Annotated in this window: 87 protein-coding genes, 1 tRNA gene, 2 rRNA genes and 2 other RNA genes; 26 read left to right on the top strand and 66 right to left on the bottom strand. The window is 45.3% G+C overall.

All coding sequences use genetic code 11. From position 1 onward, the window contains the following. Window positions 1-162 precede the first annotated feature (162 nt). From lpxC to rsmI, 16 genes are all read right to left on the bottom strand, one after another. Window positions 163-1080 (bottom strand): UDP-3-O-acyl-N-acetylglucosamine deacetylase, encoded by a 918-nt coding sequence (gene lpxC, locus AACQ75_RS03925; protein WP_010317993.1) that lies wholly within the window; start codon window positions 1078-1080, stop codon window positions 163-165. Between the two features lie 97 nt (window positions 1081-1177). Beyond that, window positions 1178-2395, bottom strand: coding sequence for a cell division protein FtsZ (ftsZ, locus tag AACQ75_RS03920; RefSeq protein WP_017042647.1), 1218 nt, complete (start codon window positions 2393-2395; stop codon window positions 1178-1180). A gap of 30 nt (window positions 2396-2425) precedes the next feature. Beyond that, the gene (gene ftsA, locus AACQ75_RS03915; protein WP_010317995.1) at window positions 2426-3688 is read right to left on the bottom strand and encodes a cell division protein FtsA; all 1263 of its coding nucleotides are present in this window, start codon (window positions 3686-3688) and stop codon (window positions 2426-2428) included. After that, a complete protein-coding gene (locus AACQ75_RS03910) occupies window positions 3681-4454 on the bottom strand; it encodes a cell division protein FtsQ/DivIB (RefSeq protein WP_088718004.1) in 774 nt (257 codons plus the stop codon). The genes ftsA and AACQ75_RS03910 overlap by 8 nt, the downstream gene beginning before the upstream one ends. A gap of 188 nt (window positions 4455-4642) precedes the next feature. After that, the gene (murC, locus tag AACQ75_RS03905) at window positions 4643-6103 is read right to left on the bottom strand and encodes a UDP-N-acetylmuramate--L-alanine ligase (RefSeq protein ID WP_170889545.1); all 1461 of its coding nucleotides are present in this window, start codon (window positions 6101-6103) and stop codon (window positions 4643-4645) included. A gap of 13 nt (window positions 6104-6116) precedes the next feature. After that, window positions 6117-7178 (bottom strand): undecaprenyldiphospho-muramoylpentapeptide beta-N-acetylglucosaminyltransferase, encoded by a 1062-nt coding sequence (gene murG / locus AACQ75_RS03900; protein ID WP_017050453.1) that lies wholly within the window; start codon window positions 7176-7178, stop codon window positions 6117-6119. After that, on the bottom strand, window positions 7165-8340 hold the full coding sequence (gene ftsW, locus AACQ75_RS03895; protein ID WP_038148764.1) for a cell division protein FtsW: 1176 nt from the start codon (window positions 8338-8340) through the stop codon (window positions 7165-7167). The genes murG and ftsW overlap by 14 nt, the downstream gene beginning before the upstream one ends. Window positions 8341-8382: 42 nt before the next feature. Continuing rightward, a complete protein-coding gene (gene murD, locus AACQ75_RS03890; protein ID WP_094165107.1) occupies window positions 8383-9720 on the bottom strand; it encodes a UDP-N-acetylmuramoyl-L-alanine--D-glutamate ligase in 1338 nt (445 codons plus the stop codon). 15 nt (window positions 9721-9735) lie between these two features. Beyond that, the gene (gene mraY / locus AACQ75_RS03885) at window positions 9736-10818 is read right to left on the bottom strand and encodes a phospho-N-acetylmuramoyl-pentapeptide-transferase (protein ID WP_013856079.1); all 1083 of its coding nucleotides are present in this window, start codon (window positions 10816-10818) and stop codon (window positions 9736-9738) included. Further along, a complete protein-coding gene (locus tag AACQ75_RS03880; RefSeq protein WP_170889540.1) occupies window positions 10815-12173 on the bottom strand; it encodes a UDP-N-acetylmuramoyl-tripeptide--D-alanyl-D-alanine ligase in 1359 nt (452 codons plus the stop codon). Before AACQ75_RS03880 ends, mraY begins: the two co-directional genes overlap by 4 nt. Further along, window positions 12170-13657, bottom strand: coding sequence for a UDP-N-acetylmuramoyl-L-alanyl-D-glutamate--2,6-diaminopimelate ligase (gene murE / locus AACQ75_RS03875; protein ID WP_170889538.1), 1488 nt, complete (start codon window positions 13655-13657; stop codon window positions 12170-12172). The genes AACQ75_RS03880 and murE overlap by 4 nt, the downstream gene beginning before the upstream one ends. Window positions 13658-13673: 16 nt before the next feature. After that, a complete protein-coding gene (locus AACQ75_RS03870) occupies window positions 13674-15404 on the bottom strand; it encodes a penicillin-binding transpeptidase domain-containing protein (RefSeq protein ID WP_170889536.1) in 1731 nt (576 codons plus the stop codon). Then, entirely contained in the window at window positions 15401-15718 is a 318-nt protein-coding gene (ftsL, locus tag AACQ75_RS03865) for a cell division protein FtsL (RefSeq protein ID WP_010318013.1), read from the bottom strand. The genes AACQ75_RS03870 and ftsL overlap by 4 nt, the downstream gene beginning before the upstream one ends. A gap of 3 nt (window positions 15719-15721) precedes the next feature. Continuing rightward, entirely contained in the window at window positions 15722-16672 is a 951-nt protein-coding gene (rsmH, locus tag AACQ75_RS03860) for a 16S rRNA (cytosine(1402)-N(4))-methyltransferase RsmH (protein WP_170889534.1), read from the bottom strand. A gap of 200 nt (window positions 16673-16872) precedes the next feature. Then, an RNA gene (rnpB, locus tag AACQ75_RS03855) (RNase P RNA component class A) lies at window positions 16873-17276 on the bottom strand. A gap of 119 nt (window positions 17277-17395) precedes the next feature. After that, window positions 17396-18262, bottom strand: a complete 867-nt coding sequence (gene rsmI, locus AACQ75_RS03850; protein ID WP_013856074.1) for a 16S rRNA (cytidine(1402)-2'-O)-methyltransferase — start codon at window positions 18260-18262, stop codon at window positions 17396-17398. A 69-nt stretch (window positions 18263-18331) separates the two neighbouring features. Here rsmI and AACQ75_RS03845 point away from each other — a divergent pair, with 69 nt between their 5' ends. From AACQ75_RS03845 to AACQ75_RS03830, 4 genes are read left to right on the top strand one after another with little or no spacing between them, the layout of a single operon-like run. Then, on the top strand, window positions 18332-20137 hold the full coding sequence (locus tag AACQ75_RS03845; protein ID WP_094145433.1) for a penicillin-binding protein activator: 1806 nt from the start codon (window positions 18332-18334) through the stop codon (window positions 20135-20137). After that, window positions 20124-20492, top strand: coding sequence for a YraN family protein (locus tag AACQ75_RS03840; RefSeq protein WP_017047456.1), 369 nt, complete (start codon window positions 20124-20126; stop codon window positions 20490-20492). The genes AACQ75_RS03845 and AACQ75_RS03840 overlap by 14 nt, the downstream gene beginning before the upstream one ends. Window positions 20493-20495: 3 nt before the next feature. Further along, complete coding sequence (locus tag AACQ75_RS03835; protein ID WP_010318025.1) at window positions 20496-21086, top strand: phosphoheptose isomerase; 591 nt, start codon at window positions 20496-20498, stop codon at window positions 21084-21086. A gap of 3 nt (window positions 21087-21089) precedes the next feature. After that, window positions 21090-21659: a BON domain-containing protein gene (locus AACQ75_RS03830; protein ID WP_017042658.1), complete on the top strand. Its 570-nt coding sequence runs from the start codon at window positions 21090-21092 to the stop codon at window positions 21657-21659. An 86-nt stretch (window positions 21660-21745) separates the two neighbouring features. Here the strand turns inward: AACQ75_RS03830 and sspB are convergent, their stop codons facing one another. The 8 genes from sspB to zapE form a co-directional block, all read right to left on the bottom strand. Continuing rightward, the gene (sspB, locus tag AACQ75_RS03825) at window positions 21746-22225 is read right to left on the bottom strand and encodes a ClpXP protease specificity-enhancing factor (protein WP_026027949.1); all 480 of its coding nucleotides are present in this window, start codon (window positions 22223-22225) and stop codon (window positions 21746-21748) included. A 9-nt stretch (window positions 22226-22234) separates the two neighbouring features. Beyond that, the gene (gene sspA / locus AACQ75_RS03820) at window positions 22235-22870 is read right to left on the bottom strand and encodes a stringent starvation protein SspA (protein WP_026027272.1); all 636 of its coding nucleotides are present in this window, start codon (window positions 22868-22870) and stop codon (window positions 22235-22237) included. Window positions 22871-22967: 97 nt separating this feature from the next. Continuing rightward, a complete protein-coding gene (locus tag AACQ75_RS03815) occupies window positions 22968-23705 on the bottom strand; it encodes a cytochrome c1 (RefSeq protein WP_017046506.1) in 738 nt (245 codons plus the stop codon). Then, window positions 23702-24967, bottom strand: coding sequence for a cytochrome b (locus tag AACQ75_RS03810; RefSeq protein WP_017046505.1), 1266 nt, complete (start codon window positions 24965-24967; stop codon window positions 23702-23704). The genes AACQ75_RS03815 and AACQ75_RS03810 overlap by 4 nt, the downstream gene beginning before the upstream one ends. Next, the gene (gene petA / locus AACQ75_RS03805) at window positions 24967-25563 is read right to left on the bottom strand and encodes a ubiquinol-cytochrome c reductase iron-sulfur subunit (protein WP_010318038.1); all 597 of its coding nucleotides are present in this window, start codon (window positions 25561-25563) and stop codon (window positions 24967-24969) included. The genes AACQ75_RS03810 and petA overlap by 1 nt, the downstream gene beginning before the upstream one ends. Before the next feature lie 326 nt (window positions 25564-25889). Beyond that, window positions 25890-26282 carry a 30S ribosomal protein S9 gene (rpsI, locus tag AACQ75_RS03800; RefSeq protein WP_010318040.1) on the bottom strand — a complete coding sequence of 131 codons (393 nt, stop codon included), beginning with the start codon at window positions 26280-26282 and terminating at the stop codon, window positions 25890-25892. Between the two features lie 15 nt (window positions 26283-26297). Then, on the bottom strand, window positions 26298-26726 hold the full coding sequence (gene rplM / locus AACQ75_RS03795) for a 50S ribosomal protein L13 (RefSeq protein WP_013856066.1): 429 nt from the start codon (window positions 26724-26726) through the stop codon (window positions 26298-26300). A 237-nt stretch (window positions 26727-26963) separates the two neighbouring features. Then, window positions 26964-28070, bottom strand: coding sequence for a cell division protein ZapE (gene zapE / locus AACQ75_RS03790; protein WP_013856065.1), 1107 nt, complete (start codon window positions 28068-28070; stop codon window positions 26964-26966). Between the two features lie 144 nt (window positions 28071-28214). Between zapE and zapG the strand changes: the two genes are divergently transcribed. The 3 genes from zapG (at window position 28215) to degS (ending at window position 31346) form a co-directional block, all read left to right on the top strand. Further along, window positions 28215-28658, top strand: coding sequence for a Z-ring associated protein ZapG (gene zapG / locus AACQ75_RS03785; RefSeq protein WP_013856064.1), 444 nt, complete (start codon window positions 28215-28217; stop codon window positions 28656-28658). A gap of 116 nt (window positions 28659-28774) precedes the next feature. Continuing rightward, window positions 28775-30139 carry a Do family serine endopeptidase gene (locus tag AACQ75_RS03780; protein ID WP_026027948.1) on the top strand — a complete coding sequence of 455 codons (1365 nt, stop codon included), beginning with the start codon at window positions 28775-28777 and terminating at the stop codon, window positions 30137-30139. 142 nt (window positions 30140-30281) lie between these two features. Beyond that, the gene (gene degS, locus AACQ75_RS03775; protein WP_026027947.1) at window positions 30282-31346 is read left to right on the top strand and encodes an outer membrane-stress sensor serine endopeptidase DegS; all 1065 of its coding nucleotides are present in this window, start codon (window positions 30282-30284) and stop codon (window positions 31344-31346) included. 77 nt (window positions 31347-31423) lie between these two features. On the opposite strand, the gene parC is transcribed toward degS, so the two are convergent. The 6 genes from parC to nudF all read right to left on the bottom strand — a co-directional run bounded on the left by parC (window position 31424) and on the right by nudF (window position 38302). Next, entirely contained in the window at window positions 31424-33700 is a 2277-nt protein-coding gene (parC, locus tag AACQ75_RS03770; protein ID WP_017046502.1) for a DNA topoisomerase IV subunit A, read from the bottom strand. Continuing rightward, complete coding sequence (gene parE / locus AACQ75_RS03765) at window positions 33701-35584, bottom strand: DNA topoisomerase IV subunit B (RefSeq protein WP_017042666.1); 1884 nt, start codon at window positions 35582-35584, stop codon at window positions 33701-33703. 211 nt (window positions 35585-35795) lie between these two features. Beyond that, window positions 35796-36392, bottom strand: a complete 597-nt coding sequence (gene yqiA / locus AACQ75_RS03760) for an esterase YqiA (protein ID WP_013856059.1) — start codon at window positions 36390-36392, stop codon at window positions 35796-35798. Beyond that, window positions 36382-37203: a 3',5'-cyclic-AMP phosphodiesterase gene (gene cpdA / locus AACQ75_RS03755; protein ID WP_047691538.1), complete on the bottom strand. Its 822-nt coding sequence runs from the start codon at window positions 37201-37203 to the stop codon at window positions 36382-36384. The genes yqiA and cpdA overlap by 11 nt, the downstream gene beginning before the upstream one ends. A 47-nt stretch (window positions 37204-37250) precedes the next feature. Further along, the gene (locus tag AACQ75_RS03750) at window positions 37251-37685 is read right to left on the bottom strand and encodes a DUF1249 family protein (protein ID WP_017042669.1); all 435 of its coding nucleotides are present in this window, start codon (window positions 37683-37685) and stop codon (window positions 37251-37253) included. Beyond that, entirely contained in the window at window positions 37673-38302 is a 630-nt protein-coding gene (gene nudF, locus AACQ75_RS03745) for an ADP-ribose diphosphatase (RefSeq protein WP_064625881.1), read from the bottom strand. The genes AACQ75_RS03750 and nudF overlap by 13 nt, the downstream gene beginning before the upstream one ends. A gap of 234 nt (window positions 38303-38536) precedes the next feature. On the opposite strand from nudF, the gene tolC reads away from it, so the two are divergent. Continuing rightward, complete coding sequence (gene tolC / locus AACQ75_RS03740) at window positions 38537-39844, top strand: outer membrane channel protein TolC (protein WP_017046499.1); 1308 nt, start codon at window positions 38537-38539, stop codon at window positions 39842-39844. Between the two features lie 85 nt (window positions 39845-39929). On the opposite strand, the gene hldE is transcribed toward tolC, so the two are convergent. The 4 genes from hldE to AACQ75_RS03720 all read right to left on the bottom strand — a co-directional run bounded on the left by hldE (window position 39930) and on the right by AACQ75_RS03720 (window position 47558). Then, window positions 39930-41360, bottom strand: coding sequence for a bifunctional D-glycero-beta-D-manno-heptose-7-phosphate kinase/D-glycero-beta-D-manno-heptose 1-phosphate adenylyltransferase HldE (gene hldE / locus AACQ75_RS03735; RefSeq protein ID WP_013856054.1), 1431 nt, complete (start codon window positions 41358-41360; stop codon window positions 39930-39932). 63 nt (window positions 41361-41423) lie between these two features. Then, complete coding sequence (glnE, locus tag AACQ75_RS03730; protein WP_170889532.1) at window positions 41424-44270, bottom strand: bifunctional [glutamate--ammonia ligase]-adenylyl-L-tyrosine phosphorylase/[glutamate--ammonia-ligase] adenylyltransferase; 2847 nt, start codon at window positions 44268-44270, stop codon at window positions 41424-41426. Between the two features lie 126 nt (window positions 44271-44396). Beyond that, window positions 44397-45653, bottom strand: a complete 1257-nt coding sequence (locus AACQ75_RS03725) for a methyl-accepting chemotaxis protein (RefSeq protein WP_013856051.1) — start codon at window positions 45651-45653, stop codon at window positions 44397-44399. Between the two features lie 381 nt (window positions 45654-46034). Further along, the gene (locus tag AACQ75_RS03720; RefSeq protein ID WP_170889530.1) at window positions 46035-47558 is read right to left on the bottom strand and encodes a CYTH and CHAD domain-containing protein; all 1524 of its coding nucleotides are present in this window, start codon (window positions 47556-47558) and stop codon (window positions 46035-46037) included. A gap of 204 nt (window positions 47559-47762) precedes the next feature. Here AACQ75_RS03720 and AACQ75_RS03715 point away from each other — a divergent pair, with 204 nt between their 5' ends. The 3 genes from AACQ75_RS03715 to AACQ75_RS03705 all read left to right on the top strand — a co-directional run bounded on the left by AACQ75_RS03715 (window position 47763) and on the right by AACQ75_RS03705 (window position 50614). Continuing rightward, entirely contained in the window at window positions 47763-48443 is a 681-nt protein-coding gene (locus AACQ75_RS03715) for a TIGR00153 family protein (protein WP_013856047.1), read from the top strand. Window positions 48444-48587: 144 nt separating this feature from the next. Further along, window positions 48588-49847 carry an inorganic phosphate transporter gene (locus AACQ75_RS03710; RefSeq protein WP_026027278.1) on the top strand — a complete coding sequence of 420 codons (1260 nt, stop codon included), beginning with the start codon at window positions 48588-48590 and terminating at the stop codon, window positions 49845-49847. Between the two features lie 158 nt (window positions 49848-50005). Further along, a complete protein-coding gene (locus tag AACQ75_RS03705) occupies window positions 50006-50614 on the top strand; it encodes a TIGR04211 family SH3 domain-containing protein (RefSeq protein WP_170889528.1) in 609 nt (202 codons plus the stop codon). 62 nt (window positions 50615-50676) lie between these two features. Here AACQ75_RS03705 and AACQ75_RS03700 read toward each other — a convergent pair whose 3' ends face one another. Further along, window positions 50677-51444, bottom strand: a complete 768-nt coding sequence (locus tag AACQ75_RS03700) for a general secretion pathway protein GspB (RefSeq protein ID WP_170889526.1) — start codon at window positions 51442-51444, stop codon at window positions 50677-50679. After that, the gene (locus AACQ75_RS03695; RefSeq protein WP_170889524.1) at window positions 51444-53042 is read right to left on the bottom strand and encodes an ExeA family protein; all 1599 of its coding nucleotides are present in this window, start codon (window positions 53040-53042) and stop codon (window positions 51444-51446) included. The genes AACQ75_RS03700 and AACQ75_RS03695 overlap by 1 nt, the downstream gene beginning before the upstream one ends. An 88-nt stretch (window positions 53043-53130) precedes the next feature. Between AACQ75_RS03695 and AACQ75_RS03690 the strand changes: the two genes are divergently transcribed. Further along, a complete protein-coding gene (locus AACQ75_RS03690; RefSeq protein WP_170889522.1) occupies window positions 53131-54342 on the top strand; it encodes a multifunctional CCA addition/repair protein in 1212 nt (403 codons plus the stop codon). A 116-nt stretch (window positions 54343-54458) separates the two neighbouring features. Here the strand turns inward: AACQ75_RS03690 and eno are convergent, their stop codons facing one another. From eno to rlmD, 5 genes are all read right to left on the bottom strand, one after another. After that, on the bottom strand, window positions 54459-55760 hold the full coding sequence (gene eno, locus AACQ75_RS03685) for a phosphopyruvate hydratase (RefSeq protein ID WP_013856041.1): 1302 nt from the start codon (window positions 55758-55760) through the stop codon (window positions 54459-54461). 79 nt (window positions 55761-55839) lie between these two features. Further along, window positions 55840-57480 (bottom strand): CTP synthase, encoded by a 1641-nt coding sequence (locus AACQ75_RS03680; protein WP_013856040.1) that lies wholly within the window; start codon window positions 57478-57480, stop codon window positions 55840-55842. Between the two features lie 223 nt (window positions 57481-57703). Next, a complete protein-coding gene (gene mazG, locus AACQ75_RS03675) occupies window positions 57704-58501 on the bottom strand; it encodes a nucleoside triphosphate pyrophosphohydrolase (protein WP_088732852.1) in 798 nt (265 codons plus the stop codon). A gap of 134 nt (window positions 58502-58635) precedes the next feature. Next, on the bottom strand, window positions 58636-60858 hold the full coding sequence (gene relA / locus AACQ75_RS03670; RefSeq protein WP_013856038.1) for a GTP diphosphokinase: 2223 nt from the start codon (window positions 60856-60858) through the stop codon (window positions 58636-58638). A gap of 63 nt (window positions 60859-60921) precedes the next feature. Then, entirely contained in the window at window positions 60922-62244 is a 1323-nt protein-coding gene (gene rlmD, locus AACQ75_RS03665) for a 23S rRNA (uracil(1939)-C(5))-methyltransferase RlmD (protein WP_094129888.1), read from the bottom strand. Window positions 62245-62427: 183 nt separating this feature from the next. Here rlmD and barA point away from each other — a divergent pair, with 183 nt between their 5' ends. Then, window positions 62428-65208, top strand: coding sequence for a two-component sensor histidine kinase BarA (gene barA / locus AACQ75_RS03660; protein WP_094163889.1), 2781 nt, complete (start codon window positions 62428-62430; stop codon window positions 65206-65208). A gap of 93 nt (window positions 65209-65301) precedes the next feature. Here the strand turns inward: barA and acpS are convergent, their stop codons facing one another. The 11 genes from acpS to rpoE form a co-directional block, all read right to left on the bottom strand. Next, window positions 65302-65682, bottom strand: coding sequence for a holo-ACP synthase (gene acpS, locus AACQ75_RS03655; RefSeq protein WP_064625892.1), 381 nt, complete (start codon window positions 65680-65682; stop codon window positions 65302-65304). 9 nt (window positions 65683-65691) lie between these two features. Next, on the bottom strand, window positions 65692-66423 hold the full coding sequence (gene pdxJ, locus AACQ75_RS03650; protein WP_013856034.1) for a pyridoxine 5'-phosphate synthase: 732 nt from the start codon (window positions 66421-66423) through the stop codon (window positions 65692-65694). Then, a complete protein-coding gene (gene recO / locus AACQ75_RS03645; protein WP_026027280.1) occupies window positions 66420-67148 on the bottom strand; it encodes a DNA repair protein RecO in 729 nt (242 codons plus the stop codon). The genes pdxJ and recO overlap by 4 nt, the downstream gene beginning before the upstream one ends. A 47-nt stretch (window positions 67149-67195) precedes the next feature. Continuing rightward, window positions 67196-68170, bottom strand: a complete 975-nt coding sequence (gene era / locus AACQ75_RS03640) for a GTPase Era (protein ID WP_010319802.1) — start codon at window positions 68168-68170, stop codon at window positions 67196-67198. Continuing rightward, window positions 68163-68840, bottom strand: a complete 678-nt coding sequence (gene rnc, locus AACQ75_RS03635; RefSeq protein ID WP_010319803.1) for a ribonuclease III — start codon at window positions 68838-68840, stop codon at window positions 68163-68165. Before rnc ends, era begins: the two co-directional genes overlap by 8 nt. Window positions 68841-68876: 36 nt before the next feature. Then, on the bottom strand, window positions 68877-69773 hold the full coding sequence (gene lepB, locus AACQ75_RS03630) for a signal peptidase I (protein ID WP_013856032.1): 897 nt from the start codon (window positions 69771-69773) through the stop codon (window positions 68877-68879). A gap of 91 nt (window positions 69774-69864) precedes the next feature. After that, window positions 69865-71658, bottom strand: coding sequence for a translation elongation factor 4 (gene lepA / locus AACQ75_RS03625; protein WP_026027281.1), 1794 nt, complete (start codon window positions 71656-71658; stop codon window positions 69865-69867). Between the two features lie 112 nt (window positions 71659-71770). Then, window positions 71771-72241 (bottom strand): SoxR reducing system RseC family protein, encoded by a 471-nt coding sequence (locus tag AACQ75_RS03620; protein ID WP_170889520.1) that lies wholly within the window; start codon window positions 72239-72241, stop codon window positions 71771-71773. Next, a complete protein-coding gene (rseB, locus tag AACQ75_RS03615) occupies window positions 72238-73218 on the bottom strand; it encodes a sigma-E factor regulatory protein RseB (RefSeq protein WP_017042688.1) in 981 nt (326 codons plus the stop codon). The genes AACQ75_RS03620 and rseB overlap by 4 nt, the downstream gene beginning before the upstream one ends. Next, entirely contained in the window at window positions 73215-73838 is a 624-nt protein-coding gene (locus AACQ75_RS03610) for a sigma-E factor negative regulatory protein (protein ID WP_017042689.1), read from the bottom strand. The genes rseB and AACQ75_RS03610 overlap by 4 nt, the downstream gene beginning before the upstream one ends. Window positions 73839-73872: 34 nt before the next feature. Then, a complete protein-coding gene (rpoE, locus tag AACQ75_RS03605; RefSeq protein WP_026027282.1) occupies window positions 73873-74445 on the bottom strand; it encodes an RNA polymerase sigma factor RpoE in 573 nt (190 codons plus the stop codon). Between the two features lie 405 nt (window positions 74446-74850). Here rpoE and nadB point away from each other — a divergent pair, with 405 nt between their 5' ends. After that, window positions 74851-76458, top strand: a complete 1608-nt coding sequence (gene nadB, locus AACQ75_RS03600) for an L-aspartate oxidase (RefSeq protein WP_017046483.1) — start codon at window positions 74851-74853, stop codon at window positions 76456-76458. A gap of 54 nt (window positions 76459-76512) precedes the next feature. Here nadB and AACQ75_RS03595 read toward each other — a convergent pair whose 3' ends face one another. Further along, entirely contained in the window at window positions 76513-76962 is a 450-nt protein-coding gene (locus AACQ75_RS03595; protein ID WP_339605549.1) for a protein YgfX, read from the bottom strand. Further along, the gene (locus AACQ75_RS03590; protein WP_010319812.1) at window positions 76910-77170 is read right to left on the bottom strand and encodes an FAD assembly factor SdhE; all 261 of its coding nucleotides are present in this window, start codon (window positions 77168-77170) and stop codon (window positions 76910-76912) included. The genes AACQ75_RS03595 and AACQ75_RS03590 overlap by 53 nt, the downstream gene beginning before the upstream one ends. A 147-nt stretch (window positions 77171-77317) precedes the next feature. On the opposite strand from AACQ75_RS03590, the gene ygfZ reads away from it, so the two are divergent. Continuing rightward, on the top strand, window positions 77318-78289 hold the full coding sequence (gene ygfZ, locus AACQ75_RS03585; protein WP_170889516.1) for a tRNA-modifying protein YgfZ: 972 nt from the start codon (window positions 77318-77320) through the stop codon (window positions 78287-78289). Between the two features lie 639 nt (window positions 78290-78928). Then, window positions 78929-79135 carry a DUF1107 domain-containing protein gene (locus AACQ75_RS03580; protein WP_010319814.1) on the top strand — a complete coding sequence of 69 codons (207 nt, stop codon included), beginning with the start codon at window positions 78929-78931 and terminating at the stop codon, window positions 79133-79135. A 74-nt stretch (window positions 79136-79209) separates the two neighbouring features. On the opposite strand, the gene AACQ75_RS03575 is transcribed toward AACQ75_RS03580, so the two are convergent. From AACQ75_RS03575 to AACQ75_RS03565, 3 genes are read right to left on the bottom strand one after another with little or no spacing between them, the layout of a single operon-like run. After that, on the bottom strand, window positions 79210-80439 hold the full coding sequence (locus AACQ75_RS03575) for an FAD-dependent 2-octaprenylphenol hydroxylase (RefSeq protein ID WP_088732856.1): 1230 nt from the start codon (window positions 80437-80439) through the stop codon (window positions 79210-79212). A gap of 12 nt (window positions 80440-80451) precedes the next feature. Next, the gene (gene ubiH / locus AACQ75_RS03570) at window positions 80452-81633 is read right to left on the bottom strand and encodes a 2-octaprenyl-6-methoxyphenyl hydroxylase (RefSeq protein ID WP_170889515.1); all 1182 of its coding nucleotides are present in this window, start codon (window positions 81631-81633) and stop codon (window positions 80452-80454) included. A 12-nt stretch (window positions 81634-81645) separates the two neighbouring features. Further along, the gene (locus tag AACQ75_RS03565) at window positions 81646-82221 is read right to left on the bottom strand and encodes a YecA/YgfB family protein (protein ID WP_170889513.1); all 576 of its coding nucleotides are present in this window, start codon (window positions 82219-82221) and stop codon (window positions 81646-81648) included. Window positions 82222-82464: 243 nt separating this feature from the next. Here AACQ75_RS03565 and AACQ75_RS03560 point away from each other — a divergent pair, with 243 nt between their 5' ends. From AACQ75_RS03560 to serA, 5 genes are all read left to right on the top strand, one after another. Then, window positions 82465-82773 carry a cell division protein ZapA gene (locus AACQ75_RS03560; protein WP_010319818.1) on the top strand — a complete coding sequence of 103 codons (309 nt, stop codon included), beginning with the start codon at window positions 82465-82467 and terminating at the stop codon, window positions 82771-82773. Between the two features lie 20 nt (window positions 82774-82793). Further along, a non-coding RNA gene (gene ssrS, locus AACQ75_RS03555) (6S RNA) lies at window positions 82794-82978 on the top strand. A gap of 2 nt (window positions 82979-82980) precedes the next feature. Continuing rightward, window positions 82981-83571 carry a 5-formyltetrahydrofolate cyclo-ligase gene (locus AACQ75_RS03550; RefSeq protein WP_026027284.1) on the top strand — a complete coding sequence of 197 codons (591 nt, stop codon included), beginning with the start codon at window positions 82981-82983 and terminating at the stop codon, window positions 83569-83571. A gap of 64 nt (window positions 83572-83635) precedes the next feature. Continuing rightward, entirely contained in the window at window positions 83636-84292 is a 657-nt protein-coding gene (gene rpiA / locus AACQ75_RS03545; protein ID WP_010319820.1) for a ribose-5-phosphate isomerase RpiA, read from the top strand. 263 nt (window positions 84293-84555) lie between these two features. Then, complete coding sequence (gene serA, locus AACQ75_RS03540; protein ID WP_026028313.1) at window positions 84556-85785, top strand: phosphoglycerate dehydrogenase; 1230 nt, start codon at window positions 84556-84558, stop codon at window positions 85783-85785. A gap of 82 nt (window positions 85786-85867) precedes the next feature. On the opposite strand, the gene ilvN is transcribed toward serA, so the two are convergent. From ilvN to AACQ75_RS03510, 6 genes are all read right to left on the bottom strand, one after another. Continuing rightward, window positions 85868-86362: an acetolactate synthase small subunit gene (ilvN, locus tag AACQ75_RS03535; RefSeq protein WP_010319822.1), complete on the bottom strand. Its 495-nt coding sequence runs from the start codon at window positions 86360-86362 to the stop codon at window positions 85868-85870. Window position 86363: 1 nt separating this feature from the next. Next, window positions 86364-88103: an acetolactate synthase 3 large subunit gene (locus AACQ75_RS03530; protein WP_013856017.1), complete on the bottom strand. Its 1740-nt coding sequence runs from the start codon at window positions 88101-88103 to the stop codon at window positions 86364-86366. A gap of 431 nt (window positions 88104-88534) precedes the next feature. Next, window positions 88535-90343: an AMP-dependent synthetase/ligase gene (locus AACQ75_RS03525; RefSeq protein WP_026028312.1), complete on the bottom strand. Its 1809-nt coding sequence runs from the start codon at window positions 90341-90343 to the stop codon at window positions 88535-88537. Window positions 90344-90540: 197 nt separating this feature from the next. Further along, the gene (gene leuO / locus AACQ75_RS03520) at window positions 90541-91500 is read right to left on the bottom strand and encodes a transcriptional regulator LeuO (RefSeq protein WP_170889512.1); all 960 of its coding nucleotides are present in this window, start codon (window positions 91498-91500) and stop codon (window positions 90541-90543) included. A 343-nt stretch (window positions 91501-91843) separates the two neighbouring features. Beyond that, window positions 91844-92890, bottom strand: a complete 1047-nt coding sequence (locus tag AACQ75_RS03515; protein ID WP_170889510.1) for an MJ1255/VC2487 family glycosyltransferase — start codon at window positions 92888-92890, stop codon at window positions 91844-91846. Further along, the gene (locus AACQ75_RS03510; protein ID WP_017048684.1) at window positions 92887-93420 is read right to left on the bottom strand and encodes a phosphatase PAP2 family protein; all 534 of its coding nucleotides are present in this window, start codon (window positions 93418-93420) and stop codon (window positions 92887-92889) included. The genes AACQ75_RS03515 and AACQ75_RS03510 overlap by 4 nt, the downstream gene beginning before the upstream one ends. Before the next feature lie 459 nt (window positions 93421-93879). Between AACQ75_RS03510 and leuA the strand changes: the two genes are divergently transcribed. From leuA to AACQ75_RS03485, 5 genes are all read left to right on the top strand, one after another. Continuing rightward, entirely contained in the window at window positions 93880-95427 is a 1548-nt protein-coding gene (leuA, locus tag AACQ75_RS03505) for a 2-isopropylmalate synthase (protein ID WP_013856011.1), read from the top strand. Between the two features lie 73 nt (window positions 95428-95500). Beyond that, window positions 95501-96592 carry a 3-isopropylmalate dehydrogenase gene (gene leuB / locus AACQ75_RS03500; RefSeq protein ID WP_170889508.1) on the top strand — a complete coding sequence of 364 codons (1092 nt, stop codon included), beginning with the start codon at window positions 95501-95503 and terminating at the stop codon, window positions 96590-96592. Between the two features lie 59 nt (window positions 96593-96651). Continuing rightward, a complete protein-coding gene (gene leuC / locus AACQ75_RS03495) occupies window positions 96652-98073 on the top strand; it encodes a 3-isopropylmalate dehydratase large subunit (RefSeq protein ID WP_170889507.1) in 1422 nt (473 codons plus the stop codon). A gap of 14 nt (window positions 98074-98087) precedes the next feature. Further along, on the top strand, window positions 98088-98690 hold the full coding sequence (gene leuD / locus AACQ75_RS03490; protein WP_170889505.1) for a 3-isopropylmalate dehydratase small subunit: 603 nt from the start codon (window positions 98088-98090) through the stop codon (window positions 98688-98690). A gap of 112 nt (window positions 98691-98802) precedes the next feature. Next, on the top strand, window positions 98803-99585 hold the full coding sequence (locus tag AACQ75_RS03485) for a DUF547 domain-containing protein (protein ID WP_129532755.1): 783 nt from the start codon (window positions 98803-98805) through the stop codon (window positions 99583-99585). Between the two features lie 53 nt (window positions 99586-99638). Here the strand turns inward: AACQ75_RS03485 and rrf (AACQ75_RS03480) are convergent. The 3 genes from rrf (AACQ75_RS03480) to rrf (AACQ75_RS03470) form a co-directional block, all read right to left on the bottom strand. After that, a 5S ribosomal RNA gene (gene rrf, locus AACQ75_RS03480) occupies window positions 99639-99754 on the bottom strand. Window positions 99755-99785: 31 nt separating this feature from the next. Next, window positions 99786-99861: transfer RNA gene (locus AACQ75_RS03475), tRNA-Thr, on the bottom strand. Between the two features lie 67 nt (window positions 99862-99928). Continuing rightward, a 5S ribosomal RNA gene (gene rrf / locus AACQ75_RS03470) occupies window positions 99929-100044 on the bottom strand. Window positions 100045-100048: the final 4 nt, after the last annotated feature.

Below are 100048 nucleotides of genomic sequence, written 5' to 3'. Positions count from 1 at the left end.
TCATTAATTATGTTTAGAGCTTGAGAAACATCCATAAAAAAATCCAAGTGCATTAAATACACTTGGATTTTGACAGCTCTGAAGGATCGTTCAACCGATCACTTTGGCCTTAACTGATCGGCATTAAGACAGTTGTCTGGCCTTTTTATTTAAAAATTGCTATTAAGCGAGAACCATATTTGGTTCAGCAAACGCCACTGGAGAGCCAACTTCTTCTTCAAAAGTAGCCCATTCCCACGCCTCTTGGTCGGCTAAGACCGCACGCAGTAGCTGGTTATTTAAACCATGGCCTGATTTATAAGCACGGAACTCACCCACAATGGAATGACCACACATGTACAAGTCACCAATGGCATCCAATACTTTATGAGTGACAAACTCATTGGCAAAACGCAAACCTTCTTCATTAAGAATACGGTATTCATCTAATACGATGGCGCAATCAAAGCTACCACCTAAACAGAGGTTTTGCGATTGTAGGTACTCAATGTCACGCATGAAACCAAAAGTACGAGCTCTTGAAATTTCTTTGACGAAACCTTGCGAGGAAAAATCAAACACCATGCGTTGTTCATCAGAATCGATAGCGGGATGTTGAAAGTCAATCTCAAAATCCATACGAAAACCGTTATGGGGTACAAGTTCCGCCCACTTATCACCATCTTCAAATCGAACTGGTTTCTTAATTCGAATAAAACGTTTTGGTGTATTCAGCGTTTGAATGCCTGCTTGTTGTAGCAAGTAAACAAATGGGCTAGCACTACCATCCATAATAGGAATTTCAGGTGCGTCAACTTCGATGATAACGTTGTCGATTCCCATGCCCGCTAATGCTGCATTTAAGTGCTCAACAGTAGAGATACGAATACCTTCATCGTTGACCAAAGCAGTACATAGCATGGTATCGCGAACAGATTCAGGGTCCGCAGGGAAGTCTACTGGAGGATTGACATCAGTACGGCGGTAAATGATCCCAGTGTTTGCAGCAGCAGGGCGAAGCGTTAATGTGACTTTACGACCAGAGTGTAAGCCCACCCCAGTTGTTTTCACTATTTCTTTCAGAGTTCGTTGTCTGATCATCTACTTGCCTCTATGTCAGTGCGACAAAACACGGTCGGTAAAGCACCGACCGCGAATGCTACCATAATTTTGAACAGTGTCAAATTATGTCTAATTGTTAATCAGCCTGACGACGTAAAAATGCTGGGATATCAAGATATCCATTTTCCTTATCTGCTTTCGGTGCCGTATTTTGGCTTGCACCGGAAGAAGATGAAACAGTTGACGACGATGCTGATTGCGGTTTCACTTCTGCTCTTTCTTGCAAAGGCTGTGCCGTTTTTTCTTCGATTTTCGCTGCTTGTTGAACCATTTGTGGTTGAACTGCTGGTGCGACTTTGGCTTTACCGCCTGCAACTAAAGTAATGTCTGGCTTTTTTTCATTGCCAATACCCGTTGCAACGACAGTCACGCGAATTTCGTCTGCCATATCAGGATCTAACGAAGTACCGATGACAACTGTCGCATTGTCAGACGCAAACGCCTTAACAGTATTGCCGACGGTTTCAAATTCGTCTAGTCTCATATCCAAACCAGCAGTAATATTGACCAACACGCCACGAGCGCCTGCAAGATCAATATCTTCCAAAAGAGGGCTAGAAATTGCCATCTCTGCCGCTTCTTCAGCACGATCTTCGCCGCGAGCCACTCCACTACCCATCATCGCGTGGCCCATTTCTGACATCACAGTACGTACGTCAGCAAAGTCCACGTTAATCATGCCTGGGCGTGTAATTAGCTCTGCAATACCTTGCACTGCATTTTTAAGTACATCATTCGCACTCGCAAATGCTTCAAGTAAGGTAATACCACGGCCTAACACTTTCAGTAGTTTTTCATTAGGAATGGTAATCAAAGAGTCAACGTGTTTTGACAACTCTTCAATACCTTGCTCAGCAAATGCCAAACGTTTTTTTCCTTCAAAACTGAAAGGTTTCGTGACAACCGCTACGGTTAAGATACCCAGTTCTTTGGCAACTTCTGCAATAACAGGAGCAGCACCTGTACCTGTACCACCGCCCATACCAGCTGCGATAAACACCATATCGGCACCCATCAGAACTTCTTTAATTCTTTCTCTGTCTTCTAGAGCTGCATCACGTCCAACTTGCGGGTTTGCACCAGCACCCAAACCTTTAGTGATATCACCACCAATTTGAATGACGCTACTTACGCTTGTTTTACGAAGTGCTTGCGCATCGGTATTGACACTGATGAATTCCACGCCTTCGATGGACTCACGCACCATGTGTTCAACAGCGTTACCGCCACCACCACCAACTCCAACGACTTTAATTACAGCATCGTCAGACATTTCCATCATCGGTTCAAACATGTGTTATCTCCGTTTTCCCTGCAACTCAGGTTAAAACTCTTTTTGTATCCAGTTACGCAAACGACCAATTAAGCTCGACATGGATTGGCGTTTCGGTTCGCTGTATTCCGTGTCGTCATTAATTTGGCTCTCTTTCGCATAATGAAGTAAACCAACCGCCGTAGAATGATACGGCTCTTTTACGTAATCTGTAAGGCCACTCACCTCTAAAGGCTTGCCTACGCGAACTTGATTGCGGAAAACGCGTTCCGCACACTCAACCAAACCTTCAATTTGCGCAGCGCCGCCAGTTAAAACAACACCAGCCGCTAAATGGTGTTTAATACCATTTTTGCGCAATTTGTCTTGGACAGTATCTATAGTTTGGTTAACTAATCCCATTAATTCAGTGTAGCGAGGTTCAATCACTTCCGACAAGGTTTGTCTTTGCAAACTTCGCGAAGGTCTTCCTCCTACACTTGGGACGTTAACGGTATCATCCTTGCTTACCAATTCACTCAGCGCACAGCCATATTTTACTTTAATCTCTTCAGCATCACTGACTGGAGTGCCAAATGCAAAAGCAATATCACTGGTTACTGCGTTTCCTGCATAAGAAAACACTTCAGTATGTCGTAACGCACCACCGGTCCAGATAGCAACATCCATAGTGCCTGCGCCTATATCAATTACGCACACACCTAACTCTCGCTCATCTTCCGTAATAACTGCATTACTTGCCGCTAAACCAGAGTAAACCAGTTGTTCAACTTTTAAACCACAGCGTTCTACCGCTTTGATAATATTTCTCGCCATATCATTATGACAAGAAATAAGATGCACGCTCACTTCCATGCGCACACCTGATAAACCAAGCGGGTTTTTAATTCCCTCTTGGTAATCAATCGTAAATTCTTGAGGAATGACGTGCAATATTCTTTGCTCTTCCCCAATTTTTATTGATTTGGCGGTATGAATCGCTCGATCCATATCTTCTTGAGAAACTTCTTCATCCGAAATAGTTCCCATGCCTTTTTCAATACGGCTCGCAATATGTCGCCCAGATAGAGAGAGAAACACATTACTAATTTGGCATTCCGCCATTAATTCTGCTTGGTCAACCGCTCTTTGGACAGACTTAACGACCGATTCAAGATCATTAACTCCCCCTTTATCCATCCCACGGGATGGGCTCGTACCAGCGCCAATAATATTAATTTGACCGTCAGGCAGTATTTCACCGACTAAAGCTGACACGGTGGCTGTGCCTATATCAAGACCAACAATAATGTTGTCATCAGCGGTCTTAGTCATTTTTACTCTCTTGTGCTTCTTGTTCAGGGAACCAACCTACTGCGGCTCCTGTATCATATCTAAGATCGATATAGCTAACTTGTTCAGCTTTATTACCTAAATTCTTATACAGCGAAATAAAACGTGCAACTCGCTCATCTAGTGATTCTTTACCTAACTCTAAGCGGATGCCATTATCTAAAATTATTTGCCACGCTCGACGATCGTTGAGTAACAGTGACGATATATTTAAGTTTAATGATTGAAACTTAGGGTTCGTTTTATTCCAAACATCCAGTACTTCGTGACTGGTTCCTTGCGGGCCATAAAGTTTCACTCTATCGCCGTTCAATTGACCAATATCACCATTAAATACCGTGCCATATCCGTCTAACAAAGCGTTGCCATTCCAAATCGCTACCGCTCTATACTCTGTCAGAAACACTTTTATTGTGTCAGGCCATTGTTTACGAATCGATGCATGGGCCACCCACGGGATGACCTGTACACTCGATTGAAGTACGTTAATATCTTGCGACATGAAAGTACCGATATGATCCAACTGAGCAAAAGCGCGCTGCACATCTAGCGAAGATACGTATTGCAAGTCACCTTGTAGAACAATTTTTGAAAGCGGTAGCCTCTGTTCGTCCCACATCCAACTGAGTGTTGAATAAATGAGTGAACTTATCAGCAACAACACCACAAATAAAAAAATAGCGCCAGCGGCGTGATCTTTTATGAGTGGCGAACGGGACACAGCTCGGCTTTCATCGAACACATTCATTAACAAAGCCTGATGTTCCTGTTTCTAAATCGCAATCGCATGCCCTATTTGGTTCACAATAGAGGTAAAAGCACTGACTTTAACCTCCGGATTATACTGAGGTCGCTGAAAGTATCAAACATTGAAAGTAATAAATCTGGACTGGATACCATGTTATTCAATATTGATACACAAATAAGCCATTTAAATTAAACCTGTTGCATTTTACTGATATTCAGTTCGAGTCCCGCTAAATGTTTCGCTACCTTGCCGATATCCCCAGCACCTTGCGTCAGCACGAGGTCACCATCTTGTAATACATTAGCCAGAATCGAAGGCAGTATGGTGCTGTCGGGAACAAAAATAGGATCAATTTTACCGCGACTGCGTATCGTTCGGCACAACGATCGACCATCGGCTCCCGCAATCGGCTTTTCTCCTGCGGCATAGACATCGAGCATGATCAGCACATCGACTTGCTCCAGTACATTGGCAAAATCATCATACAGATCGCGAGTTCGACTGTAGCGATGAGGTTGGAAAATCATCACTAGTCGTTTTTCTTGCCAACCACTACGCGCCGCCTTAATAGTCACGCCCACCTCGGTCGGATGATGACCATAATCATCAACGAGCATCGCAACCCCATTGCCCGTATCAAACTCGCCCAGATGATCAAAACGACGTCCCGTACCTTGGGTGCTAGCCATCGCTTTTAAAATAGCTTCATCGCTGATGTCGTCTTCCGTTGCCACTGCAATAGCCGCGGAGGCATTAAGCGCATTATGACGACCTGGAATATTAAGCGTGATATCCAGATTGGCTCGTCCCTGTCTGACGACCGTAAACTGGCCTTGTTGCCCCTGCTGATGGTAATTCTCAATCCTGACATCTGCATCATCGGCAAAACCGTAGGTGATCACTTGACGGCTGATACGTGGGATGATTTCACGCACAACAGGATCATCAATACATAATATCGCCTGACCATAAAATGGCAGGTTGTGTAAGAAATCGATGAAGGTCTGTTTGAGCGTTTCAAAATCACCGCCATACGTATCCATGTGATCAGCTTCGATGTTGGTCACGATACTAACCATAGGCTGAAGATGAAGGAATGAAGCATCACTTTCGTCAGCTTCAGCAATCAAAATCCGACTTGAACCCAAACGCGCATTGGTGCCAGCGCTTTTGAGTAACCCGCCATTAACAAACGTGGGATCTAAACCAGCCTCAGAATAAATTTGCGTAACCAATGCCGTAGTCGTTGTTTTACCATGCGTACCAGCCACCGCAATGCCATGACGAAAACGCATTAATTCCGCCAACATTTCTGCACGACGAACAATAGGAATGCGTCGCTCACGCGCCGCTTTCAGTTCAGGATTTAGCTCATCGATTGCAGTAGAGACTACCACCACGCTGGCGTGTTCAATATTAGTGGCTTGATGACCGATATAAATGATAGCCCCTTTATTTGCCAATCTTTCAGTCACAGGGTTGGAAGCGAGATCTGAGCCGGTAATTTGGTAGCCTTCATTGAGCAATACTTCTGCAATTCCGCTCATTCCCGCCCCACCAATACCGACAAAGTGAATACACTTGACGCGGCGCATCTCTGGCACCATGGCACGGATTTGAGCTAAATCTTGAGTATGTTTAATGGTCATGAAAAATTTCTCGTTATTGGGTAAGTGCGATGATAGCGTCGGCAACGACTTTATCAGCATCCAGTTGTGCGGCTGCACGCGCTTGTTGCGCCATCAACAGCAGATCATGACGCTCAAGAGAAGCAATCTCTTGCGCTAGTTTTTCTACTGTGAGCTGCGGCTGTTCAATCATTTTGGCCGCACCACAAGCGACTAAGTGATCCGCGTTAAGCGCTTGCTGTCGGTCTTTATGCATAAAAGGGATAAATATAGCGCCAACACCGGCCGCTGCCACTTCAGAAACCGTTAATGCTCCCGAGCGGCACACCAGTAAATCAGCCCACGCATAAGCGCCAGCCACATCCTCAATGAACTCGGTAACGTGTGCATTTTTGATCTGAAGCGCGCGATAAGCTTGCTCAACCGACTGTTGATTATTCTTGCCTGCTTGATGGCAAACTTGGTAATTATCGCCAAGCACAGCTAGCACATCAGGCAAAGTTCGGTTGAGAATCTGCGCACCTTGGCTGCCGCCCATCACGAGAATGCGGATCGGTTCATTTCGCTCAGCAAAGCGTACTTGCGGTGCGGGTAATGTAGCGACATCTTGACGTACAGGGTTACCTACGACTTGTGCCTCAGTAAAGGCACCGGGGAAGGCTTGAAATACGCGTTTGGCAATTTTCGAAAGCCAACGGTTGGTTAACCCTGCTACGGCATTTTGCTCGTGAAGCACAACGGGAATTCCCATAGACCACGCTGCCACGCCACCGGGGCCACTGACGTATCCGCCCATGCCGAGCACCGCATCAGGTTGCCACTGCTTCAAATAACGACGCGCTTGAAAAATCGCGTTCACAATTTGAAAAGGCGCTTTCAGCAAACGCCCTATGCCTTGGCCACGTAAACCTTTGACCTGAATAAAATCGATCTCAATACCATGTTTAGGCACTAATTCTGCTTCCATCCGATCCGCAGTCCCTAGCCAGCGGATCTGCCAACCTTGCTGTTGGAGCTGTTTAGCCACAGCGAGACCGGGAAAAACATGTCCCCCCGTGCCACCAGCCATAACCATTAAACGTTTATTGTTTATCATTGGATTCTTTTTCTATAGACACTCGATTGCGATCTTTGAGTCGACATTCATGGTCAATTCTCAATAAGATCGACACCGCAACCGACATAATAATTAAGCTTGAACCGCCGTAACTGATCAAGGGCAGCGTTAGGCCCTTAGTCGGCACCATACCCGCTGCAGCACCCACATTGACGAGTGTTTGGAATGCAAACCAAATTCCAATACCAAAGGCCAAATAGCCACCAAATTGCTGATCATGCTCAAAGGCTTTTTTACCGATAAACACTGCTTTAAGCACCAGACTAAAAATCAGCAATAGAACCAGTACAACGCCAACAAAACCGAGCTCTTCAGCCAGCACTGCAAATACGAAATCAGTGTGCGCTTCAGGTAAGTACTCTAGCTTTTGAATCGAGTTACCAAGCCCTTGACCAAACCACTCTCCACGACCAAAGGCCATCAAAGATTGAGTCAATTGATAACCGCTGCCAAACGGGTCTTCCCACGGGTCAAGAAATGAAGTTACACGGCGAATACGGTAAGGCTCTGCCGCAATCAGTGCGATTACCGCAACAATTCCAGCCACCATGAGCGCAATAAATTGTGACAGTTTGGCCCCAGCAATAAACAGCATACCAAACAGAGTCACCAGCATCACAACCACGGTTCCCAAATCTGGCTGACCAAGTAGCAAGATAGCCAAGGTTCCAAACACCATAATCGGTTTCATGAAACCACCAAAAAAGGTTTGCCTCACTTCATCTTGTTTACGAACTAAGTAACCAGCCATGAAAATAAACAGTGACAGTTTCGCGACCTCCGCAGGTTGCAGGTTAAATAACCCCAAAGGGATCCAACGCGAGGCACCATTGACCGATTTGCCCGCGAGCAAAACCACAATCAGCAGCATAAAAGAGACGCCAAGTAGCACCGAGCTGTATTGCATCCAACGTTTCATTGGCACTTGCAACACCACACTCGATGTCACGATGGCCAGCATCAAGAAAATGGCGTGACGAAACATAAAGTGAAACGGTTGATCCGTTAAACGCGAACTGATAGGAAACGAAGCCGATGTCACCATCACAAGCCCAGTAAGCATCAAACCTAAAGCAATCCATACCAATTGACGATCAAACAAGGCTTCAGGCGCTTGGCTCTGAAACCATTGACGAGTCATTTTGATGAGGCTTGAAAAGGACAAAATGCAATTTCCTGTTGATTAAGCGTAACGCTGCGCAAGCTCGGCAAAGGCGTCACCTCTGGCCATAAAGTTTTTAAACTGATCAAAACTGGCACAAGCAGGCGAAAGCATCACCATATCACCACGACGCAGCTGCGGTTTGATCGATACGATAATCTCTTCCATCGATGAATAAAACTGAGCCGATGGATGCAGTGGCATGAATTGCCCACCGTCAACGCCAAAACAGCACAGTTTTACGTTCAATGTTTTTAGTATCGGTGCTAATGGCGAGAAATCAGCGCCCTTGCCAACGCCCCCCACAAGCAGATACAAAGTCCCTTGGCAATTTAACCCCGACAACGCCGCTTGAGTGCTTGCGACATTGGTCGCTTTCGAGTCATTGACCCATTTTACGCCGTGATTATCAGCAACAACCTGACAACGATGTGTCAGCCCGCGGTAAGATTTCAATGCATCAAGCGCAGATGAGTAATCAACACCCGCCAAATCGAGCAGTGCGAGCACAGTGAGCACGTTGGCACTATTGTGTCGTCCCACTAAGCTGAGTTCCTCGCTTGCCAACAATGGCGTGCCTTTCGCCACTAAGAACGATTTGCCATCAATCATTTGCGTGCAATAGTCCGCGTCATGTTCAACGGAAAAACGTGCGATGTGACCTGAAAATGAGGGAGGTTCCGTCTGGCTATCATCGGCGTTCACGACCGCCGCTTGCGCATACTTAAAAATGCGCAATTTAGCTTGGCGATACGATTCCATACCATCGTAGCGATCCATATGATCTTCAGTCAGATTGAGAAAGGCAGCAGAGACGAGTTTTAAACTTGAGGTCGTTTCCAGCTGGAAGCTTGAGAGCTCCAGCACATAAAGATCGGCCTCTTGCTGAAGTAGATCTAAAGCAGGCACACCAATATTGCCGCCAACGGCAACCTTAACCCCAGCAGCTTTAGCAAGTACTCCGGTTAAATCCGTCACAGTGCTCTTGCCGTTGGCTCCTGTGATAGCGATAACAGGCTTATCCACCTGCCAAGAAAAGAGCTCAATATCGCCCACCACGGGAATATGTCGTGCTAACGCCTGTTGAATCTCTGGCGTAGCTAAAGCAATACCCGGATTAGTAACAATCAGGTCAGCGTCAAATAGCCAAGCTTGGTTCCAGCCACCACAATGTAGCTCAACTTGCGAGCTTAAATGCTCTCGACCTGGCGGGTTTTCCCGTGTGTCGATCACCTTAATCGTGAGCGAGCGATCTAAGCTCAAAAGGTAGTTAACCACCGAGAGACCCGTCATACCCAGCCCCACGACCACCACATTATTAACAGTTTGCCAACGATCCATCTTCATTCCATTCAACACCGTTTTGCTCTATCACTAGCGCACTTTTAGTGTAGCCAAACCCACTAACACCAACACAATTGAGATAATCCAAAAACGGACGATCACGCGTGGTTCTGGCCAACCTTTCAATTCATAGTGGTGATGGATAGGGGCCATCCGGAAAATACGTTGACCACGCAATTTGTAGGAACCGACTTGTAAAATCACCGACAAGGTTTCCATCACAAACACGCCGCCCATGATCACTAACACAAACTCTTGACGAACCAACACTGCAATTGTACCGAGTGCACCGCCTAAAGCGAGTGAACCCACATCGCCCATAAAGACTTGCGCAGGATAAGTGTTGAACCACAGAAAACCTAAACCGGCCCCCACAATTGCAGTACATACCACCACCAACTCTGAGGCATAAGGAACATAAGGAATATGCAGATAACTGGCGAAATTGACGTTCCCAGTTGCCCATGCAATCACAGCAAAACCGGCAGCAACCAAAACAGTCGGCATGATGGCTAAACCGTCCAGACCATCGGTTAAGTTCACCGCGTTACTGGTTCCGACGATGACAAAATAGGTCAGCACAATGTAGAGCAAGCCCAGTTGCGGCATCACATCTTTAAAGAAAGGCACCACAAGCTGAGTAGCTGCGGTATCGTTGCCATGTGCATAGAGAGCAAACGCCACTATCAACGCAATGGCCGACTGCCAAAAGTATTTCCAGCGCGCGATCAATCCATCACTGTTTTTACGCACCACTTTGCGATAATCATCCACAAAACCGACGACGCCATAACCAAGCAGCACCGCGAGTACAGCCCACACGTAAGGGTTTGAGAGATCTGTCCACAGCAGTACGGTAGTAATGATAGAGGCGAGGATCATAACACCGCCCATGGTTGGCGTACCGCGCTTACTAAAATGTGATTCTGGACCGTCGTTCCGCACTACTTGACCAATTTGCAGTAGTTGCAAACGTTTAATCAAGCGCGGCCCCATCCATAACGACAGAGCAAGTGCGGTTAAAATACTGACGATGGCCCGAAATGAGAGATATTCGAACAGACGAAAAAAAGAGAAGTATGGCTGGAGTAGATCCGCGAGCCAAATAATCATGAGTATTTCTCCTTAAGAGCAGCCACAATTTTACTCATACCCGCACTGTTTGCACCTTTGACAAGTAAGGTATGAGACTCTTGATCGAATTGTGATAATTGCTGCTCGATATAAGCAATCATGTCCGCATGGCTTTCAAAATGGAGGCCATGGCATAGGTCACTGATCACTTTTGCATCGCGACCGTAAGTAAGGACATAGTCAAACTGGAATGGTGCAGCATGTTCACCGACTTGACGATGAAGTGCAAGGCTTTCATCGCCCAACTCAGCCATATTACCTAAAATTAACCAACGCCTTGCAGAGAAAGTGTTAAGTAGATCAACCGCCGCTTTCATCGCTGGAACACTGGCATTGTAACTGTCATCAATCAGTTTCACAGTCGTGCTCAATTGGGTGACATCAACACGCCCTTTCACCTGAGCTAGATTCGCAAGTCCGTACTGCACTTCTTCAAGATTCGCACCCAACTCAATGGCTAATGCCGCCGCCGCCAAGGCATTGGAAACGTTATGTTCACCCACAATATTGAGCCCAATGTCAATATGACCGACGGGTGTGATCATTTCAAACCGGGCTTCACCTTGTTCATTAAGCCTAATACCACGGGCGTAAAAATCTGCCATTTGACGGCTGGAAAAGGTTTTAACGGTTTTGTCCGCTAAAATAGCACTCCACCGCTCACCACCGTGGCTTTCTAAATTAATAATGGCTGTCGCACCTGAAGCAAGGCCTTGATAAATTTCACCTTTCGCCTGTTTTACACCCTCAATTGAGCCAAAACCTTCCAGATGCGCCGCGGCAACATTGTTCACTAATGCGACATCCGGCTTCACTAAAGAGGTGGTATAAGCAATTTCACCAATATGGTTCGCCCCTAACTCAATCACCGCATACGCATCATTAAGATCAGAGCGAAGCAGAGTGAGCGGCACGCCGATATCATTATTAAAATTGCCAGCAGTAAAGAGCACGCGCCCTTTGGCTGATAAAATATTTGCCACCATCTCTTTGACTGTGGTTTTACCGCAACTGCCTGTAATCGCAGCAGTCGGTGTTTGACACTGTTGGTGAACCCAAGCGCCAAGCTGGCCTAACGCCAGTTTGGTGTCGGTAACCACCAGTTGAGGAACCGAAACCGTCAAAGGGCGCTGAACCAATAACGCCTTTGCACCAGACGCAACCGCTTGTACAGCAAACTCATGAGCATCAAATTTATCACCGACCAAGGCAACAAAGAGCGCACCGGGTTTGATTTGACGTGTGTCGGTCGAGACCTCAGACACGGTGACATCACAACCAACCAATTGTGCATGCAAAACGTGCGTCAATTGCTGTAAAGAGACTTCTATCATGCACTTATCTCCAGTAAAGTTTGCACCGTTTCGCGATCCGAATAGTGGATAGTTTGATGAGCCATCACTTGATAATCTTCATGCCCTTTGCCTGCCAATAAAATGATGTCTTGCTGATCAGCATGTTGCAGGGCGTATTGCACGGCAGCGTAACGATTGTGTTCAACGTGTGCGCGACTTGCAAACTCAAGCCCTGCCACCATATCTTGCACAATGTCTGCCGGTTTTTCGCTACGAGGGTTATCGTCGGTCAAAATGACCTTATCGGCGCAGCGCTCTGCAATTTCGGCCATCATCGGGCGTTTGCCTTTATCACGGTCGCCACCACAACCAAAAATCGCCCATAGCTGACCTTGGCAATGAACGCGAAGTGCTAGTAGTGCTTTTTCCAAAGCATCAGGCGTGTGTGCATAATCGACGACGATCTTCGCACGATTTGGCGCTTGAAAGAGCTCCATTCGCCCTAAGACCGGCTGCAGTTGAGAAGCCGTTGTCATCAAGGCTTGCTTATCAAAACCTAAAGTCAGCATAGCGGCAAAAGCGAGTAGAAGATTGCTGGCGTTAAATTCGCCAATTAACGGCACGCTCAATTCACCTTGACCATAGTAGCCGTCGAAGGTTAATGAAATACCATTATCACTGTAAGAGACCGAGCTCGCCCACAGCGCTTTAGCGCATTGCGGTTGCTGCTTTAAAGAGACGGCAATCGGTGCTTTCAGCTGTGCTAACCAACTCGCACCCACCGCATCGTCGGCATTAATGACAGCGTGTTGGCAGTGATGAGCGGTAAATAAGGAGAGCTTTGCTTTGGCGTACTCTTCCATGGTGCCATGATAATCGAGATGATCGCGACTTAAGTTAGAAAACACGCCCACAGCAAACTTCAATGCTTGAACTCGCCCTTGAACTAATCCGTGCGAAGAGACTTCCAGAGCGGTATAGCGAGCGCCCTGCTGCGCTAATTGATAGAGTGTTTCTTGGACCTCAATGGCATTACCTGTGGTATTGGCGGCAGGCTGTAAATGGTTGAGAAAACCATTCCCCGTCGTACCCAGCACCGCCGCTTTCTCGCCCAACAAGTCAATCCACTGCGCGATTAATTGAGTAATGGTGGTTTTACCGTTGGTTCCCGTAACCCCAATCAACGTATTGGTCTTCGAACGATAAAGCCGCGATGCTAGTTGAGATAGATGTTGGTTTAGATCAGCAAGGTAAATCACTAACACGCCATTGACGGTTGTCATACTGCCATGCGGATGCTGCCCACACGCTTGAGCCAATACCAGATTCGCCCCAGCTTGAGTGGCGCTCTCAATAAACTGCCTTCCGTCGATGGCATGGCCGACCACTGCAATAAAGGTATCATTGGGTGATATTTTACGGCTATCGAGCACTAAACGAGTCACCGACAACGTTGAAATAGAATGGCCATCGAGGTCAAGCCAAGGGGCGATGAGATCTTGTAAACACATACTCGGCGTCATTGTGCTTCTCTCTTAATTATTTTTGGAATCGATTTTCATCAGGAGCGACATTGAGGATCTGCAACGCTCCTTTCATTATTTCGGCAAAGACAGGGCCGGCAACGGAGCCGCCATAATATAAGTCACCTTGAGGTTCATTCACCATCACCACTAACGAGACTCGAGGGTCGCTCACTGGAGCCACTCCTGCCGTGTAAGCAAAATATTCATCACCATAACCGCCGGCAATCGCTTTGCGCGAAGTGCCTGACTTGGCCGCAATACGATAGCCCGGAACCGCGGCTTGAGTTGCTGTGCCACCGGGTTGGGTAACGGTTTCTAACATTTCCAACACTTTCTTAGCATTAGTTTTATCAACCACTTGGCGTGATAAATCTTGCTGGTTGCTGTCAATAATATGGATTGGTTGGTACTGACCTAAATTGCCTAAAGTGGCATAAGCATGAGCCAACTGAATGGGAGTAATTGACAAACCATAGCCAAATGCCAAGGTGGCAATTTCAAACGGTGACCAACGGCGGCGATTCGGGAAAATACCCAAAGTCTCACCGACGAGGTTTAAACCGGACATTTCACCAAGCCCTACAGAGGTATACATACCTAATAGAGCTTCGAGAGGCATTTCAAGCGCCAGCTTAGCCACCCCGATGTTACTCGATTTTTTCAGAATTAAGGTTAAATCGGCTTTGCCGACTTTTGAGGTATCACGCACTCGACTGCCGCCGATTTGCATGATGCCATTCCCTGTATCAATCACCGTTTTGTCATTCGCAACGCCATTTTCAAGCGCGGCCAATACCACAAAAGGTTTGACAGTTGAGCCCGGTTCAAAGGCGTCCGTGATCACGCGGTTACGCATTTTAAAACTTTGCCAATCGGAACGATTATTGGGGTTGTATGAGGGGGCGTTAACCATCGCTAATACTGCACCCGTTTTCACGTCGAGCAAAATAGCCGATGCCGAAGTGGCACGATAGTCCGCCACAGCTTGCTTGACCGCACGAAAGGCGATCGCTTGCAAACGTTGGTCAATGGTCAACGCCAGTGGCTTGCCCTCTTCACGCTCTTCAAGCGAGATATTTTCCACCACTCGGCCATACCGATCTTTGCGGATCACCTGTTTGCCAGCTTCCCCCGTCAGCCATTTATCATAGCTGCGCTCAACCCCTTCTAAACCGTGGCCATCGATGCCCGTCACACCAATTAAGTGCGCACTCGCCTCACCGGCTGGATAGTAACGGCGAGATTCGGCCTTGAGCCCCACACCCACTAATTTAAGTTCGCGAATATAATTGGCCATTGCAGGGCTAACTTGACGCTGCAAATAGATAAAACGGCGGGTTTGGTTCTCTTCAATTTTTTTCAGCAGCTCACTGCGCTTAATGCCTAACACATCAGCCAGTGCGTACCAGCGTTCACGTTCAACTAAGCCGCCGGCTTTAAAAATAGCTACAGGATCAGCCCATACTGCATCGACAGGAACACTGACTGCGAGAGGTTCACCATTACGATCTGAAATGATTCCGCGTGCCGATGGCAAGGTTTTGGCTCGGACAGAGCGCATATCCCCTTCGCGGATCAAATTATCCGGTTCGATAATTTGGATGAAAGCAACGCGCCCAACCAATAAAGCGAAAGCAACGAATACAAAAAAGAGGATGAGATAGAATCGCCAACGGATCAAAATAGGAGATGTCGCTTTTTCTTGACGAGGTGCCGCTTGGGCTTTGTCTTTGTTTTTTTTCATTTGAGCGTAATCACCACTTCTTTATCAGAATCAGGTCGCTTCATTTCCAGCTCTTGTTTGGCAAGATTCTGCACGCGGCTATGTTCTGCGAGGGCCGTTTCCTCAAGAATGAGGTTACGCCATTCATTATCGAGCCGCTCGCGCTCAACTAAGGTTTGATCTTTTTCTGAAATCGCCTGCCTAGAATGGTGGGTAATAAACACCACTCCCATCGCACTGGCAAAAATTAACATTAACAAAATAAGCGGCACTCGACCCACCGTAAACAGGTCAAGTGCAATCAGTTTGGTTAAGTTAGGCGGCGACTTAGACATGGACTACAGTTTTTCAGCAACTCGTAATACTGAGCTGCGTGAGCGGGGATTGAGTTCCACTTCTTCTTTAGTTGGCATAATCGCTTTCCCAACTGGTTTTAAGTTGGCTGAGCCCAATGCCTGAATTTGTATTTCTGTTAACGGCAAACCATGTGGAACCTCTGGGCCTTTACTCTCTTTACGAATAAAGCGTTTGACCATGCGATCTTCAAGCGAATGGAAACTGATCACCGATAAGCGCCCTTGTGGGGCTAAGATCTTAGCTGCGCCTTTTAATGCAGTGTCGATCTCTTCTAATTCACTATTGATATAGATACGAAATGCTTGAAATGAGCGCGTAGCCGGGTGTTTTTTCTCTTTAAAGCTTTTCGGCGCGGCTTCTGAAATCAGTTTAGCCAATTGACTGGTACGCATCAGAGGCTCTTTTTCATCGTCTTCACGGTAAGCGACAATCGCTTTGGCAATACGGCGCGCGTGCTTGTCTTCACCAAATTCACGAATCACCCAAGTAATGTCGTCCAAATCGGCTTGCGCAAGCCACTGCGAGACAGGGATCCCTGACGTCGGGTCCATACGCATATCAAGCGGGCCATCTTTCATGAAACTAAAACCGCGCTCGGCATCGTCCAACTGCGGCGAGGAAACGCCTAAATCAAGTAGTACTCCATCCACTTTCCCGACCAGATCGTAGCGCTCAGCGTATTGTGCCATGCCAGAAAATGGGCCATGAATGATAGTAAAACGCGGGTCGTTAATTTTTCCAGCTTCAGCAATCGCTTGTGGATCGCGATCTATGCTGTACAGACGACCATTGTCACCCAACTTAGAGAGAATTGTACGACTATGACCACCACGGCCAAACGTGCCGTCGATATAAATACCGTCTGGTTTGATAGCAAGGCCATCAATGGATTCATTCAGTAGTACAGAAATGTGTTGAAAAGGTTCAGTCATCGTTTTCTCATCGGGCTAAAGCTGAAATATAGCAATCGGCTACGGCGCAAGTATTTAGTTTACTGATTTAACGCCGCATCGCTACCACTTGACGTTGGCATCACGTGATATTGCGCTAAGTTTAGTGCTTACGAAATAATTTTCGTCAATAAAAAGCAAAAAACCCATCATAACCGCAAGAGTTATGATGGGTCTGCAATAGGTGGAGTTGACGTATAAGCCGGGTTCTGTTCCGCTTGCGCGGCAGTAGCCATTCGTCTAGGCCAGCAATCACTCACTGGCTCAAGCAACCTACCCGCTTCCTTACGCGAGCAACGCAATGTGGAAGCCTATTTGGTCTTGCTCCGGGTGGAGTTTACCTTGCTACGAACTGTTGCCAGACGCACGGTGCGCTCTTACCGCACCCTTTCACCCTTACCTGTGCCCATTCCGAAGAAATTGGGCCATCGGCGGTCTTCTCTCTGCTGCACTTGTCGTAGGCTTTCGCCCCCCAGGCGTTACCTGGCACCCTGCTCTATGGAGCCCGGACTTTCCTCCCCTCCATCAGTCTCCCCAGCACAAGGCTAAAGGACATCAATGAAGCAGCGACTACCCAGTCAACTCCGAGGGCGGATTGTATAGAGAAAGATAGGTACTGTCTAGGCTCAAACAACTTCTGTGTTTAATTCACGCTTAAGCGTTTAATTATCCATCGATTTAAAACATCAAGATGCCGCTGGCTAATTAAGCAGATAGGTTTTCAAGCCCCCACTTATAAAGGGCATTTTTCTTAAGGTTATAAATTTCAGCCGCCAATGCGGCCGCTTTTTTCAGAGGCAGCTCTTTTGTCAAAATCGCTAAACTGCGCAACGCTTCGTCCGGCAAGCTATCGTCCACGCTTTCTCTGTAACCATGGATCAGTAACACCATTTCACCACGCTTGCGGTTCTCATCTTCATTAATCCAATTAATCAGTTCGCCTAACGGCAAACCTTGAATCGTCTCGAAGGTTTTGGTGAGCTCGCGGGCTAGCACCACGTTACGATCTGGCCCTAAGATAGCTAACATATCTTGCAGTGATTCGCTAATTCGGTGTGGTGACTCATAAAAAATACAGGTGCGTTCAGCCTTAGCGATCTCTAGGAATTTATCTTTACGCCCTTTGCTTTTCGGCGGCAAAAAACCTTCAAAACTGAAACGATCAGAAGGCAAGCCTGATGCACTGAGCGCAGTAATCACAGCACAAGCGCCCGGAAGTGGCACAACTCTCACACCAGCTTGACGACATTGATTGACAAGATGGTACCCTGGATCACTGATCAGTGGCGTTCCTGCATCAGAAACCAACGCAATAGATTGCCCTGATAATAATTTATCGACTAACACTTGTGCTTTTTGCTGTTCGTTGTGATCATGCAAGGCAAAGGTTTTAGTCTGGATATTGAAGTGAGCGAGAAGTCTGCCAGTATGGCGTGTATCTTCCGCAGCGATAACATCAACACTTGAGAGTACTTCAATGGCTCGCTGGGTAATATCACCCAAATTGCCAATTGGCGTAGGAACAATGTAGAGAGTTGGGATCTCTGCTGGCAAGGTTTTGCTATCTGTCATTTGTTTACCATCACTTCAACGATTAATATAGAGACAATTTTACACGGAATAACGAAAGAACTCATGGCTATGAAGAACCATCCGAGACTCAGTGTACCACGCTTATTCACGCCCGTTGCATTAGCAATGGCTTTGGCGGCGTGTTCGTCTTCACCGTCGACGCCCACCTCAGTCGATATTACGCAAGATCCCACCAAGTCAGCGCAAACTTACTTGATGCAAGCAGATAGTAGCCAAGGTTCACTGCAAAATGATTGGTTGATCATGGCTCTTAAAGCCGCCATTAACGAAAACAACAGCGAACAAGCGCAACTGTTGATTATGCGCTTAGCCAAACAGTCGCTCTCTGAAGCGCAACAAGCTGAATGGCAAATGGCTAAGGCGCAGTTGTTGAGTAATGCGGAACAGTTTTCACAAGCGCTCTCTCAGCTTAATTTTCAGGCTTGGTGGAAGCTAAGCCCTGAAACATGGGCTCAATACCATCAAATGCGCGCCGATATTTTTACCGCGCTCAGCCGCCCTTTTGATTCAAGTAGGGAGCTTATTGCATTAAGCACTTACGTTGATGATGCCGAGCAAGAAGCGATTGCCGATCAAATTTGGCTCAATTTCAATCACTATAGCGAACGTGAAATTACCCAATTAAATCCAGAGCCTAACGAAAACGTGCTCGATGGCTGGCTACAACTGGCTGTATATATGAAAACGCTCAATAGCAATATTCCGCAGCTGAAGAATACGCTCGAAAAATGGCTTGCGGAAAACAGCAACCACCCAGCGGCTCGTTATACGCCTAAAGCGATACAAGATATTTTAGCGCTGGAAATCATCAAACCCACTAACACCGCGTTGTTACTTCCTCTTTCCGGAAAGTTTGCCACGCAAGCTCAACTGATCCGTGATGGCTTTATCATGGCGATGATGAATGACCGTAACCGTGACCTCAATGCTACCTTGACTGTGATTGATACCAATGCCGAAGACGCCGCGCTCATAGACAAGCAATTGATTGAAAAAAACATTGATTTCATTGTTGGGCCACTCATCAAAGAGAACATCGAGAATCTACATAAGCTTCAACAAGCACGCTTAGCTTCTATCCCTACGCTGGCGTTGAATATTCCAGACAAAATTGAAGATCATCCTAACACTTGCTATCTTGCACTTTCGCCAGAGCAAGAGGTTGAACAAGCCGCTAAGTATCTGTTTAGCCAAGGCTATCAATACCCTTTAATACTCGCTCCTCAAGGTAATTACGGCCAGCGTGTAGTAGAAGCGTTTAACGCAGAATGGCAAAAATACAGCAAGAATAAAGTATCGGTGAACCTATTTGGTGATAAGCGTCAATTGCAACGCAACATTAACTCAGTATTTGGTCTACAAGATAGCCAACAAAATATCGCGCAAATGGATGCGTTGATGGGTATTGATTTGCAAAGCCTGCCCCGCAGTCGTCGTGATATCGATTCGGTTTATATCGTGGCTAACAGCGCAGAATTGACTTTAATTAAACCCTTTATCGAGGTCGCAATTAACCCTGACACTAAGCCACCTAAACTGTTCTCAAACTCTCGTAGTAACAGTGGTAACACACAGTATGAAGACCTCTCTGGTGTAACTTATAGCGATATTCCATTACTCATTCATCCCAATTCAATGCTGGATAATGAAATGAACCAATTGTGGCCAAAGAACTCCAATAGCGAGCGACGCTTACAAGCATTAGGTATGGATGCTTATCAGTTAATGATTGAGTTGCCACAAATGAAAGTCGTCGAGGGGTATAGTATCGATGGCAAAACAGGCACATTAAGTATTGATGAGCAATGCGTGGTACAGAGAGAGATCAGTTGGGCGGTGCATGGCGCTCTTTAGTCGCCGCGCAGTTGGTCAACAGTATGAAACTGCAGCCAAACACTATTTATTAGATTGTGGTTTGGCTTTTATTGAACAAAATTTCAATACCAAAGTCGGTGAAATCGACCTCATTATGCGAGATAAAAACACCTTAGTGTTCGTAGAGGTTAAATACAGGAAAAACCAATGTCATGGGCATGCCGCAGAAATGGTTACTACTGCAAAAATGGCAAAGTTGATGAAAACCGCAACTTTATGGCTACTGAAACATGGCCTATCGCCCTATGACACCGATTTTCGTTTCGATGTGATCGCCATCCACCAAGATGTGCACCACATTGAGTGGATTAAAAACGCAATAACTCAAGGATAAACGATGCTCGACAGCATTAAAGACAGTTTTACCGAAAGCATCCAAATTCAAATTGCGGCTGCTGAAGCACTACCCCATGCGATCACGCATGCTGCACAAGCCATGGTGGCAACGCTACTTAACGGTCATAAAATTCTCTGTTGCGGTAATGGTGGCTCTTCGGCCAATGCCCAGCTTTTTTCTTCTTGCTTACTGAACCGTTTTGAAACTGAACGTCCGAGTTTACCCGCCATTGCATTAACCGCAGACAATACCACGTTAACCGCAGTTGCTAACGACTATCACTACCAAGAAATATTCTCTAAACAGGTACGTGCATTTGGTCAACCTGGTGATGTTTTGTTGGCTATTTCAACCAGTGGTAACAGCAAAAACATCATTAAAGCGATGGAAGCGGCTGTGACTCGTGATATGACGATTATCGCTCTCACAGGCAAAGACGGTGGAGAAATGGCTGGTCTTCTAGGTGAAAATGATGTGGAGATCCGCATCCCCTCGCAGCGGACGGCTCGAATCCATGAAGTTCATATGGTCACCCTACACTGCTTATGTGACTTGATTGATCAAGTCCTTTTCCCTTCTCATGAAGAATAGACAATGAATAGATTAAAACTTTCACTCATTCTACTGTTGAGCTTTGCTGTATCAGGTTGTGCAGGAGTTATCCTTGCTGGCGCGGCAACAACAGCGAGCCTAGTAACAGACCCTCGAACCACTCAAGAAATTTGGAATGATAATAACATCGAATTTGAAGTAGCAGGTATCGCCAATAAAGCCCCCTTTAACGGAAAAACTCGCATTACGGCCAGTTCTTATCAAGGGATTGTCGTGTTGATGGGACAAGCTGAAAACTCCGGATTACTCAATGAGTTTGAAAATAAAGCACGTGAGACAAAAGGGGTCAAAACCATTCATAATCAAGTCAGAATAAAAGCGCCTTTATCAATTGGCGAAATCAGTAACGACAGTTGGATTACGACTAAAGTAAAATCAGCGCTGTTGGCCAATTCTGAACTGAACACAATCAAAATCAAAGTAATCACAGAAAATAGAGAAGTATTTTTACTTGGCTATGTCTCGGCAGAACAGGCTAATCTAGCCAGTGATATTGCTCGAAACATATCAGGCGTAAAACAGGTGATTAAGGCATTTCAATACAGCGAATAACCTCGGTTATCCTTTGTTTTTTTTAGAAAAAAAGCAGCGAATATCGCTGCTTTTTCGATCATGACTGCTTAATGTGTGAAAATGAGTTACTTAATGACTCTTAGGCTTGGTTTTCCCTTCGGCCGAGAGGTTTCTTGTGCTCGAGTCTCTAATAATTCCTCATCTTCTTGAGAAGCAACGCTTAACATCGGCTCTTGTTCAGATTCCTCTGTTATGCCCGCTTCTAGATAAGGGATATAGGCCTCTTCAGGTTCGAACATAGTACCTGCACCGTTTTCACGTGCATAGATAGCTTGCACTGCGTACAAGGGCACTATGACCGAATGAGGACGTCCGCCAAAGCGAGCATTGAACGTAATCGCTTCATTGCCAAGCTCAAGGTTACCTATCGCTCTTGGGGCAAGATTAAGGATAATTTGTCCATCTTGCACAAACTCCATCGGCACTCGTACACCTGTAAGAGTAGCATCCACAACAACATGAGGAGTCAATTCATTTTCTAATAGCCAATCATAAAATGCTCTAAGCATATAAGGTCGGCGAGGAGTCATTTGAGAGATATCCATCAAACTGCCTTAACGAACTAAACGCATCTCACGTTCAGCTTCTGTTAAAGAAGCCAAGAATGAATCACGCTCAAAAACACGATTCATATATACTTTAAGCTCTTTAGAGCCAGGACCAATCAGATCAATACCCAAAATAGGTAAGCGCCATAGTAATGGAGCTAAATAACAGTCAATGAGGCTAAACTCTTCACTCATGAAATATTCATATTCCGCGAACACAGGACCAAGAGTAAGCAGATCATTGCGTAATTTATTACGAGCTGCTTCTGACTCTTCCGCATTGCCCTTCACGACTTTCTCAGCCAGTGAGTACCAGTTTTTCTCAATACGGTAAATCATCAAACGGCTATTACCACGAGCCACAGGATAAACAGGCATCAGCGGTGGATGAGGGAAACGCTCATCTAGGTATTCCATGATGATCTTTGAGTCATAAAGAGCAAGCTCACGATCAACTAACGTTGGTACTGTCTTATATGGGTTTAGCTCAATAAGGTCAGCTGGCAGATTGGTTTCATCAACTAATTCTACTTCAACACTGACACCTTTTTCCGCTAGAACAATACGTACCTGATGACTATACATATCAGATGCACTCGAAAATAGCGTCATCACAGAACGTTTATTGGCAGCTACAGCCATGGAGCCCTCCAGCACACTTACAGATATAAAAACAATGGAGGCCAAGCCTCCATTGAAGATTCTAAAAATTAGAAATTAACGCCGCATGGTAGCACAATTAATGCACATCACGCCAATATTCTTTCTTCAATAGAACGACCACGATAGTAAATAGCACAAGGAATGCCATTACCCACCAACCTAAAGTTTGACGTTCAAGCTTGACTGGTTCTGCTGAATATTCAAGGAAGTTAACAATGTCACGGACCGCTTGATCATACTCACTTTGGCTCAGCTCACCCGTTCCATCAGACTCGGCACCAATAACAGCCTTGACTTCCTCGCCATTGACAAGATGAGTACCATAAACTGGTTGTGGGATCCCTTGTAGCTCTTCAAGCACATGGGGCATACCGACACTTGGGAATACGATGTTGTTTACGCCAAAGGGCCGGCTAGGATCGGCATAAAATGAGCGAAGGTAAGTATACAACCAATCTGTTCCTCGAACACGAGCCACAAGCGTTAAATCTGGTGGCGGTGCACCAAACCATTTCGCTGCCGACTTATCTGGAATCGCATTCTCCATCAGTTGACCAATTTTGGCATTCGGATCAAAGATCAAATTCTCTTTCATCAAATCCGAGGGAATATTCAAATCATTCGCTACACGCTCATAACGCTGGTACTGAGTTGAGTGGCAACCAAAACAGTAGTTCATGAATAGCTTTGCACCATGCTGCAGTGATGCTTGATCTGTTAAATCATTATTTGCTTTATCTAAATGTACATTTGCGCCAGCTGCCAAAGCAAGAGATGGAAGCATTGCAAACAAAATTACAATCCACTTTTTCATTTAAATGTCACCCTCTCTGGTAATGGTTTCGTTGCTTCATTTTTGCTGTAGAAGAACAACAAAACAAAGAACATGAAGTAACCAACGCTAAATATACGTGCAAGCATTGTGTAAGTGGCTGTCGCAGGTAACGCACCTAAAACACCTAACGCAATAAAGCAGATAGTGAACTGAATAATATTGATTAAGTGGAACTTACTACGATAACGGTAAGAACGAACCTTACAACGATCCAGCCATGGCAATAAGAACAACACCACAATCGATGCACCCATCGCAGCCACACCAATTAACTTATCAGGAACAGCACGTAAAATTGCATAGAAAGGCGTGAAATACCAAACAGGTGCGATGTGTGCTGGCGTTTTTAGTGGGTTTGCCGCTTCAAAGTTAGGCGGCTCAAGGAAGTAGCCCCCCATCTCTGGGTTAAAGAACAACACATAACAGAACAGGATTAAGAAACCGGCTACACCAATAAGATCTTTCACTGTCCCGTAAGGATGGAATGGAATCGAATCAATGATGTCGTATTTCTTGGTGTAGTAGTCGTGAAATTTAAACTGCGTTTTATAATCATCGCCCATCGACCCTTTTGGTACTTTGGTTTCGATACCGTCAGGGTTATTAGAGCCGACTTCATGCAGTGCTAATATATGGAGAACAATTAGCAACAATAAAACAATAGGTAAAGCAATCACATGCAGTGCAAAGAAACGGTTCAGAGTGGCACCTGAAATAACGTAGTCACCACGTATCCATAGAGTTAAATCATCGCCGATAACGGGGATTGCACCGAACAAAGAGATAATAACTTGCGCTCCCCAATAGGACATTTGTCCCCATGGTAGCAAGTATCCCATAAAGGCTTCGGCCATCAACACTAAGAAGATCAGCATGCCAAATAGCCATAGCAGCTCACGAGGCTTCTGATAGGAGCCGTAAATTAAGCCACGGAACATATGTAGATAAATCACCACAAAGAAAGCTGAAGCGCCAGTGGAGTGCATATAGCGCAGTAACCAACCATACTCAACATCACGCATTATGTATTCAACAGATGCAAAAGCCCCTTCACCTGATGGCACATAGTTCATGGTTAGCCACACGCCAGTGAGCAGTTGGTTAACAAGAACCAACATGGCTAACGATCCAAACAAATACCAAAAGTTAAAGTTTTTCGGCATTGGATATTCAGATAGGTGTTTTTTGTAAGCGTTCATTGCAGGTAAACGCTTTTCTACCCAATCAAGTAAAACTTGCATTATGCAGCCTCCCCGGTCTCATCTAATCCTATGACAATACGAGTATCGCTAAGATACATATATTGAGGGATAACCAAGTTTAGTGGTGCCGGAACACCTTGAAAAACTCGACCCGCCATATCAAATTTCGAACCATGGCAAGGACAGAAAAAACCAGATTTAACCCCTTGAACTTGTTCACTAAAAGAATCAGGCAAATAAGTAGGTGAACAGCCAAGGTGAGTACAAATACCCACAGCAACGAAATATTCAGGTTTAATCGATCGGTAAGCATTTTGCGCATAATTAGGCTGCTGCTGCTCATCCGATTGAGGATCTCGAAGTTGGTTTTCGATATCTTTTAGCCCATCGACCACTGATTGAGAACGACGAACAACCCAAACAGGTTTTCCTCGCCACTCAACACGAACCATTTGCCCCTCTTCAAGTTTACCGATTTCAACTTCAACGGGGGCTCCAGCCGCTTTGGCTTTGGCACTTGGGTTCCAAGATTTAATAAAAGGAACGGCGACAGCAGCGGCTCCTAACCCTCCGACAACGGCTGTTGTCGCGGTTAAGAAACGTCTGCGACCGTTATTTAAAGGCGCATTGCTCATCCAAACATTCTCCCATTTGCTCCCTGTGGATTATTATTATTCCGCTTATCAAGAGCATGGCTAACAAAATACGAATCTAGTTGTATTTATTTGATGGCAAATCATAAATAAAACCCTACTTTTTGACAAGATAAAGCTACCTTTTCGTAACATTCGTGAAGTAAATCGCACGTGAGGTCACAAAAGGAAGATTAAAGAGCAACAACCAAATGATGTGATTAAAAAAATGAGTGTTTGCTAACACCAAAAAACAAAAAGCCCGGTATAAATACCGGGCTTTTGAACCACAATCCAGTAACACTGGAAGCGAATCTTTTGAAAAAAGATTAACGCTTAGAGAATTGTGGTTTACGACGTGCTTTACGCAGACCAACTTTCTTACGTTCAACGCAACGAGCGTCGCGAGTAACGTAGCCAGCTGCACGTAGAACAGGACGTAGTGATTCGTCGTATTCCATTAGAGCGCGAGTGATACCGTGACGGATAGCACCAGCTTGACCAGAAATACCACCACCTTTAACAGTGATGTATAGATCTAGTTTCTCAGTTAGTTCAACTAGCTCAAGAGGTTGTTTAACAACCATGCGAGAAGTTGGACGACCAAAGTAAACATCAAGGCTACGCTTGTTGATTACAATGTTGCCGCTGCCTGGTTTAATAAAAACGCGTGCAGCTGAGCTTTTGCGACGGCCAGTGCCGTAGTATTGATTCTCTGCCATTTTCGAAATCCCCAATTAGATGTCTAGTACTTTTGGTTGTTGAGCAGCATGGTTGTGCTCAGCGCCAGCGTAAACTTTCAGCTTACGGTACATAGCACGGCCTAGAGGACCACGTGGTAGCATACCTTTAACCGCTAGCTCAATAACCATCTCTGGCTTACGAATAATCAGCTTGTCGAAAGTGATTGATTTTAAGCCGCCTGGAAATTCAGTGTGACGGTAGTAAGTTTTAGCTGCTGCTTTGTTACCAGTTACAGTAACTTTCTCAGCGTTTACAACGATGATGTAATCACCAGTGTCTACGTGAGGAGTGTATTCAGCTTTATGTTTGCCACGTAGGCGAGATGCAATTTCACTTGCTAGACGACCTAGAGTTTTACCCTCAGCGTCTACGATATACCAGTCGCGTTTTACAGTTTCTGGTTTAGCAACGAAAGTTTTCATGCTAATAATAACCCGTTAAATAAAATTTACACTAAAAGGAGCATTAAAATGCCCCCACTGTCTAAGAGTCCAAAGTTGCCCCTTCGAGCGTTTGGTTTCTCTCGGCCTCTCGTTTCACAGAAACAGGCCTGCAGTAACGGTGGGTCGCAGGATTATAGGGAAGTCAGTAGAAAAAATCACCTCTTTTTGAACAAAATCACGAATTTTTTATTTTGCTTTAAAAGTGTTCGGATTGAGCTAGGCCAGATGTTCCCTTGATAAATACTCATGACTTTGCATTTCAATTAACCGCGACTGACAACGTTTGAATTCAAACTCAAGTTGCCCATGCAGATACAGATCGTCCAGCGCCACTTCGGCGGAGATAATTACTTTTACATGTCGTTCGTAAAATTCATCAATCAACGCAATAAAACGCCGCGCTGCATCATCGATGGCGCGATCCATTTGCTTCACATCAGCCAGCAGTACTGTATGGTAAATTTTGGACAACTCAATGTAATCGTTTTGGCTTCTCGCCGTTTGGCATAACTGTTCAAATGTCGCATGTAAAATACCATCACTAGCCTTTACAACAGAGAGGGTGCGATGATTGATTTCAATCTCACTGCGTGCTTCTTTTTTCTCGTCACCAACCAATTGCCGATAGTAATGTTGTAAATTGTGGCTTGCTGCTTCATCCAATGGATAGTGGTAAATTTCCGCTTGCTCTAATGTTCTTAAGCGATAATCAATGCCACTATCGACGTTCAACACATGACAGTGTGATTCAATCAAAGCAATTGCAGGGAGAAAGCGTGCTCGCTGCAAGCCGTTGCGGTATAAGTCGTGCGGTGGAATATTCGATGTCGCCACTAAGATAATGCCGCGCTTAAACAGTGCTTGAAACAAGGTGCCCAAAATCATCGCATCGGTAATATCTGATACAAAAAATTCATCAAAACAGATAATTTCCGTTTCAGACTTTAAAATATCGGCAACCTTTTCTAAGGGCTCTTCAACTCCAGCCAGCGCCTTCAACTCATCATGAACTCGGTACATAAAACGGTGGAAATGCACTCGCATTTTGCGAGTGGTTGGCAGAGCTTCAAAAAACGTATCCATTAGATAGGTTTTTCCTCGCCCGACACCGCCCCAAAAATAGAGCCCTTTAGGTAAGTTAGGCTGTTCAGGTTGACGACCAAGCCATTTGGTCCAAACCGCGGAGGGCTTAACTGGTTGGTTAAGATAATCCTGAAACTGATGGTAGAGTAAATCCAGCGCATCGACGGCGCTTTCTTGAGCAGAGTCTCGTTGAAAACCGAGTTTTTTTACATCGTGTTCATATCGCTGTTTTGGTGTCATGACCGCCTACTGCACTAAAGAAAATGGAAACTGCTATTTCGTGTATTTCGCTTTATTGGCTAGAGCAGTCATAGTAACATGTCCAAGCGACGTGTGTAACCAACAGGTAAAAAACATGTTAAATAACAACAATAAGGAGCTGTTATGCCTTGGATATATGCCATTGTAGGCTTGCTAGTAGGGGCTGTGTTGGGAATGGTCATTTCACGATTGACTACGCCTCAATATAAAAACCAAAAGTCTCTACAAAAAGAATTAGATAACGCGAAATTTAGTTTGGAACAACAACGCCAAGAATTGTCGGATCATTTTGCTCAAGCGGCAGAAATACTCGATACACTAGGTAAAGATTATACAAAACTGTATCAACACATGGCCAAAACATCGTCTGAAATTCTGCCGAATATGCCAGAGCAAGATAACCCATTTATCAAAAAAATCGCTCTGCATAATGATACAGATAAAAGCAACGATGACATTTTGGAACAGCCACCGAAAGATTATGCCAATGGCGCAACAGGGCTTTTTAATACCCCTAAAAAAGAGATCATTCATTCTGCAGACGTGGTTAAGGTGAAAGCCGTTTAATCTGAATTCATGAACTTTATAAAGGTTTTTGAGTCATAAACCTCACGAGAGTGTTGAAGTTTTGTCTTTCGTACAAATATTAAACTTCGAACACAGTTATTCCAAAGGAGCTTATGATGAAAAAACCTTTACTTCTTTTAACCGCTCTATCGTTAAGTTTAAGTTCAATCATCACCCCACTACCCGCAATGGCAGCGCTACCCTTTTCTGTCAGTGGTGAGCCATTGCCGAGCTTAGCACCGATGCTAGAGCAAGTGACCCCGGCGGTTGTGAGTATCTCAGTTGAGGGAACTCAAGTCTCCCATCAACGTTTACCCGAGCAGTTTCGATTTTTCTTTGGTCCTGACTTCCCAATCGACCAATCGCAAGAGCGGCCATTTAGAGCATTAGGCTCTGGTGTCATTACTGACGCAGACAAAGGTTATGTTGTGACTAATTATCACGTCATCGATGGCGCTGATAAGATTCGCGTCAAACTATACGACGGCCGAGAATACGATGCGGAGCTCGTCGGTGGCGATAAAATGTCCGATGTCGCGCTGATCAAACTAAAAAAAGCAAAAAATTTAACCCAAATTCGTATCGCGGATTCAGACAAACTGCGTGTAGGTGATTTCACGGTCGCGATCGGGAACCCGTTTGGTCTTGGTCAAACGGTGACTTCCGGCATTGTTTCTGCGCTAGGACGAAGTGGACTTAATCTTGAAAACTTTGAGAACTTTATTCAGACCGATGCCGCGATTAACAGTGGCAACTCTGGTGGTGCCTTAGTCAATCTCAATGGTGAATTGATTGGGATTAATACCGCGATTCTTGGGCCGAATGGTGGCAACGTTGGGATAGGTTTTGCAATACCATCAAATATGATGAAAAACTTGACCGAACAGATCTTAGAATTTGGTGAGGTAAAACGTGGCGTGCTCGGTGTTCAAGGGGGTGAAATAACCTCTGAACTGGCTGAAGCGCTAGGCTATGAGTCAAGTAAAGGGGCGTTTGTTAGCCAAGTTATTAAAGATAGCGCCGCCGATAAAGCAGGGATCAAAGCGGGTGATGTCATCACAGCTATTAATGGAAAAAACGTTTCTACCTTCAATGAATTAAGAGCCAAAGTGGCAACATTAGGTGCAGGTAAAAAAATCACAATCGATGTTATCCGCGATGGTAAAAGCAAAACCTTCGACGTAACCTTGAGTGAAAACAACACCACAACTAAAGCAGAGCAACTGCACTCGGGGTTGACTGGTGCGGCACTGACCAATACGACGGATCAAGACCCAATCGCTGGCGTTAAAGTGACTGCTATAGAGAAAGGGTCAGCGGCAGAAGCGTATCAACTACAAAAAGAGGACATCATCATTGGTGTTAACCGCCAACGAGTGAAAAACCTCGCACAATTACGCGAAATTTTGGAGAAAAAGCCGAGCATACTTGCGCTGAATATCCAACGAGGTGATAGAACTATTTACTTGGTTATTCGCTAATTAGTGAGAATCGCTTGTCGAGTGATCAGGGCAGCATTTAAATGCTGCCCTTTTCTTATTCAATCATGTAGTGCTATTCTTCCTCTCTCAAGCTCAGGTGTAAAATAAGCTGAGTATATAGCGGGTTTTGTTTGGGGAAGATATGCTTAACTTTTTACTTCGTTCAGTGGGGCTTGGGCTTCTCGCTGCTATTGTTATTTTACTAGCGGTTCCCTCGCTACGTTCAAATGTTCTCCCGCAAATCGCGGCCGAAGAGTCTCCCAATGCGCTCTCTTTGCAAATTTCGTTTAACCAAGCCGTTCGCCGCGCCGCACCTGCTGTAGTCAATATTTACAACCAAAAATACACCGAAAGCGATCGCAGTAAACTGTCGATTCAAGGGTTAGGCTCTGGTGTAATTGTGAGCGAGAAAGGGTACATCATTACTAACTATCACGTAGTAGCCCAAGCCGACCAAATCGTAGCGGCCTTACAAGATGGCCGTCTCGCAGCAGCGCAATTAGTAGGCAAAGATCGACGCACGGATATCGCAATTTTGCGAATCGAAGGAACGAACCTTCCCGTTATTCCACAAAATCCCAATTACTCGGTGAAAGTTGGCGATGTGGTACTGGCCATTGGCAATCCATACAACCTTGGACAAACCACTACTTTTGGTATCATTTCTGCCACTGAACGTTCATCAGTCAGTACCGATGGACGTCAAGCTTTCATCCAAACTGATGCGGCCATTAATGAAGGCAATTCAGGTGGAGCTTTGGTCAACACTCAAGGAGAGCTCGTCGGTATTAACACGGCTTCGTTTCAACAAGCAACTGAAATGAAAACCGATGGTATATCATTCGCGATTCCTTACAAATTAGCCAATACCATTATGGAAAAAATCATTGCTGATGGACGCGTGATTCGCGGCTATATCGGTATTGATGGGCAAGATATTACTCCAGTAACATCTCGCCTACTTGGCAGTGAACATATTGGCGGCATAGTTGTGTTGGGCATTGACCCCAATGGCCCTGCGGAAACGGCTGGTTTTAAAGAGCGGGACATTATTCTAAAAATTGGCGGTAAAAAAATTAATGGTCGCAAGAGTGTGATGGAAATTGTCACTGACTTGCGCCCAGGTACCGTTGTCGATGTGCTCATCTTACGTAAGGGTGAAGAGATGACACTTCCCGTGACAATTGTTGAAGACCTACGCGAATAAAACTAAGCCACCAAAAACAAAACAAAGAGACATAAAAAAGCCCCCAACTCACGAAGGGGGCTTTTATTTATAGACTTTTACTCTTGCTCAAGATCTGAATCACTAAGTTCTGATTCAATCTCAATCGCAGTAACACGTTGTAACCCTCTCGGCAGTAAGCTACCTCGACGTCCACGCTCACCACGGAAGTTTTCTAGATCGCTGGCTTTTAAACCAAGTTTGCGTTTGCCGGCATAGAGCGTAATAGCCGCTCCTTGAGGCAAGGAGATTAAGTGTGACACAAACTCTTCACGCTCTTTGGACTTAGCCGCAGGAATATTGATTATTTTGTTGCCTTTGCCTTTGGTTAGCTGTGGTAAATCTTTGATTGGGAATAGCAACATTCGGCCCTGATTCGTGATCGCTAAAATGTCATCAGACTCCAAATTACCGATGGCCTGCGGCGTCATTACCTCTGAGTTCTCAGGCAAATTAACTAAGGCTTTACCACTACGGTTTTTCGACAGCAGTTCACCACCTTTACACACAAAACCATAACCGGCATCAGAGCCCACTAACCAGAGTTGCTCCTCTTCCCCCATCACTACTTGGCGAATAGACGAGCCCTCTGTGATGTTGAGACGACCCGTAATCGGTTCACCTTGGCTGCGCGCCGAAGGTAGCGAGTGAGCTTCAAGCGAATAACTTCGACCATCGCTACCCAAGAATACGACCTGTTGATTGCTCTTACCACAAGCATGAGCCAAATACTGGTCGCCGGATTTGTAGCTCAAACTTTGGCAATCCACATCATGCCCTTTGGCATGACGTACCCAGCCTTTTTCCGAAAGCACAACGGTGATCGCTTCACTTGGCACAAGGTCACGCTCAGTCAACGCTTTAGATTCAGCTCGCTCAATCAGTGGTGAACGGCGATCATCACCGTACTTCTCAGCATCCGCTTTGATCTCTTTCTTCAACAATGTGTTCAAGCGACGCTCAGAACCAAGCAACTGCTCTAATTTTTCGCGCTCTTTGGCAAGCTCATCTTGCTCACCACGAATCTTCATCTCTTCAAGTTTGGCTAAGTGGCGAAGTTTGGTATCTAAAATCGCATCGGCTTGAATAGCACTAATACCAAAACGGGCCATCAGTACCGCTTTAGGTTCATCTTCAGTACGAATGATTTCAATCACTTCATCAATATTCAGATAAGCAATGAGCAAACCTTCCAAGATGTGCAAACGCGCCATGACTTTATCAAGACGGTACTGTAAGCGGCGGCGAACCGTGGTGCGACGAAACTCAATCCACTCAGAAAGAATGGTCACTAAACCTTTCACTTCAGGACGATTGTTTAAGCCAATCATGTTCAAGTTAACACGGAAGCTTTTCTCTAGATCGGTTGATGCGAACAAGTGGCTCATCAACAAGTCACAATCTACGCGGTTAGAACGCGGCACAATAACAATACGCGTAGGGTTCTCATGATCCGATTCATCGCGTAAATCTTCAACCATTGGCAATTTCTTCGCGCGCATTTGGTTAGCGATTTGTTCGAGCAATTTAGCGCCTGAGACTTGATGAGGTAATGCTGTGATCACAACATCACTACCCTCTTTATGCCAAACCGCGCGCATTTTGATACTGCCGCGACCTGAGCGATATATTTTCTCAATTTCAATTCTGGGTGAAATAATTTCCGCTTCGGTCGGATAATCTGGCCCTTGCACGTACTGCATCACATCATGCAGTTGCGCTTCCGGGTTATCGATCAGGTGAATCGTCGCATCGGCAATTTCACGCACATTGTGTGGCGGGATATCGGTCGCCATGCCCACCGCAATTCCCGTGACGCCATTGAGCAAAATATGAGGTAAACGCGCCGGCAGCATTTGTGGTTCTTGCATTGTGCCATCAAAGTTAGGCTGCCAATCAACGTTGCCTTGTCCAAGCTCACCCAGTAAAACTTCAGCGAATTTAGACAGTTTCGCTTCGGTATAACGCATCGCCGCGAAGGATTTTGGATCGTCCGGAGCACCCCAGTTACCTTGACCATCCACCAGTGGATAGCGGTAAGAAAAGGGTTGTGCCATTAATACCATCGCTTCATAACAGGCCGAATCACCGTGCGGGTGGTATTTACCGAGCACGTCACCAACGGTACGCGCTGATTTTTTGTACTTGGCTGACGCCGAGAGTCCAAGCTCCGACATCGCATAAATAATACGTCGCTGTACCGGTTTTAAACCATCGCCAATATAAGGCAGTGCGCGGTCCATGATGACGTACATCGAATAATTGAGATAGGCGTCTTCAGTGAACTTACGCAGCGGCAGTTTCTCAACACCATCAAAGGTTATTTCAGTTGACATTTATTGCACCTCTGCCATATCGCCATAACGTTGCAACCATGCGCGGCGGTCATCTGCACGCTTTTTACCTAGCAACATGTCCATCATCTCATCCGTTGCTTCAGCATCATCAATGGTCAGTTGCACCAAGCGGCGCGTGTTTGGATCCATCGTTGTTTCACGCAATTGAAGCGGATTCATTTCACCCAAACCTTTAAATCGCTGGACGTTGATTTTGGCTTTTTTCTGGCTAAGTCGCTCTAAAATGCCCTCTTTTTCAGCATCATCGAGTGCATAAAAGACCTCTTTGCCGCAGTCGATCCGATACAAAGGAGGCATCGCAACAAAAATATGACCCGCTTTGACTAATGCTCGGAAATGTTTGGTAAATAAGGCACAGAGCAAGGTGGCAATATGTAAACCATCAGAGTCCGCATCTGCGAGAATACAGATTTTACCGTAACGCAATCCATCGAGATCGTCGTTATCAGGATCAATCCCAAGCGCAACAGAAATATCATGCACTTCTTGTGAAGCCAGCACTTGGTCTGCCGAGACTTCCCACGTATTTAAAATTTTCCCACGCAGTGGCATAACCGCTTGAAATTCACGATCGCGCGCTTGCTTAGCACTGCCGCCTGCTGAATCCCCTTCGACAAAGAAGATTTCCGTGCGGCTCAGGTCTTGCACTGAACAGTCGGTCAATTTACCGGGGAGCGCGGGGCCTGATGCGATTTTTTTCCGTACCACTTTTTTGCTGGCTCGCATGCGGCGATGCGCATTGGCTATGCACACTTCGGCAAGTAATTCAGCGAGTTGTGGTTTTTCATTCAGCCATAAACTAAAGGAGTCTTTTATTACACCTGAAACAAAAGCCGCGGTTTGACGTGAAGAAAGGCGCTCTTTGGTTTGCCCTGCAAACTGTGGGTCTTGCATCTTAACCGACAACACATAAGAACAGCGGTCAAAGACATCTTCACCAGTTAACTTAACGCCACGCGGCAACAGGTTGCGGAATTCACAGAATTCACGCATCGCATCGAGCAACCCTTGGCGTAAGCCGTTAACGTGCGTACCACCTTGTGCGGTAGGGATTAAGTTAACATAGCTTTCAGTGATCATCTCACCACCTTCAGGTAGCCAAATCACTGCCCAGTTGGCCGCTTCAGTTTCAGCGACAAACTCACCCGTAAATGGCTCTTCGGGCAATAAGGTGTAACCCTTTACGCCTTCTGCGAGATAATCTTTTAGGCCGTCTTCGTAGTACCAACGGTGCTCAAGATTGTTAACCTTATCACTAAAGGTGATCTCGAGCCCCGGGCAAAGTACCGCTTTAGCGCGCAAATTATTGATTAGGCGAGTCACTGAAAAGTTAGGCGAATCAAAGTAGCTGGTATCGGGCCAAAAGTGGACACTCGTCCCTTTATTACGACGACCACAGGTACCAGTTACCGTCAATTCCTCGACTTTATTACCGTGCTCAAACGCCATTTCATAGATTTGCCCATCACGGCGAACGGTCACTTCCACACGCTTGGATAGGGCATTCACTACGGAAATACCTACCCCATGTAAACCACCGGAGAACTGGTAGCTTTTGTTTGAAAACTTACCACCCGCATGCAATTTACAGAAGATAAGCTCAACGCCTGATATTTTCTCTTCAGGGTGAATATCAACAGGCATACCACGCCCATCATCGATCACTTCAAGTGATTGATCTGCGTGGAGAATAACTTGTACCTTGGAGGCATATCCGGCTAGCGCTTCATCGACACTGTTATCGATAACTTCTTGGCCTAAATGGTTAGGTCGCGCGGTGTCCGTATACATCCCAGGTCGGCGACGTACTGGTTCTAAGCCATTAAGAACTTCAATGGCCCCAGCATTATATTGTTCAGTCATAATACGGAATGCTTTTATAGATAAATGATTCGTTACTTTTTCGGCAGTTTATCAATGATGTACTTGTGATTAATTAACGACAACAACGCTGATTTTTCAGCATTACAAACTGCAAAAGTATAGATAGAACATAGTCTGGAAGAGCCTTGCTTATGTCAAGCGAGATAAGTAAGTTACAGGTAAAATTATGACTCCCCCCTCAATGAATCGGTCAGAGATCTAGGAATTCGATGATTTGTCGCGGATATCGCTCAAAGTTCACAAAACTATGATCGCCGCCAAATTCAACCGTCTGTTTTGCTCCCGCCAATTTAGCGACGGCTTGACGGTAATCTAAGACTTCATCACCCATTTGTTGCAACAACCAAAATGACGTGACGTCATTAATTTTAACCTCTAATGCTTTGAGCTCTTCAATATGTTTCGCCTCTAGCCGATAGTGCTCTTGCGTGTAGGGGTTGACTTGTTCGCCTAAAAAATTGACCAATAATTCATACGGTTTGATTGCTGGGTTTATAACCACGGCACGAAAACCAAACAAATGGTTTAACCAAATAGACAAATACCCGCCTAATGAACTCCCCACCAGCGCAATACGATATTGATCTTGATGTTGATGAATAAGATCAAGTAGATATTCCGCAGCTTGCGCGGGAAAACTGGGTAACTTAGGCACCATCACTTTGATATCAGGACGCTGCATTTGGCAATACTTCACCATCACTTGTGCTTTGTGCGACAGCGGCGAGCTATTAAAGCCGTGAATATAAAGCAGCATAGGTTGACGAGTAGGCATCTCAGTATCCATTAGCGTTAAAATCCGGTTGGAATGCGCCGTTAGCTAAACGTTTGACTTGAGTTTCTATTTGACCATCAGCAGATAGCGTCAATTCACGCCATCCTGGGGAAGTGCGATCCAAAGCAAAATCATCTGAATTGGGCTTAAATTGTACACAGGTCGAGGGAGTGGCCATCACTCGGACACCGTGGTGGAGTTTATCCATATTTTGATGAACATGACCACACAGGACGGCTTTCACATTGCGATGTTGCGTGACGATATTCCAAAAAGCATCGCTGTCTTTAAGGCTATGTTGATCGAGCCAGGCGCTCCCCACCAATAGAGGATGATGATGCAGCACAATCAAGGTGTGTCGCTGATGGTGCGTCGATAATTTTTCGTCAAGTAAAGCCAATTGTTGATCGCTCAGCCGTCCGTGCGGTACGCCCACCACTTGAGAATCGAGCATCACCATCTGCCAGTGTTCACCGAGTAATACATGCTCCGACTGTTGAATCTGCTCTGACGGGAATACGGCGCCCATATTGGGTTTAAAGTCGTGATTACCGGGAAGCCAAAAACAAGTTTTTTCTAATGAAGAAATACCACGAGAGAAACGAAGATAAGACTCAGCACTATGATCTTGCGAGATGTCGCCCGTGGCTAGAATTGCATCAAATTCAACACTTTGCGCGCAGATCTCTGCCACAACAGCATGAAAGCTATCTACCGTATTAACACTCAACAGGCTGCCATCATCCGGCGCAAACAGATGCGTATCGGTAATTTGTAGCAGCTTGATGCTGTCTGAATTGTCTAGAGTTGGCGACACGTTCAAAATTTATTAATCCAAATTGAATGACTAATTTTCATCTATGACGAAGACTAAATTGGAGCTCGGCTAATCCCGTGCTTTAAACAGAAAGTAAGCCAATCGCCTAAAAAGCGATTGATTTGCGCTTTCTCATCTTTTTGCATCATTTGTTCATTCGGGTAATCATAGCGAGCTTTGATCTGATTTATCCGCGCACTTGCACACACTTCGGAAACACGTGCATCGTGGTAAAGCCTGACAGACATCGACGGTAATGGAAATACTGAAACGTCATCACTCTGACAAATCTCCACTAAAGTTGTGTACTTTGTGACCTCTAGCACTTGTAATTGATAGGTCATTTGAGCAGCCTGATAACAGCGTAAGTCACCCACGCTCGGCTGACTTGGTAACAAAGCGTTCAATTTCGCGTAGTTAGTTTCGTACACACGCATTAATTCCGATAAATCAACGTGATACGGTTTTTTCAATGCTAATTCTGCCATTGCAATTGTAACTGTTGATAGTTTAGCTCTAACCATTGTAAAGCGATAATTGAGGCACCATTCTCAATTTGGCCATTTTTCACTAAGCGGTAAGCCTCTTCACGGCTCATGACATGAACGTTGATGTCTTCACCTTCATAGTCCAGCCCATGTACGCCTTTAGCTTGCGTTGCATCGATTTCACCAACAAAGACGTCAAGTAATTCAGAGCATCCCCCAGATGATGGATAATAAGAGCTAATTTTTTCGATTCGGTTCACTTCAATTCCCGCCTCTTCCATCGCCTCTCGACGAATAACCTGCTCGGACGTTTCATTAGGGTCGATGACTCCAGCAACAATCTCCAGTTGCCAAGGATGGGCGTGCTCTAGTGCTCCAACTCGAATTTGCTCTATAATCACGACTTCATCACGCGCAGGATCATAAGGAAGCATAGCCGCAGCATGACCTCTTTCAAACATTTCTCTTTCAATCTCCTCACTCCATCCACCTTCAAACAACTTGTGTTTAAAGCGGTATTTCACCATGCGGAAAAAACCTTGGAACAGTGTTTCTTTTGAAATGACGTCCACATCTTGGGGCGTAAAAATGTTGTACCGTTTGTCAGACTGCTGCATTTGAAACCTCGCTCAGTGAATCTCATAGTTTAATCATGGAATTCATCCATCACCAAGGATATTGCTCAACTTTTTATATAAATTTTATATTTATTTTTAAACGAGCATCGATTTTTATTGCACAGATGGACAGTTATGTGTAAAAAAGTGCAAAGTTTCGAGTGAATTACCACCAATTTAAGTTAAACTCCTTAAAAGTAACCTTCTTACATATTAAGGCAGGGAATAGGACCAATGAAAAAACTGCTTCCACTATTCATCAGCGCAGCATTAGGCAGCCTGAGTTCTTCAGTATGGGCGGATACTCTTACTGAAATCTATAATCAAGCCAAAGAAAATGATCCTCAGTTACTGAGCTCTGCTGCTCAACGTGATGCTGCATTTGAAGCGGTCACATCTAGCCGTGGCGATCTGTTACCACAAATCAACCTGACCGCTGGTTACAATATCAACCGCAGTGATATTGATGCACGCGAAAGTGATAAGCTCACAGCAGGCATCAGTTTCTCTCAGCAGCTTTATCAACGTTCAAGTTGGGTTTCTTTAGACACGGCAGAAAAGAATGCACGCAAAGCGGATTCTGCCTATGCGGCCACCCAGCAAGGTCTGATTTTACGCGTTGCACAAGCCTATTTTGAAGTGCTTCGCGCCAAAGATAACTTGGCATTTGTCCGTGCAGAAAAAGCGGCAGTGGCTCGTCAATTAGAGCAAACGAAACAACGTTTTGAAGTCGGTCTTTCTGCAATTACTGACGTGCATGACGCACAAGCGCAATACGATGGCGTGCTTGCTGATGAAGTTTTGGCAAAAAATAGCCTCACTAATAGTTATGAAACCTTGCGTGAAATTACCGGCCAAGAACATTCTGATTTAAGTGTGTTGGATACGAATCGTTTTTCAGCCAGCAAAACAACACAGCCGATTGATGCTCTGCTTGAAGAGGCCCAACAGAAAAATCTCTCTTTGCTGACCGCTCGTATTGCTCAAGATGTCGCGAAAGATAATATTTCATTAGCAAGTTCAGGGCACTTACCCTCACTGACTCTTGATGGCGGCTACAAGTACGGCGATGAAAGTAATAATAACAGCGGCTCTAAAGGCGATTATAACGATTTTAATGTCGGTATTAACCTTGCGGTGCCATTGTACACTGGCGGAAAAACCACTTCGCAAACCAAACAAGCTGAATTTGCGTACGTTGCTGCAAGCCAAGATTTAGAAAAAACGTATCGCAGCGTTGTGAAAGATGTACGCGCATTTAACAACAACATCAATGCCTCTATTGGCGCTTTACGTGCTTATGAGCAGTCAGTTATTTCAGCGAAATCAGCACTGGAAGCGACCGAAGCAGGGTTTGATGTCGGTACGCGAACTATTGTTGATGTGCTTGATTCAACGCGCCGTCTCTACGATGCGAATAAAAATCTCTCTAACGCACGTTATGACTATGTACTGAGCGTACTGCAATTGCGTCAAGCGGTAGGCACATTGAGCGAGCAAGATATTTTAGATATCAACGCTGGCTTAAAAGCAGACAGCTAAAAAAGTAAAAGCCGCTGACAATTCAGCGGCTTTTTTGTAGCGATTGGCTCATTTTATACAAAATGCCAAAGGATACGGCGCGATGTTAGCCTCTGCCGCCTTTAATTGCTTCAATAATTTCTGTGGTTGAGCAACCATCTTCAAAGTTCAACACTTTAACTTCTCCACCCGCCGCAATCACTTCTTCACCACCGGCGATATCTTCAGGTTTATAGTCACCCCCTTTCACCAGTAAGTTAGGTAGTACAGCCGCAATCAAACGCTGTGGCGTATCTTCAGAAAAAGGAACCACCCAATCAACAGCGCCTAAAGCAGCCAGTACCGCCATGCGGCGATCCGTTGTATTGACTGGGCGACCTGGGCCTTTCAAACGCTTAACCGACTCATCCGTGTTGACCGCGACAATCAGGCGATCGCCCAATTTGGCTGCGTGGTTAAGATAAGAAACATGTCCTGCATGCAAAATATCAAAGCAACCATTGGTCATTACCACCTTTTCGCCCTGAGCTTGAGCCACTTTTACCGCATCAATTAAAGCTTGTTCACTGATGACACCATAATCAGTATCTTTGCTACCATGAACCGCTTCCGCTAGTTCAATGGTTGAAACGGTTGAAGTGCCCAATTTCCCAACCACAACACCCGCCGCTGCATTGGCCAATGCGCACGCTTCATCAAGTGGTTTACCTGCCGCAACTGATGCCGCCAGCACTGAAATCACCGTATCTCCCGCGCCCGTTACGTCATACACTTCTTTGGCTAACGTCGGTAAATGGAATGGCTTCTGGTTGCGCTGTAATAGTGTCATGCCGTGTTCGCTGCGAGTCACCAACAGTGCGCCAAGATCAAACTGTTCAATCAAGGCAAAGCCTTTTTCTACTAGCTCTTGCTCTGTTTTTACTTTGCCTACGACCTGTTCAAATTCAGACATGTTCGGTGTGAGCAATGTTGCGCCACGATAACGTTCGAAATCGGCTCCTTTAGGATCGATAAAAACGGGAACGTTGGCTGCACGTGCTTTTTGGATCAATTGCTGCACATGCTCTAGTGCGCCTTTGGCGTAATCGGACAAGATCACCGCTTTCACTTTCGGTAACGCCAGCTCCATGCGAGATAAAATCAGTTCTGGATCGGTGTTCTCAAACTTATCTTCGAAATCCAAACGGATCAGTTGCTGGCCTCGGCTTAGCACGCGTAATTTTGTAATGGTTGGATAATTTGGCAGAGCAACAAAATCACAACTCACTTTCAACGCTGTTAACGTTTCAGTCAGAACCTTCGCTGGCTCATCCACGCCAGTTAAACCAACAATGTGCGCATGGCCGCCCAGCGAAGCAATGTTCATTGCAACGTTTGCCGCGCCACCTGGACGTTCTTCGCTATTCTCTACTTTTACTACAGGAACGGGGGCTTCTGGTGAGATGCGACCGGTTGGACCATACCAGTAGCGATCAAGCATCACATCGCCAATAATCAATACACCTGCATCATTGTAGTCAGGTAGGATTGGTTTCATTGTGGATCTCCAATTTTTGTTATTGCGCTGAGTGTAACACAGCTCATTGAGTCTCTAAAACACTCAACCTAGCCACTGCTGCCAAGCGTTTGTGACTCGTTTTCGCAGGTCAACAAACTTACTTTCGTCAACATCCGCATCCAAGTTAAGCAAGTTTCGATGATGGATCTGATTGCGCATCGAAGTATAGGCATCGGTGAGAGCCTGCGCTTGTTCTTTGTCCATCACACCTTGGTTCAGTAGTGACTCAAAAATGCGTACGTTGTCTGACCAAAACGTCAATTTTGGCTTTTCATGGCTAAAACGCAGCACTAGATATTGAGCTAAAAACTCAATATCAGTGATGCCACCAGCATCTTGTTTAAGCATAAAGCGGCCACTTTTCTTCCCCCCCAAATGATCGCGCATTTTTATCCGCATCGCGACTACATCATGCTTGAGCTTGGTTTCATCTCTTGCCAATGACAAAATCTCATGGCGGGTGCGATGGAAAGCCTGTTGCAGTGGCTCATCACCATAAATCATTCGAGCTCGAACTAAGGCTTGGTGTTCCCACGTCCACGCTTCATTGCGCTGGTATTCATCAAACGCTTCAGCGGGGCTAACTAACAAACCGGACGCTCCAGACGGGCGCAAACGAGTATCAACTTCATACAAAATACCAGAAGCGGTACGAGTAGCAAAAATGTGGATCACGCGCTGGGCTAAGCGCAAATAAAACTGACGGCCATCAATCTCTTTTGCGCCATCAGTGTAACAATCCACTGGGCAGTCATGGAGAAACACGATATCAAGATCGGAATTGTAGCCCAACTCCCAGCCCCCCACTTTGCCATAACCAACAACTGCAAACCCTTTACCATCCCTCTCTTTTAAATGAGTGGGTTGGCCGTATTTTGCACTGACTTGCTGCCAAGCTTGGTTGATCACCGCTTCAACGATGGCTTCAGCAAGGTAAGTTAAGTGATCGCTCACTTTCATCACAGGCAACGCACCGGCAATATCAGCAGCAGCAATACGCAAAATGCAGATCTGCTTAAATTGGCGTAATCCTTCCATTTGCTGCTCCATATCCTCTTCGGGAATACGAGCAAGAAAATCACGCAGTTCAGTTTTATAAGCGGACAACTCCATTGGATTATAGAGATGCTGCGGGTCGATAAGTTCATCGAGTAAAATAGGGTAACGACTAAGCTGTTCCGAAATCATCGGGCTTGCGGTGCATAAACGCACCAGTTGCGTCAATGCCGCAGGGTGTTCATCTAGCAGCTCAAGGTAAGTGGTTCGAGTCACAATTTTGTACATCAAATGCAGCACACGAGGTAAGCCAAACTGCGCATCTGGGTGAATGAAAATCGCTTGGAACAGTTTTGGCATCAACCGGTTTAATACATCTCGTCCGCGTGGGCCCAGCGTTTTTTTCGCCAAATCCTCTTTAAATTGGATCAATACATGCACCATGCCGGCAGGATCATCACAGGTAAGCTCTTGTTGAAAAATCGTTTCAAGCACATCTGGCTTGTGCGCCATATCCCACAGCTCGTGAAAATGTTTAGCAACGCACTGGTCATCTTCTTCTTCATCATCGCCAATCAGAGTTGCAAATACTTGATGTACTTTGGTCATGTGTTGATGCGTTTCGTGAAGCAGCGTTACCCAGTCAGTGCATTGCATTGCAACGGCTAAGCGAAGTTGATCCAGTTCATTGTCTGGCAAGGTTTGCGTCTGCTTGTCGGCCATCGCTTGCAATAGGTTTTCAAGGCGACGTAAAAACAGATAAGCTTGTCGTAAATCGGCCACTTCTTGCGGTTTGAGCAGGGCAAGTTCTTCTATTGCAACCAGTGTTTCTAATAGTCCACGCTGACGTAAACTGGGTTCTCGTCCACCACGAATTAACTGAAATACTTGTGCGATGAATTCAATTTCGCGGATCCCGCCTGCGCCTAATTTGATGTTGTTATGCAGCCCTCGACGTCTCACTTCGCTGCTGATCATCGATTTCATACGGCGCAGAGATTGAATGGCGCTAAAATCGATGTAGCGGCGGAACACAAATGGTCGCAGCATTTGACGCAACTCTTGGTACTGCGAATACATTTCCCGCCCCATTACTCGAGCTTTGATCATCGCATAACGCTCCCAATCACGCCCTTGCTCTTGGTAATAATCTTCGAGCGCCGCATAGCTCATCACCAGTGGGCCACTTTCACCAAAAGGACGCAAACGCATATCAACTCGGTAGCAAAAACCGTCAAAGGTATGTTGATCCAACGCTTTAATGATTCGCTGGCCTAAACGGGTAAAAAATTGCGCATTCGCGATGCTGCGGCGAGCGCCTTGTGTTTCACCGTTTTCAGGATAAGTAAAGATGAGGTCGATATCCGACGAGAAGTTCAACTCACCGCCACCTAACTTGCCCATACCGATGATCAGCATAGGTTGTGCTTCACCTTGGTCGTTAGTTGGCGTTCCCCACTCGAAGCAGCAAACAGCGTACTGCCACTGGTAAGTCTCAAAAATGAGTGCTTCCGCCAGTGCTGAAAGATGTGCAAGGCTCTCTTCTAACGTCCAACTGGCGGTGAAATCTCGCCAAGCGATGTACACCATTTCACGGTTACGAAACTGACGCAAAATACGATGCCCTGACATTTCATCTTTGCACTCTTCTAGCTGTATAGCGAGATCGTCTCGGTAATGCTCTAGCCTTGACTCTCCCGCCAACATTTCTGGTAATTGCATACACAACCATTCATCTCGCAATAATGCTTCATTGATAAACTGGCTCATCCCGACCACATACAACAGCTGTTTTTTCAATGGCTCGGACCACTGTGCAATGCTCGGTTGTTGCTCTAGCAAATGTTGATAGGTTGTGTGCGCAAAAGCGTGAAGTGATGAAGGCAGTAACATGAGACATCCTTGTGAATTGAGACCAATGCAGTCGCTAGAAGGCTATTTATAGCAAACTTATATCAATAAAAAACGCCCAACAACAAGAATTGTGGGCGTTGATTAAAGGATCGAATTTCTACAGAGTTAGACTTTGAACATCGTGATTTTCCGATCTAACTCTTCGGCGTTGCTTTGCATGATCTCTGATGTTTCAAGCAACTCACCAACCACCGTTACTGAAGCTTCAACGAGCTCCCTCACATTGGTTAGATTTTGGTCCATTTCCTGAGCCACGCTAGTTTGCTGGCCAGCGGCCGTTGCGATTTGGATATTCATGTCATTGATCCGTTGCACTTGATTCACAATACCATCTAATTCAGTGCCCGCATTCGTAACCAGCTCAACTCCTTCAGCCGCTTCAACTACACTTTTTTCCATTAAATCAACAGCTGAATTGGCACTATTTTGTAATTGAGAAATCATCTCCTGGATCTCAATCGTCGCTTTTTGGGTGCGCTGCGCTAAGTTACGCACTTCATCGGCTACCACCGCAAAACCACGCCCAGCTTCACCAGCCCGAGCCGCTTCAATAGCTGCATTGAGCGCGAGTAGGTTGGTTTGTTCGGAAATACTTTGGATGGTTCCAACAACACTGCCAATCGCAACCACTCGTTCTTCAACTTGGTTGACGGCTTGCGCTGATGCCGCGATATCCTTCGATAGCTCACTCATCTTAGTGATGGTGCCTTTAACAAAACGCTGACCAGTTTCTGCTTGACCTGACGCTTGCTCGGTTAGTGCTGATGCATTTTGTGCATGCTCTGCGACCGTTTGCACCGTGGATGTCATTTCACTCATGGCGGTGGCCAATTGGTCAATTTCGTTAAACTCTTCTTGAGCCGAATCTTTGGTTTCTGACATGCTGATGGTCATGACTTCGGTAAGTGACGAAAGCTCTTGTGAGGCATCCACTTGCATCTTAATGACGTCTTGCAACTGGCGGCGGGTTTTCTCAAGCTCTCGCGCAACGTCGCCGTACTCATCTTTACATTCCATATTAATCGGTGTGGAAAGATCACGACTTGCCATCAACTTAATTGAATCACTTAAATATTGTGTTTGGCGTAGCATGACTTTCGCTGCGGCGAGTAAAAGCACAACAAAAACGATGATCATGAATGCCGTTTGCCATACTACTTGAGTCAAATAAGCATCATAGTGTTGCTGAGCGATTTCGGTATTCTGAGTTGCTGCAAGCAGTGATTCGTAAAAAGTACGAGCATCCCAAAGCTGCTTTGCGATGATCAATACTGTACTAAACACCATCAGCATAACCATTTTAGGAACGAGACGAATATCGGTAATCAAACGTTCCCATGGCTTAAATGCCATTGTTGCCATTGTCAGTTCTCCACTATGTCTTATATGTTGAAATTTCGGTAAGTAAGCAAACTCAAAAACTAAAAAGCTATTTATTTTGAGCTTCGTATGAAAAAAGATGATATCAAAGATGAGACAAATCCAATGTGTTTATTGTTGCTGATCCACTCACTCATGGCATTATTTGTGATCTCAGGCTTGTTGTTCATCCCTGTCAATCATGATACCTGTTAGGTTTCTATCGACCCTGATTTTTTGAACTGTAGTCGTTTCGTTGTGCAACCTGTTGGAGATTTGATCTCATCCACAAATCAATTGCAATTAATGAAACTAAATGAGCAGAGACATAAAAAAAGAGACACCGCAGTATCTCTTTTTCATTTTGGCTGTGAGCCATGTTGATTAGCGACTTTTACGCCAATAAGGCTCGGCTTCAATGCCAATTTGTCGCGTCTGCTCCATCGCATGAACAATGGAGTTTTGTTGACGAATCAGCCATCGCTTGAGTTGTTCTTGTTCGTCTTCTTGCAACTTGTCGATCAAATTCTCTAGCGGCTTGAGCATTAATAAATCATCTATTCCTTGCAGTAAATCAGCCCAAGGGAGACGGAAGTTTTTGCGTTCTTCAATATCATAAAGGCTCGCAAAACCGATGCCAGTGTAGAGATTACGCATTAAACGATACTGCTGATTAATATACTCTTGAGGGCTTAGCTCAACTTTAGGAGGAAAAGCTTCCATTAACTCGGCCCATGTGCGATCCAACTGCTTCACCGAAAACGAACCGACGTTACGCGCCATTTTTTCTCTGGCTTTATCGTCCAAGAAGGGTTGCCATCCACGGCTCAAAATCCAACGACTGAGATCAAGCAGTAACCCAGTATAACGCGCCGAACTGAGCAGCTTTAAGTTTTCTTCCCGAGTGGGTAGTGCCTCTTGCTGCTCTTTTAACTCGGCGATGATAAATTTACGAGCGTCCAGTTTACGCAGTGCGTGGCCTTTATCTTCAAGCAGGTTTGTTAGGTAGTCATGAGTTTTTAACCACGATAACTCTTGCTCCAACCATTTCAATTCCTGACGTAAAATAGCGCTGGCGCGACGTGGCACAATGCCGCCATAAATGCTCAAGATCTGGCGTAAAAAACTGGTGGCGTGGCTTATCTCATGTAACGCCGGAATTGAATCGCGCTCGGTGTAGATCTGTTCATGGTGATGCCAATGGGATAATGCATGCTCTAGCGAGTGAATAAAACACTCTTCCACGCTGTCAGTACTGACTGTATTGACCAAGGTTAAGGCGTGAACTTCATCACCTTGATAACCAGACGCAAGACGATAGCCTCGCGCCGCTTTACTCAAGTTACCCAGACGCATACCACCGTGCTCACAAAACTGGCGAGCTAACGTAAACAAGGCATCCGTTTGCCCCGATTTCAACTCCAGCTCCACTTCGCAGATAGGTTCTTGTTTTTCACCTGCAACAACAAAACCTTGATCGAAAGCCACTTCAACTTGGCTGCCATCGGCCATGCCAATCAGCCACTGCTCGCGTGTGAAGTTGGTCGAAAATAGAGGCATCAGTTCAGATTGTAAGGTCGTAATATCTTTACCTTGTGGCCATATATCTTCCGGATGAAGCGTCAAGTTCGGTTCATTGCTGTTGTGCTCAGCATTGTATTCTGGTCTTTGGTGCAACCCTGCAACGACTCGACCCGCCGTTTTAACAGTTTGAACATACACATCATCAAAGCGACGAATACGAAGCCCTGTGTCGTGTTGACGCAACCAGTTGTCAGGTGTATCGAAGTAAGTGTTCCCTAACGCTCGACAACTGTGCTGAAGTACTTTGATTTCAGAGATCTTGTAACGCAAAATTTCCGAAAATTCTGGTGAAACAAAAAACTTCAGTTCTATCTCGGTTTCCATAACTAACCCTTTCAAAGCAGATAGCGAAAGAATATGGCCTAATGCACAGTGGGGCAAGTAACAAATATCACCGGAATGATGATCTAAAACAGTTTTAATGAGAGATTTAATGGGTTAACATGCGCGCCTTTATAGCCATCGCTCAACATTTCGCCATGAATGGTGTATGTTATTTTAAGGTTATATTTTTTAGGTTGAACGACCATGCCAGTAAATACAATTATGGGGTTATTTGCAAAGTCCCCTATAAAGCCTTTGCAGCGCCACGTTGTGTGTGTGAATGAATGTTGCTCTCACTTAGTCAATTTCTTTGAAGTTTGTTCAAAGGGTGACTGGGAGAAAGCAGGTGAAATTCGAGCCCAAATTTCTCATTTAGAGAAAGAAGCGGACGTACTCAAGCGTGAAATTCGTCTTAAACTACCACGCGGTTTATTTATGCCTGTCGATCGTACTGACATGCTAGAGCTGTTAACTCAGCAAGATAAACTGGCCAACCTTGCAAAAGATATTGCAGGCCGTGTCTACGGTCGTCAATTGATCATCCCAGAGCCTCTTCAAGAAAACTTCATTGCCTACGTAAAACGCTGCCTTGATGCAGCAAATCAAGCGCAAAAAGTGATCAATGAGCTCGATGAGTTATTGGAAACAGGATTTAAAGGTCGTGAAGTCACACTGGTGGCGGAAATGATCAATCAACTGGATGTGATTGAAGATGACACCGATGCGATGCAGGTTCGACTCCGCCAACAATTAATGGCTATTGAGTCGAAAATGAATCCGATCGATGTAATGTTCTTGTACAAAATTCTAGAATGGGTGGGCGGCATTGCCGATCAAGCTCAGCGCGTTGGCGCTCGTCTTGAACTAATGCTTTCTCGCTCTTAAATCAGTAAGTTAACCAAATAACGAAGAGCAAAACTTGATCCATCAGCTTAGGCGTTGATTATTTTCTCCGCTGATGGTTTTGACTCGCTTCGAGAAAATGAGTCCAGTTATGCTCCGCTTGTTATCAAAAGACTAGGTATTACGATGGATATCCTTGCGAACTACGGCACTGTCCTGATTCTTGTTGCAGCCGCTTTTGGCTTCATGATGGCGATTGGTATTGGTGCAAATGATGTTGCTAATGCAATGGGAACTTCAGTAGGCTCAAAAGCGCTAACCGTAAAACAAGCTATTATCATTGCGATGATTTTTGAATTCGCTGGTGCATATTTAGCGGGTGGTGAAGTAACCGAAACCATTCGTAACAGCGTCATCGAACCCGCACTTTTCGCTCACCAACCCGACGTTCTTGTTTATGGCATGATGTCTGCACTTCTCGCTGCCGGAACATGGTTATTGTTGGCTTCATACATGGGTTGGCCTGTATCAACGACTCACTCTATCATCGGCGCCATTATCGGATTTGCCTGCATATCTGTCGGCCCAGAAGCGGTTGATTGGGCCTCAGTAAAAGGCATCGTAGGCAGTTGGATTGTCACTCCAGTCATTTCTGGTTTGTTCGCCTACTTAATCTTCGTCAGTGCTCAACGATTGATTTTCGATACTGAAAATCCACTGATGAATGCCAAACGCTTTGTTCCTATTTATATGTTCATCACCACTATGGTGATCGCACTGGTTACCATCAAAAAAGGCCTTAAACATATAGGCTTACACTTGAGTACCGGTGAAGCATGGTTATGTTCTGCGGCGTTATCAGGCCTTGTTATGGTCGGTGGTTACTACTACATCAAGAGAAAATTTGCCAACCGCGAAGAAGACCATGGGTTTTCCGGTGTTGAGAGCATCTTTAGCGTATTGATGGTGATCACTGCGTGTGCAATGGCTTTTGCGCATGGTTCAAATGATGTAGCTAACGCGATTGGTCCTCTGTCTGCGGTGGTTTCAACTGTTGAAAGCTTGGGTGCTGTTAGTGCTAAAAGCTCAATTGCTTGGTGGATTTTGCCACTGGGTGGTTTTGGTATTGTGGTTGGCCTAGCTACCCTTGGTCACAAAGTGATGGCGACGGTCGGTACGGGTATCACTGAACTGACGCCAAGCCGTGGCTTTGCCGCTCAGTTGGCAACAGCGTCAACGGTCGTATTGGCATCAGGTACTGGCCTTCCAATCTCAACCACACAAACACTTGTTGGTGCGGTATTAGGGGTTGGTTTTGCTCGTGGAATTGCGGCATTGAATCTAGGTGTGGTGCGTAATATCGTTGCTTCATGGATTGTCACCTTGCCAGCAGGCGCTTTACTTGCGGTCATTTTCTTCTATGCCCTGCAAGCAATATTTGGCTAATACAATAAGTCAATAGATTGTAAGTGCAATGTCATTAATTGACTCAAACGCACAGAAAGGGAGGCTTAGCCTCCCTTCTTTGTTGCACCAATCAACGAAACTTCTTAATATTTGTCGAAAGCATTTTAATACCTCATTTGATAGCTAAAGGACTTATCGTGAAAAAACTGATCTGCATGGTTTTACTGACCATGTTGGCTGCGCCAACGTTTGCGCAAGACCGCTATATTGCGGACAAACTCTTTACTTATATGCATTCAGGTCCAAGTAACCAATTTCGCATTCTCGGTAGCATCGATGCAGGAGACAAAGTAAAGCTGCTTGATGTTAATAACGATACTGGTTATAGCCAAATTATCGATGAGAAAGGCCGCACGGGTTGGGTTGAAAGCCGTTTTGTCATTCGCCAAGAAAGCATGGCGATGCGTTTGCCGAAATTGGAGAGTGAGCTGGCCGAAGTGAAAAATAAATTGGCCAATGCAAAGCAAAATGCAGACAGTGAAAAAGCCGGATTGGCCAATTCATTAGAGGCTCGCAATCAACAAATTTCAGAGTTAGAACAAAACTATAGTGATATCAGTAAGCAGCTCACTGATTCACAAACTGAAATTCGCGAACTGCGCGCTAAGCTGGATACTCAGAAAGAGGATCTACTGCTTAAATACTTTACTTATGGGGGCGGCGTAGCGGGTATTGGTCTGTTACTTGGACTAATTTTGCCACACATTATCCCACGCCGTAAGAAACACCCTTCTGGTTGGGCATAATCTCCCTAACAGACTGGATCTATCACTTGAAAAACGGTCACCAGAGAAAGGTGACCGTTTTTTTATCCTTTCCAATCATAAAGAGCTGGGATTTCAATCAATTCACCATCGAAACGTATCAAGGTTGATTGCGGATTGATCTCGACTAATTGCACGCCATTCACCACATCATCGCCTACCTTTCGCTCTACGCCATTAATTTTTACCCATCGTTTATCTGTGCGACTTGAATAAACGTGAGTCTGGAAATTCAGCGCTGGGATACGTTCTGAAAAGGTATCAAGATGTTCTGTGAGCAGAAGATGATCTTTTGATGTGTCTCCTACAAGTACGACTTGATCTTTGCCTTGAATCGCCAACTCGACTCGTTGTACCAATTCCGGGGATAATTGACTTAAGTCGAGATCATTAAGGCCAAACTCCTGATCTGCGTTTTTATCTCGCGGCTCACGAGTCGTCAACTGAGTATCATGTAAAGGAGTAAGTGGCGGCGTAGAGCTTGTCTCGGTAAGTGTTTTCACTCGTGGTGTATTGGTTTGTAACTCACCAAAGTCAGGGTATTCCAGAACTTGGTAAGCCCCCTCTTGTTGCACAACTTGTGGCGCATTGCGCTTCAATTGTTCTAGCTCATCGATTCGAGCTTGGTATGAATGATAAACAAGATAACCGCAACAGAGTAACGATGGAGCAAACAACACGGTAAGCGATGATTTCGAGCACCATGAAGATGGCAAGGATTGATTAAACACTGCCACATGAGAAGAGTGAGGTAAGCTTTTGCTCTGGTGGCTAAGCTCTGATTGCTCTAATGCTTTAAGCACTTGCGACATTATCCTTGCTCCTTAGTAATGAGAAGACGAGGTGCGTTGTGTTGAGTCAATAGCTCAAGCCGACTGATCGTGCGAGCCCCAGCAATACCATCGCTGTCCATTTTCTGCCAGCGCTGGAAAAACGCTACTTTGCGCTTTACCTCACCATCAAATTGTTGATGCCCTGTGGCTTGCTCTCCAAGTAACTGAGACAATTTTTGGTCAAGCAGTTCAACATCATCTCCTTGCATGCCCTGTTTCAACGTTCGGAGTAAATCGTGCTGCCAAATGTAGTGATATTCTCCTGTCCATACGTCATTGAGCTGACTTTGGTTAATTTGCACATGCTTTCCTGCCATTAACAATTGCACCTGCTCAGCATTGATCTGGTACAGCACCGCATAAGCTTGTGTTTGCTCCGCAGCTAAAGTAAGCACCACTGGCAAATTTAACTGCTTTAATTGGTTGAAATCACCCTGCATACGCTGACATTGAAAGCGTCCTTGTGCTTGAACATCACAAAAACTATCGGCCAAAGATGCACTGTAACCCCAAACTTTATAAAGATCGCTAATGGCCGCTTCCAATGCCTTCGAGCGTTCTAGATCTTGTTCCAATTGAGCACTGATCACCACTTGAGTGATCGGTTTAGGTAATTCAGGGGAAGGCAACGCAAAGCGCATCATGCGATCAATCCATGGCGGGCTAAGCCACGCCATGAACACCGCTAACACTAAACCCGCAATGAGAGGAGAGCGATACGATATTGAAGACGGTACGAGGCGAGCATGAGGCGACTGATAGACCGAGGACTGAAAATTCATGACCTCTTGACCCGCGGTACGCACTAATTCAAATGAGAGCGCTTTCACGCCCTGCTGATAGGCTAACTTGAAACTCGCATCGCACACTAAGTTAATTAAACGCGGAATACCGTGGGTCTGTTCTGCTATCCATTTGATACTTTTCTGATCAAACCAATCCTTGTGACCGCCAGCTAACGCTAAACGAAAGTGGATGTACTGCTCTGTCTCTTGAACATTGAGAGGCAGCAAGTGATAACGACCGGTAATACGTTGCGCAAGTTGGCGTAATTGAGGTAATTGCAATTTTTGTTGTAACTCGGGCTGACCAATCAGTAAAACCTTAAGTAACTTACGGCTCTCCGTTTCAAGGTTAGTCAGTAGTCGCAACTGTTCCAGTACATCGGCGGCCAGATGCTGCGCTTCATCTATCACTAATAGCGTCTGTTTCCCTTGCGCGTGGTTATGCAGTAAATGATGATAAATTACTTGGCTAAGCGCTTTTAAACTCCCTGACGGTGGGTAAGACAGCGCAAACTCATCACAAATCGCTTCAAGCAACTCGATGTTCGAAAAAGTTGGATTTAAAATAAACCCCGCCTGAGTACTATCATCGAGTGCCGCAAGCATCGCTCTTGCGATGGTTGTTTTGCCAGTCCCCACTTCACCAGTTAATAGCGCAAAACCACCACCATCACCCAGCCCTGCTTGTAAATGTTGCATCGCTTCACGATGACGATGGCTCAAAAATAGGTAACGAGAGCTCGGTACAATTGAAAATGGCGGCTCGGTAAATCCAAAAAATTCCTTATACATTCTCTCGTCTCTATCATTTCACTGTGATGAAAAGTACCATTACTAACATCAATCGCCAATGGCGTTTCAGCATATTTAAGGTAATCCGGTGCAAGTATACTTAGTTGGGGGCGCGGTACGCGATCAGTTGCTCCATATTGATATCTATGACAAAGATTGGGTTGTAGTAGGCAGCAGCCCAGAGCAAATGCTGGCCACTGGTTTTACTCCTGTAGGAAAAGATTTTCCCGTATTTCTTCACCCGAAAACGAAACAAGAGTATGCCCTTGCTCGCACTGAGCGCAAAACTGGCGCTGGCTACACAGGCTTTGCCTGCTACTACGCACCCGATGTGACTTTGGAAGAGGATCTCGCCCGCCGCGATCTGACCATTAACGCCATTGCACAAGATAACGCTGGTAAGCTTATTGACCCCTATGGCGGCCAGCGCGATCTGCACAATCGCCTACTGCGCCATGTTTCTGATGCCTTTATCGAAGATCCACTACGCGTCCTTCGCGTGGCTCGTTTTGCGGCCAAATTCGCACATTTAGATTTTACCATTGCCGATGAAACCATGGCACTGATGAAACAAATAACGCAATCAGGTGAGTTGCAACACTTAACCGCCGAGCGCGTATGGCAAGAGTGGCAGAAATCACTGGCCACTCGGCATCCAGAAATATTTCTTTCTGTTTTATATGAATGCGGTGCACTTAAAGTGGTATTACCCGAACTGGATCGCCTGTTTGGTGTTCCTCAACCGGAAAAATGGCATCCAGAAATTGATACCGGAGTACACACCTTAATGGTTGCAGCGCAAGCGGCGAAGCTCTCTTCATCGATAGCGGTTCGTTTTGCAGCGCAAGTGCATGACTTAGGCAAAGGAGTCACACCTAAAAGCGAATGGCCCAGCCATAAAATGCACTGTCACACAGGAGTTAATATCATTAAATCCTTGTGCAAGCGGGTGCGTATTCCAAATGAGTGTAAAGAGTTGGCACTGCTCGTCTGCGAGCAGCACTCCAATATTCATCGAGCGGCAGAATTAAAACCCAGCACCAAACTCAAAATACTCGATAAACTCGATGCATGGCGCAAGCCTGAGCGCTTGCTGGACGTTTTACTTTGTTGTCAGGCCGATCATGCGGGTCGATTAGGTTGTGAAGAGACCCCTTATCCGCAACGCGATATTTTTCTCAAAGCTTATCAAGCGGCACTGAGTATCGATGTACAACAGGTGATCCGTGATGGCTTTCAAGGGAAAGCGATCAAAGAAGAACTGGATAAACGACGGATCGCAGCGATTAGCGCGGTGTAAATCTTTCTCTTCTCAACTCGCAATTCAAAATGCGAGTTGCGATAGCAGAAAAAACAAAACGCCCTGCATTGCAGGGCGTTCTTTAAAGTAATGATGCTAAGCTGTACCCCGTGGGATTAAGCTTGGCCTTTCACTTCTTTAAGACCGTTGAAAGGAGCACGACCAGCTAGCGCTTCTTCAATACGGATTAGTTGGTTGTACTTAGCAACACGGTCAGAACGGCTCATAGAACCCGTTTTGATTTGACCTGCAGCTGTACCTACTGCTAGATCAGCGATAGTTGCATCTTCAGTTTCGCCAGAACGGTGAGAGATTACCGCTGTGTAACCTGCGTCTTTAGCCATCTTAATTGCAGCTAGAGTCTCAGTTAGAGAACCGATTTGGTTGAACTTGATAAGGATTGAGTTAACGATACCTTTCTCAATACCTTCTTTAAGGATCTTAGTGTTAGTAACGAATAGATCATCACCCACTAACTGAATTTTGTCGCCTAGAAGTTCAGTTTGGTGTTTGAAACCAGTCCAATCAGACTCGTCCAAACCGTCTTCGATAGAAACGATTGGGAATTGCTCAACAAGGCCCGCTAGGTAGTGGTTGAACTCTTCTGAAGTGAACGTTTTGCCTTCACCTTTCATGTTGTAGATGCCAGCGTCTTTATCGAAGAACTCAGATGCTGCACAGTCCATCGCTAGAGTGATGTCTTTGCCTAGCACGTAGCCAGCCGCTGCAACCGCTTCTGCAATAACTTCTAGCGCTTCAGCGTTAGATTTTAGGTTAGGAGCGAAACCACCTTCGTCACCAACAGCAGTGTTGTAGCCTTTAGACTTCAGAACTTTAGCTAGGTTATGGAATACTTCTGCACCCATGCGTACTGCTTCTTTAAGAGTTTTTGCGCCAACAGGTTGGATCATAAACTCTTGGATGTCTACGTTGTTATCTGCGTGCTCACCACCGTTGATGATGTTCATCATTGGTAGAGGCATAGAGAATTGGCCAGCAGTACCATTTAGCTCAGCAATGTGCTCGTATAGAGGCATGCCTTTCGCAGCCGCAGCCGCTTTTGCGTTCGCTAGAGAAACTGCTAGGATTGCGTTCGCACCGAAGTTAGATTTGTTTTCAGTACCATCAAGGTCGATCATCACTTGGTCGATAGCTGCTTGATCTTTAGCATCTTTACCAACTAGAGCATCAGCAATTGGGCCGTTTACAGCTGCAATCGCTTTAAGAACACCTTTACCTAGGAAACGTGATTTGTCACCGTCACGTAGCTCAAGAGCTTCGCGAGAACCAGTAGATGCACCAGATGGCGCAGCTGCCATACCTACGAAACCGCCTTCTAGGTGAACTTCAGCTTCTACTGTTGGGTTACCACGTGAGTCGATGATTTCGCGACCTAGAACTTTAACGATCTTAGACATTAATGTTTCCTCTCGTTGAATTTAAATGTCAAAACTATAAAGGGCAGCAGCACAACAATTGCAACTGCCCGTATCCTTGTTACTTCTCTGATTCACCGCGTTGGAACTCACCTGCCGCTTTAATAAAGCCTGCAAATAGTGGGTGACCATCACGAGGGGTTGACGTGAATTCTGGGTGGAACTGAGCTGCTACAAACCATGGGTGAGCAGGGTTCTCAATCACTTCAACTAGCTTCTTATCAGCAGACAGACCTGATACTTTCAAGCCAGCTTTTTCGATCTGCGGACGAAGTTTATTATTAACTTCATAACGGTGACGATGACGTTCATGAATGGTTGCACTACCGTAAAGCTCATACGCTTTGGTGCCTTTCTCTAAGTGGCATAGCTGCGAACCAAGGCGCATAGTACCACCAAGATCAGACTTTTCAGTACGCTCTTCTACGTTACCTTCGTCATCTACCCATTCGGTGATCAAGCCTACCACAGGGTATTGAGTCTCTTTGTTAAATTCTGTTGAATGCGCACCTTTCATACCCGCAACATTACGCGCGTATTCTATCAGCGCCACTTGCATACCTAAACAAATCCCTAGGTAAGGTACTTTATTTTCGCGGGCATATTGCGCAGCAAGAATTTTACCTTCGATACCGCGGTCACCAAAACCGCCAGGTACGAGGATTGCGTCCAAACCAGTCAGCACTTCCGCACCTTTGGTTTCAACGTCTTGAGAATCGATGTATTTGATTTTCACGCTCAAACGGTTTTTCAAACCTGCGTGTTTCAGTGCTTCGTTAACCGATTTGTAAGCATCAGGCAATTCAATGTATTTACCGACCATCCCGATCACCACTTCAGCGGTTGGGTTAGCCTCTTCGTAAATCACTTGTTCCCATTCAGAAAGATCCGCTTCCGGTGCTTTAATACCAAAACGGTTACAAACGATATCATCCAAACCTTGAGCTTTGATCAGTTGAGGGATCTTGTAGATAGAATCAACATCTTTCATCGAGATAACGGCTTTTTCAGGCACGTTACAGAACAAAGCAATTTTCTTACGTTCGTTCGCTGGGATAACGCGATCGCTACGACAAACCAAAATATCAGGCTGAATGCCGATAGAAAGCAGCTCTTTAACTGAATGTTGAGTCGGTTTGGTTTTCACTTCACCAGCAGCGGCAAGGTAAGGAACTAAAGTCAGGTGCATAAACATTGCGTGTTCACGGCCCACTTCAATCGCAAGCTGACGAATCGCTTCCATAAATGGCAATGACTCGATATCACCAACGGTTCCGCCCACTTCAACGATAGCGACATCGTGACCTTCAGAGCCTGCGATAACGCGATCTTTAATCGCATTAGTGATGTGTGGAATAACCTGAATCGTTGCACCTAGGTAGTCACCGCGGCGCTCTTTACGCAATACATCGGCATAAACACGACCAGCAGTAAAGTTATTGCGCTTGGTCATTTTGGTACGAATAAAACGTTCGTAGTGACCAAGGTCAAGGTCAGTTTCAGCGCCATCTTCCGTGACAAACACTTCACCATGTTGAGTTGGGCTCATTGTGCCTGGGTCAACGTTGATGTAAGGGTCAAGCTTCATCATAGTCACTTTAAGACCACGAGCTTCTAAAATCGCCGCAAGAGATGCTGCCGCAATACCTTTACCTAGAGAGGATACAACCCCGCCAGTAACAAAAATGTAATTTGTCGTCATGTTTAACCTGAAATTGGTTGAATGAGGGAAATGGATTTCTTCTGGACGGGATAAAAATATACCAGAAGCCCTTATTCGCTACAACGTGAAATCTATCACACTGTCATTTTTTATTTTTTGCTTCAAATCAAAGAGCACCGCTTGATATGGCTTATCACACCACTCAAATGAGTCAAATTTGTCTCAATGGGTGGGTTTTATTGTGGATTGCCAACACAGGGTATTACTTCGACTCCAAGCGCTTCACTTCATTCCACATCGCATCCAATTCTTCGAGAGAAAAATCGGTCAAGGTTTTGTGCTGACGTGCCACTAGCATTTCAATGCCTTTAAATCGACGTGAAAACTTTCGATTTGCTTTATTTAACGCCACTTCTGGATCAATTTTTAAGTGCCGAGCAAAGTTAACGGTGGCAAATAATAGATCGCCCATTTCATCCTCTACTCGAACCGGATCAGGGTTGATTTGCAACGCCTCTTCCATGACTTCTTCGATCTCTTCTTGGACTTTATCAACCACTGGGCCGATAGAATCCCAATCAAAGCCATATTGGGCACACTTTTTTTGAATCTTTGTAGCACGTAAAAGAGACGGAAAAGCGTGTGGTATTGAGTCTAGAATACTTTGATCTTTTTTTCCTGCTTGTACCTTTTCTTTGGCTTTTTCAGCTTCCCAATTGGCGTTGATTTGCGCTTCATCCTCAAACTTGGCACCCGAAAAAACATGAGGATGGCGGCGCGTAAGTTTTTCATTCACCGTTTCAACAACTTGCGAGAAATCAAACAACCCTTGCTCTTTCGCCATTTGACTATAAAAAATAACTTGAAATAGCAAGTCACCTAATTCTTCTTTGAGATTAGGCCAATCTTGGTTGTGGATCGCTTCCACCACTTCATAGGTCTCTTCGATTGTGTAAGGAACAACCGTGTCAAAAGTTTGCTTGATATCCCAAGGACAACCTGTTTTTGGGTCACGCAACTGTGCCATGATCTGTTCCAGTTGTTCGATTGGGTGGCTCATTTATCCGCTCCTTACATCAATATTTAAAATAAAAAAGCGAGCAGTCATTGCCACTCGCCTTTGAAAACCCAAGGCGCTTGCGTCGCGATTTAATTGCGATTCACGCCAATAAGAGTGTTACTGTGATATGAAATTTAGCCTAGGCGTTTCACCAACATTACATCTTTGATCTGCTCTACTCGCATTGATACTCGTGACAGCGCTTCGATGTTGCTCACTTCAAGATCAAAATCCATGATGATCAACTGTCTTTTGTAGTCACTACGACTTTTCATGCTGATGACTTTCACTTTCTCATTCGCAAGCAGGGTGGTGATGTCTTTGAGTAACCCACCTCGCTCCATCGCTTCAACGCGCAAAGTCAAAATATAGGTTCCAACAAACCCGCGCCCCCAAACGGTATCAATGATGCGTTCAGGTGCGTGATGGCTCAGCTCTTCTAGCTGTTCACAGTCACTGCGATGGACTGAAATACCACGCCCTTGAGTAATGTAACCTTTGATCTCATCACCCGGGATAGGTTGGCAACAGCGCGCTAGGTGTGTCATGAGGTTATCTACCCCTTCCACTACAACGGCATCTTTGTGCGCTCGATGTGGCTGAGCTGGACGAGTTTGCGCATCTTGCAATTTTTGCAGTGCTTGTTGATCTTCTTGCTCAGCGGTCGGCTTATTCACCAAGGCATTGATGTGATTGACGATTTGGTTGATCCGCAGATCACCACTGCCAATGCCGACGTACAGCTCGTCAGGCGTATTGACGTTAAAACGTTTGAGCGCGTATTTATCGGCATCTTTTAACGTAGCACCGATTTTGGCTAATTCTGACTCGAGGATCTCTCGTCCGGCTTCAAGGTTTTTCTCGCGGCCTTGTTTACGGAACCAAGCGTTAATCTTGGCGCGCGCACGGCCTGAATGAACAAACCCCGTTGCTGGATTTAGCCAATCACGCGACGGATTCGGCTCTTTCTGAGTGATGATTTCGACTTGATCACCCATAGATAATTTATGAGTAAATGGAACAATACGACCCGCGACTTTGGCACCGATGCAGCGATGCCCCACTTCAGAGTGAATATGGTAGGCAAAATCGAGCGGCGTGGCTCCCATGGGTAAATCAACCACATCACCACGAGGTGTAAAGGCGTAAACGCGATCATCAAACACCTGGCTACGCAGCTCGTCGATCATCTCACCCGAATCAGACATCTCTTCTTGCCAATCAAGAAGCTTACGCAACCAAGTAATTTTCTCATCGTAACCGCTGCGGGCAACCGTTGCGCCCTCTTTATATTTCCAGTGCGCAGCAACCCCAAGTTCAGACTCTTCATGCATCTGCTTAGTACGAATTTGAATTTCGATGGTTTTGCCTTCTGGTCCTAAAATCACCGTATGAATGGATTGATAGCCATTCGGTTTCGGATTAGCAACGTAATCATCAAATTCGCTAGGCAGGTGTTTGTATTTGGTATGAACGACGCCCAAGGCGGCGTAACAGTCTTGCAGTTGATCAGCAATAATGCGAACTGCACGCACATCAAACAGTTCATCGAAAGCCAACCCTTTCTTCTGCATTTTGCGCCAGATGCTATAGATGTGTTTCGGACGGCCACTCACTTCGGCATTGATATGAGAAAGCTTCATCTCGGCGCGCAGATCTTCGACAAAATCGTGAATATATTGTTCGCGCACGATGCGGCGCTCGGAAAGCTGCTTAGCAATTTGTTTGTAGGTATCGGACTGCTGGTAGCGAAATGCGTAATCTTCAATTTCCCATTTGAGCTGACCAATGCCCAAGCGGTTTGCTAAAGGGGCATAGATATTGGCGCACTCTTTAGCCGCTACACGGCGAATTTCGTCAGGTTCATCTTTTACTTCACGTAAATTACAAATGCGCTCCGCTAATTTGATCACCACGCAACGAAAATCATCTACCATCGCAAGCAGCATGCGGCGAACGTTATCCACCTGCTCTGAAGCTTCACTGCCTTGCAAGGTGATGTTTAACTGACCAAGTGCCGCCATCTCTTCGACACCATCAATCAGCTTCACTATGCCTTTACCATAGGTCTCTTCTAATACTTCACGGTCAAAAAGCCCACTACTGACGATAGGAAAGAGCTGAGCCGCGACTAAAGTGGCGCGATCCATCGATAAGGTAATCAGGATTTCGATCATTTCACGGCCGCGCCACAGCAGTAGCGGTCCTTTGGCATGACCTTCTAATAACGTTTCACACTGACGATATACGTCCGTCAGTTTAGAAGCTGTGCTTTTATCTTGATGTAAACTCGCAATCCATTTATCTAGCTCAAACTGTTCGTCTGGATTCAAGTGTGCGCTTCGTACCGCAACCATCTGATTCGTCCTAGTTTTATAGTTTGTGGTATTCGACTAACTTCGACTGAGTTAGTTCTCTGTCTACCGACTTTTTACAAATAGCGCCATCGATTCTAAATGACTGGTGTGTGGAAACATATCCAACATGCCAAGTTTTACCAACTTATAACCTTGGCTGAGTAAACTTTGACTGTCTCTTGCCAGTGTTGCCGGGTTACAAGAAACGTACACCACGCGCTGAGCGCCGAGCTTAGCCAATTGGTCGACAATGCCTGCCGCCCCGGCTCGCGCTGGGTCGAGTAGTACTTTAGCAAATTTTTGCTTTGCCCACGCTTGCGTTGACATATCTTGTTCCAAATTTGCTTGGTAGAACGTGATATTGTCGATTTGATTGCGCTGCGCGTTTTGTGTCGCTTGCTCAACCATCTCATCCACACCTTCAATGCCCACTACCGATTGAGCGTATTGAGCCATCGGCAAACTAAAGTTCCCTACGCCACAAAATAGGTCCAACACTCGGTCATCCTCAGTCAAGGCTAACCATTCCAATGCTTGAGCCACCATTTTTTGGTTTACTTGACGATTGACTTGAATAAAGTTGGAGGGCAAAAATTCGATAACTGATCCGGTTTCACGGTAGCTTGCCATCTCTCCGTGAAGACGTTCGAGCTGATCGCTTTCTGGCATCACATACAAAGTGAGATGATGCTGCTGAGCAAACGCCAGCAGCGCCGCGTGATCTTCACTTGGCAGCGGCTGAAGATGGCGCAACACCATCACCGCGCCTTGATCACCCAGCACCAATTCAACATGGCCAATCGCTTGCTGAGATTTAAATTGCGTTAACAGCGCTTGGATAGGTGTAAGTAGCGTGTTGAGTTGTGGTTCTAGCACTGGGCAGTCCGTCACGTTAACGATTTGCTTGCTCTGCTTTTTGCGAAAGCCAAATTGCAGCTGTTGCTGCTTTTTGTCCCACAACACGCTGATGCGGGCGCGGCGGCGATAGCCTTTATCGGCGCAACTTATTGCGGGGCTCAATGCCAACGTTTGTCCGGCGAATTTACTCATCAATTGCGAGAGTGTTTGCTCTTTGTGCGCCACCTGCGCACTGTGCTCTAAATGCTGCAGATCGCAACCACCACATTGACCGTAATGGCGACAAAATGGCGTCACGCGTTGTTCACTGGCCGTTAAGACTTTAATCAACTGACCGCGAGAGTATTTACTTTTGCTTTCAGTTAGCTGCATCAGCACTTGCTCACCGGGCAGCGCGCCATCAACAAAAAGCAGTTTATTGTGTTGATAAGCGATACCAGAACCTTGATGATCAAGACGTTCAATCAATACCGTTTGATGTTTTGTTTCTAATTGCGCTTTCTTTTTCGGTTGGAAAAAACGTGCCATGCTCTGTGCCTAAGTAAAATTAAATCGATGTTTTTTGCCCTAGCGTCACTATTTAGTGCGGGGATGATTGTCGAACTTACTCGACTTGATTAAGCTAGCCGTCAATTAAACGATTTTCGTACAGGCTTGCTCATCAAATTGCGGGCTATTTTCCCATATCCACACCACGATGTTTAGACAATAATGACCAGATATGGCTTACGCGCGCGCGTTATTACTTTAACCTTAGCTCCAACCTTAATTATCGGCTTGTTGCTCAGTGCTTTTTTCTCATTCAATCGCTACCATGATCTGGAAAAACAGGTGATCAATGCGGGGGCGAGCATCATCGAGCCCTTGGCCATTGCTAGTGAAGACGCCTTAAAAAACCAAAGCCGTGAGTCGGTGCGCCGAATTATCAGCTACGCGCATCGGAAAAACTCTAAATTTGTCCGCAGTATTGCGGTGTTTGACGCCAACCACGAACTGTTTGTCACCTCGAACTTCCACCCTAACTTTGAAAGCTTAACTTATCCAAAAGAGAAACCCATTCCGATTTTAAGCAGCTCAAATCTCACCGAGAACACTTTAATACTGCGCACGCCAATTTTGGCTGAAAACCGTCTAACCGAAGGCATAAATGCCAATACATCAACGCCTGCGCTCGGCTATATCGCGATAGAGTTGGACCTCTCTTCATTGCGTTTACAACAGTATCAAGAGGTCTTTTCCGCCTTTTTAGTGCTTGCGCTTGGGCTCGGTTTATCAGGGATGTTCGCATTCCGACTCCTGCACGATGTGACTCGCCCTATCTCACACATGAAAAACATGGTGGATAGAATTCGTCGCGGCCACCTTGATGTGCGGATCGAAGGCAAAATGCACGGTGAGTTAGATTCGCTCAAAAAAGGGATCAACGCGATGGCGGTATCGCTATCGGAATATCACGTCGAAATGCAGCACAGTATCGACCAAGCCACCTCGGATTTGCGAGAAACCTTAGAGCAGTTGGAAATCCAAAACGTTGAATTGGACATTGCCAAAAAACGCGCCCAAGAAGCCGCGCGCATAAAATCAGAATTTCTGGCCAACATGTCCCATGAGTTGCGTACGCCGCTTAACGGTGTCATTGGCTTCACCCGCCAAATGCTCAAAACCCAGTTGACGAATAGCCAAGCAGATTACTTACAAACCATTGAAAAATCGGCCAATAACTTATTGAACATCATCAATGACATTTTGGATTTCTCCAAGCTAGAAGCCGGTAAGTTAGCGCTGGAAAATATTCCGTTCGAGTTTCAAGAAAGTTTGGAAGAAGTGGTTAACCTCCAAGCGACCAGTGCTCATGAAAAAGGATTGGAAATTACTCTTAAAGTGGATCAAAAAATCCCAGCAGGCTTGGTAGGTGACCCACTTCGTATCCAACAAGTGTTGACCAACCTTGTCGGTAACTCGATTAAGTTCACCGAACGTGGCAACATCGACATCAGTGTTGAATTGCGCTCACAACGCGACAATGTGGTTGAGCTGCAATTTATGGTGCGCGACACCGGCATTGGTATTTCAGAGCGCCAACAAGCACAGCTGTTCCAAGCCTTTAGCCAAGCCGATGCCAGTATTTCTCGTCGCTACGGCGGCACTGGACTTGGTTTGGTTATTACTCAGAAATTGGTCAGCCACATGGGCGGTGAAATTAGCCTCACCAGCCGTCTTCACCAAGGTTCCACCTTCTGGTTTACGCTGCGTCTCAATACCACTGAAATGCCGATGAGCGACTGGCTTGACCCACATATTTTGAGCAATAAACAGCTGTTGCTCGTTGAACCCAATATGCAAGCCGCCTCCATCATTCAGCAAATGTTGGTGCAGGCAGGGTTGAGCGTCACATATCGAGCGGTGATGCCAGAAGAAACGGATCGCTTCGATTATGTATTACTCAATTTAGCCCCAAGTAGAGAGACTGATTTGAATTTGGTTGAGCAGTGGGTCACAAAGGCTATTCAGCTTGCCGACAACGTGATTATCGGTACACCAAGTACCGAGCTCGCACTATCCGATTATTTAATGCAGCATCATCCAGTGCAGTGCATTACCAAGCCACTGTCGCGTAAAAAATTGCTGCAACTGTTAATCGCGCACCAACCGGTACAGCCTGCCATTCAAGATCTACCGATCACACTCGATACACTGCCCCTGAAAGTAATGGCGGTGGATGATAACCCTGCCAACCTCAAACTGATCATGGCCCTGCTGCAAGAACGTGTTGAAACCGTCATCGCTTGTACGAATGGCCAAGAAGCGGTCGAACAAGCAAGCCGCCAGAAATTTGATATGATTTTGATGGACATCCAAATGCCACAGATGGATGGGGTCACTGCTTGCCAGGAAATTAAGAAAACAGTACTCAATCACCAAACGCCCGTGATTGCGGTAACGGCTCATGCAATGATCGGAGAGCGCGATCGTCTGCTGAAAGAAGGAATGGATGATTACCTTACTAAGCCAATTGAAGAGCACATCTTGCAGCAAGTGTTAGCACATTGGAACCCCTACGCCAACCGTAAACAGTTGGAGAAATTACAACTCACAGAACAAGTTATACCGTCGCCGTCACAGGAAGCTGAGCAGCCTAATCACACCATTATCATTGACTGGCAAAATGCACTCAAACAATCAGCCAACAAGGAAGATTTGGCCAAAGAGCTGCTACAGATGCTAGTTGATTCGATTCCACAGGTGAGCCAAGTCGTCAGCATGGCGTTGGAAGATGATGAATACCCTACCCAAGATCTACTGCACCATATTCATAAACTGCACGGCAGTTGCTCATACAGTGGCGTACCCCGCTTGAAAAAAGTGTGCGCAGCGCTCGAACAGGCATTGCGATCGGGCAAATCCATCAGCGATGTAGAACCGGAGTTATTTGAATTACAAGATGAGATGGACAAAGTGGTCGCTACCGCTAAACCGTATTTAAGCGAATGAGCAATTTAACCCAAGAGACAATTTAACCGAATGAAAAAAGGGGCTTGCCGCTCAGCAGTATTTGCTTGTCAGCAAGCAGAGAAGATTGACAGATTAAGACTCTAAAATCACCGTCGCCACCGCATAATGGCGCTCATCAGAAATGGTTAGGTGAATGTGATTCACACTGGCTGTGGCAGCCAACTGCTTAGCCTTACCTGATAATGTCAGCACGGGTTTTCCGTTGGCGTCGTTGGTGACGGTAAAATCCTGAAAGCTAACACCATGCGCAATACCCGTACCAAGCGCTTTAGATGCCGCTTCTTTAGCGGCAAAACGTTTCGCTAAATAGCGCCCTTTTTTCTTGAGCGAATGGAACACCGCCAATTCATCTTGGGTTAGCACCCGCTCGGCAAAAGCATCGCCACTGCGTGACAATGCTTTTTCTATGCGTTCAATTTCCGCAATATCAGTCCCTAAGCCGATAATCGCCATCGGTAGACCTTATTTGCGAGCCGCTTGCATGATGGCTTTCATATCGGCGACCGATTTTTCCAAACCATCAAATACAGCACGCCCGATAATCGAGTGACCAATGTTGAGTTCGTAAATCTCAGGCAGTGCAGCAATGGCAGCTACGTTGTGATAAGTCAAACCGTGACCAGCGTTCACCGTAATGCCCAAATCACTCGCATAGCTCGCAGCCGCCGCAATTTTCTTTAACTCATCTTGCTGATCCGCTTCGGTTGTTGCATCGGCGTAATGACCAGTATGCAATTCAATAAACGGTGCACCGCAAGTTTTAGCCGCGTTAATCTGCTCACGATCAGCATCAATAAACAGAGAGACTTTGATGCCTGCTGCGGTCAGTTTTTCGGTTGCCGCTTTCACTTTGTCAAGCTGTCCTAATACGTCCAGCCCACCTTCCGTCGTTAGTTCTTCACGCTTTTCAGGCACTAAACACACAAATTCAGGTTGGGTTTGCAGAGCAATATCAATCATTTCGTCGGTAACGGCCATCTCGAGGTTCATTCGAGTTTGCAACGTCTCGCGTAAAATACGCACATCGCGATCCTTGATATGGCGTCGGTCTTCACGTAGGTGAATGGTAATGCCATCGGCTCCGGCACGCTCTGCCATTTCAGCAGCATGCACGGGATCTGGGTATTTAGTACCGCGGGCATTTCGTAACGTGGCGATGTGATCGATATTAACGCCTAAGTAAATTGCGCTCATTTTCCTATACTCCGTACTCTGGAAAAACTAGACATGGGCAGGAAAAGCTCCCTGCTTTTTAAAGGTTTGCCGCCAAGATACGGCTTTAACGCTATGCGTGTAAAGCGTTTTGCCGCTTGAAGCTGCTCTTTACTGACAAAGCGCCGCTCACTAATGGCAATCAACTCATCGCCCATAAACGTAAGGTTATCGCGCCTGACAGAAGCGATAAAACCTTTTTGCTCACGATAGCGATAAGTCATGCGAGGATCGATGGCTTCTCCCGTTCCGGCGCAATGCAAGAAATCAACGCCATAACCCATTGAAGCTAGCAACGCGAGTTCAAAACGGCGCAGTGCTGGTTCTGGATTTTCACACTGAGCTAACTCGGTGAGTGCATGCAGATAATCATGGAACAGACCTGGGCAAGGCACTTCTTGCGCAAGCACGCGGCCAATCAGCTCATTGACGTACATGGCAGAATAGAGATGAATACCACTGAGTGGTAAGCCAAGGCTAATCGGTTCAGCTTGGCGTAAGGTTTTCATTGAACCGTTGCCTGACCATTTGAGCAATAAGGGGGTAAAAGGTTGCAGTGCACCTTTTAAGTTCGATCGTTTACTGCGTGCGCCTTTGGACATTAAGGTGACGCGGCCATACTCCTCGCTAAACACATCAAGGATTAGGCTCGACTCGCTATAAGGACGTCGATGAAGGACAAAACAGCGCTGTAAACCGTCTGACATATCAGCACTCAAAGGTGAGCGATGTTCTCACCCACCTCGAATAGAGGTTATAGATCGTCAATATAACCAAGGCTACGAAGGGCACGTTCATCATCTGCCCACCCGGATTTCACTTTCACCCAAGTTTCTAGGTAAACCTTGCGACCAAACAACTCTTCCATGTCTAAACGCGCTTCACGGCCGATGGTTTTGATTTTTTCACCACCTTTGCCGATCACCATTTTTTTCTGGCCGCTGCGTTCAACGAGGATCAACGCGTTGATATGAAAACCATCGGTTTCAGGGTTATAGTCAAAACGTTCAATTTCAACGGTTACTGAATACGGCAGCTCTTCACCAGTAAAGCGCATCAGTTTTTCACGCACAATCTCGGAAGCCATGAAGCGCTGTGAACGATCAGTCACATACTCTTCAGGGAAGTGATGCGTGGCTTGAGGTAAATGCTCACGCACATGTTTACGCAATACATCGACGTTTTTGCCATGTTTTGCCGCAATCGGCACGACATCAACAAATTCCATTTTCTTCGATAGCTCTAGCATATGCATCATTACATCGTTACGATCTTTCACGTTATCGACTTTATTGACACACAACACTACAGGGAAATTAGCATTGCGTAACTTGTTGAGCACCATTTCATCATCGGCGGTCCACTGAGTGCCATCGACTAAGAACAGCACTAAGTTAACATCACTGAGAGAACTACTTGCCGCACGGTTCATCAAGCGGTTAATCGCACGCTTTTCTTCAATGTGTAACCCCGGAGTATCAACGTAAATCGCTTGGTACGGCCCCTCTGTATCGACACCCATAATGCGGTGACGAGTGGTTTGAGGCTTGCGCGATGTGATGGATATCTTTTGTCCCAGTAAGTTATTCAGCAGGGTTGATTTCCCGACATTGGGGCGACCCACAATGGCGATAAAACCACAGTGCTGCTCACCACTTTCTGGAGTTGCTTCATTGCTGTTGGTGTTTGATGCGAAGTACGCATCCAAATCAAATTCGTTATCAGCCATTTGTCAGTTGCTCTAGTGCAATTTCAGCCGCCGATTGTTCAGCTTTACGACGACTGGTGCCTTTACCAATTACAGGCGTTCCCATTCCTGCTACATCACACGATACCGTAAATTCTTGGTTGTGTGCTTCACCTTTAATATTAGTCACTGTGTAGATAGGCAGTTGCTTTCTTCTACCTTGCAGAAACTCTTGTAGGCGAGTTTTTGGGTCTTTTTGCGATACGCCCGGCTCAATGGCGTCAAGGCGTTCTTGATACCAGCTCAAAATAATACGTCGTACTACTTCGGTATCGCTGTCTAAATAAATCGCACCAATGATGGCTTCTACGGCATCAGCAAGGATTGAATCACGGCGGAAACCACCACTTTTCAACTCACCTGGACCTAATTTTAAGTAATCTCCCAGGCAAAATTCTCTGCCCAGTTCAGCCAATGTGTGACCACGCACAAGCGTAGCGCGCATACGACTCATATCCCCTTCGTTAATTTTAGGGAAACGGTGGTACAGCTCATCAGCGATGACAAAACTTAAAATTGAATCGCCCAGAAACTCAAGACGTTCATTGTGCTTACCATTTGCACTGCGATGTGTCAGTGCTAAGGAAATAAACTCGGGATCATTAAATGAATAACCGAGTTTAGTTTCTAATTTACTAATTGGAGAATTCATGCTCTCTCGATGTAGTGATAGCTAGCCAAAGCTAGCCTAGTTAATGCCACCAATGCGGTTAAAACGCACACCAGTTGGGATCCACGAAGGTAAAACGCTATCTGCACCACGTTCAAATTCAAAACTTATCCAAATACCGACCGCTTTACCGACTAAGTTTGCTTCTGGAACAAAGCCCCAGTAACGGCTATCAGCACTGTTGTCACGGTTATCACCCATCACAAAATACTGACCTTGAGGAACAACCCATTCATTAACGCCATGGCGTGGTTGATAAGCATCAACACGATCACGACGCAATGGATTGATCAAAATCTGGTGTTCAACCTGACCTAACTTTTCATTCACTTGAATTAAAGGGATGCCATTTTGGTTGAACTCACTCTCTTCAACATTGGACAGTTTGACCTGTTTACATTCTGTTGAACCTTGAGCTTGAATACAAATCTCTTTGTTGCTGCTATAACGAACTGTGTCGCCCGGCATGCCGACCACGCGCTTGATGTAGTCAATGCTTGGTTGCGGTGGGTATTTAAAGACCACGACATCACCACGCTCTGGTTTACCAGTTTCGACCAGTTGAGTACGCCATACTGGGTCTTTCAAACCGTAAGCGTATTTCTCAACTAAGATGAAGTCGCCCACCAGCAACGTTGGCATCATTGAGCCAGATGGAATCTGAAAAGGTTCGTACACAAAAGAGCGTAGCACCAGCACAAAAGCAATCACAGGGAAGATGGAAACACTGTTTTCAATCCACCAAGGTTGCGCGGAAATTTTGGCGCTGAGTTTGTCATCCAAGCCGTTGGTTTGCGCTTCAATAGCGGCCATCTTCTGTTGACGTTTTTTCGCCCACACCAACTTCTCCAGCACCCAAACTATGCCGGTCACTAATGTGACGATCACCAAGATGAGTGAAAATGTATTCGCCATGGAGTTCCCTTATCTAAAAATACGAAAGTGAAAGAGCCGAAACTCTTTCACTTAAATGGTGACTGCTGCATGCATAAGAACAAAGCAATGCTTAATCTTTACCTACGTGCAAAATGGCAAGGAAGGCTTCTTGTGGCAACTCAACATTACCAATTTGCTTCATGCGCTTCTTACCTTCTTTCTGCTTCTTAAGCAGTTTTTTCTTACGGCTAATATCACCACCGTAACATTTAGCCAGTACGTTTTTACGCAGCTGCTTCACGGTTGAACGAGCAATAATGTGGTTACCGATCGCCGCTTGAATCGCGATATCAAACATTTGGCGAGGGATAAACTCTTTCATTTTCTCAACCACTTGACGACCGCGCGTTTGCGAATTGTCTTTGTGAGTGATGATAGCTAGCGCATCCACTTTGTCACCATTTAGCAAGATATCCACACGGACCATGCTTGAAGCTTCAAAGCGTTGGAAACCATAATCAAGTGATGCATAACCACGAGAAGTTGACTTCAAGCGGTCAAAGAAATCAAGCACCACTTCGGCCATCGGTACATCATAAGTCAAGGCTACTTGGTTACCGTGGTAGACCATATCAACCTGCACGCCACGTTTTTCAACGCACAACATAATGACGTTACCCAAATATTCAGAAGGGGTCAAAATGTTACAACGCGCAATCGGTTCACGAATCTCTTCAATGTCGTTCACCGCAGGCAATTTAGCAGGGCTATCAACATAAAGCATCGTGCCATCGGTCTTCTTCACTTCATAGACTACCGTTGGCGCAGTGGTGATAAGGTCAAGATCGTATTCGCGCTCTAAACGCTCTTGAATAATCTCCATGTGGAGCATACCCAAGAAACCACAACGGAAACCAAAACCAAGGGCGGCCGAACTTTCTGGCTCATAGAATAACGAGGCATCGTTTAGGCTCAGTTTACCTAACGCATCACGAAAGTTTTCGTAATCATCAGAAGAGACAGGGAAAAGCCCCGCATACACCTGCGGTTTCACTTTTTTAAAGCCTGGCAATGCTTTTTCACACGGATCTTTCGCGCTGGTCAGAGTATCACCTACAGGAGCGCCGAGAATGTCTTTAATACCACAAACCACCCAGCCCACTTCACCAGTGTTCAACATGGTTTTGTCGACTTGTTTTGGCGTAAAAATACCTAAACGGTCAATACCCCAAGTTTGGCCTGTGCTCATCACTTTAATCTTGTCATTTTTCTTCAGCGCACCATTTTTCACTCGCACTAAAGAGACAACACCTAAGTAGTTATCAAACCAAGAATCGATGATTAACGCTTGCAGCGGCGCAGCAGGATCGCCCTCAGGAGCCGGAATACCAGAAACGATTTTTTCTAGCACTTCATCCACGCCAAGGCCTGTTTTCGCAGAGCAGCGCACTGCGTCAATAGCATCAATGCCGACGATATCTTCAATTTCTTCCGCTACGCGTTCAGGCTCTGCGGCTGGCAAATCAATCTTATTTAGGATTGGGACAACTTCAAGGTCCATTTCAATGGCGGTATAACAGTTAGCCAATGTTTGCGCTTCAACGCCTTGACCAGCATCCACCACCAATAGAGCACCTTCACAGGCGGCTAAAGAACGGGAAACTTCATAAGAAAAGTCAACGTGTCCAGGAGTATCGATAAAGTTGAGCTGGTATGTCTCGCCATCGTTTGCTTTGTAATCGAGCGTCACACTCTGTGCTTTGATGGTGATGCCACGCTCACGCTCAAGGTCCATAGAGTCTAGAACTTGAGATTCCATTTCACGATCACTTAATCCACCACAAACTTGGATCAAACGGTCAGATAGGGTCGACTTACCATGGTCGATGTGGGCGATAATCGAAAAGTTACGAATGTGCTTCATAGATTTGGGATGACTAAACTCTTGAAAAAAGGGACATAAGAAAGCCACATCAAGCGGCGTTTCCATAAAGTTGGCCGATTCTACCCAATTTCGGTAGGGTTCGCATCATAAATTAGGCGATAGGTTCACCAAGGACTCGGACCAAAACCACCTCTTGCTGCGATCGTTTTTCAAGAACCACAGAGCAACGTTTGGCAATTCCGATCCCCAGCACGATAAAAACAGCGGCCGTGATGATCACGATGCCCTCACCTAAACCGAGCCAAGGGGCCAAGAGGCTCTCACCCAGCCAAGCGCCAAACATCATCATAAAAAGCGGCACCAAATACACTAAGGCTGCCGATTGAAGCAAGCTTTTTTCGGGGAAACCGATTTCAACCGTCTGGCCTTGCTTCACTGGTTTTTTCGTATCGAGTTGCCATAACAGCGCTTTGTTACCAATCGCTTTCGATACGATCCCAGTACCACAGCTTTTGGAGGACGAACAACTGCTGCAACTGGTCTGCTGCTGACAACTGAGTTCAACGTGAAACCCTTTAGCATCAGGTTGAACAGCGGTGACTGTTGCTAACGCCGTCATCATGGTTTGGTTGCCTCTGTTGAGGGCGCCGCAGGCTGGACAAACGTCACCGATTGAGCAATGCGCTGCGCCGTTGCCGGTGGAATATCACCGACCACTGAGATTTCATTGTTTCCTTTCACCACACTATGCAAGGTACGGCGGCCTTGACGAACCAGTTGGCCTTTCAGCGAATGATTGTCACTATCGGAAATATAGACAGAAAAACTAAATAGCCCATCACTGAACATCTGGCTCTCTACCAAACGCTCAGTAATCGCCATACGATAACGGTTAAGCTCTTTGGGTTCAAAGCCTTCAGGTTTCCAACTCACTTGCCAAAAACTTTCCGTAAGGTTGCCTTTCGGTAACGTTAATACCTCGGGTAACTCAACGTCATTTAGCCCTTGCATCGCCTGCGCTAATTTGTCGCTAATGGCATAAGAGATAGTGCGATATTGCTCAAGCACCTCGCCGTCGCGATCGACTAAATCAGCTCGCAATGGCAAGTTACTGGTTTCATCTACCCACAAAATATAGGAATAGCGTAAGCCATCTTTCGGCACCACTCGCACCACTTGGCAAGCCGTACCCGCTTCACGTGCACGGCCAACTTTGACGAAATCGTAGTAACGGCCTAATTCAGTGACATTGCTGGTTAGCATCGGAATCGTCGGCGCAACCATAGTGCTTGACTCAATGGTGAACGGTTCTACCCCAGGTTCAATGTAACTCACTTCATTGCCACGGCGAATCACTTCACGGATCGGGCCGCTGAGATAAACGAGATGCGCAAATTGCTGATCGCCTTGACTTGCATGACGATACAGCAGTGGATCGATGCTGTTTTTCTTAATCAGAATGTAAGACAGCTCATAATTTAAATGCTGACTGGCCTCGTTCATTTGAAGCAACAAAGCCTCTGCAGGTTGGTCTTCTGCAAAGGCTAATGTAGAGTTCAAACTGAACAGCGCCAGTGCACTGATCAGGAATTTATTCATTCAACTACCGATTCAAGTACATCGTTATGTGGGCTTGCACTTTCACTGTTCAGGCGAAGTTGCAGCTCGTAGTCTTGCAATAATGCGTTTACGCGGCGACGTTGTTCTTGCACGCGGCTTTCGCTGGTTTGGCGCTCTACTGAATCACGCGTTAAGCTCACAGGCTCTGCGCTGCCAGCCAACGGAATGGTTTGCAGTACGGGTAATTGGTCGTTTTGATTCACTCCTGAATCACGGCCACCGTATTGTTGAACACCTAAAATCACCACAAACGACACACACGCAGCAACCGCAACCTGGCCAAATTGGGAAAGCCAAGCCGGTAACTGCCGACGAGCTTGAGCTGGCGTCGGCTGAGACTCACGGCTTGCATCACGAAAATCAATAACCGAAGCAGATTGTAAACGACTGTGTGCGGGTTCGTCATCCAATGCTAACGCAACGCTCTGTGCAATATCCCACTCAGCTCGGACTGGGGCATCTCCACGCATCACATCACCAACCAAATGGTAATTTTTCCACGTTTGCAAACTTTCTTGGTCGAGCTCTAATTCTTGAATGAGCGCTTTATCGACCATTTCCCCATCCATGAGTGCTGAAAGTTTTTCTTTGTCAGCCATTATTTATTCACCATTTTCGTTACCAGTTTGAGCGCTATAAAAGAGGTTTAATCTTCTTTTCTACCGCTTCACGAGCACGGAAGATGCGAGAACGCACCGTTCCTACAGGACAATCCATGACTTCTGCTATTTCCTCGTAACTTAAACCATCCAGTTCACGCAAGGTCATCGCAGTTTTCAAATCTTCAGGCAACGCTTCTATCGCACCAAAAACGACCCGCTGCAATTCTTTCGACAACGTAATGTTCTCAGGGTTCGATATTTCTTTTAATGCGTTGCCACTTTCGTAATATTCAGCATCTTCAGCATCAACATCGCTAGCGGGCGGTCTACGACTTTGGGCTACAATGTGATTCTTAGCGGTATTAACAGCAATACGGTATAGCCAAGTGTAAAAGGCACTCTCTCCGCGAAAACTTGGGATAGCCCGATACGCTTTGATGAACGCTTCTTGTGCGACATCGGCTACATCTCCGGAATTGCTCACATACCGAGAAATAAGGTTGCAGACTTTATTTTGGTACCTTAAAACCAAAAGGTTAAACGCTTGCTTATCTCCACTCTGAACTCGCTCAATCAATACTTGATCGGTCAGTTGCTCGTTCATTCGAGCCTGTACTCCTATTGTTATTCCCCTTACCTTCTCAGATATGGGCATTCATTATGCAAAATGTAGTATTGACACCACCGCTTACATGAGCACTATTGTGACTCAAGGGAGAATAGAAAGTTCCATTCTGTCTAAAAATATTTGCCAAGCATTATTCAATAAATGTGATCTAATTTCACTATAGGGGATCCCCAATATAGTGAGGGTCGATAAGACGAAAGACAATGGCATTTACAAAGTATTGCATCAAATCTTTCTCTACTGCTATTGGCTTGAAGCCATAGCGATACCGTTAGTGGATAAACCTTGCGGCTGAATCACTTCAAGAGTATAGATACATGCAATGCATATTTAAAATGAGAGTTGGACAACTCTACTCTAGTTCGGGAATTTAAAAGTTTTATGAACGCAAACCGTGAACATCTATGCGATGTATTAGTCGTAGGCAGTGGCGCAGCGGGTTTATCGCTCGCACTACGCGTAGCAAAACACAGTAAAGTCATTGTACTAAGTAAGGGACCACGCAGTGAAGGTGCCACTTATTACGCTCAGGGAGGTATTGCCGCTGTTTTTGACGAATCAGACAGTATTGAGTCACACGTCGAAGACACTCAAATTGCGGGCGCAGGGATCTGTGAAGAGGATACTGTCCGTTTCATCGCCGAGCATGCTAAAGAGTGTGTTCAGTGGCTTATCGATGGCGGCGTTCCTTTTGACAGAGAAGAGAATGACAGTGATGAAGCACCTCGCTATCACTTAACTCGTGAAGGCGGCCATAGTCATCGCCGCATCTTGCACGCGGCTGATGCCACTGGCATGGCAATGCAAACCTCCTTGCAAGACAATGTTCATAATCACCCCAACATTACTATCCTTGAACGTCACAATGCACTGGATTTAATCACCGAAGATAAAATCGGTGGTGATAAAAAAAGAGTGGTTGGCGCTTATATTTGGAACCGCAATGAGGAACACGTTGAAACGATCCGCGCTAAGTTTGTCGTTTTAGCCACGGGCGGCGCCTCAAAAGTGTATCAATATACCTCTAACCCTGATGTTTCCTCAGGTGATGGTATCGCAATGGCGTGGCGTGCAGGATGCCGAGTGGCGAACCTTGAGTTCAATCAATTCCATCCAACTTGTCTTTTCCACCCTGAAGCACGTAATTTCCTACTGACAGAAGCACTACGTGGAGAAGGCGCTTTTTTAAGACGCCCAGACGGTTCACGATTCATGCTCGATTTTGATGAACGTGCCGAACTGGCTCCTCGTGATATCGTGGCTCGCGCCATCGACTATGAGATGAAGCGTTTAGGTGCTGATTGTATGTATCTGGACATCAGCCACAAACCGGCCGATTTTATTGAAAAACATTTCCCAACCATTTATACACGCTTGATGGATTTGGGCATTGATATGACCAAAGAGCCGATTCCGATTGTTCCTGCGGCGCACTACACTTGTGGTGGCGTTATTGTCAATAAACAAGGTAAAACGGATCTGCATAACCTGTATGCGATCGGAGAAGTTAGCTACACCGGTTTGCACGGTGCTAACCGAATGGCGTCGAACTCTCTATTAGAATGCGTCGTTTATGCTTGGTCAGCGGCAAAGGATATTTTAAAAGGATTACCAACGGCTCAGCTCCCACCAAGCTTACCCGGTTGGGATGAAAGTAAGGTCAATAACTCTGATGAAGAGGTCGTAATCCAACATAACTGGCATGAACTGCGCCTATTTATGTGGGATTACATGGGGATTGTCCGCACAGATAAGCGCTTAGAGCGAGCACTACGCCGCATTCAATTACTGCAACAAGAAACCCACGAATACTATAGTCATTTCCGCGTTTCAAATAACCTGCTTGAGCTGCGTAACTTACTGCAAGTGGCAGAGTTGATGGTGCGTTGTGCTATGCAACGTAAAGAGAGCCGCGGTTTGCACTACACACTCGATTATCCAGAGTTAGCCGAAAATAGTGGCCCAACTATCTTAACGCCAGACGAGTAACCTCGCCAACGATCATCTGCTAGCGTCAAGTTGACCGAATGAATAAAGGAGCGTTTATCGCTCCTTTATTGTTGGTGATTGGTTATGGGTAACCTGCCGAAGCTGCACCAATAAACGGCGATAATCCGCTTCCACACAACTGTCACGCCACACTAGATAGCGCTTACCTTGTTGTGCATAAATGATCAACACCATAAACGCAAACTGTGTAGAAACCTTTTCAATGGACAAGTTCTGGTCGGCACATTGCCACTCACCGTGACTCGTGAGCTTGAATTGGCCGATTAAGCTAGGGACTAACAGTGAGGTACTCTTTTGCGCCGTGATAAGAGGTGCGTAAAAGAAGGGGAGCGTTACAAGTGGAATCGGCGATATCAATAATGCCCACACGGCTATCATCAAAAAAATGAAGTTAGTAATGCGGGCAAAATGGGAAGGAAATAATACGAAATTAACGCACTTTGCTGAGGTTGTGGGCAACAATTTTATCCACCATGGCCGCATGCCCAAGATTTTCGCTACGACCATGCCCCATGATCCAAGTAAATAGATCAGGGTCGTCAGACTCAAGTAGGGAAACGAAATCTCGTTGCTCATTTTCATTCAGAGAATCAAAGCACTCTTCAAAGAACGGCATCACAACCACATCGAGCTCTAACATTCCACGACGGCATGCCCACTTGATTCTTGCCTTTTCTTCAGTGGTGTACATCGGTTTTCCTCACCTTATGTTTATTTGCGTTGAGTGTATCAACTGGATGAAGATACAACTAGTAGATGAGTCACAGTCCCTGTTCAAGCTGACAAAAAAAAATTTCCGGATTAACATGGGGCTCAAGATTCTCTTTAGGTAACGACTATGGACTGGCAAAACACATTGACACCTCTCGCAGTAACCGCCAATGACTCACTTCCACCACTGATGCTGACTCATCTTGCATCCTGGGGCACTATCATCATTTCAGGCAATGATAAAAAAGCCTATTTGCAAGGCCAAGTGACCTGTAATGTCGTCACTCTTGAACCAACACAGTCAACCTTAGGCGCCCATTGTGATGCGAAAGGCAAAGTATGGTCCGTCTTTCGCCTGTTCCATCATCACGATGGTTATGCGATGTTCCAGCCTTTATCAGCGATAGAGGCTGAATTAAGAGAGCTGAAAAAATACGCTATTTTTTCTAAGGTCAATATCAGCCAGAGCCAAGACATCGCACTGGGTGTTATGGGCGAACAAGCTGAGCAATATATCAACACATTAACGGCAGATGAAGGTGAGGTGCGTTTGATTGACGGTGGTAGCGCCATTAAAATTTCATCCCAACGTTGGCTATTACTTGTTTCAGAGCAAACCGCGCAACAGCTCATGACGCAAAGTGAAGCACTGAAAGTCACCGAGGAAACGTGGACTCGCTTTGATATCGAAGAAGCAGTCCCCATCCTTGGTCAAGCGGATCAAAATGAGCACATACCGCAAGCCGTTAATCTTCAGGCCTTTAATGGTATCAGCTTTAATAAAGGGTGTTATACAGGTCAAGAAACCGTCGCTCGCGCTAAATATCGAGGTATTAATAAGCGTGCAATGTACATCCTTCAAGGCAACATTGAGCAACCGCTAAGTAATGATCAACCAATCATGATCGAACGCTCAGTTGGAGAAAACTGGCGTAGTGCTGGGCAATTCATGGTTCACTACACGTTTGCTGATAATACCGCTATCGGTTTAATAGTCTTACCAAACAATCTCGAGCCAGAAACTGAGTTTCGTCTTGCAAGCCAACCAAACACTCGTTGGTTTATGCAAGCTCTCCCCTACTCTCTTACTGACGAATAAGCTTCTTCCTCATATTGACCATGCGCCTCTTTACGAGGCGTATGCTTTCTAACACTCGCCTATCTCGAATAAATTTCAGGAAAAAGAATGCAACAATGTAATCCATTACATTGACGCGTGATCGCTCTCTAAATCACATAACATTAGAGGTGAATTTTTAGTCATTATTGAAACATAAATAGTCATCAGGTTTATTTTGACGTACTCTTAACAATGCTGGTCAGGACAAACGAGAAGTTGCCCTGACCAGCAAAAAAGTGAATCCACTGATTGTTTCAGGACATCCACTTTTTGTGTAATGCATCTGTGACTATTCGCCCGCCTATTATTTAAGCGGGCTTTTTTTTAGGCTATTCTTAACCAAAATTTAACACTTTCCATAAACAGCAGCTATTCTTTAAAGTGTAATATTTGTCGTGCTTAATATGCACCAAGTGAATGGTGCACTGAGCATTTTTTGTTAGCACTATTTTGAGGAGATAATCACGCAAACATGGGTATTTATCCAACATTCTGCCTACGGCAGCACAAATATCCAAAAGAGTCATCAATAACTGCATATTCCTCTATGGCAATCACACTATTAGAGGCGCAATTTATTTATAATTTGCAGTGTTAGAATAACAGAAGGATCGAAGTATGAGACTGTTTAAGCGCTATACGCCAGGTATGATAGCTAAACACGTAAGTCGGCTTTTTAAAGGAAGAATCTATATTTACGGGGTTGGAAAATTTGAATTCGATAATGGCAAACTGATCTTGCCAGAGCGCGCAGACAAGCGCCACTTTCAGACGGTGAAGGAAGTGAATCAGGAAATCATGAGACTACGCTGCGCCTACGCATAATACGAGTTTCATTAAAGAATTTTAAAAGGGTTGGCCATAAGCCAGCCCTTTTGCCATCATTAGGTTAATCACTGTTAAGGCTCAAGCAGCACCATTTTACTCTTGGCAAGATCAGGTAAATCACCTTTTAAACCCAGTGCTCTTTTCATAATCTCATCTTTGGCTCCAGGAAGTTGCCCAGCCAACTGCATGCCAATGCCACGGATCAGTTTCTTCGCCGGGTTATCACCTTCAAAAAGATCTTTGAAACCTTGCATCGCGGCAATCATTTTGGCGGCTTCTGTTTTTCGCCAACGTTCATAACCTCGCAAATTTTTGAGCAAGCCAATATCTTCACCTTGATGCCACAACGCGAGTAGTTCTTGAGCTAAGCTTGCAGCATCAAGTAAACCTAAATTAACACCTTGCCCGGCTAGCGGATGGATGGTGTGCGCCGCATCACCAACGAGTGCGATTCGTTGTAAAGCAAAATCTCGGGCATAACGCATTTTAAGTGGGAAAGCAGCACGTTCACCGACCACCTCACACAAACCTAAACGATGATCAAACTCAGCGGTCAGTATCTTATTGAATTCGAGCTCAGACAGGCTGAGCAAGCGCTGCGCTCGGTTGGGCTCTGTAGACCAAACGATTGAGCTCATATGAGGATCAGACATAGGTAAAAAGGCCAGCGGACCTTGTGGTGTAAACACTTGCCTTGCCGTCGATTGATGTGGTTCCACCGTGCGGACATTTGCCACCAGCGCACTGTGTCCATAATCCCAATGGGTTAATGGAATGTCTTGCTGCTGACGAACCCAAGAGTTTGCGCCATCGGCTCCTACTATCAATTTTGCGGTGAGTGATTGACCGTTATCGAGCGTTAGCCACGCTTCACTTTCACCGACAGCCAGCGATTGGCATTGAGCGGGCATAAAGAGTGTCGCATTCGCTTGCTTTTGTACTTGTTCGAGTAAGGCTAATTGAATGACGCGGTTCTCAACAATGTGTCCCAGATCCGGCTGAGTCATCTGATTGGCACTAAATTCGATCCGCGCAAAACTATCGCGTTCCCACACTTCCATCGCCGAATAAGGCGCAGCGCGACGAGAAGTAATACCTTGCCATGCACCAAGGTTTCGCAACATGATTTCACTGGAACGGCTTAAGGCGGAGACTCGCACATCCGGCAGCTCTGCAAGTTCAAGGCTGGGTACTCGGCCCTCAATCACGGCGATGCGCAGTTCGCTATGCTTTAATGCTGCGGCCAGTGCAAGGCCAACCATTCCGCCACCCACAATGACAATATCGACACTTTGCATCATATACAGACCCTCTTATCTATTCACTACGCCAAGCGTTCGGCGCAGTAGCGGCATTTTCAGCCACGGTAAATTATCCATCACCATGAGGCCTACATTGCGACCAATACGAGTGGTTAACCAATCATTGGAAAAGAGATGCACCAGGGATGATGTCAGCTTAATGGTGGCATCACGATCCGCTTCTCGGCGTTGGGAAAAAGCTTGTAAACCGCGATAGCAGCCAACATCGGCTTGCTGCTTGATAAGCTCATCCGCCAAGCTTGCCACATCTCGAATACCTAAGTTAAAACCTTGTCCCGCAATCGGATGTAATGTCTGAGCGGCATTGCCCACAATGGCAAAACGATGTGAAATGTTCTGCTCTCGATAACGCAGTTGTAATGGATAGCAGGCACGAGTGCCCACTTTATTCATTTGCCCTAAACGCCAACCAAACGCATCTTGAAGCTGTGCTAAAAAACCCTCATCACTGAGTGAAAAAACTCGCTCGGCTTTCGCGGGAGGTAAACACCAAACTAAAGAGAGTCGATTATCACTCATTGGTAATAACGCGACAGGACCATCGGCGGTAAATCGTTCAAACGCTCGTCCTTGGTGAGCTTTTGAGCTCACAACATTAGCAATAACCGCGACCTGTTCAAAATCATGCTCTTGTTGGATGAGGCCGATTTGCTCGCAGCAGGTCGATATAGCCCCATCAGCTGCGACCAATAACTTAGCTTGGATCGTTCGTTGATCGTTAAGGGTGACAGTGACCTTATCCATACTGCGTTCCACTTGCTGAACCGCGCTTGGGCAAAATAACTCAATATGCGGGCTCTGCTGCATTTTTTGCGCGTAAATCTGCCCAACATCGGCTAATTCAACCACGTAACCTAATGCTTCTAAATCGAGTTGCTGACAAGTGATATCGGTCATCCCAATATGAGACCGATCCGACACATGAATATGTGTAATTGGGATGGCGACCTCTTGCAGTGATGGCCACAAGCAGAGATTTTGCAAAATTTGCACGCTACCGTAGGATAAAGCAATTGAACGCGAATCAAAGCCGGGATGGGCGAGCTTATCATCCAGCGGATGCGCTTCGACCACAGCAATCGCAAGCTTTCCTTGAGAAAGCGTATCTAAGGCCAACGCCAGTGTCGCACCAGCCATCGCCCCACCAGCGATAATCACATCAAATTGCTTCACAGTAACCTCTCTTTAATGCACGGTCGGCTGAGTTTCTTGTAGAGGTTTGATACCAAATTCAGCATGAATTGTTAACACGCAAGCTTTTACATGCTCGATAACGTGTTCCAAAAGTTGAGCTTGCTCATCCAAATCATCCTCTTCATCGATACCGAGCTTGGCAATTTCTTCTAGATCAGCCAAGGCCTCCTTAGTTTCTGCGGACGCTTTTTTCAAAACAACCCCAATCAAGCCAAGCCCAGAAATGAAGTGATTTACCCAATCGGCTACGCCATCAGCCAAATCAAATACACTGGCACTCGCCTCTTCATCTGGCAACAGCAGTGACAACTCCATCTCGCTGCCAGTGAGCTCTTCGATTGTAAAGGTGAGTACTTGTTCAGCCAATGTCAACGGACGATCTGGCCAACCCATACCTTCGTTAGTGTAATCAAAAATAAGTGGCTGCCAGCTCTTATCATTTAAGCCCAGACCACCCGCTAGCATGCCCGTTAGCAACCCATGCAACTCAGCAGGGTTAACCACAAGTGCTGCAGATTGAAGGGCAGTGGCAAGAGAAAGATAATCCGGTTGTTTTTTTTCGCTCATGGGAAGCTCGTAATAAAATCAAATAAGCGCGATCCTACCACTTAGCTTCCAATGCGAAAATGCTCAAAGCGTTAATTGTGGGTAGCTTTTACTCAATTTGCCTAATAACTGTGTTTTTAGTCCCTCATTTTTTACTGCTCGCTTTGAAAAGCTTGAATCTTAGGGCCGCTTTACCTATAGTTTCCACCTCGATGGGCATGTGAGTGGCACCATCTTAGACAGCGCGATAAGAGTTCATCCATCATGAGTAATCAAGCGGTAGACGTAGAAATTTTAGGAAAATTGACTCGTGTGAATTGCCCTGCGGGACAAGAGCAGTCTTTAATCCAAGCGGCACAAGATCTTGATAACCGATTGAAAGAGATGGCAGAGCGTACTAAAGTTACCAATGAGGTAAAGCTACTCACGATTGCTGCGCTCAACATTTGTTATGAATTGCAAACCAAAAACAATGAGAGCCTAGGCCAACAAAATCAATTAACCGAGCGCATGGAACAGCTCGCTGCATCTCTTGAAGATGCCATCAGTAAAGTGAAGCTAGGACAGCAGTAATCTTTACCAGCGTAACCAAATTTACCCTAGAGTGTTTGTCAGCCGGATTTAAGTCCCTGAGCCGATAAGCAACACCAAAGGGTTAGTACTTGGTAGCTATTGAGCAAGCTCGGCTCGTACCGAGAAGCCTGCGGTTACCATTGCTGATCCGCCTTGAACCAGCTGGTTCAAGGGCCAAAATCCGCAACGGCACTCTGGGGTATCCTTATGCAAAACACTCGACACACACTTCGTCAAGTCATCCGCCAGCGGCGTAAACAGCTATCACCTACGCAGCAAAAACACGCTTCAATTGAACTTGTCTCTCGTTTTTCAACACTGCCTGAAGTTTTAACGAGTCAGCACATTGCCCTCTACTTAGCGACCGATGGTGAGCTTGAAACACAACCACTCATAGCGTGGTTATGGCAACAAGGCAAACAGACCTATCTTCCCGTTTTACACCCCTTCTCGAGTGGGAATTTATTGTTCTTGCGCTATGATGCTCAAACCATAATGACGCGAAATAAATACGGCATTGCCGAACCCAAGCTCAACCAAACATTGATCAAACCAGTAAATGAGCTAGATATCATCTGCACACCATTGGTGGCCTTTGATCAAACAGGGCAAAGGCTCGGGATGGGCGGCGGCTATTATGATCGTACGTTAGAAGCTTGGTTTAAAACGGGTAAAGGTGCCCTACCCATAGGCTTAGCTCATGATTGCCAACAAGTGACTCATCTGCCGAGCGAAGCATGGGATATACCTTTACCTCAAATAGTGACTCCAAGCCAAATCTGGCAATGGGAATCATAAATTATTGAGGCTATAATCGCCCCGCAACATTACCGTCACTATAAATCGATATCAGGAGATTGGCATGACTCAAGATGAAATGAAAAAAGCCGCCGGCTGGGCCGCACTCAAATATGTAGAAAAAGGCAGCATCGTTGGTGTGGGTACGGGTTCAACGGTGAATCACTTCATTGATGCGCTGGGTTCGATTAAAGATGATATTAAGGGTGCGGTTTCAAGTTCTATCGCCTCAACAGAGAAGCTAAAAGGCCTAGGTATTGAAGTGTTCGACTGCAATGATGTTGATCAACTCGATATTTATGTTGATGGCGCAGATGAAATCAACCCTGCGCGCGATATGATCAAAGGCGGCGGCGCTGCGCTCACTCGAGAAAAAATCGTTGCCGCGATTGCGGATAAATTCATTTGTATCGTTGATGGTACAAAAGCGGTCGATGTTCTAGGTCAATTCCCACTTCCAGTTGAAGTGATCCCAATGGCGCGCTCTTATGTGGCACGTCAACTGGTGAAACTTGGTGGTGATCCAGCCTATCGCCATGGCGTAATAACGGATAACGGTAACGTTATCTTGGATGTGCACGGATTAAAAATTACTGATGCCAAAGCATTAGAAGATAAAATTAATGGGATTGTCGGCGTAGTAACCGTCGGTTTATTCGCTCACCGAGGTGCTGATGTCGTCATCACTGGCACGGAAAATGGTGCCAAAATCGAAGAGTAAGTCACAAAATAAGGCTACTTTCCGTTATTTCATTACAAACGGCACCCATGGGTGCCGTTTTTCTTCGCTATGCCCTAGAAAATCATGCCTTATTTCGTAATTTTCTTACCCAAAACAAAAAAAGTTTGTTACTTTATTGGTCAGAAGACGCACAAGGAAAACGTTTGTCTTCCAACAAAATGGTTAATCTTCCTCTTTACATTAGCCCTTTTGCTTTATGTGCGCCGTGTTTGCCCACCTTCCCATTTTTAAGGACGAGAATAATGGCCAAAGTTTCACTCGAAAAAGACAAAATCAAAATCTTACTCCTCGAAGGGCTACACCCTTCAACGGTTGAAGTACTGCAATCTGCCGGTTACAGCAATATTGAGTATCACAAAGGCTCTCTGGGTGATGAACAACTGCTCGAAGCGGTGAAAGATGCTCACTTCATCGGAATTCGTTCGCGCACTAATTTGACCGAAGCGGTAATCAACGCGGCAGAGAAGTTGGTTGCTATCGGCTGCTTCTGCATTGGCACCAACCAAGTTGACCTGAATGCAGCCGCAAAACGCGGTATTCCTGTCTTTAATGCACCATTTTCGAATACTCGCAGTGTTGCTGAACTCGTTTTAGGCCAAACACTGCTACTACTGCGTGGGATTCCTGAAAAAAATGCATTGGCACATCGTGGTATTTGGAAAAAAAGTGCTGATAACTCTTATGAGGCACGCGGTAAACGCTTAGGTATTATTGGCTATGGCCACATTGGTACCCAGCTCGGTATCATTGCCGAAAACCTCGGTATGCAAGTCTATTTCTATGACATAGAAAACAAACTCTCACTCGGTAATGCAACGCAAATACATACCATGAGTGAACTACTGAATAAATGTGATGTCATTTCTCTGCATGTGCCTGAAACTCCAGATACTAAAAATATGATGGGTAAAGAAGAGTTTGCACGCATGAAGCCTGGCTCTATCTTTATCAACGCAGCACGCGGAACGGTAGTCGACATTCCCGCACTCTGCGATGCATTGGCATCAAACCATCTAGCTGGCGCGGCAATAGATGTATTTCCAGAAGAACCCGCCACAAACTCTGAACCTTTTGAATCCCCACTGATGCATTTTGATAATGTCATTCTGACACCGCACATTGGTGGCTCAACTCAAGAAGCACAAGAAAATATCGGTATTGAAGTAGCCGGTAAGTTGGCAAAATATTCAGATAACGGCTCAACCTTGTCAAGCGTGAACTTCCCTGAAGTATCGCTGCCAATTCACCGTGATAGTTCGCGTTTACTGCATATTCACGAAAACCGTCCGGGTATTCTGACACAAATCAACACCATCTTCGCCGAAGAAGGGATCAATATCGCCGCTCAATATTTACAAACGTCAGCGGATATCGGTTATGTAGTGATTGACGTAGAAACCGCTCGCTCTGCGGAAGCTCTTACTAAGCTGAAAAGCATCAGCGGCACCATTCGTGCGCGTATTCTTCACTAAGCACTTCTCTAGTAAAAGCACCAAACGACAAAAAGGCCACATAAAATGTGGCCTTCCTTATTTCGATAGGGAGCTCGGTAAATTAAGCTTTAAGCGCTCGCTCCCCGCGAGCAATACCTACCACGCCACTTCGCGCGACTTCGATTACTTCCGTGACTTCCGACAACGCTTGAATAAAGGCATCGAGTTTTTCGCTGGTTCCGGCAAGCTGCACAGTATATTGCGCCGCAGTGACATCCACGATCTGCCCACGGAAAATATCAGCTGTACGTTTCACTTCGGCGCGCGCAAAACCGCTAGCTTTGACTTTCACCATCATCAGCTCACGTTCAATGTGTTCGCACTCTGACACTTCTTGCACTTTAAGCACATCAATCAACTTATGCAGTTGCTTTTGAATTTGTTCAAGTTGCATTTCATCGGTCTTAGTGGTGATGTTTAAGCGTGACAATGTTGCATCATCGGTTGGCGAAACCGTTAGTGATTCAATGTTATAACCACGTTGAGAAAATAGACCAACAACGCGAGACAAAGCACCCGATTGGTTTTCCATTAATATTGAAATAATGTGTCTCATATTATGTTCTCTCCGTTTTGCTTAACCACATTTTGTCCATCCCTTCGCCTTTAATTTGCATTGGGTAGACGTGCTCCGTTTCATCCACATTAATATCAACAAAAACCAATCGATCTTTCATATCGAGTGCTTTTTTAAGCCCGGCTTCAAGTTCATCAGGCTGTGAGATACGGATGCCAACGTGGCCATAAGCTTCTGCAATTGCTGCAAAATCGGGAACAGAACTCATATAAGAATTAGAGTGACGTCCTTGGTAAATAATATCTTGCCACTGTTTTACCATGCCAAGAAAACGGTTGTTTAAGTTAATAATTTTCACTGGAATATCATATTGCAACGCGGTGGAAAGCTCTTGGATATTCATTTGAATACTGCCATCCCCAGTGACAATCACTACCTCTTCTTCTGGCATGGCAAATTTAACCCCCATTCCAGCGGGTAAACCAAACCCCATGGTGCCCAAACCGCCAGAGTTGATCCAACGACGAGGCTTATTGAATGGATAATAAAGTGCGGCGAACATTTGGTGCTGACCAACATCGGAGGCCACATATGCGTCTCCATTTGTCAGTTTATGTAAAGTTTCAATCACTTGCTGCGGCTTAATGCGTTCGCTGGATTTCTCATAAGCTAGGCATTGGCGGTCGCGCCAGCTTTGGATATCTTGCCACCATAGTTCAAGCGCCTGCGAATCATTACAGCCACCTTGCTCAGAGAGCAATTGCAGCATAGTTTCCAGTACTTGTTCGGCTGATCCCACTATCGGCAGATCGACTGGCACATTTTTAGAGATCGACGAAGGATCAATGTCAATGTGCATGATCTTAGCGTTCGGGCAATACTTTTCTAGATTATTGGTTGTACGGTCATCAAAACGCACGCCAATACCGAAAATCAAATCCGCATTGTGCATCGCCATATTGGCTTCATACATGCCATGCATTCCAAGCATGCCTAACGCATTTTTATGCGTCCCAGGGAAAGCACCAAGCCCCATTAACGTGCTGACTACGGGTAAATTGAGCGTTTCAGCCAGTTGTAAAATGTGCTGATCTGCGCCTGAAATAACAGCGCCACCACCAATGTACAATACGGGTTTTTTGGCTTCTAACAACGCTTTTAGCGCCTTTTTAATTTGCCCTTTATGACCAGAAGTAGTTGGGTTGTATGAGCGCAGTTTGATCGACTCAGGATACGTGTAAGGGAGTTTGATCTGAGGATTCATCACATCTTTAGGCAGATCGATCACGACCGGCCCCGGGCGCCCTGTTGAGGCAATATAAAAGGCTTTCTTAATGGTTTCAGGAATATCTTCAGCTTTTTTTACAAGAAAACTGTGTTTGACGATCGGACGAGAAACCCCAACGATGTCACATTCTTGAAACGCATCGTTACCAATGAGGTTATTTGGCACGTTGCCTGAAATAACAATCATTGGAATTGAGTCCATGTAAGCGGTAGCAATCCCTGTGACGGTATTCGTCGCCCCTGGGCCAGAACAAACAAGTACCACACCCGTTTTTCCGGTTGCTCGAGCATAGCCATCTGCCATGTGCGTGGCCGCTTGCTCGTGGCGAACAAGGACATGTTTAATTTGGTCGGTTTTTGCGTGCAGCGCATCGTAAATATCAAGAACGGAACCACCTGGGTATCCAAATATTTGCTCTACACCTTCTTCGATCAGAGATTGAACCACCATCTCTGCGCCAGATAACATCTGTTGATTGGATTGCGTTGCCATTTTTTCTCCTTACCAGTACCCAACACATGGTCAGTCAATGGGCCTGGTTTTACATAGTTTAGGGCTTATTTGTAGCCTAATTCGAAAACTTTCCACTTTCGGCTATGTCTTGCTTTTGTCATAACAAAAAACAAGGTAACGCAACAACTGTAACTCTTTCTTATCATCGGGTCGAACGCCAAATAGCGCACACTTTGGCAAATGTTTGGTTAAATGGAATTTTATTAGGTAACTATCGTAAAACTGGTATTAAAAACAGCTCAATCCATGAGTAATTAGCAAAAATAAAGCAAAAAATATTACCATGCAGCAATGTAGCGTTATGAGGAAGCGAGGTTTAACTTCCGTCGTAATATAAAAAATCCCCCACGCTTTATCTGAAAAGCAAGTGGAGGATTTTTAAACAATGAAAAAACTATCTTAAGATAATCTTACTCACCTTTAGTCTTTTCTTTGTACATTTCCTCGATTTCATCTTGGTAACGATCACTAATGACTTTTCTACGCAGTTTCTGAGTCGGCGTCAGCTCACCTTTGTCCATTGAAAAAGCCTTAGGTAATAATTTAAACTTTTTCACCTGCTCAAATTTGGCTAGCTCTTTTTGCAAATCATTGACTCGTTTTTCCAGCATCTCAACCACTTGGTTGTTCTTGATAAGATCTAATCTGTCATGATATTTGATGTTGAGCTCTTTGGCGTAAACCTCCAAGCTGTCATAACAAGGTACAATTAAAGCCGATACAAATTTACGTGTGTCAGCAATCACCGCAATCTGTTCAATAAAGTGATCTTTACCAATCGCTCCCTCAATAACTTGTGGCGCAATGTATTTACCACCGGAGGTTTTCATCAGCTCTTTGATACGATCAGTAATGAAGACATTACCTTGTTCATCAATGTGTCCAGCATCTCCTGTTTTGAGAAAACCTTGTTCATCGAATGCTAACGCCGTTTCTTCAGCCATTTTATAGTAGCCGCGCATAACCATTGGTCCGCGAACAAGAATTTCATTGTTGTCACCGATTTTGACCTGAGCTCCTGGCATCGACATGCCTATTGAATCAGGATTAAAACACCGATCATCCCAACAAGAAACCGTTGCTGTGGTTTCCGTCATGCCATAGCCCAACTTCACGTTAATGCCAATGGCATGGAAAAATCGGCCGATGGTTTCATCTAATTTCGCGCCACCGCAAGGCATGAAATTAATCCGCCCACCAAGCAATGCACGCAATTTAGACAACACGATTTTATCCGCTAACGCGTAACTCTTTTTCAGCATGAAGGATGGTTGGCGCTTTTCTTGATGACAAAGAGCCATCTTAGCCCCCATATTGACCGCCCAAGTAAACAGCACTTTTCGATGCAACGGCGCTTTCGAGACTTTTTCGTGAATAGCGGAGAAAATTTTCTCGTAGAAGCGAGGAACGGCACACATTACTGTTGGCTTTAGCTCACTCAATGCATCACGTACTTGCATCGTATCCTGCAAATAACAGTTAGTTGCACCGCTGTAAAGAATGTAAAAAGTCCACGCCCGTTCAAACACGTGTGACAATGGTAAAAAACAGAGTGACACATCATCCTTAGAGATGTTTAACCGCTCATCATGCCCTTCAAGCTGAGCGCCAATATTACGGTAATCAAGCATCACGCCTTTAGGTTGACCTGTGGTGCCTGAGGTATAGATGAGCGTCAGCAGATCATCCATATTCGCCTGTTCAAGGCGAGACTCTAATTCCGCTTGCTGGCCATCTGTATTTTGTTCAATAAAAGTCTGCCAATGGATGCCATGTTGAAAACTTTTTAGATCAATGCCATCACTCATGGCGACAATTAATTCAAGCTGTTCGCACTCATCAAAAAAATCCAGTGCCGCATCGTATTGTGCCTGTTCACCGACCAAGAGCACTTTGACATCAGCATCTTGAATAATATAACTGGCCTGCGCTGGCGTATTAGTTGGATAAATAGGTACTGTAACGGCTCTTAACTGCAAAGTAGCCAAGTCAGCTATTGTCCACTGCGGCATGTTATTCGAAAAAATCCCGACTTTATCTTGGATTTTTATACCTTGCGTTAAAAGTGCAAGTGACATCGCATCGATACGTTGACCAAATTGCTTCCAGCTGATCCCATGCCACTCTTTCTCTATTTTGTGTTTTAGAGCAATGCACTCGCCACCTTTGACAATCTGTTCACGAATTCTTTTTACGATATGGAAATTTAAATTGGGCATCTTTTTTACCTGTAGCTTACACATGTAAGCTTTTTGAGCGCACAAGTGTACATTTAGAAGCAAAAAAGGCAACTGACGGATGTCAAAGTTATCAATTAATTCTACAGACAAAAAAGCCCTGAATGGATATAACCAATTCAAGGCTCAAAGAGGAGTATCACTAAGTTTAGATCACCGTACAAACTAACGGGTAAACGTTAGTTTAATGCAACAACTTCGCCGCAAATCATCATTAACTGATCACGCAGCCAAATATGGCCTTTGTCTTTTTCACTAGACTCATGCCAACTGAGATAACCACTGATTTGACCATTTGCAAATGGGAAATCGAGGATTTGTAACTGATCTCGGTTAGCCGCATTCTCAACCATCCAACGAGGTGCAATCGTCACCAACTCAGATTGTCCGACCACATAAAGCACGTTGCTCAAACTGGTCCCTTCATAATAAGGAACACAGTCTAATTCGCGGTATGCTTGCTCAGAAAAGCTACGTTGCCCATGGATGCGAGATAACTTCGCATGCTTTTCAGCTGTTAGGCTATCAGCGTTAACAGAGCCATTGATGCGAGGATGAGACTTAGATGCCACCACCACTAATTTATCTTGGAAAATTTCCGTACTGGAGAACCCTTGTTCATCAAAACGCGCGTAATCAATCACAAAATCGATCTCTTGGTAACGCATACGCTCGGCTAACAAACGGTTAAATTCCGCATCAAGATGAAGTTGGACCAAAGGCGCTTGTTCATGAACTGATGACATAATTTTCGGCGCGAAACGCATATCACAAGGACTGCAAATCGCTAATTTAAATAAGCGGGTTGATGTTTCAGGAGAAAACACCGAACTTGGCAGTTCATTACGGATTAATTGCAGTGCTTGACGCATCGGACCGAACAGTTGACGTGCACGTTGAGTAGGTTGAATACCTCGCCCTTGTCGCATAAACAGTTCATCATTAAACATTACCTTCAAACGCGCTACAGCATTGCTGACTGCTGGCTGAGACATACCCAAATTATGAGCGGCACGGGTAATATTTTGCTCTTGCATTACTGCATCAAAAACCGTCAGCAGGTTTAAATCTACACCACGTAATGTGCTTTCCATGCGGTAACTAGCAATAGCGCTCATTGCATCTTTTTTATCTAACATTTTTGGGACGCCTCTTGTTGTTATCGTCAATACCGTAAAAGTAATTTTTTAGAATAGATAACCTGCCATTTATTATATTTACCCAGACACAACTGGGTGGAGGCTACTATCTGCTAAGCATTTATCGATTGGCAACAAGATTGATAAAATATCAGTTTTTTTTATCCAAACAAAAAGATTGTCCTTATTTATCAGTACGATGTATTTTTATAAAAAACCATAAAACAGAAAAATTTATGCATTTTATTCAAAACATTGAATCAAGTGATGAATAACAAGCCTTCACCTTGATACATTCACCAAATAAATTAATTACGTCAAAATTCAAAGCATTTCGTCAATATTAGCTAAATGACACATAACTAGGGAAATCAACCTGTCGCCATAAAGACTGGCTCAGCTCTTTATGATTATCCCATTTGCCATTTTGTACCCATTCAACCAAGGCTTTCGCTACATTAGGATAGACAACGCGCTCGACCTGTTTTTCATCCAACCAACGGCGTAACTCCGACGGGTCCAAAAACTCCATAGATGCAGCAAGCCCGAGATTCTCAAGAGTGGCAACGTTACTTTGCTGCTCAAATTGACCCGATAGTGGCTTAAGTAGCAGCTTTTTACCCAATGAAAGTGCTTCTGATGGTAATTCAAAGCCACCATTAGCAATCACGCCATCGCAGCAATGCAAGTGATATTGAAAATGGGTATGACATAAGGGACGCAGCTCAACATTTTCAACGGATTGCGCTTCCATTAAGGAAGGGTGATAACAAATAAATGCTTGATTTGAAAAACGAAAAAGCAACTCAAGAATATCATCAACATGCTCAAATGGAAGATAGACCAAAATGAAATGCTCGTTAGACGTATGCTGCTCTGAACGATAGATAATCGGAGGAAGGATCGGTTGATCAAAATGATACCAATGTAAACCGACGTGGTAGTTGGCAGGCGCAAACTGTTGAATAATCTGTTTATCCAGCCAACTTGCCCCTTTCAAAGGCACATTATAACGAAATGCATTTTGATGACTTATCCCAATACACGGAATACCTTGCTGTTTAGCCGCCCATGCCGATACTGGTTCAAAGTCATTAATGACCAAATCATACGGAGACAAATCGAGGTTTTTTGTCTCACTCACGAAAGTCAGCAAATTATTATTCAGCGCCGTTTTAACGTAATTTACGTGTCCCTGTTCAGTTTCAAAAGTAAAACCGCGCCGAGTTTGGTAATCACCGAAACTTTCCATCGAAAAGTATTTCTCTTTTTCACGTCCAGAAAAGAGAAATTGCACATCAATTTTGGCTTCTTTCAACGCTTCACTCATCACTCGTGAACGAGCAATATGGCCATTTCCGGTGCCTTGGACACCATACAGAATTTTCAAAAGCCTCTCTCCACCAACCACAAAGCAAATCTTGCGCTGCTTACACCAAGCAGCGCGCCAATCACGATATCCGTCAAGAAGTGAACCCCAAGTAGGATGCGAGATACGCCAATTAAGCCAGCCCAAACCAAGACAAAAGCATCGCTATGAGGATAGAAGTGGCCAATTAATGTCGCCATAACAAACCCTGCAGCCGTATGACCAGAGGGCAAACTATAGCGATCCGAAGGGGTAATAAAGGCAATGAATGAAGGAGAAAACTCTTCAGGGCGACGACGCTGAAAGCTATTTTTCAATCCCCAATAAATAGGGAGTTCAATCGCGAAAGCGGCCAGTCCAGCCATTAAGAATAGGTGGCCATTAAGCGGGTCTAAATACCAAGCTAAAGCACCAATCAACGCGTACAAATGCCCATCCCCAGTATGGGAAATAGCTTTGCTGATCTGCGCTACAGGCTGATTAAAACGATGCTGTAAACAAAATAGCGAAAACGCTACGTCAAACTTAACAATTTGTCCGATGGCACGCATGAGCGACTCCTGTCATTCCATAAACCTCTTACGCTCTAAACGTAGAAGTTTAAAATGACAAATACGTGACTGTTTGTTGGAGAATGAATGAATTTAACCGATGACAAACGTTCTTGCGTGAAAACATTCCGTGCTACAAAAAGTGATCCTCTCTACCAATTCTGCTCATTTTTACCGCTTTTGACTAAAACTGATCCGATATGAATAAAAAAACAACTTAATGGTTGACGAGTTAAGTCGAGTACGGTACTAATTTGTTAACTTAATCTTGTGGAATGTTACGAATGACTATCCGTTTTTCTATCCTGCTGGGCCTGCTCCTTATCGTGAACCATTCGCGCGGGTAGGTTGTGGAAGAAAAACACCACACAAGATGACAAGAGCCCGCACTGAGATGCGGGTTTTTTTATAACTATATTTAGGAAGTAAACGATTAACCATCGGTGCAAGGGAGCAAACATGAATAATCAAGTCATTATATTCGATACCACATTACGTGATGGCGAACAAGCTTTGTCAGCAAGCTTAACCGTTAAAGAAAAACTGCAGATTGCTTACGCATTAGAGCGCCTTGGTGTTGATGTTATTGAAGCAGGTTTTCCAGTTTCCTCCCCAGGTGATTTTGAATCGGTCAAAACGATTGCCAAACACATTAAAAACAGCCGCGTCTGCGCGCTTTCTCGCGCGGTAGCAAAAGATATTGATGCAGCGGCCGAAGCTCTGAAAGTCGCCGATGCTTTTCGTATCCATACGTTTATTTCAACCTCAACCATTCATGTGCAAGATAAATTGCGCCGCAGTTATGATGATGTGCTCGAGATGGCAGTCAGTGCGGTGAAACACGCCCGTAACTACACCGATGACGTCGAATTTTCCTGTGAAGATGCGGGCCGAACGCCCATTGATAATCTCTGTAGAATGGTCGAAGCCGCAATTAATGCCGGAGCTAAGACCATCAATATTCCAGACACGGTCGGTTATACTGTTCCTAGCGAATTTGGTGGCATTATTCAGATGCTGTTTGAGCGAGTCCCTAACATAGATAAAGCCATTATTTCCGTTCATTGCCACGATGACTTGGGAATGTCAGTCGCAAACTCGATTGCCGCTGTACAGGCTGGCGCAAGGCAAATAGAAGGCACCATCAACGGTATTGGTGAGCGCGCTGGTAACTGTTCACTGGAAGAGATCGCGATGATCATCAAAACTCGTCAAGAATTCCTCGGCGTACATACTGGCTTAAAGCATGATGAGATCCACCGCACCAGTAAGTTGGTCAGCCAACTGTGCAATATGCCGATTCAAAGTAACAAAGCAATTGTCGGTGCCAACGCATTTAGCCACTCGTCAGGCATTCACCAAGATGGCATGTTGAAAAACAAAAACACTTACGAAATCATGACTCCAGAGTCAATTGGCCTAAAAAACCAAGCGCTGAACTTAACGAGCCGCAGTGGCCGCGCCGCAGTAAAAAGCCATATGGATAGCATGGGTTACAATGAAAACGAATACAACCTCAATGCCTTGTATGAAGATTTCTTAAAATTGGCAGATCGTAAAGGCCAAGTGTTTGACTATGACTTAGAAGCTTTGATGCACTTTTCAAATCTGCGTGATGAAGACGATTTCTACAAATTGAACTATTTGAGTGTTCAATCAGGCAGTGTTATGGCGACCACCAGTATTAAATTGCTTTGTGGTGATGAAGAAAAATGTGAAGCTGCCGTTGGTAATGGTCCTGTCGATGCGCTTTACCAATGTATTTACCGTCTAACTGGCTATGAGATCGTATTGGATAAATTTGACCTTACCGCCAAGGGCGAAGGTGAAGATGGACTCGGGCAAGCCGATATTATTGCCAACTACAAAGGGCGAAAATATCACGGTACAGGCGTCTCTACGGATATTGTCGAAGCATCAGGACAAGCCTTATTGCACGTGATCAATAGCATTCATCGTGCCGATCAAATTGCAGAAATTAAACAAAAGAAAGTGGCAACCGTTTAACGTACCTAGATTAGAGCTTTCAGTCTTTAGAGCTCACTGGGGCAAGCAAATATAAAAATAGTAAAGGACTAACATGACAGACAAAACATACAAAATTGCCGTTCTTGCAGGTGATGGTATCGGCCCAGAAGTAATGCAACAAGCACACAAGGTATTGGATGCGATTGAAAAAAAACATGCTATCCGGTTTGCCAGAGAAGAACATGATGTCGGCGGGATTGCGATTGATAAACACGGTTGCCCGCTACCTGAAAGCACCATTAAAGGATGTGAAGAGGCAGACGCCGTATTGTTTGGTTCCGTAGGCGGTCCTAAATGGGAGCATTTACCACCCAACGACCAACCAGAACGCGGCGCACTCCTACCGCTTCGCAAACATTTTCAACTGTTTTGTAACTTGCGTCCTGCTCAAATTCATTCCGGCTTAGAAAGCTTTTCTCCTTTACGATCCGATATCTCCGATCGTGGCTTCGATATTGTGGTTGTTCGGGAATTGACTGGTGGTATTTATTTTGGCCAACCCAAAGGACGAGAAGGCGAAGGGGCAAATGAAAAAGCATTTGATACCGAAGTTTACCACCGCTACGAAATCGAACGCATTGCAAAAATAGCGTTTGAGTCCGCACAATTACGTCGTAAAAAAGTATGCTCAGTCGATAAAGCGAACGTATTACAAAGCTCTATCTTATGGCGTGAGGTCGTGGAAGAGATCGCAAAAGATTATCCGGACGTCGAGCTTTCACACATTTATATCGATAATGCCACTATGCAGCTCATTAAAGATCCCTCTCAATTTGATGTCATGCTGTGCTCTAATATTTTTGGTGACATCATTTCCGATGAATGCGCCATGATCACAGGCTCAATGGGCATGCTACCTTCCGCTAGCCTTAATGAAAGCAATTTCGGTCTCTATGAGCCAGCAGGTGGCTCTGCACCTGATATCGCAGGAAAGAACATTGCTAACCCAGTTGCACAAATTCTTTCCGCCGCTTTAATGCTACGTTATAGCTTGGGCGAAGAAAGTGCCGCTCAAGCTATCGAAAATGCCGTATCAAAGGCGCTTACCGCAGGTGAACTCACCGCAGATCTTGCCAGTGGTAAATCGGCACTTTCAACCTCTGAAATGGGCGATAAAATTGCCAGCTATATTTTAAACTCATAATTAGTAGGACTAGGCTCGCCTAGTCCTTTATAAAGCTCAAAGAGCTCAAGGAAGAAGCAATGTCGCAAGCAAAAACCTTATACGAAAAAATTTATGATGCCCACATTGCGGTATCAGCTGAAGGGGAAACCCCCATCCTTTATATCGATCGTCATCTCGTTCATGAAGTGACATCACCGCAAGCATTTGATGGTTTACGCGAAAAGGGACGTAAAGTTCGTCAGACGAGTAAAACATTCGCTACCATGGACCATAACGTTTCAACCACCACAAAAGACATTAATGCCTCGGGTGAGATGGCTCGAATCCAAATGGAAACATTATCCAAGAACTGTGCTGAGTTTGGCGTAACACTCTACGACTTAAATCATAAATACCAAGGCATCGTTCATGTCATGGGGCCAGAATTAGGTATTACTCTTCCCGGTATGACCATTGTCTGCGGTGACTCACACACAGCAACACATGGCGCATTTGGCTCGTTAGCGTTTGGCATCGGTACATCAGAAGTTGAGCACGTACTTGCAACCCAAACATTGAAACAAGCTCGCGCGAAAACGATGAAAATTGAGGTGACAGGCAAAGTCGCTCCAGGCATCACCGCTAAAGATATCGTGCTAGCCATTATAGGTAAAACAACGGCGGCAGGTGGTACAGGCTATGTCGTTGAATTTTGTGGTGAAGCGATTACCGATCTTTCAATGGAAGGTCGTATGACGGTGTGCAATATGGCGATTGAGCTTGGAGCAAAAGCCGGTCTTATCGCCCCTGATCAGACTACTTTCGACTACATTAAAGGTCGCAAATTTTCTCCTCAAGGAAGCGATTTAGAAGCCGCCATAGAGTACTGGGCAACGCTAAAAACAGATGATAATGCCAAATTCGATGCAGTTGTTACCCTAAATGCCACGGACATCAAACCACAAGTAACTTGGGGCACAAACCCAGGCCAAGTAATTGCTGTCGACGAAACCATTCCATCTCCTAATAGCTTTAGTGATCCTGTCGAAAAAGCATCAGCAGAAAAAGCATTAGCGTATATGGGACTTGAGGCAGGTAAATCCTTGTCAGACTATAAAGTAGATAAAGTTTTTGTCGGTTCTTGCACGAACTCACGCATTGAAGATATGCGAGCAGCAGCTCAAGTCGCGAAAGGTAAAAAAGTCGCACCACATGTTCAAGCATTGATTGTTCCAGGTTCAGAGCAAGTTAAGGCGCAAGCGGAAGCGGAAGGCTTGGATAAAATATTTATTGAAGCGGGTTTTGAATGGCGCTTGCCGGGCTGTTCAATGTGCTTGGCTATGAACAATGACAGGCTCGGTGCAGGTGAGCGTTGTGCATCAACATCCAACCGCAATTTTGAAGGCCGCCAAGGTCGAGATGGACGTACACATTTAGTCAGTCCTGCAATGGCCGCCGCCGCCGCCATCGCTGGACACTTTGTCGATATCCGTAATATTCATTCTTCAACACTCAACTAAACAGGGGATCACCAATGTCAGGTTTTAAACAGCACACAGGTTTGGTCGTTCCTCTTGATGCAGCGAACGTCGATACAGATGCCATTATCCCTAAGCAATTTTTACAGAAAGTAAATCGCACTGGTTTTGGCAAACACCTTTTTCATGATTGGCGTTTTCTAGATGATGCAGGTCAACAACCTAATCCAAATTTTGTCATGAATAAACCTCGCTATGAAGGAGCGAGCATTCTACTTGCTCGTGAAAACTTTGGGTGTGGTTCTTCACGAGAACATGCCCCTTGGGCTTTAGCGGATTACGGCATCAAAGCCATGATTGCACCCAGTTTTGCGGATATTTTTTATGGTAACTCAATCAATAACCAAATGGTTCCAGTCCGCCTTACAGAGCAAGAAGTTGATGAAATATTCCAATTTGTTGAAGGAAATGAAGGTGCTCAACTAACTGTAGATCTTGAACGAATGGAAGTTAAAGCCAATGGAAAAACATACTCATTTGAAATTGATGAATTTCGTCGCCATTGCTTACTTAATGGATTAGACAATATCGGTTTGACGCTACAGCACGAAGATGAAATCGCTGATTATGAAACAAAAATTCCTAGCTTTTTGAAATAGCGAGTATCGATTTAATTTCCAGAGGTTGGTGTAGATGCATCAACCTTTTATTTTATCTGAAATTTATCAATCCCTACCTAGGTCATATAACCTAGGAGATGAGAGGTAAACGATGAAATATCTATTAACGCTATGTTTGACACTCGGGTCAACGAATGTATTTTCAGCTCCTAAATCACAACTATGGGATTATTGGAACTCTAGTAATGAAGAAAATACACAAGCCATTTCACATCAAATTTGGCAGACAACACTTGATACTTATCTAATCCAAGAAAATCACAACAACCTCTTCGATTATCAAAGGGTCAACTCAAAAGATAAAGAGCAATTAGAGCTCTATATTTCACAATTATCAGCCCTTGATCCAAGAGAGTATGCAAAGCTGGAACAATATGCTTACTGGGTCAACTTATATAATGCCTTAACAGTTAACTTAATCGTCGATCATTACCCAATACCATCCATCACTAAACTGGGAGGATTTTTCTCATTTGGCCCTTGGGAACAAAAGATCATTACCATCAATCAAAAAGAGCTGACTCTCAATGATATTGAACATCGAATTTTAAGACCTATTTGGAAAGATCCTCGAACCCATTATGCGGTCAACTGCGCAAGTCTTGGCTGCCCAAACTTACAAAAGCAGGCTTTCACAGCAGAAAATACTGAATTATTACTGGAGAAATCAGCCACTGAGTTTATCAATAGCGAAAAAGGAGTAAAGGTCACCAATGATAAATGGGTTCTGTCTTCTATTTATGACTGGTTTGCTGAAGATTTTGGAACGAAACAGCAATTATTTGAGCACTTAGTGCAGTATAACAAGGCACTAAAAAGCGAGAAAAAGAGTATCAGCTATCACTATGATTGGACATTGAATGATACTAAATGATACGAATAGATAGAAAAAAACCTCAGCATTTCTGCTGAGGTTTCGTAATTCAAACCTGGCGATGTCCTACTCTCACATGGGGAGACCCCACACTACCATCGGCGCTGTTGTGTTTCACTTCTGAGTTCGGCATGGGTTCAGGTGGGTCCACAACGCTATGGTCGCCAAGCAAATTATTTTAGCTTACAGAGCTATAAAACTGGTGCTGATACCCAGAATCGAACTGGGGACCTCATCCTTACCAAGGATGCGCTCTACCGACTGAGCCATATCAGCACACTGTATCTTGTGTCACAAGTGACTAAAAAGCCCGCTCTTACAAACGGGCTCTTATAAATTCAAAGCCTGGCGATGTCCTACTCTCACATGGGGAGACCCCACACTACCATCGGCGCTGTTGTGTTTCACTTCTGAGTTCGGCATGGAATCAGGTGGGTCCACAACGCTATGGTCGCCAAGCAAA

It is taken from the genome of Vibrio sp. B1-2, from assembly GCF_963888445.1.
Taxonomy (GTDB): domain Bacteria; phylum Pseudomonadota; class Gammaproteobacteria; order Enterobacterales; family Vibrionaceae; genus Vibrio; species Vibrio anguillarum.
This window is presented reverse-complemented; position numbering and strand designations above follow the sequence as displayed.

Coding starts and splice junctions, on each gene's coding strand:
- lpxC (WP_010317993.1), bottom strand. CDS start 1,080: ATGATCAGACAACGAACTCTGAAAGAAATAGTGAAAACAACTGGGGTG.
- ftsZ (WP_017042647.1), bottom strand. CDS start 2,395: ATGTTTGAACCGATGATGGAAATGTCTGACGATGCTGTAATTAAAGTC.
- ftsA (WP_010317995.1), bottom strand. CDS start 3,688: ATGACTAAGACCGCTGATGACAACATTATTGTTGGTCTTGATATAGGC.
- AACQ75_RS03910 (WP_088718004.1), bottom strand. CDS start 4,454: ATGAATGTGTTCGATGAAAGCCGAGCTGTGTCCCGTTCGCCACTCATA.
- murC (WP_170889545.1), bottom strand. CDS start 6,103: ATGACCATTAAACATACTCAAGATTTAGCTCAAATCCGTGCCATGGTG.
- murG (WP_017050453.1), bottom strand. CDS start 7,178: ATGATAAACAATAAACGTTTAATGGTTATGGCTGGTGGCACGGGGGGA.
- ftsW (WP_038148764.1), bottom strand. CDS start 8,340: ATGACTCGTCAATGGTTTCAGAGCCAAGCGCCTGAAGCCTTGTTTGAT.
- mraY (WP_013856079.1), bottom strand. CDS start 10,818: ATGATTATTTGGCTCGCGGATCTACTCCAGCCATACTTCTCTTTTTTT.
- AACQ75_RS03880 (WP_170889540.1), bottom strand. CDS start 12,173: ATGATAGAAGTCTCTTTACAGCAATTGACGCACGTTTTGCATGCACAA.
- murE (WP_170889538.1), bottom strand. CDS start 13,657: ATGACGCCGAGTATGTGTTTACAAGATCTCATCGCCCCTTGGCTTGAC.
- AACQ75_RS03870 (WP_170889536.1), bottom strand. CDS start 15,404: ATGAAAAAAAACAAAGACAAAGCCCAAGCGGCACCTCGTCAAGAAAAA.
- ftsL (WP_010318013.1), bottom strand. CDS start 15,718: ATGTCTAAGTCGCCGCCTAACTTAACCAAACTGATTGCACTTGACCTG.
- rsmH (WP_170889534.1), bottom strand. CDS start 16,672: ATGACTGAACCTTTTCAACACATTTCTGTACTACTGAATGAATCCATT.
- rsmI (WP_013856074.1), bottom strand. CDS start 18,262: ATGACAGATAGCAAAACCTTGCCAGCAGAGATCCCAACTCTCTACATT.
- AACQ75_RS03845 (WP_094145433.1), top strand. CDS start 18,332: ATGAAGAACCATCCGAGACTCAGTGTACCACGCTTATTCACGCCCGTT.
- AACQ75_RS03840 (WP_017047456.1), top strand. CDS start 20,124: ATGGCGCTCTTTAGTCGCCGCGCAGTTGGTCAACAGTATGAAACTGCA.
- AACQ75_RS03835 (WP_010318025.1), top strand. CDS start 20,496: ATGCTCGACAGCATTAAAGACAGTTTTACCGAAAGCATCCAAATTCAA.
- AACQ75_RS03830 (WP_017042658.1), top strand. CDS start 21,090: ATGAATAGATTAAAACTTTCACTCATTCTACTGTTGAGCTTTGCTGTA.
- sspB (WP_026027949.1), bottom strand. CDS start 22,225: ATGGATATCTCTCAAATGACTCCTCGCCGACCTTATATGCTTAGAGCA.
- sspA (WP_026027272.1), bottom strand. CDS start 22,870: ATGGCTGTAGCTGCCAATAAACGTTCTGTGATGACGCTATTTTCGAGT.
- AACQ75_RS03815 (WP_017046506.1), bottom strand. CDS start 23,705: ATGAAAAAGTGGATTGTAATTTTGTTTGCAATGCTTCCATCTCTTGCT.
- AACQ75_RS03810 (WP_017046505.1), bottom strand. CDS start 24,967: ATGCAAGTTTTACTTGATTGGGTAGAAAAGCGTTTACCTGCAATGAAC.
- petA (WP_010318038.1), bottom strand. CDS start 25,563: ATGAGCAATGCGCCTTTAAATAACGGTCGCAGACGTTTCTTAACCGCG.
- rpsI (WP_010318040.1), bottom strand. CDS start 26,282: ATGGCAGAGAATCAATACTACGGCACTGGCCGTCGCAAAAGCTCAGCT.
- rplM (WP_013856066.1), bottom strand. CDS start 26,726: ATGAAAACTTTCGTTGCTAAACCAGAAACTGTAAAACGCGACTGGTAT.
- zapE (WP_013856065.1), bottom strand. CDS start 28,070: ATGACACCAAAACAGCGATATGAACACGATGTAAAAAAACTCGGTTTT.
- zapG (WP_013856064.1), top strand. CDS start 28,215: ATGCCTTGGATATATGCCATTGTAGGCTTGCTAGTAGGGGCTGTGTTG.
- AACQ75_RS03780 (WP_026027948.1), top strand. CDS start 28,775: ATGAAAAAACCTTTACTTCTTTTAACCGCTCTATCGTTAAGTTTAAGT.
- degS (WP_026027947.1), top strand. CDS start 30,282: ATGCTTAACTTTTTACTTCGTTCAGTGGGGCTTGGGCTTCTCGCTGCT.
- parC (WP_017046502.1), bottom strand. CDS start 33,700: ATGTCAACTGAAATAACCTTTGATGGTGTTGAGAAACTGCCGCTGCGT.
- parE (WP_017042666.1), bottom strand. CDS start 35,584: ATGACTGAACAATATAATGCTGGGGCCATTGAAGTTCTTAATGGCTTA.
- yqiA (WP_013856059.1), bottom strand. CDS start 36,392: ATGGATACTGAGATGCCTACTCGTCAACCTATGCTGCTTTATATTCAC.
- AACQ75_RS03750 (WP_017042669.1), bottom strand. CDS start 37,685: ATGGCAGAATTAGCATTGAAAAAACCGTATCACGTTGATTTATCGGAA.
- nudF (WP_064625881.1), bottom strand. CDS start 38,302: ATGCAGCAGTCTGACAAACGGTACAACATTTTTACGCCCCAAGATGTG.
- tolC (WP_017046499.1), top strand. CDS start 38,537: ATGAAAAAACTGCTTCCACTATTCATCAGCGCAGCATTAGGCAGCCTG.
- hldE (WP_013856054.1), bottom strand. CDS start 41,360: ATGAAACCAATCCTACCTGACTACAATGATGCAGGTGTATTGATTATT.
- glnE (WP_170889532.1), bottom strand. CDS start 44,270: ATGTTACTGCCTTCATCACTTCACGCTTTTGCGCACACAACCTATCAA.
- AACQ75_RS03725 (WP_013856051.1), bottom strand. CDS start 45,653: ATGGCAACAATGGCATTTAAGCCATGGGAACGTTTGATTACCGATATT.
- AACQ75_RS03720 (WP_170889530.1), bottom strand. CDS start 47,558: ATGGAAACCGAGATAGAACTGAAGTTTTTTGTTTCACCAGAATTTTCG.
- AACQ75_RS03715 (WP_013856047.1), top strand. CDS start 47,763: ATGCCAGTAAATACAATTATGGGGTTATTTGCAAAGTCCCCTATAAAG.
- AACQ75_RS03710 (WP_026027278.1), top strand. CDS start 48,588: ATGGATATCCTTGCGAACTACGGCACTGTCCTGATTCTTGTTGCAGCC.
- AACQ75_RS03700 (WP_170889526.1), bottom strand. CDS start 51,444: ATGTCGCAAGTGCTTAAAGCATTAGAGCAATCAGAGCTTAGCCACCAG.
- AACQ75_RS03695 (WP_170889524.1), bottom strand. CDS start 53,042: ATGTATAAGGAATTTTTTGGATTTACCGAGCCGCCATTTTCAATTGTA.
- eno (WP_013856041.1), bottom strand. CDS start 55,760: ATGTCTAAGATCGTTAAAGTTCTAGGTCGCGAAATCATCGACTCACGT.
- AACQ75_RS03680 (WP_013856040.1), bottom strand. CDS start 57,480: ATGACGACAAATTACATTTTTGTTACTGGCGGGGTTGTATCCTCTCTA.
- mazG (WP_088732852.1), bottom strand. CDS start 58,501: ATGAGCCACCCAATCGAACAACTGGAACAGATCATGGCACAGTTGCGT.
- relA (WP_013856038.1), bottom strand. CDS start 60,858: ATGGTTGCGGTACGAAGCGCACACTTGAATCCAGACGAACAGTTTGAG.
- rlmD (WP_094129888.1), bottom strand. CDS start 62,244: ATGGCACGTTTTTTCCAACCGAAAAAGAAAGCGCAATTAGAAACAAAA.
- barA (WP_094163889.1), top strand. CDS start 62,428: ATGACCAGATATGGCTTACGCGCGCGCGTTATTACTTTAACCTTAGCT.
- acpS (WP_064625892.1), bottom strand. CDS start 65,682: ATGGCGATTATCGGCTTAGGGACTGATATTGCGGAAATTGAACGCATA.
- pdxJ (WP_013856034.1), bottom strand. CDS start 66,423: ATGAGCGCAATTTACTTAGGCGTTAATATCGATCACATCGCCACGTTA.
- recO (WP_026027280.1), bottom strand. CDS start 67,148: ATGTCAGACGGTTTACAGCGCTGTTTTGTCCTTCATCGACGTCCTTAT.
- era (WP_010319802.1), bottom strand. CDS start 68,170: ATGGCTGATAACGAATTTGATTTGGATGCGTACTTCGCATCAAACACC.
- rnc (WP_010319803.1), bottom strand. CDS start 68,840: ATGAATTCTCCAATTAGTAAATTAGAAACTAAACTCGGTTATTCATTT.
- lepB (WP_013856032.1), bottom strand. CDS start 69,773: ATGGCGAATACATTTTCACTCATCTTGGTGATCGTCACATTAGTGACC.
- lepA (WP_026027281.1), bottom strand. CDS start 71,658: ATGAAGCACATTCGTAACTTTTCGATTATCGCCCACATCGACCATGGT.
- AACQ75_RS03620 (WP_170889520.1), bottom strand. CDS start 72,241: ATGATGACGGCGTTAGCAACAGTCACCGCTGTTCAACCTGATGCTAAA.
- rseB (WP_017042688.1), bottom strand. CDS start 73,218: ATGAATAAATTCCTGATCAGTGCACTGGCGCTGTTCAGTTTGAACTCT.
- AACQ75_RS03610 (WP_017042689.1), bottom strand. CDS start 73,838: ATGGCTGACAAAGAAAAACTTTCAGCACTCATGGATGGGGAAATGGTC.
- rpoE (WP_026027282.1), bottom strand. CDS start 74,445: ATGAACGAGCAACTGACCGATCAAGTATTGATTGAGCGAGTTCAGAGT.
- nadB (WP_017046483.1), top strand. CDS start 74,851: ATGAACGCAAACCGTGAACATCTATGCGATGTATTAGTCGTAGGCAGT.
- AACQ75_RS03595 (WP_339605549.1), bottom strand. CDS start 76,962: ATGCGGCCATGGTGGATAAAATTGTTGCCCACAACCTCAGCAAAGTGC.
- AACQ75_RS03590 (WP_010319812.1), bottom strand. CDS start 77,170: ATGTACACCACTGAAGAAAAGGCAAGAATCAAGTGGGCATGCCGTCGT.
- ygfZ (WP_170889516.1), top strand. CDS start 77,318: ATGGACTGGCAAAACACATTGACACCTCTCGCAGTAACCGCCAATGAC.
- AACQ75_RS03580 (WP_010319814.1), top strand. CDS start 78,929: ATGAGACTGTTTAAGCGCTATACGCCAGGTATGATAGCTAAACACGTA.
- AACQ75_RS03575 (WP_088732856.1), bottom strand. CDS start 80,439: ATGATGCAAAGTGTCGATATTGTCATTGTGGGTGGCGGAATGGTTGGC.
- AACQ75_RS03565 (WP_170889513.1), bottom strand. CDS start 82,221: ATGAGCGAAAAAAAACAACCGGATTATCTTTCTCTTGCCACTGCCCTT.
- AACQ75_RS03560 (WP_010319818.1), top strand. CDS start 82,465: ATGAGTAATCAAGCGGTAGACGTAGAAATTTTAGGAAAATTGACTCGT.
- AACQ75_RS03550 (WP_026027284.1), top strand. CDS start 82,981: ATGCAAAACACTCGACACACACTTCGTCAAGTCATCCGCCAGCGGCGT.
- rpiA (WP_010319820.1), top strand. CDS start 83,636: ATGACTCAAGATGAAATGAAAAAAGCCGCCGGCTGGGCCGCACTCAAA.
- serA (WP_026028313.1), top strand. CDS start 84,556: ATGGCCAAAGTTTCACTCGAAAAAGACAAAATCAAAATCTTACTCCTC.
- ilvN (WP_010319822.1), bottom strand. CDS start 86,362: ATGAGACACATTATTTCAATATTAATGGAAAACCAATCGGGTGCTTTG.
- AACQ75_RS03530 (WP_013856017.1), bottom strand. CDS start 88,103: ATGGCAACGCAATCCAATCAACAGATGTTATCTGGCGCAGAGATGGTG.
- AACQ75_RS03525 (WP_026028312.1), bottom strand. CDS start 90,343: ATGCCCAATTTAAATTTCCATATCGTAAAAAGAATTCGTGAACAGATT.
- leuO (WP_170889512.1), bottom strand. CDS start 91,500: ATGTTAGATAAAAAAGATGCAATGAGCGCTATTGCTAGTTACCGCATG.
- AACQ75_RS03510 (WP_017048684.1), bottom strand. CDS start 93,420: ATGCGTGCCATCGGACAAATTGTTAAGTTTGACGTAGCGTTTTCGCTA.
- leuA (WP_013856011.1), top strand. CDS start 93,880: ATGAATAATCAAGTCATTATATTCGATACCACATTACGTGATGGCGAA.
- leuB (WP_170889508.1), top strand. CDS start 95,501: ATGACAGACAAAACATACAAAATTGCCGTTCTTGCAGGTGATGGTATC.
- leuC (WP_170889507.1), top strand. CDS start 96,652: ATGTCGCAAGCAAAAACCTTATACGAAAAAATTTATGATGCCCACATT.
- leuD (WP_170889505.1), top strand. CDS start 98,088: ATGTCAGGTTTTAAACAGCACACAGGTTTGGTCGTTCCTCTTGATGCA.
- AACQ75_RS03485 (WP_129532755.1), top strand. CDS start 98,803: ATGAAATATCTATTAACGCTATGTTTGACACTCGGGTCAACGAATGTA.